The following is a 115,343-nucleotide window of genomic DNA, read 5'->3' as shown; positions in this document are numbered from 1 at the left end:
TTGTTTGGGTAGTGGCGGCATCACATGGCAGGTCGTTTCCTCCGCCGAGTACGGTTACGCTTACGGTAACTCGTTGTGCGGCTTTACAGCCTGTTGCGGTAGACGCTTCTACTGCATAGGTCGTGCTTGCCTGCAGCGGTCCTGTATTGAATACTGCGCCTGTTGCCACGGAATCACCTGCAGCATTATACCACTTATAGTTAATATTTGTCCCGGTGGCACTGGCTGTAAATTGTGCGGACTGACCACGGGATATGGATGTGCCCATCGGGAACACCGTCAGACCGGTTGGAGCTGCATTGACAGTCACTGGCACCCTGGTCCTGGTGACACTCTTACAACCATTATTGTCTGATTCCACATAGAATGCGGTATCAGCGGTCAGTACATTTGTAGTGTAAGCAGGTGTGGAGGCTAGTAAGGTTCCACCTGTCGGGGCACTATACCACGCGAAGTTGACGCCAGCGGGAGCTGTAGCCAGCAGCGTTACCGTTTCGCCAGCGCATATGCTCTTGCCTACAGCGGTTGGTACAGCCGGGCTTCCTCCTACCTGTACTGATACTGGTACTCTAACCGGGGATGCGCAACCAAAGCGGCTGGCCTCTGCGTAGTAAGTCAGGGAGCTGGTGAGTACCGGCGTTACGAATGTAGTACCTGTACCTACCGGAGTTCCTCCCACAGCATCTATATACCAGTTCACTACTGCTCCATCAGACACTGTAGCTGTCAGCGTTGCTGCTGTGCCACTACATGTATTTACAATAGGAGCAGTCACTACTGGTCTTGGCGTTACCACCGCTGCAAAGTATACTTTGAGGTTGGTCACTAATGTCACCAGACCATTAATACTTACCAGCACTCCATTAAATTCTTTTGTTGCCGGTAATGTGATACGGAATTTATTGCCGGTGTTGAGCAGGGTGAGGCGTACCAGTGGAGATAGGATTCCGCCACCTGCTACATTTATTGCGTCGCCGTTGGCAGTTGTGCCATTATACGTTTCTACCCTTATTCCACCCAGCAATTGTACATCTGCCAGCTGTCCAGGTATTTCCAGATCAAGTGTAATACTATCGCCGACCGGATATGTATGATCGAATTTCAGCAACTGACCCACATATCCTGCGGCACCAACTACGGCGCTAATAGTAGATGCAGAGTTAGCATTTGCATCAATTGCGAATGCAGGATCGTTTACACCACACAGCACGCAAATTCCGGTGATAATTGGACTTTGCTGTTGGGTGGCAAAGCTACAAGGCGTCGGATCTGACGGCATATTAATATCTACCCGTACCGCCACCCTGGTAGGAGTTGTACAGTTGGTAGACGGATCTTTCGCTTCTACATAATAGATCTTGGACGCAGTCAGTGGAGGCGTTGTAAATGAAGTTTTTGCATGTGCCACCTCATTACCACCTACCGGCGCATCAAACCAATTGTATTCATATGCCGTATTAGGGTTGTTGACGGTGAAGGTAGCAGCAGCACCGCTATTAATTGTTTGTACTGTCGGCGTTACCGTTGGTATTGGTAATCCGACAAATACATTTACAGCTTTCCTCGCGGCGCTTGCACAGCCAGCACCACTTACCGCCTCTACATAGTATATAGCGTTAGATATTACGTTGTTAATAGTATAATTTGCGCCTGTAGCGATCGCTGTACCACCAGTTGGCTGGGTATACCAGCGGAAGCTGGTGCCTGGCCCTGTAGCCTTGAGGGTAGCGGATCCACCCTGGCAAACATATATATTCTCTTTTTCCACTGTTGGTTTTCCAGCGAATGCCTGTGCGTAGTAAATTTTCAGTGCAGTCAGGGCGCTTACCAGTCCATTTAACCGCACGGTTACTCTATCGAAGTTATTACCCGGTGCGAAGATCAGTATAGCATCTGTATTACCATTGAGCAAACTTAAATGGATCAACGGTGAATTGAGGGCTACCATATCATTGTTAGCTGTTCCTCCATTCGCAGAAGAAACTTGTATTGACGTCAGCAGGCCAAGATCCAGCAAAGATGTTGGGAAGCCGAGCCCGATACGCACGCTATCACCCTGTTTCCCTCGGGTTGGGAAGATCAACGTCTGTTCAATGTAAGAACCTACCCCTAGTACGGTATGCATTACGGACGCTGTTTTGGTGCTGTTATCTACGGCGGAGTCTTGTTTTTCTACATAACATCCTACACAGATACCACCGCTGTTGCTTTGTTGACTTGTTGCGCCACCGCAGTCAATATCTCCCGGCTGTAGTGGTCCGCCACCACCATTCAGGGTAACTGGTACTGGTGTACGTAAGCTTTTGCAACCTGCACCGGCAGTTGGATCTGTTGCTTCTACATAATAGGTAATATTAGCAGATACAGCAGGAATAGTGAATTGTGGTCCGACAAACACCGCTGTACCACCCACTGGTTGTGTATACCAGTCATAGCGATATGTTGGGTTGGGGTTCAACACGTTAAAGGTTGGAGTTTGTCCGGCAGTCACAGTAGCAGAAGGCGGATTTACGTTTACACTTGGTAATCCGACTGTTACTGTAACGGGTTTCCGGGTATCGCTGGCACAACCGGTAGCAGATACTGCTTCTACATAATAGGTAATATTAGCCGTGATGGCTGGTGTAATGAAGTTCGCGCCGGTAAATAAGGGAGTTCCACCGGTCATGGTGGTATACCAACGATAGGTTTGACCAACAGGTCCGGTAGCAGACAATGTAGCAGTCTGACCACTACATACGCGTACATCGGTTGCTGTTACCTGCGGTTCCGGTACAAGTATTTTTGCATAATACACATTTAAGGCACTCAATAATGCAGCTACACCAGCATTGAATCTTACTTCGATCCTGTCGAAGTCTTTTGTTGCTTTGAAGGTGACTGCATTCTGTTGTACTCCCATCAATAATTTAATAGTGAGCAGATCGGAGGTAACGGTGAAGAGATCATTATTAGGAGTAGCACCATTATAGGTACTTATCTGAATACCGCTCAGTACACCCAGGTCTAATAATCCAGTAGCGGATCCTAAACCAATACGAACGCTATCGCCTGCTTTACCACCTTTTCCGGCATCAAACACAAGGGTCTGACGGACATAGCCGCCCAGCAAACCTAATACCGTATGGAGTGTAGAACCTGTTTCCAATTTATCATCTGTTGCCAGCGATGCATTTTCTACATAACAACCCACGCAAAGGCCCTGTGCACCATTACCTGCATCCGGGGAGGTAGTCGGGCTATTACAAGTAAGCGAGTTACCTCCATTTACAGGGGTTACGATGACTTGTACAGCGGTACGCTGGAAGCTTGTTAAACCATCTGTGGGCGAGATGCCTTCTGCGTAATACGTCTTATTTGCATATAGTGGGGGTGTCGTAAAGGTAGCTCCGGTGGCTATCGGTGCTCCGCCAGTAGGAGTTTCATACCAATTGAAAACAATATCTGCGATATTAGCAATAGAAGCGGTAAACGTAGCTGTTTGTCCGGCTGTTATATTAGCCGGGTTAGGAGTTACTGTTACTGGCTTCATAGCTACTGCCTCAAATATATCGAGGGACCCGGATACGCCTACCAGGGAGTTGAGATCCACTTGTACGGCATCGAAGGCCTTGGTAGCAGGGATGCTAACACGGAATTTCTTAATGGTATCTCCACCCAGTAGCTGCAGGCTCAGCAGGCTAGGATTAATGGTAATCGCGTCATTATTGCTTGTACCATTGTTGAAGGTCGTAACCTGAATACTATTCAGTAATGACAGTGAAGCTAAAGGATCTGTTTTGGTGCCGAGTATCAGCACAATGCTGTCGCCAGGCTGATAAGTGCCGGGGAATCTTATATTCTGTCCTACAGAGCCCGCCACAGAAAGTCCGGTTATTAGTCTGGACGCCGTGGTAGTATCCTGGTCAACGGCGAGAGGTGCATTGTTTACAGTGCACAGGGCACAAGCTATTCCTCCGGTAGATGTATTTTGTTCTATACCGAAACTCCAGATAGGCCCATTTCCACCAACTACCCGCACTGGCACGGCAGTACGGGCCAGGCTTACTATACCGGTGGGATCAACTGCTTCAACATAATAGGTGGTATTCCTACTCAATGGAGGTGTGGTAAACGGCGCTCCTGCTCCTGGTAATGGCACCCCACCAGTAGGCGTAGTATACCACCTGAATGTGAATGTCGGGGTAGCCGGGTTATTCAATCTTATTGACGGTGTCAATGCTACCGGGGTACGATAAGGTGTTGTAGCAGGAGAGGGTGTTACTGTAATTGGGATGGTCGCTGCCGCTTCGTACAACTTTACATTACCCGCTGCTGATATTAAGCCAGACAGGTCGACTCTTACTGCATCAAAAATTGCATTAACAGGGAAACTTACCCTGAATTTCTGGTTTCCTCCTACACCGATACCCAGCAGTTGTAATTTGATCACTGCGGCATTTAGTGTCACAAGGTCATTATTGGATACGGCAGCCCCTTGTGTTGCATTATAATAAGTCTGTGCCTGTATCTTAGGCAGGATCACACCGCTCAGGTTTGCTGACGGTGCTTCCATGAGTAATACTACACTATCTCCCGGTTGATAAACACCCGGGAATTTTATGAGTTGTCCAACCGATCCTGCAATTCCAAGTGGTACAGAGAAAGTGGATGCTGTTGTGGTGTCACCATCTGAAGCATTCAGCGGGTCCAATACGGCGCATCCGATACAGGCTACTCCACCTGTAATTGGGCTTTCCTGATCTTGTCCAAAACTCCAGATAATGCCAGGTCCGGCACCAACTTTAACTGTAACAGGCGTACGGACATAGCTATTTAAGCCAGTAACCGGAGACACTGCTTCGGCATAATAAATCGTATTTCTGATAAGAGCAGGAGTGGTAAAGATATTGCCGGTAAATAATGGCGTACCACCTGTCGGAGAAGTATACCAATTAAATGATGGGTTTGATACGCGGGCGTCAATAGAGGCAGTAAGTGCCGCTGTCTGTCCGGCTGTAATAAGTGGGTTGTCCGGTGCTATTTTAACAGGGATGAAGGCAGTAGCCTCATATATTCTTAATGAACCTAAACCTGTTACCAGTGCTTCCAGGTCTATCTGTACGGCGTTAAAGTCTCTGGTTACGGGTAGGATCGCACGGAATTTAGGTGTAGTTCCCAGTCCAAGTCCTAATACTTGTAATTTTACTACTGTGTTATTCAGGTAGACAGCGTCTCCATTATCTGCCGAGCCATTAAAGGTTCTGACTTTAATACCACCTAACAGTTGAGCGCTCAGTGCCTGGTCGGGGATCTCCAGATCCAGTGCGATATAGTCACCTGCTTTATAATCTCCGGCGAATTGAAGTTTTTGTCCGACGCCGGCAGCTACCCCAACAGGCAATACCAGCCGGGAAGCCGTGGTAGTATCCTCATCTGCTGCCAGGTCGGGATTGTCGACGTAACACAATGCGCAGGCAACGCCGTTGGTTATCGGACTTTGCTGTGTATCTGCAAAACTCCAGATCGGGCCATTACCTCCCCGGACCTTTACGGATATACCGGTACGTACATAACTTATCAATCCATCAACGGGAGAGATTGCTTCTACATAATATGTTTTACTACGATTCAGGACTGGGGTTGTGAAGTTTGTTCCGCTAAAGACAGGAGTTCCTCCGGAAGCTGTTGTATACCAACGGAAGGTTGCTCCGGGTATACGTCCGATCGCGGCAGACAAACTAGTTGTGTTACCAACCGGGATAGTAGGACTAGGAGGCGTTATGGCTACTGGAATAAAGGCAGTGGCTTCATAGATACGTAATGCGCCAAATTCGGCGAATAATGCCTGGAGGTCTACCTGTACGGCATCAAAGTCTTTTGTTACCGGTACGATCACCCGGAATTTGGGGGTGCTGCCCAATCCGAGACCCAGTACCTGCAATCTTATGAGGGAGTTATCCAATTGAATGGCATCGTTATTATCAATACCTCCATTCAGGGTATGGATCTTTATAGCGGAGAGTAATTGTTTGGTGTAAACTTTATCCGGAATTTCCAGATCTAATGCGATGCTTTCACCCGCCTTATACTGTCCGGGGAATTTGAGTATTTGTCCGGCGGAGGCGCCTACTGCCAAGGGTACGACGATCCTGGAAGCAGTGGTTGTATCGCCATCTACTGCGTTTTGGGGTTGATCTACAAAGCAGCCCACGCAGCCCAGACCGCCGGTAACAAATTGCTGATCATTTCCATGGCTCCATAATGGGCCTGCACCCCCCTGTACTTTTACGGTAACGGGCGTCCTCACATAGCTCTTCAATCCTGCAGCAGCTACTGCTTCTACATAATATGTTGTGTTGGCTGTCAATGCAGGGGTATTAAATGCACCCGTTCCCGTAAATACAGGCGTACCGCCTGTCGGGGAAGTGTACCAACTAAAGGAGGGGCTGGCTACCCGGGCATCGATCGCCGGTGTCAGTGTCGCAGGTTGACCACTTGTTACCAGGGGAGACGCAGGAGTTACGGTAACGGGGATAAATGCGGATGCTTCATAGATACGCAATGCCCCCAAGCCACTCACCAATGCTTCCAGGTCTACCTGTACGGCGTTAAAATCTTTGGTGGCAGGAATGATCACCCTTACTTTAGGTGTTGTTCCGAGACCGATACCGAGTACCTGTAGCTTAATAAGTGAGCTGTTTAGGGTGACAACATCTGCATTATCCGTTGTTCCGTTAAAGGTTCTTACTTTTATTGATGACAACAACTGAGCGTTGATGATCTGATCAGGTACTTCCAGGTCGATAGCAATATTATCTCCTGCTTTATAGTCTCCGGCAAATTGAAGCCTTTGACCTAATGAGGCTGCAATACCTACGGGGAGTACTAATCTTGAAGCAGTGGTTGTATCACCATCTACTGCGAAGTCTGGGTTATCTATATAACAAAGAGCGCAGGCGATACCGCCTGTCAGCGGACTTTCCTGCGTATCTGCGAAGCTCCAGAGCGGACCGTTCCCGCCACGTACTTTAACCGTTATCGGCGTACGTACATAACTGATCAAACCATCCGTAGGAGAGGTGGCTTCTACGTAATAAGTAATACTTCTGCTCAACGGAGGTGTTGTAAAATTATCTCCAGTAAATACCACCGCACCACCGCTTGGAGATGTATACCAACGGAAAGTACTACCAGGCATACGGCTGATAACAGCGGACAAATTAACTGTTCCACCTACCTGTGCAGTTGGGGTTGCGGGTGTAATAGTAGCCGGTACAAATGCGGTGGCTTCATAAATCCGAAGTGCACCAAACTCGGCAAATAGAGCTGCTAGGTCTACCTGTACGGCATCGAAATCTTTTGTTATGGGAACGATCACCCTAAATTTAGGCGTGCTTCCCAAGCCTAGTCCAAGTACCTGTAATCTTATCAGGGCATTATCTAATTGAATGACATCATTATTATCTACTCCACCATTCAGTGTATGAATCTTTACTGCAGACAACAGTTGTTTGGTATATATTTTATCTGGAATTTCCAGATCGAGTGCGATGCTTTCGCCCGCTTTATATTTACCCGGGAATTTCAGTATCTGTCCGGCAGAGGCACCTACGGCCAATGGTACGACTATTCTGGAAGCGGTCGTTGTATCTCCATCTGCGGCTTTTTCTGGTTGGTCAACAAAGCAACCAACGCAGCCCAATCCACCCGTTTTAAATTCCTGGTCGTTCGCATAACTCCAGAGAGCACCAGCGCCGCCTTGTACTTTGACAGTAACGGGAGTACGCACGTAACTTTTCCGTCCATCTGCTCCTACTGCTTCGACATAATAAGTAGTATTCGTATTCAGTGCTGGGGTTGTAAATGCTCCGTTACCGGTAAAAACTGGGGTACCGCCAGTTGGTGTTGTATACCAGTTATAGGTGGGAGAGGATACACGCGCATCGATAGCAGGGGTGAGTATCGCTGATTGGCCACTTGTTATAGCTGGTGCGGCAGGTGTTACTGATACCGGGATGAATGCGGTTGCTTCATAGATACGGAGAGAACCCAAACCACTGATAAGCGCCTGTAAATCTACCTGTACGGCATTAAAGTCTTTGGTTACGGGTATCACTACCCGGAATTTCGGCGTATTACCTATACCTAATCCTAATAGTTGTACTTTAAGCAATGATGTATTCAGTGTAACAATATCCGCGTTGTCTACATTTCCGTTGAAGGTTCTGACTTTTAAGCCGGAGAGTAGTTGGGCGTTTAATATCTGGCCAGGTAATTCGAGGTCCAGTGCGATATTGTCACCCGCTTTATAATCCCCTGCAAATTTCAGTCTTTGTCCTAGTGAGGTAGCGATTCCTATTGGTAGTATTAATCTTGAAGAAGTTGTCGTGTCACCATCAACGGCCCATTCAGGATTTTCCACACTGCATAATGCGCAGGCGATACCTCCGGTGATAGGACTTTCCTCGGTATCGGCGAAGCTCCACAATGGTCCTTGACCACCTCTAACACCTACGGTCACTGCTGTTCTCACATAGCTATTTAATCCATCTACGGTTGAAGTAGCTTCTACATAATAGGTGGTCTGTCTTTGTAGTGGGGGTGTAATAAAGTTAGTACCTGTGAATACAGGGGTTCCTCCAGCTGGCGAATTATACCAGCGAAATGAGGCGCCAGGTATACGACTAATGGCTGCGTTGAGATTAGCGGTTCCTCCTACTTGTACGGTTGGAGTAAGCGGGGTGATCGCTACAGGTACAAATGCTGTCGCTTCATAGATACGGAGTGCACCAAATTCGGCGAACAGGGCGGCCAGATCTATCTGTACGGCATCAAAGTCTTTTGTGGCAGGGAAGATAACACGGAATTTTGGTGTGCTACCAAGTCCCAGGCCAAGTACTTGTAGTCTTATCAGTGCATTATCGAGGGTAATGGCGTCATTATTATCGATACCGGCATTGAGGGTATGTACTTTTACGGCAGACAACAGTTGTTTAGTATATATTTTATCCGGTATTTCCAAGTCGATGGCGATGTATTCACCTGCCTGATATTGTCCAGGGAACTTGAGTATTTGTCCGGCGGAGGCGCCTACTGCCAGTGGTACGACGATCTTGGAGGCGGTGGTGGTATCTCCATCGACGGCATTTTGCGGATGGTCGATGAAGCAGGCTACGCAACCGAGGCCACCGGTAATAAATTGCTGGTTATTGGCATAGCTCCAGAGTGGGCCAGCTGCTCTGTTGCCGGCAGGCTGTTTCAGTGGGCTATATGGGTGCCATTTCCTATAATTATCCAGATAGGCATACAGGGAGTTGTATGCAGTTTTGGCTGCAGGTTCGGTTAGACTTAACCTGTGAGCATTCACTCCGTTGGTTGGCAAACCAATTAGCCAAATACAGGAAATAACAGCGAAGGTAAAAGCCTGGAGTAAGCCTTTAGGAGTAACTTTTGAATGCATAGCAATTAATTGGTTTGGATAATAAACCGTTGTGGTTCTTCATTGGTAAACCTGGTATTGTGCTTTACATCTAAAGTGTGGACAGCAGGCTATGCGGGAGGGTAAAGAAATGATACTATAGAGACCCGGGGCACAGAAAAGCAGGGATATGTGTGTTTTTATAGTAAAATTTCTTCCATGTGTTAATGAATTGTTAGCAAAATTATTGGTACGAAAGTAGCATCAATGGTGATGCATCGGAAGTCTCTTTTTATTCATTCATTCTTAGCGAGCTATTCTTTATTCTTTTAAGTACTATCTGTTCATTTTGTTCATTTTTACACTTAAAGGTCTTTTTACGCAGTTTTTACCGTGGATTTATACGTTTTTTTTCCGGAGTTCCTTCTTTCCTCCTTCCTTATATAGCAAAAAAATCTTTTATTTATACTCATATATATAAAATAAACTCTTTAAAATATTGTTTATTAGCAACAAACCATTTGTTATAATTTATATATAATATAGTCCATCATACATAAAAGGCATTTACTATCTTCCAGATGACCAAAAATCTAAGAGTGGAGCAATTACGTAACTAATCGAGTACCTGAATCCATTATTAATTTACTTATTAGGCCCCCTGGATTATGATAGATCTATCCTATGACTTTATCATAACGTTGCAAAAAGAAGTCTTACGGAGATTTGGTGTGGATGTGATGCTCCCGGGAGACTGTAAACGTCTTTCGGAATCTATTTCTGCTACAACAACCAAGTTGGTAAGCGAAACGACACTCAAACGAGTGTTCGGGTTTGCTGTTGCCCAACATAGTTTTTCACGTTATACCCTCAACACGTTATCCCAGTATTGTAATTTTAAAGACTGGGAGGATTTTCAGCATCATTATTATCAGGAATTAAACGGCGTTCCGGAGAAGACCCGTAGTGAGTGGTCTGATCTGAAGACCAAGGCAGATGCGGTATCCCATTATACCATGTTGACTTTGAAAAACAGGTCCGGTATTTCTTTTGGCCAGACTGTGCCACGTCAATTCTGTATTTCCCATATCGAACGTTTCCTGGAAAGTGACTATGCCGCTACTGCGTTGGTGGCGCCTTCAGGCTGGGGTAAATCTGTTACCCTGGTGCACCTGGCGGAGCATTTCTGGTTTGGAAAAGATGCGATCCATAAGCAGGACATTTGCTGGTTTATTCATGCTCACGCAGCGGGTAGTCTTCTCTTAAAGGGTTTTTCGCTGGCGACTTGGTTGGATAATCAGCTTAACCTGGGCAATGGTGAGAATTTACGGGAATATTTTGCCAAACACCTGGACAAAAAGTCTGGCCGGCTTATCCTGATAATAGATGGCTTTGATGAAATTGCGGTGGCAGGAGAGAAGTTACGTTTGCTGTATACCAAACTGGAAGATTTCGTTTATTCCAATGACCTGTTCCCCTGGATCAAAGTGATCCTTTCGATCCGGAGCAGCACCTGGTCGGATATATTCCAGCATTCTTTGCAGTACCCTGCATTCCGGCGGTATTGGTACCTGGGTCCGGATATGGATGAGGAAACCAATATTAATATCCCGCTTCTTTCAGAGGCAGAGGTCAAGTCCATCCTGTACAATCATCAATTTGATCCGGCTACCGTACGCTCCTTTAGTGAAGGGTTCCTTCAGAAGTTACGGTATCCTTATTATCTGCAGTTATTCTGTCAGTTGAATACAGGCCCTGGGCAATCCTCCGTCAACGAGCATCTCAGCTTATTTGAAATAGTATCCAAGTTCATACAGAACCGGGTATTCAGCAGTCAGAGTAACACCTTTAAGATCAAGATCATAGAGCAGCTCCTGCAATTATTAGACCTGGGACGCAGTGGTCAATACACTGATAAAAACCTGTTACTTAACCAGAACCCGGATCTTTTCCCTGCATATAAGGAGCTACTGGCTGATAATATATTAGTAGAGGAGAATCTTAGCCAGGAGATCATGTTCAATGTAAAAGTGCGGTTTGCCCATAACTTTTTATTGGAGTATTTCACGGCGATGCATTATATACAGGAAAGTGGGCAAGAGATATCGGCGGAGGTATTGCAAAGGGTATTACAGCATCTGCCTCAGTCCACTTTCCGGGTAAGTGTGTTCAAATGGCTGCTCAGATATGCTATTACTCACGCGCAGATGCCCAGCATTCATAAGATGTTCTATCTGCCATTATCAAATATGGAGAAGTCCTCTTTACTGGAATATCTTGTATTGCATTACCAACATGAAGGCAATAAACAGGTGGAACTCAAGTCCATCTTCCCCAGTGGATTCTTCAAAAAATTACCGCTTAACCTGTTTATCAGTGATGAGTTTGTACATTACGGCAAGCGGAAAATTTTAGGTGCTTTGTTAGGTTTGGCTGAAATGCCGGAAGACCGATTGAAGATCAGAAGCCTGCTGTTCATTATGTCATTAATGCAGCTGGATGCTGAGCAAGCCGAGATAGAGCTGAATAATATCCGTAAAATATACGCACCCGACGACCTGGCGGACGAGGTTTGGGTCACTCCTTATGAAGTGTATCTGTTTATTTACGAATATCTTAAGTTTGGTATCGTAAACGAGGAGGTCAAAGCGAAGATTTACAATTATATGTATTTCTGGGATGGATCGGGACAGCAGAAGTTGTCCGTAGCCCAGGAAATTGTATATCGGTCTATCGGTATTGTGTTCATGCTACTGGAAGATTATAGTCATTTGTTGAATTTTACGCAACGCATGTTTGAAAATTATCCATCGTTGCCTTATAAGAAAACGGATTCTTTCCGCATGATGTTACTGATATGGCAGGCATCTGCTCATGTAGGCATGGGTAATACACAGGTCGCCGAACGGATCATCCGACACGCAGACCAGGTATTGAAACGGTACGCAGTGGACTTTTTCAACGGCCGCCACCTGGAGACTTTACAGAAGATCATCCATGCTCACATATATTACACAGAAAAAGAATACAACAAAGCAGTCCGGATTGCTGAATACGCTATGGAGACTGCCCAAAAACAAGATTATAAGTTACTGGCACTCATGAACTTCAGTCTGCTCCACCGTATTTACACCCAGTTACGGATGGACAAACAGCAAGATTCTGCTTTGCAACAAATCGACCTGATCCGGAAAAGTACCTCGTTTAAACAGGTAAGCAAGCTGTTGGGCGCAGTACAGAACTTCTGATAAAGACGCTTCTTTTCATGGGGTTGTCATCCTTTTATGGAGACAGCCCCTTTTTTATTTTCAAGGGTATCGGTGGGGTTTTCTTGCAACAAATTGCTTGTTATTCTGGCATAATTTTGTGTTATTGCATAGCGTAATGGCCATTGATGAAAGTAAATACACCACCTTCCAGCGCTCCCTGTTCCATCTGTTGAGTCTTCTCACAGTGCTGCCATTAGCGCCCTTTATTAACCGGTATATCCCTACGATTATCGTTGCCGGCTGGCACCTGGATCTTTTTGTATCCGTCATTACCGCTTTTCTGTTTACGCGTTTATTACTATGGTTTTTCCGCCCACTGATCGTCCCTACCTTCGTGATACTTTGCTGTATATTGGCTTTCAACAACCTGACGAATAATTACTCCTTTACCAATGTGTTAAATGATTATAAGGGTATGGTTCAGGGTAACTGGGGAGCAAAAGAGAGTAAACAACTGGACATCCTTAGCTTTTACCCCCGGAGGGTAGAGACTTACCGTGACAAGACGGTACGGGGCATAAGAGAAAAAGTGGATTATAAAGACTCCCTGGTGCGTAATTTCTCCGTCCGCCATTCTACGGCAGAATTCGATGAGTATTTTCCCAAGTATGGTAAAATAGTACGATTCCTTTCCCTATTCCAGTTCATTAACCGGAATTTCAAATATGTTAATGACTCCAGGCGGGATGAATATTTTGCTACTCCCCGGGAAACTATCCTTAATGGCCTGGGGGGGGATTGTGATGACCATTCTATTCTGATGGCTTCGTGTCTGCAGTCCATAGGTGCCCGTTGCCGTATTGTTTTGATCAAGGGACATGCCTATCCCGAACTTTATTGTGGTAGCAAGGAGGATTTTGAGATTATGAAACAGGCTATCATCACTCTTTTTCCACATCCTCCTGTCAAAGAGATCTACTACCACGAGATGAAAGGAGAGTATTGGATCAACCTGGACTATACTGCCAGAAGACCTGGCGGACCTTATATGAACGATAAGGTGTATGCTTTGATAGAGCTATAATTTACTTTGGAATTTGAGTATTTGAGGCAGACCTTTGCTCCTTGGCTTTAAAATTGAAACAATCTGAAACAGGCATCTGAAGCGTATGAGCAATTTTAACTTCCTCCGTAAGCATCATGGATTCTTTCGATTCAAGAAGGATTTCGAGCAGTACAGCCTGAAAAAGGTTAAAAGTTATGAGCTGATCATTCATTGGTTGCATAGTAAACTAAACCGCAACCAATTTCTCATCTTATCCGGTATGCTGGTAGGATGTGCTGCCGGACTGGCAGGCGTTGTCCTGAAGATGCTGGTGCACTATATCCATTATATCATCACACACAAGGTGCATTTCAGCACGCAGATCGTTTTTTATGTTGTCTTTCCATTTTTAGGCATCCTGCTTACTACGCTTGTTGTCATTTGGTTTTTCAAAGGGCAGTCCAGGAAAGGCATTCCTGCCATCTTGTATGAAATAGCCCAGAATTCCAGCCTGATCCCGGCGGTTAAGATGTATTCACAGATCGTTCAAAGTGCGATTACAGTAGGACTTGGAGGCTCCGCCGGGCTGGAAAGCCCTATTGCTGTAACAGGTGCAGCAATTGGCTCTAATTATGCCCGTACTTACCATTTAGGGTATAAGGAACGTACGCTGTTACTTGCTGCAGGTGCTACTGCCGGTATTGCCGCTGCTTTTAATGCTCCTATCGCCGGGATGATGTTCGCATTCGAAATCTTACTTACCGGTGTGGTTTTCTCAGACTTTATCCCGCTCATCCTGGCAGCGGTGTGTGGTAGTTTGCTGTCGAAGATCATCTTACAGGAAGATGTGTTATTCCATTTTGAGTCACGTCAACCTTTCAATTACAGGAATATACCTTTTTACATACTACTAGGATTATTAAGTGGCTTCTATGCCCGTTACTTCGTGGTTATCTCGCAATGGGTGGAGCACCGGTTTGCCAAACTTCAGCGTTCCAAGTTACAAAAGGCCATTCTTGGCGGCCTGCTGGTATCCCTGTTATGTGTGTTATTACCTCCTTTATTCGGGGAAGGATACGCAAGCATTAAATCGCTGGCTACCGGCGATACAGAATGGATCATACAAAATAGTTTCTTCCGTTACTTACCTGCGAAGAGCTGGCTGATCCTGGCGTTTACCGGCTGTGTTTGTTTGCTTAAAGTTTTCGCTACTTCTATTACCATTCATGCTGGCGGCAACGGCGGTAATTTTGCGCCATCGCTTTTTGCCGGTGGCTTCCTTGGTTATTTCTTTGCTATGTTGTGTACCCAATTGGGTATTACGGATGTGCCGGTCACCAATCTGGTGATCGTGGGTATGGCGGGGGTGATGAGTGGTGTGCTTTATGCACCGTTGACAGCCACGTTCCTGATAGCAGAATCCAGCTCGGGCTATGATCTGTTTATTCCATTGATGATCGTCTCGACCACCTCCTTCCTGATGGCAAAGTGGTTTTCACCTATCTCTCCGGAGTTCAAACAGCTGGCGGATGCTGGTAAGATCTTCACAAAGGCCCATGATAAAAACCTCCTTACAAGGCTGCAACTGGAGGATCTTATTGAAAAGGATATACAGCAAATTGATCTGTATGCCACTTTACGGGAGCTGATAGAGTTGATCAAACAGGGCAAACGTAATATGATCGCTGTGGTCAACGAACAGCTACTGCTGGAGGGTATTATTACACTGGAGGATATACGGCCCATCATGTTCAACCAGGAACATTATGATACGCTGACGGTCAAGGATCTGATGAAGGCGCCTCCGGCGATCATACATGCCGGGGATAATGTAGCAGACGTCATTGCACGCTTCGATGAAACGCAGGTATGGACGCTTCCTGTGGTGCAAGACAACAAACTCGTCGGGTTCCTTTCTAAATCCAGGATATTAAATAAATACCGGCTTTTATTGCAGGAGTACTCTGAGAATGACTAGTGATTTAATCAGTAAGGCCGGTATCCGGCAAATGGATGATGAACCGGGCGCCTTCCCCGGGTATGCCGGTTGCGCTGATCTTTCCACCATGATTTTCGATTATTTTCTGACAGATAGAGAGTCCCAGGCCAGTACCCGGGTATTCGGTTTTGCCATGTAGGCGTTGGAATACCTGGAAGATGCGGTGACTATGTATATTCTCGAATCCAATCCCGTTGTCGGCGACTGTGATCTCATACCAGGTATGTTTCACATCCAACAATAGCGCTACTACTTCCTGATAATTCAGTATTCTGCAGCTGACCTCAATACGCGGTGGCCTTTCTTTATCACGGAATTTGACAGCATTGCCGAGCAGGTTTGTGAACAGCTGCTGGAATTGCACATGGTATCCTTTTATTTCCGGTAATGGATGTATGATGATTTCTGCGTTATTTTCCCGGATAGTTTCTTCCATATCGGCCAGTACCCCCTGTAATACCTCATCCAGTTTAACGCTGGTGGTATCTGGTTTTCTGCTGGAGATACGGGACAAGGTAAGCAGGTCATTTATCAGCTGTTGCATATGCTGCGACGCCTTCATCATCCGGTCGATATATTGTTTGCCATCGTTACCAAGCTGTTCGCGATAGCGATTATTGAGTAGATCTCCGAATGTCAGTATTTTACGTAAGGGTTCCTGCAGATCATGGGAGGCTACATACGCGAACTCTTCCAGTTCCTTATTGGAACGTCGCAGATCCTGGATATATCTTTTCCGATCCTGTTCAAGCTGCCACACAGTACTGATATCTCTCAATACGCCGATAAAGCGGTCCTGCTTACGTTCGTGATCATAAACGTACTTCCCTTTGGCATGTATCTTTTTGCGTTTGCCCGCCTGGTCGAGCAGATCATACTCCATTTCAAATGGCTCTTTCTGACTCACGGCCTTATAGAGCGCAGCATTTACCCAGTCAGCATCTTCCTCAGACACATGGCTCATATAAAGGCTGAAGTCGGGTTCCCGGGGAAGACTAGTCCTCTCATATCCGAGTAGTTTATAGATCCCATCGGACCATTGTACATTATTATCTTCGGGCCACCATGTCCAGCTTCCGAATTGCAACAGGTCTTCTATTTCGCAGACCAGTTCCTGTGTGGTCCTGAGCAGTTCTCCTTTTTCCATTTGCCCGGTAACATCCTGAATGATCCATACCAGGTGCAAGGCGGTATCGGGGCTTCCGGTAATAAATACCGTGATATGACCCAGACGGGAGCTGCCATTTTCTGCTTTCAGTTGCCGGATCGCATTGATACAGGATTGTTCCTGCCGTTTGAGCAGTTCCAGAGAGGGAAGTAACAGCTTCCAGTCTTCCGGTGAGAATATATCTGCAATACTACTTTCTGTCTGTTGCAAGGTATATCCCAGCAATCCTGTCGCCCGTTCGTTGGCAGAAACGATACGATAGCCATCCATCGCTGTGATATATACTGAAGCCGGGAAATGATCTATCAGCTGTTGCCACAAAGGAGTATCATGCTGTAAGGTATCAAAATATAACGCTAGTGGCGGATAGGCTGACATATAACACCCAATTTAATGACCCGGGTTCCTTGCAAGGTAGCAAGGAAAAAGGTTTTATTATTCATAAATTGCAGGCTGCATGGCAAACATACTTATATTATTTGCGCATCCTGCCTTGGAGAAATCCAGAGTACAAATACAATTACTGCAGACTGCAAAACATATACCAGGAGTGACAGTGCAGGATCTGTATGAGGCTTATCCCGATTTTAACGTAGATGTAAAACGTGAGCAGGCCTTATTGCTCCGGCATGATATCATCTTATTCCAGCACCCTCTTTATTGGTATAGCGCTCCTGCACTGATGAAACAATGGCAGGACCTCGTCCTGGAGCATGGTTGGGCTTACGGACATACCGGTCGTTCGCTGGTCGGTAAGTCTATGAGTAATGTACTCAGTACCGGAGGCGCTACGGACACTTATCAACCAGGTGCGAAACATGGCCACCCTTTGGAATCCTTCCTACTGCCCTATGTACAAACGGCAGCGCTTTGTAATATGCATTATCTGCCTCCTTATGTGGTGCAAGGCACCCACCGGATGGATGTGGCAGACATACGGACGCAGGCCGGTGCATACCGGCAGTGGCTGGAGCAGTTACGCGACGCTCCTTTAACCCAATAAAAATTACAGCATGGACCAGCATTCGTTTTTCTTTACTGCAATGATATACCTGACGGCAGCAATTGTTTTTGTGCCGTTGGCAAAAAAACTGGGATTAGGTTCTGTATTGGGCTATTTGCTGGCAGGGGTAATCATCGGTCCTGGTATTATGGGATTTATTGGTGCAGAGGGGCAAGACATTATGCACTTTGCCGAATTTGGTGTGGTGATGATGTTGTTCCTTATCGGGATTGAGCTGGAACCGGATCTGCTCTGGAAGCTAAGGGCTCCCATACTGGGGCTGGGAGGGCTGCAGGTGATACTTACCACTGTAATAGCAGGTGGGCTCGCCCTTTTAAGCGGACTTTCGTTCAATGCATCGCTGGCATTGGGCATGATCCTCTCGCTTTCTTCTACGGCTATTGTATTACAAAGTATGAAAGAGAAGGGGCTATTGGGTACTGCTGCAGGGCAAAGTGCCTTTTCTGTATTACTATTCCAGGATATTGCGGTGATCCCGATGCTCGCCATCTTCCCTTTGCTGGCGCCTACAGCGCCCGCCACAGCAGATCATGGCAATACTTTACAGGCACACCTTCCCGCATGGGCGCAGACGTTGGTGGTACTTGGCGCTGTGATTACGATCATTATAGCAGGACGATTCCTTATCCGGCCACTAATGCGTGTAATAGCACGTACCCGCGTAAGAGAACTGTTTACTGCCAGTGCTTTGCTGATCGTCGTGTCAATATCTGTCTTAATGACACTCGTAGGGTTAAGTCCCGCATTGGGCGCTTTCCTCGGCGGGGTAGTGTTGGCTAATAGTGAATACAGACATGAGCTGGAGAGCGATATAGAACCTTTTAAAGGATTATTGCTGGGTTTATTTTTCATGGCAGTAGGCGCCTCAATAGATTTTCAGTTATTATTGACACAGCCCTGGCTGATATTGGGTATTGTTGCCAGCGTAATAGTGCTAAAGGCGCTGGTATTGCTTTGTCTGGGTAAAATCTTCCGGCTGAGCACCGATCAGAATTTACTTTTCGGATTTGCCCTTGCTCAGATCGGCGAGTTCGCATTCGTATTATTATCATTTACACTACAAGCGCAAATCTTTCCCAAGGAGACTACCAGTATCTTAACGGCGGTGGTAGCGATCAGTATGGCACTTACACCGTTGATCATGCTGGCTTATGAGAAGCTGGTACAACCGCGCTTTACGAGATCGGAGGAGAATGACCGGGAGGCCGATGAGATCCAGGAAAAAAATCCCGTTATTATCGCCGGCTTCGGGCGTTTTGGTAATATTACTGGCCGTTTCTTACGTGCCAATGGTGTAAAGGCGACTATTCTTGATCTGGATTCTGACCGCGTAGATGCGCTACATAATCTCGGCATCAAAGTATATTATGGAGATGCTTCCAGGTATGACCTGCTGGCAGCGGCGGGAGCTGCTGATGCGAAGGTGATCATCATCGCGATGGATACGGTGGAACAGACGCTGGATGTCGTCAGGATGGTCCGGAAATATTTTCCTAACCTGCAAATGCTGGTAAAAGCAGAACATATCCCCGATACTTTTGACCTGATGGAGTTGGGGGTAATACATATTTACCGGGAAACGGTAGACACCTCTCTCCGGATGGGAGTTGACGCTTTACGTATGTTAGGTTTCCGCGCCTATCAGGCTCAACGGGCAGCCGGCACTTTCCTGAAACAGGACGAAAAAGCATTGAAAGGACTATCCGCCATCCGTGACGATAAAAAGCTTTACATCAATACAGTAAAAGAGAGGATCGAAGAGTTGGAAAAGCTGATGGCCACTGACCAGGTAAAAAGATGGGAATCTGTATCCCCCGGATGGGATGAAAAGAGCCTTATTGCAGAGGCGGAAGAGGAACAGCCAGCTAAAGAGTAAATTACTGCTGTCCGGAAATAAGGTGATCTTCTATCAGGCGGGCTACTTCCTCAAGCAATCCGACGTCCAGCTTCACCTCGTGGGCCCCTTTGTCTACTATGGCACGCAAGCTGCTGTCTTCATCGTGTTCAAAAGTTACTTCATGCTCTGCAATAGTAACCTTATACACTTGTTTATAGCCTTGTCCTTGTGGATGTACTTCCAGTATATGCGGCTGACCTTTGTATTGAAATTTAAGATTGAAATTATCCAAAGCTGACAAGCATTTATTGCCCGGTAAATGTAAACAAATTCAGCACATTATACATTCTCTTCCCTTTCTTTTGGTACATACCTACGCATGCGCACCCGCTCGTCTCTTGACATCCGGTGGATGAATTCCAGCGAGAAGTACGCCGCTGCGCTAATAATAAAAATATACCCGGCAAAACCCAGCGTATGAAATACCTTAAACCACATCCAATCATTTGTTATAGCATACTGTGCTAATATTACCAGAATGGCGCCGATAGCAACAGCAGCGAGCGCTATTTTTCTCATGGGGGGTTGTTTTTTATAGTCGAGAATAGAAATCATTTTAGCCCTGTTCACTGTAATCAGATTTTACAAACGGGATGCCATTGCCATTCCCTAAGAGGAAGGCACGCAGATAGCGGGTGGTCTGTAGATTAATTTCTACAAGCGTGGTCTGTAAAACGATCCAGGCTGTCCGATGTCGCCACACCCTAACGGGCTGAACCGTCGTAGAAATGCTACCAGCTGATAGCCGGTCGAATGGTACATGACTTGATATAAATGTTATGGAATAAAACGATCGGACCTATATGAAAACAACGAATCTATTGTCCGGTGCACTACAGACCTACAAGTTACAGGATGACGGCACTTACCCTAATAGTATATTACCGGTGGTCTTATATAAAGGCGCCCTGCAGGCAGATAAAGCTACGGCGTCAGTTATAGAGCAGCTTTTCCGTAACAATGGCTGGGGTGGAGACTGGCGTAATGGTATTTATGATTTCCATCATTATCACAGCACCTCGCATGAGGTACTGGGTATATATGGGGGTATGGCCCAGGTGCAACTGGGTGGCCCTAAGGGCATCTTACTGGAGCTTAGCAGGGGAGATGTACTGGTAATACCTGCAGGTGTGGCGCATTGCAACCTGGGTAGCAGTCATGATTTCCATTGCGTAGGGGCTTACCCTCCGGGACAGGAGCAATATGATATTCTGAGGGGTAGGACCGTAGAGCGTCCGGCAGCAGACGAGCGGATTAGTGCCCTTCCACTGCCGGATACGGACCCCGTTCATGGTGGCGACGGGCCGTTGCTATCGCTTTGGCAATTATAGCTGCAATCTTATCTTCAGTTTGTTTAGTCCTTTTACAACCCACATCAGCAGTATGGCATATGCTGCGCACCAGATGATGCCCGGAAGGCCGTAGCGGAACATTTCGGGCGGAAAGCTGATATGCAGAATATGCCAAAGGTTATACAGTATCCCTGGCAGAATGTAAATGAGTAAGGGATTAGCAGCGGCAGGACGCAGGAAGCTGGTCCAACTGCTCTGCTTTTGCAGGTCTATCAGCCAGTAGAGGAACGCGAACAGCAGGCTGCATATGCCGGCACTGTAAAAACACCAGGTAGGGGTAGCCCAAATCTTGGAGATGGTATAATACGGCCGTAATACATAGCCCGCGATGAATAATACCGCAGTGAAAACGAATGCCTGTGTAAAACGTTGTTGCGACGTACGCGCTTTCTGCTGATCAAAGAAAATAAGCGATAATACCATTCCGCTCAGTACAATGGAAGTATGGGCAGCATGCCCTTTCAGCATCTCAGTCCATCCCAGGCCCGCAGCATCAGCACCCGGCCAGCTGCCAATTATATAGATACCCGTACAGATCACTATCGATAAAAACAATCCCCAGATACGCCCTCTCCATAACTGATACAACAAGCTACTCGCCAAATAGGCCCACCCTATCAATCCGAGAATACCCCACCAATGCGGCTGCATATATGCTGTACCCGACTCTCCGGCACGGTAAATAGCCGCCAGCGATACCAATCCGATCACGCCGGCGGCTTTGCAGATGTAGGTAAAGATCTTATTCTTAAATGTATAGACATTCCATACCAATATTGCTGATACATAAAACAAGAACGCCCAAAGCGATATAGACATACCCATAGCAGCCTCATTATATCCTCCTTCCGTATTGACCATAAAGACACCGAGCACCAGCAAACCTATCGTTCTCCATATAATATGTATCTGCAATTGCCAGACGTTATCCCCTTTGGCTATACGATTGTTAATCGCAAAAGGGATGGACATACCTACAATAAACAGGAAAGAAGGGAACACGACATCCACAAAGGTCATAGCATCCGCATCTGCCGGCATATGTTTCATCCAAGGAGGGATCCCACCGACGCCGGCCACTTCATTTACAAATATCATTACCAATATGGTGATACCACGTAAGGCATCGATAGATAATATCCGCTGCGTATTTAGTTGGTTGATCATGGTATAAAGACACTAAATTTCGAAAAAGATACTCAGCGCGCAATAATTATTCAAGAAAAAAAGGGGCACTGATAAATCCAGCTGGTATTGTCCCTTTATTTTTTTAGCTTATAACAATAGTAAAATGCCCATCTGAGGCCTGTAACTAATAAAATAGCATAGATATCAAGAATAAATGAGTATTTTTTATGCCATTAATTAGTCATCCTGTACAGTGCTGATCCCTGATCCAGAAATAACGAACCTACAGCAGCTGCTGGAAAAGTGGAATATGTTCCTTTCCGGGAGCCAGGAGGCATTTGCTGAAATCCATCAGTATATGTACGGTTCGCTGTATCAATATGCGTTACGCATGCTCCAGGAGCCGGCACTGGCTGAGGATGCGGTGCAAGAGTTATTCATTCGTCTCTGGCTGAAACGCCAACGTATCCGGCCCATACAAAATGTAAAGGCTTACCTGCTGCGGGCACTTCGTAACCAGGTATTAAACCAGTTAAGACAGTTAAAAAGCAACTGGCTGCAGGTACAGTTTAACCGGACACCCGATATCGTCTTTTCACAGGAAGATATATTGGTAGAGCAGGAGACCGACCAGGCCATGCGTCAAAAGATACAACTGGCACTCAACCAGTTACCCCAGCGCCAGCGGGAGATTATCTATCTGCGGTATTTCGAAGACCTCTCTTATGAGCAGATCGCTCAGATCATGCACCTGAACTATCAAAGTGCACTCAACCTGGTGCAGCGAGCCATTACTTCCCTGCGAAAGATGGGATTATCCTCCTTTTTTGGCTTCCTCGTCATTTAATTTCAATTTTTTTTGCCTGGCTGAGTATATTTTTTCAGACTACGTGTCTTAGAGAAAAAGCAGCATTATGGACGAACAGCCATCCGATAACTGGCCATTCCGATTTAATAAACCTGCCGCTCCTGATCCGGAGCAGGTAAGGCATAGCTGGCAGGCTATCTATTATGGTATTGCGGACCGTACTGTTCATCGCAGGCGGAAACGCCTGATGGCGATGACCGTCTACAGTGTCATCCTGCTATTATTGGGATATGGCATCTGGACCTGGCAGTTTGCCTGGCAGGAGCGTCGTACTAATTATGGTAATATAGAAAGGGTGACCTTACCGGATGGTTCTGTCGTAGTATTGAGCGCTCACTCCTCCCTACGCTATCCGCCACGGTGGAATAGCAGCAGCCGGGAAGTATGGTTGAGCGGAGAGGCTTATTTTGAAGTCACCCATACCAAGTCCGACAGCCGGTTTATCGTTCACTCCAACGATCTGCGGATAGAAGTGTTAGGTACGAAGTTCAATGTGAATAACCGCACAGAAAAAGCATCCATCGCCCTGAATGAAGGTAAGGTACAGTTAAGTTCCAAAGAGTTGCTCAGCCTGCATAAGCAACCGATCGTGATGGCTCCCGGCGATGTGGTAGAGATCAAAGGCCGCGATTATAGTATCAAACACCAGCAACACGTAGAGCGGTTCAGCAACTGGACCAATCACTCTTTCCACTTCAATGGTACTTCTATGGCGGAAGTAGCCGTTTTCATCCAACGCTATTATGGTATGGAAATGCAATTTGCCGACCCTTCCCTGCAACAACTATCATTAAGTGGAGACCTGAAGATCAGGGATATCAACCAATTCCTGCAAACGATGGAAGTAGCCTTACATATCAAGACAGAAGTAAAGGATCAGGTGATCTTTGTGTATAAGCAGTAGACGGACAGGACATCAATCAAACACACTTGTAGTATTTCGCGGACAACCAAAATCGTTACCACATGCGTACACGTTACATATTTTACGACACTTAATTATATGCTATACCTGTAGCTGAAATACAGCGACCCATGGTACTGATGGTGCGCCATGGAAGTTCCATTTTATCACCAATAAAAAAATGATCGCTTATGAAAAAAAGAAAGAAAGGTATGCCAACGACCTTTTTTCCTTTCACAGCGTGCCTGATGGCTGGTTTTGTCTTACCAGCAACTGCCGTTCCCTCCAATGCATCTTCCCAACCGACCGGGACTGAAAAACATTGGCCGGTAGGCAATCAGCGCCAAACAGTAGCAGATATTCTCGCCACTGCCCGCAAGGTATTTAAAGTAGACTTTGTGTATAAAGCAGGTATCCTCCCTGATGCTGCCGTACAGTTTGAGATCTCCAGGTATAAAAAACTCGAACCTTTACTGGACGACCTGTTAAAGCCCTTTTCCCTGGACTATCGTAAAGTATATGATAACACCTATGCGATCGTCGAAGGTGCCAAATATGGCCCGAAAACACCCTCCCAGCAGGTGACGGAAGGAGGAGAACCCCTCTCGCTCAATACCGTCAATTCTGCTACGGCCACTACTCAGGTGTCAGATACACTCCGCAAACGTGCTATCACAGGTAAAGTATTGGATGAAAAGGATGGACAACCCGTTATCGGCGCTACCGTATTGGTAAAGAATACCCGCAACGGCGCTAAAACAGATGCGCAGGGGCAGTATCATATCGATGTGAACAGCAATGATGCCGTACTGGTATTTTCTGCCATCGGTTTCACCAGCCAGGAGATAGTCGTAAAGGACCAACGTAATATCAATATACAGCTGGCTGTCAGCAATGAAGCCTTAAGCGAAGTAGTGGTAGTAGGTTATGGGACCCGTCGTCGTAAAGACCTGACCAGCTCTATCAGCTCTGTCACCTCCAAAGAGATATCCGCCACTCCAGTAGCGGATGCAGGGCAGGCATTACAGGGTCGCGTTTCCGGTGTAACAATCGTACAAAATTCCGGCGTGCCGGGTGGCGGCGGTGGTACCCAGATACGTATACGTGGTATCTCATCACTCACCAGTACTAATAATCCGCTGATCGTACTCGACGGATTTCCGTTGCCCGATCAGGATGCAGATAATATCCTGAACAGCTTCTCTCCGAATGATATCGCCTCTATCGACGTACTGAAAGATGCCGCCGCCTCTGCGATCTATGGTACCCGTGGTTCTAACGGTGTCATCATGATCACTACCAAGAGAGGAAAAGCAGGCCGTGCAAATATCAACGTAGATGTATACCGCGGTATACAGGAAGCCTGGCGTTTGCCTAAAATGCTGAATGCCAAAGACTATGCTGTTATCAACACAGAGGCCCGTAAAGCCAGCGGATTAGACCCTATCCCTAAACTGGTAGATCCCAATGCGATCGAACAAAAGTATGGTCAGGGTACGAACTGGATGAAAGAGATCTTCCGGCAGGCGCCTATGCAAAGCGTGAACCTGAGCGTTACCGGCGGCAGTGAAAAAGCCCAATATGCTTTATCCGGGGGATACTTCAAACAGAATGGTATCATCCGCAACAGCGACTTCGAACGTTTCAACCTCCGTTTTAACGGCGACCTGCAAGCCAGCAAACGCCTCAAAGTAGGCAACAGCCTCAGCATGAGCCGCACCGTAGAACATGGTATCGAATCTACCGATCCTTTCAACAGTACCATCCTGCTGGCCCTGACAGCACCTCCTACCGTACGTCCTAAAAATCCTGATGGCTCCTATGCCGGCGGCCTCAGCGAAGATGGCTTCGGAGAACCAGATGCTGTGTATAATCTTGAGGTACCTCAGCGTGCTTATACCCGCTACCGCATCACCGGTAACGTGTTTGCAGAATACCTCATTACCGATCACCTGAAGTTTAAAGCCAATGTAGGCGCCGACCTGCTGCATGCCGCCCGCAAAGACTTCTACCCGGCGACGCCAGCTACCGGTGGTGCTCCCATTACCATCACCCGGCTGAATGAAGCCAGCAATCTCGACCCTAGTTGGTTGAGTGAGCTAACCCTGGATTACAACCGCACTTTCGGTCAGCATCGCGTAGGCGTACTCCTCGGCTATACCGCCCAGGACAACCAATTCAGCTCACTGAATGCCTCCCGTAATGGTTATGGCAGAATAGATATGCCAGTACTGGATAATGGCGCCGTTACCTTAAAAGATCTCTCCCAGATCGACAACTTCAGCAGCTTTGGCCGCAACCGCCTTATCTCTTATATCGGTCGTGTGAACTACGATTTTAAAGACAGATACCTATTCTCCGCCAGCTTAAGACGGGATGGCTCTTCCAATTTCGCCGCTAATCACCGCTTTACCAATATGCCCTCCTTCTCCGCCGCATGGAGGGTTACACAGGAATCTTTCATGAAACAACAGCGCCTGTTTGACGACCTCAAACTACGCGTGAGCTATGGTTTCAATGGCAACCAGAACATCCCCACCTTTACTTATCTAACCAAGATCAATACAGGCTTGCAGTACGTATTCGGCAACAGCAGCGGCAGCGGTGGCGCTACCGGTGGCGCAGCCCCTACTACCTACGCCAATCCATTGGTAAAGTGGGAAATGAACGAACAACTGAATATCGGTGTAGACCTCTCTATACTGGATGGCCGTATATCCGGTTCCGTGGACTGGTATGTACGTAAATCCAAAGACCTGTTATTGCTGGTATCTCCTGCCGGCGTATCCGGTTATATCGATCCTACAGCCACCAATACCGGTCTGATGCAGAACAAAGGGGTGGATGTTGCCTTGAACACCGTTAACGTTGATGGTAAGGACTTCAAATGGTCTTCCCAGATCGTGGTAGCTGCCTATCGTAACAAAGTGACCTCGCTGGGTAAAAGCTCTCCCATCAACCAGGAATTCCAGCGTATCACAGGTGGGGCCAAACGTATCTCTGCCGGCATGCCTGCCTTCTACTTCTATGGTTTTAAAACAGATGGTATCTTCCAGACCTGGGATGAAGTGAATAAACATGCTGTACAGGTACCTGGTACAGATCCTACTACCAGCACCGCACCCGGCGATATCCGTTTTGTAGATATCAATGGCGATGGTGTCATCAACGATGAAGACCGTACCAACCTGGGTAATCAGTATCCTACCTTCACCTACGGCTTTACCAACAACTTCTCCTTTAAAGGTTTTGATCTCAGCATCTTCCTGCAGGGGTCACAGGGTAATAAAGTACTCAACTTCACCCGCTGGTATACCGAGGGTGGTGTAAGCAATGGTAACTACAGTCAGAAAGTGCTGGAGCGCTGGACAGGGCCTGGTACCAGCAATAGCATGCCCCGTATGATACAAAACGATCCTAACCAGAATCAGCGTGTATCCGACCGCTTTGTAGAAAATGGCTCTTATCTGCGTATCAAAAACGTACGGTTGTCCTATCGGCTGCCACAACGCTGGACCTCCTATGCACATTTGCAAAAAATACAACTGTACACCAGCGTACAGAATCTGGCCACCTTTACCAAATACAGTGGTATCGACCCCGAGGTGGGCGATGGTGTAGACTATGGTTATTATCCGCAGGCTCGCACCTTCCAGTTTGGTATTAATGTCGATTTCTGATCCTACTGACCGTAGATACTTAAAAAAATTAGCTATGCAGCTTATCCAATACAAAAAATATATCGGCGCGGCCCTGCTCTGTCTGTGGCTGAGCAGCTGCTCCAAGGATTTTCTGAACGTGCAGCCTAACAACTTCATTCCGGAAGAAAGATTTTATAAGACCGACGAAGATGCCATCCAGGCGGTAACCGCCGCCTATCAGCCCTTACAGGTCATCTATAACGGCGCAGCCTGGCACCTGGGCGATATTATGAGTGATGATACCGACCTCGGTGGTGGTGGTGGCGGAGACGGCCTGGAGACGGCCGAATTGGACAACTTCAGCGTTACGCCTTTCAACCCGGTGGTAAGCCTCATGTGGAAGCAGTGTTATATCGGCATCTTCCGCGCTAACCTGGTCATCAATAAGATCCCGACTATCACCACGATCTCTGAGCCCATCCGCAAGCGGACAGTAGGAGAGGCCTATTTCCTGCGTGCCTACTATTACTACCAGCTGGTACGCCTGTTCGGCAAAGTACCGCTGATCACTACCGTACTTACCGACGCCGAATCCCGCCAGGTAGAGCGTGCAGAGATCAATCAGATATATGACCTGATCAAACAGGACCTGGCCAAAGCAGCCAACGACCTTCCCAACAACTACGGTGGAGACGACCTGGGTCGTGCTACCTGGGGCGCCGCCAAAGGCGTACTGGCCAGCGTATACCTGACCCTGAAAGATAAACCTAATGCCGCCACCACCGCCCGCCAGGTTATCGATGCTGGTATCTATCACCTCAATGATAACTACGGATGGAACTTCGACCTCCTACATGAGAACAGCGACGAATCCCTGTTCGAAGTACAATACCGTAATGGTGGCGAACAATGGAGCGACAACGGCCCCGGCCAGAAAATGAACTGTTTCTTCGCCCCCCGCGATCAGAACGTTGTACAGTCAGAAGGATATGGCTGGAACATCCCGACAGAAGACCTGGTAAGCAAATTTGAAAGGGATGGCAGCGGTAATATCAAAGATAAAAGGAGACCTGCCAGCATGTGGATGCCGGGTGATAAATTCGGCAACTATACACAGCCGGACAACCTCGTAGGTAGCCCCCGTGGATATAACATCCGCAAATACTTCGTACCGGCATCCAACACCTCCGGCGACGGTGGCGGATGGAGCTGCGCATTGAATGTACCGGTAATGCGGTACAGCGAAGTATTGCTGATCTACGCAGAGGCCGCCGGCCCTGGCGCTGGTAAGCCATATGTAGATGAGGTAAGGGCCCGGGCAGGATTAGACCCGCTGCCGGCCGGCCTCAGCGATGCTGCCTACCTCGAAAAAATATACCTGGAACGCCGCGTGGAATTTGCTTTTGAGATGCATCGCTGGTATGATCTGTTGAGACATCCTGATCCCAACTACTTCATTAATGTGATGAAAGCCTCCGGCAAAACCAACATTACTGCCAAACATCGGTTTATGCCTATACCGCAAGGAGAAAGGGATGTAAACTCCCGACTCACCCAGAACGATGGGTATTAAAAGCAGCCATTTAACACGTCGTGAACTAGAAAAGAAGCCCGGTGATCCGCATCACCGGGCTTTCCCTTTTTATCGTACAGCTGTGCTTTATCAACCGTTGTCAGCAAAACCGGGATATAAGGTCATCCCCCCGTCTACGAACAAGGTAGTGCCGGTTACATAGTCACTGTCATCGCTGGCCAGCCACACTGCCGCTTTCGCTACATCACTTACATCGCCGACCCTCCCGTAAGGGATCAGCTCAAGCAGCTTCGCCTCGTCTTCCGGCGTATCCCAGGCATCCGCATTGATACGCGTCTTGATAGCGCCGGGAGCAATACCATTTACCCGTATACGATGAGGCGCCAGCTCCTGGGCAATAGACTGCATCAGCAGTTTCACCCCTCCCTTACTGGCAGCGTAGTTAACATGCCCTGCCCAGGGTATCACCTCATGCACACTGCTCATACAAATGATCTTGCCCGCAGCTATCGACCGCTCCTTTATAACCCCTCTCCGGATGAACTCCCGCGCGGCCTCCCGGCAACAGAGAAACTGACCCGTGAGGTTTACCGCGATCACCCGGTCCCATTGCTCCAGCGTCATCTCTATAAAAGGCGCATCCTGTTGTATCCCAGCATTGCTGACCAGTATGTCAAAGGTGCCAAATTGGGCAATTATATCCGCAAAGAACTTCTTCACGTCCTCTTCCTTACTGACATCACATTGGTAAAGTATCCCCTCTCCACCGGCAATGCGTATACGTCCCAGTACAGCATCCGCACCGGCATAACTTTTATCGCTGTTATAGTTGATTACAACGGTAGCTCCTGCCAGCGCCAGCTTTTCGGCTACGCTAGCTCCTATACCGGCACTACTGCCAGTGACGATAGCTACCTGTCCATGTAGTGGTTTATCCATGTTGCCAGGTTTGATTATCGCGATATGGTCACAAAAAGCATACCCTCATCTACCACAATCGGGTAATTTTGTCATATTACAGGCTTTACCTACTTTCAATGTTATAACTCATATCCATTATGCAAAAGAAGATCGCTCATATACTGGAAGGAAAGGAGAAACATATTACGGAAACGGATATCGTATTGCAGCCACTGCCGCATAAGGACTTCAGGTTCGCTAATCCGTTCATCGTACTGCATCATATGAAACCGCAATATATCGCGCCGGGAGAGCAGGAGATGCGTCTGCACCCGCATCCCCATCGCGGGTTTGCGCCTGTTACCTTTATGTTGCAGGGAGAGGGTTACCATAAGGATAATGCAGGACATGATATGGTCGTTAAAGCCGGTGATGTACAGTGGATGTTTGCCGGCAGGGGTATCCTACATAGCGAAGGGCCTACGCCGGAGATGCTGAAAAAAGGTGGACATTACGAGCTGATACAGCTCTGGATCAATGCCCCCAAAGCAAACAAAGCAGATGCGCCTCATTACCAACACGTTACCAATGCACAACAACCGGCTGTGCTGTCAGCCCAAGGCGTTGACCTTCGACTGGCCTCCGGCCAGTTCGACGGACAACAGGGGCCTATCCATACTTATACACCCATCGTCAGCCTCTGTGGCACCCTAACTGCCGGAAGCACCATCCAACTGCCAGCAAAAGCCGGCTGGTGGACACTCCTGTATGTAGCACATGGGCAGGTGACCGTCCAAAATGACACACCGGTCGGAGCGTACCACCTGGTGATATTTGACAAGGAAGGCACCGATATTACTGTCACTGCTACCGCAGATGCCCAGCTGCTTTTCCTGTCGGGCGAGCCGATAGAGGAGCCCCTGGCAGTAAAAGATAATTTCGTGATGAACACACCGGAAGAGATCGAACAAGCGATCAGCGATGCAAAGACCGGTCAGTTCGGTACACTAGCCTACTAATACACCACAAGACCGTGCCGCCTGCCAGTGGCACGGCCACTTCCCCCCAAATCGCTACTGCGCAAATAGGGTAGGGAATACCCCCTTATCTTGCATACAGGTACGCATAGCGGGATCGTCAAAGGCCAAGCACCTGCTCCCATATTTGCTCATTGACCCATACGCCGGCAGCCTCGCTCTCTTGCCGAGTACGCAACGTCCGCTCCCCGGGATAAGAGACCTGCTCTCCGGCTCCCCCAGCGCTATGACGGGTATAATCGAGTATAGCGTCGATCAGCGCCTCGTGCATGTCCTCCCGGTGAATAGCAATAAAACATTGGGATACACCGTATTCCCGGCCATCATTGGTGATATCCCGCGTAGAACGGCCACCGCCTAATGCAGTCAGCAATATGTCTAACAGCAACGCCAGCCCCGATCCCTTCCAGTAACCTATCGGCAAGGCCCGCTTGGTCTGCCGGATCACGGCAGGATCAGCAGTCAGCTGCCCCTGCTCATCATAGCCTCCCGGAAAGGGCAATTGCTCACCACGCAATTCATATTCCTGCATCTTGCCAAAGGAATATTGCGACATAGCCATATCCAGCACCACATGCCCTTCCTGGCGGGGTACCGCAATAACCAGTGGATTGTTGCCCAATACAGGAGTACTGCCACCCCAGGCGGGCATACCGGCGATCGCATTGGTGAAACAGATACCGACACAGCCGGCATCAGCAGCCTGCCAGCCATAAGTACCACCACGCATCCAGTGGTTGTTGTTACGGATGGTCACACAGCCAATACCCTGGGTCTTAGCCAATGCCACCGCATGTTCCATACAAAGGGAGGCATTGTACATTCCGGGTCCCTGGCGACCATCCCACAGCGCAAAACCACCTTGCTGTGTTACCACTTCCGGACTGGCTGCCAGGTCTACAAATCCGTCACGCACCAGCTGTACAAATACCGGAAAACGGTTCAACCCATGAGAGTGTACCCCATCCCGGCTGTTGGCAGCAAATATACCAGCACAGCGGTCCGCTTTCTCTGTCGTAAAAGACAGCTCAAGTAATACACGCCTGAATTCGTTCTTTAATGTGTCAAATGGAATCCGCATCCGCTAACGATTTAATAATCAAAAATAAGGACCTGCTTTCGTATCTTTATGGCCAGGAAACAGTGTTACACACAAACTGTACCCGATTACCGGTACCGTCCCCATTGGAAAGCCCTCCCTATACAATCACGTATCACTTAGCTACCCCAAAAGGGTACTGGTGTGATCAACTGAAGATGGCCAACAATCACGTCGCACTGTCCATACCTTAAAACAGAAAACCCGTATTATCCTACATCGCATTTAAATTGCTGCACACCATGAATACCCGTCAGGAAATATCCACACTCGGTAAGGTCGTAGCCGGACTGCTCCTCATCGCCGCCTCCGTAGGCGCCCTGATGATACTCATCGGCTTCTGGCCCGATCGCATGCCACAGCCTGGTGAAAAGATCACCCGCTATCACTTCGAGTGGTTCAACGTCACCCTGATAGATACAACAGCGGCTAACAACGATACAGCGGCTGCCGGCTCACACCCCCCTACCGCCACAGCACCGCAAGTCAGCTTCATTGCCGATAGTACAAAAGCCTCCGACAGCACCGGCGCCGACAGTGCGTCACATGCCGCTGTCATATCCCCTGCACCTGCCCGCCACCCCGCCGCCCGCACCATGCACCTCAATACCATCCTGCTGGTACTGGTAGCCGCGACCGGATTCCTGGGCAGCATGGTACATATCGCCTCTTCCTTTACAAACTATATCGGCGCAAATGAATTCAAACGTAGCTGGATGTTGTGGTACTTTGTGAAACCCTTCACCGGCGCTGCCGTAGCAGTCATCTTCTATTTTGTATTCCGCGCCGGATTCCTCAACGTTGGCGATAACGGCGGTAGCATCAACCTCTATGGCATTATCGCACTGTCTGCCCTCTCCGGCCTCTTTACCGACAAAGCGACCCTTAAACTCGAAGAGATCTTCACCGTTATCTTCAAACCCAAAGACGATCGCCCCGATAAGCTGACAGAAGACTTTACCATCACCGAAGTAACGCCGCCCGTATTACAACAACAGGGCGAAAACATCGTTACTATCAAAGGCCGCTCCCTCGACAAAAAAAGGATCACCATCAAAATGGCAGATGACATCATCCCCGATCCTTCTTCTGGAGAAACCACCATCACTTTCTCCTACGAGATACCGCCTGCCAAAAAATCCATGAAAATCTGCAAACTCAGCGTGGCCGACGAACTGGGCAACGAACTGTTCTCCAACGACTTTATCGTCAAAGATGCAGGACAACCGGTGAACGAACCCGCATCCGCCGGCTAATAACCCACATACGCTCCCCTGCAATTCACAACGGCTGCAGGGGAGTTCCTCCGCTCCCTGCTCCGCTCATCCCGACCTGCTTTGACGCTTGCCGCATTCCTGCTATTTTTAACGGCATGTATTGTCGCCCATCACGCACACGTCGCTTATGCAACCTGCTATTACCAGCACTCGCATCGCTGTTTTCCCTGAACGCATATACGCAGTCTCCGGCCTCACAAAGCCCTGACCCGTCTACACCCTTGCTATATACCTGCCAGCGTACCAATGCACCACTCACCATCGATGGTAAAGGAGAAGAAACCGCTTGGCGACAAGCAGCATGGACCCTCGACTTCCAGGATATCGAAAGCAGTAAAAAACCCTTCCCCAATCTGCGTACCCGCGTAAAAATGCTCTGGGATGATCAATATCTCTACCTACTGGCAGATATAGAAGAACCGCACATATGGGCAAGACTGCAACAACATGATACCATCATCTATCATGATAACGATTTCGAAGTATTCATCGATCCCGATGGCGACACCCATCAATACTATGAACTGGAGATTAATGCCTATAATACCGTCATGGACCTGTTTATGCCCCGACCTTACCGCAATGGCGGCAATGCACTGTTGAACTGGGACGCAAAAGGGGTACGCACGGCAGTACATATAAACGGTACAATAAACAACCCTTCCGATATCGATAAGGGCTGGAGTGTGGAGATCGCTATCCCATTCCATACGCTGGGTTTTTACAACCAGTCTCCGGCTCCGCGCGATGGACAACTCTGGCGGATCAACTTCTCCCGCGTACAATGGGATACCGATATCCGCAACGGACAATATATAAAACGCCAGCAGGCAGAACACAACTGGGTGTGGTCCCCGCAAGGTATCATTGATATGCATGCACCTGAAAAATGGGGCTATCTCCATTTTTCACGTACACCGGCTGGTACCACTGCGCCCGTATTTCGTCTTCCGGAAGAAGCATTGATCAGCAAATACCTGTGGCAAGTGTATTACGGACAACAGACTTATCGTCGCAAACAACATCGATTTGCGACACAACTGTCTGCCCTGAATATACCTGCGACGATTACCGACAATGGCAAAACCTATCAACTGACGCTGGAAGCCATCAAAGATCAATACACCGCCACCCTGCAGGGTGGTAATATGCGTGACAAGATCAGCATCAATCAGGAAGGAAAAATATCACCTATAAAATAGCAGTTATGAACAAGCGCAACTTTCTCAAATCGCTGGGACTCGGCAGCCTGGCCCTGATACAACCTAAACTGCCTGTAGCAGCAGCTGCATCTTTAGCAGCACCCGCCCCTAAAGGCCGCCATCGTGTGTGGATCAACCCCTCACACCAGGATACCGAAGCCCAATTACAGGAACGTTATGCCGCCTACAAACGGGCAGGTATCAACGTGATCTATTTTGAGGAAGACAGCGAAAAACACTTCCGCGCCGCCAAAGCTAACGGCATACAAGCACATCGCTGGATGTGGACCATGAACCGCGGAGAGAAAGACCTGCTGGCCGCTCATCCCGAATGGTATGCACAAAACCGTAAAGGCGCTTCCTGCGCCAACCATCCCCCCTATGTAGACTACTATCGCTGGCTATGTCCCAGCAAACCCGAAGTAACCAACTACCTCCGGGATAAAGTAAAACAGATCGTATCCAAAGATTATGTCGATGGCATCCACCTCGATTATGTACGCTACTGCGATGTGATCCTCCCCGTCAATCTCTGGAGCAAATATGGCATCGACCAATCCAGAGAACTGCCCGAATACGACTTCTGTTACTGCGATACCTGCCGCCAAGCCTATAAGGCAGAACATAATATAGATCCCCTGGAAATGGAACATCCGGATCAAAGCCCTTCCTGGCGCAAGTTCCGTTACGACCGCATTACCAAGGTGGTGACCGCCCTGGCACAAGAAGCCAAACAACATAAAAAACCAATCACCGCAGCCGTATTTCCTACTCCCGAGATTGCAAAACGTATTGTAAGACAAGACTGGACCAACTGGCCCCTGGATGCCGTATGCCCCATGATCTATCATGGCTTCTATCGCGAACAGGTCAGCTGGATCGGCGACGCCGTGGCAGAAGGCGTGAAAACACTCAACGGCCGCTTCCCCTTGTATGCCGGACTGTTCCTGCCCGATTTCCAGGGAAAAAATGAAGATATCCGCCAGGGAGTACAGCTGGCACTGAAAAACGGCGCCGCCGGCGTCTCAATCTTCGGCGATCTCACCCCGGAAGTCTTACAGATTTTACAAACTACTGTCTGACAATAAAATACAACAACGGAAAATCCCCTATTTTTATAGGGATCATTCTTATTCGTTCATCATTACCTAAAAACATGTCTGGTATGAAGAATCTATTTGTTGCACTGTTAGGGACTGTCGCATTATATAGCTGTGCTGGCAACCCCGAAGGTAAGAAAGCCGAAACCAAAGACGCTGTGGCTACTACAGCCCCCACCACCGGCACCGAATTGAAAGTGGATACTACCGCCTCCAAAGTTGCCTGGCTGGGCAAAAAAGTAACCGGCAGCCACCACGGCGAGATCAGAATATCCGATGGCAGCCTCTTCATCCAGGATGGCAAACTGACCGGGGGCAAATTCACGATCGATATCAACTCCCTGAAGAATAGCGATATCACCGATGCGGAATACAAAACCAAATTGGAAACGCACCTGAAAAGCCCCGACTTCTTCGATGCCGCCGCACATCCACAGGCTACCTTCGAAATCACTGGCGTGAAAGACCTGGGTAACAACAAAGCCAATATCACCGGCAATCTTACCCTCAGAGGTGTTAGCAAAAACATCTCCTTTGATGCAGATATACTGGAAAATACCGGCTCCACACTCAAAGCCAAAGCCGATTTTAATATCAACCGGCATGACTGGGGTATCACCTATCCCGGTATGAAAGACGATGCCATCAGCAATGAGATCAACCTCAAAGTCGACCTCGTCGCTAAATCTTAATAAGACGACTGATAACATTCCAGGTCCGCATGAAGTATCATTTCATGCGGACCTGTTCTTTTTACCTCACGACTGCAGTCACATCGCTCCCACACCAACGCAGTTTTTACAAATTTTCTACCGCTCATTTCCTACCAAACTCCCTACCATAAACCATTTCAACATTGCGTATCTCCCACACTAACGCACTCACATAAACGTGTTATCGCTTGCATCTCTACTGGTACTGTAGTATATTGGGAATAGCAGAACATAAGAAGATCCTGATATACACGTAATGAACATAGCCCGGAACAGTGGCAGCACACCCTCCTGCAACCGCCGGAAGAACCCTGAATCTTATTTCATACCCAATCAGTTAAATTGATAAAACCTCAACACATGACAACCAAAACTACGTTCAAAAGGATAGCATTGCAGCTGCTATCCGCCTCCACTTGTTTGTTTCTCTGTTGCTGGCTAATGACCAAACCAGCATTGGCAGGTCCTCCCGCCAAGAAGGCTAAGGCAGCGAAAGCAGCCGTCGCAGATCCAAACAACCCCATCGCCGACATCCTCACCGCCGCCGAGTGGGATGTCATTTTTCCACATCGCTTTAATCCGGATGATCGTACCGGGGCAGGGACCCTGCCCACCACACCGGCTAAAGACTTTTATTCTTATGCCAACTTCGTAGAGGCTTGCAGAAGAATGGCCCAAATCAAACTGGTACTGGAACGCCGCTGTGGTACCGACTATTACCGCATTACCCGTACCGACAAAGCCACCGGCGTAACCACCGTCATGCGTACTGACCCTTCCTTCAACGATCCTACCTGGGCTAACCTCGCGATCGTAAAGGAAACATTGGACTACGCCACCTTCGCCAACGAAGGAGACATCAATACCCGCAAACGCGAGCTGATGGCATTCCTCGCCAACATCTCCCAGGAAACCACCGGTGGATGGCCTACCGCACCGGGTGGCCAGTTCGCCTGGGGCCTTTACTTCCGCGAAGAACAAGGATATGAAGGCACCACTAATATCGGCTACCGCGTAGACCACGCCATCTATCCCCCCGCTCCGGGCAAGTCCTATCACGGACGCGGTCCCATCCAGTTGAGCTATAACTACAACTACGGACAAGCCAGCGAATTCCTGTTCGGCGACAAAAACATACTGCTGGCCACTCCCGAAAAAGTAATACAGGATGGCGTGATCGCCTTCGAAACAGGTATCTGGTTCTGGATGACCCCTCAATATCCTAAACCTTCCTGCCACGATGTAATGATCCCTGGTAAATGGACACCCACACCAGCAGAAGCAGCAGGTGGTATCAAAGCAGGATTCGGTACAACCGTTAACATCATCAACGGTGGCGTAGAATGCGGCGGCGCTACGGAAAACAATAAAGTGCTGAGCCGTATCGCTCACTTCCAGCGCTATACCGGTATCAAACAGGTAAGCATGGAACTCAATGGTGGCAACAACACCGCCAACCTGGGCTGCGCCAACATGAAACGTTTCGCAATGGACCCTGCCGAATGTTCCCGCATCACCGCACTCACCTTCACCAAACCAACCAGCTACACCATCGCCACCACTTCCTTGTCGCCCATCGCTATCGAGGTAAGTAAAAACGATCCTTCCAATGAAGTAACCCAGATCGTGATCAATATCAACGGTCAGCGCTTCACAGGCACCACCGCACAGTGGACACCACCGGCTTATGGCAAATTCAAAGCCTATGCTGCCGGTGCCCGCGCTGGTAAGGATTCTGTAACCACTACCGTAGATCTCGTTATCTGGAATGACGTATCCTTCGAAGGTTGTACCAACCTCCCCGCATGGCAGGCAAAAGATTATACCACTGTTGGCAATATCGTATTGTACAACGGTAGCATCTACCGCAATAAATGGTGGGCAGGTGCAGCAGCATTACCCAGCGCAGCCGACCCTTGGGAATTACTGGGCGCTTGCAGCGGCGGCACCGGCAACCAATTACCGGTAGTGAATATCACCGCTCCCGCTAACAATGCCAGCTACAACGCACCGGCTAATATTACCATCAGCGCCAACGCCACCGACGCAGACGGACGCATCGCCAAAGTGGAATTCTTCAACGGCGCTACCAAATTAGGCGAAACCACCACCGCTCCTTACAACTTCACCTGGAGCAGTGTAGCCGCCGGCAACTACACCATCACCGCCAAAGCTACCGACGACAAAGGGGGTAGCCGCACCTCCGCAGCTGTAACCGTTGCCGTAAATGGCACCAACCCTGGCGGCGGCTGTGGCAGCATCGCCGTATGGGATGCCACCAAAGCATACACCGGCGGTCAACAAGCCGTATACAGCGGCAAGATCTACAAAGCCAAATGGTGGACACAGGGCGATCGTCCTGACCAGAACACCGGCTCCGGCAAAGCCTGGGAATATGTAGGCGATTGCGGCGCCGCCGCCCGCAGCTTCAACGAACCTACTCATATCGGCGACGATAACAACCAAACCATCAACGTATATCCCAACCCCGCCACCGGCTCCTCCATACAGGTAACCGTAGATGGTACACCTGGCGAACAACTGCAGATATCCTTACTGAATATCAAAACCGGTCAGCCTATCCTCCGCCAGGTACAAACCCTCGGCGTAAAAGGACAGGCCATCCAGCTCAATATCAGCCAGGTACCCGCAGGCACCTGGATACTTAACATACAACATGGCCAAAGCAAAAAAATAAGCACCGCCAAGATCGTAAGGGTACAATAACCCCCTTTTCGCTCACCTTCTTATCAAGGGCCGCCCCCCGATCTCACCGTCCGGGAAGCGGCCCTTCCTATAACATTCCTGTATCATTCCTATAGCATTCGTATAGTCATTGCATAAGCTAAGCCTATCCAAACTTATACAATGAGTATACAACAGGTATACCCCCAATATACCATGCCTATACCTTGACTATACATTGCTTATACAACGCTTATACAATGCTTATAGAACGCTTATACATCCTATAAGCAATAAGTACATAACTTTCTAATTGTCAGTATATTATGACTTTACTAAATCAGTAAAAAAAGCCCCTCTCTAACCGTATTAATGACAACCCCAAAAAGGGAAGCCCCTCTGAGAAATATCCAGAGAGGCCTTTCCTCAAGCATAGCTGTACCGGCATCATCGCCCGTACCCGTATATCGTCAAATAATAATCATTGCTTCCATATCTTAAACACCTTCGATCCCTTACCGTCAAACACTTTAATGAAATGCAAACCAGTATCCGGCCCCTCCAGCGAAAGCCGTCCACCGCTCACCAGTATCGTCTTCAGCAAACGCATATCCGGACTGAATATCTGCCTCGTCATAGTCTCCTTGCCCGCCGTCACTCCATACAGCGATAACAGTCCGTTTGTCAGATTGGGATATAACTGCATATCGCCGGCCGTCCCTCCTTCCAATGTAAATAAATGAACTTTTTCATTGCAGTGGGGTTTAAATAGTAACAAAACAGAATGCTCAGTTAGTCAGAGAATAAGGGCTTTTCCTATTTAGCTCAATACAGATATTGCTATACTAAAAATTACACCTTTCCAGGTAGCAGCAGCATCCTACAATCATGTGATTTGAATGCTGAATGATAGCATGTACAAGATGGCATATTCATTGATCAGTACTAAAGAAACAGCTATATGAACAGATGGACAATGCCGCTGATCTGCTCCTTTCTGGCAGCGCTTAATGCCTGTCAGCCGAAAGGAGATCACAACGCCGGAAATAGCGACAGCACACATATTACAACACCGGCAAAAGATACTGCCGCTACCACGGAAGTCGCCCACGCAGCAAGCCGGGAGATCACTGTTGGTAAACATTCCGTAGGTATCGCCTTCCAGTCAAAAGAAGACAATGGACAATCACTCCCCGAAACCCAGTTGACCGTGAAGGTCAACGGACAAGAGATCCTGCATAAAAAATACACCGCCATGTTCAGCTTCCTGGATAAAAACAGTTTCCAGCAAACAAATCCCATTCCTAAAGATGCAGACATCGTGCTGGCATGCGGAGGCGAGTTCGCCGAAACAGGCAGCTTCCTGTATATCAAACAGGAAAAAAATGGCTGCTCCATTTACGAACTGCTGACCGGGCAATCCGATAACAGCAAGAACACACCTACCTTGCTCAAAACAGTGAAATAACCTTCCACTTACATGTAATCCTCCAGATACATGATCACGAATACCTTCTTTCCGCTAGCACGGGGAGAAGGTTTTTTTGTGTACATTTAAATACCACCATTTCCATTCATCAACTTGCATAACCAACGTTTCACATCCCAACAGATCACTACCGCCATCTTTGCCGCCATCGTCAGCTTCGCGGCATATACTTCCATATTCGCCTATCGTAAAGCGTTTAACGTAGCACACTTCTCCGGGTATACCCTATGGGGCATGGACTTTAAAATTGCCCTCGTGATCACCCAGGTCATAGGCTATATGGCCAGCAAGTTTTACGGCATCCGTTTTATTTCAGAGATGAAAAGGATAGGACGGGGGAGGCTCATCCTATCGCTGGTAGGTATCGCCTGGCTATCATGGCTGTTATTTGCACTGATACCGCCACCATATAATTGCTGGTGCCTGCTGCTGAACGGCTTTCCGTTGGGGATGATATGGGGTATCGTATTCTCCTACATAGAAGGAAGAAGAACCACGGATATGATCAGTGCCGCCCTGGCCGTCAGCTTTATATTCGCCTCCGGCCTGGCTAAATCTGCCGCGCAATGGGTCATGAGTGCCTGGCAGGTATCTGAATACTGGATGCCCTTCACCGTAGGCGCACTGTTCCTGTTACCCCTCCTGTTATTTACCTACCTGCTGGAACGCCTGCCTCCTCCCGATGAAGAAGACAAACGCCAACGGGTAGACCGGCAGCCCATGCCACCAGCCGACCGGAAAGCTTTAGTACGTCGCTTCCTGCCAGGCATCGTCGCCCTTGTCATCATATATATCCTCGTTACCATACTCCGCGAAGTAAGAGACAGCTTTATGGCAGATATGTGGCGGGAATCCGGCGCCGCTTTCGTACCTGGTACCTTCGCCCGCACAGAAACAACCATCAGCCTCATCATCCTGGTACTCATCGCCGCCATGGTATGGCTACAACACAACTTCAAGGCATTCCTACTCGCACAGGGTATCATGCTGGCCGGCTTTATCATCGCACTGACCATTACCCTCCTGCACCAACAGCAACTGGTATCCATGTACTCCTGGATGATGCTGGCCGGATTAGGCCTGTATATGGTATACATCCCGTTCAACAGTATCCTGTTCGATCGTTTCATCGCCTCCTTCCGCATCGCTGGCAACGTTGGCTTTCTCATCTACATAGCCGATGCCTTCGGATACCTGGGCAGCGTAGCCGTATTACTGATGAAGACCTGGCAGTTCATCCGGGACGGATGGTTGCCCTTCTTCATGCAGCTGGTAATCCTTACCAGTATCACCGGTATTGCCGGGACCTTACTCTCCATCACCTACTTCACGCGCAAATACCGGCAGTAAAAACCATAGCTTTACATTTTATTGACTGACCCACCCACCGTACATGCGTCACACCTGGTACTTATTTTCATTATGCCTCTTGCTTACCGCCTGCCGCTCTCAAGAGCCCAGGCAGATCACCAAAGGTTTTTACTATTGGAAACAACGCTATACGGCCGATAGCACAGAGCAACATACCTTATCCGCCCTGCACGTACAACGATTGTACCTGCGGGCATTCGATGTGCGCATGGACCCCGCCACCCAACAACCGGTACCAGTAGCGCCCGTCGATATCCGCAGCAAAATCCCCGACTCCACCAGGATTGTACCAGTGGTATTCCTGATGAATGACATCTGGCGCAATACCGACAGCATAGCGGTAACACAACTGGCCCACCGGGTCAGCCAGTTGCTGCTGGACCGCTATAGCAGCATCCCCGCCCACCATATCCCCGAAATACAGATCGACTGCGACTGGACCCGCCAGCAGAAAGAAATCTATTTCGCTTTCCTGCGCGCATTCCGGCAGACCAATGCCTGCCAGGGCCGCCAACTCTCCGCCACCATCCGCATGCACCAGGTCAAATACCTCAGCGCCAATGGCATCCCTCCGGTCGACAAAGGACTCCTCATGTGCTACAACATGGGCGACCTCCGCAAATGGGGCGACCACAACTCCATCCTTAATATGAAAGAACTGAAGGCCTACATCGCCCCCGATCATATACAGGAATATCCATTACCTTTGGACCTGGCTTTGCCATTGTTCGAGTGGAGTGTATTGTTCAGCAAATTCGCCTACACCGGTATCTTACGTAGCATGGGGGACAAGGAACTAGCAGACAGCAAACTGTTCACACCAACCGGCGCCTATACATTTACCTGCCGGAAGGATACTATACTTAACGGCTATCCGCTACGCGAAGGAGATGTGATCCGCCGTGAGACCACCGGCCCCGCTTTGCTGAAACAAGCCGCTCAGCTCATCGCCCGCCAGCGTCAGCAATACGAGCCCACCATCATTTTTTATCACCTGGATTCTCTGACTTTAAGTAAATACACTATTGATGAACTGGAAGACATCTATCATCTTTTCCGTTAGTTTCCTGGCGGCCTTCTTCGGAGAGGTGATCTACACCTTCTCCTGCTCCGACTCCGGCGATCCTTACGATTATTATGTATCATTCATGAACCCCAACCTGGCAGAAGATAAAGGATACACTCCCTTTTATTATACCGCCCTGTCACAGTACTACCTGGATGACAACGATGAAACCTCCGCCAACGTCAACGAATGGCAGCAGATTTTTAAAACAGCGACACCAAAAGATATACAGGAATTCGTATACACTTACAGCCGTCCGCAGATGACGGCCATCTATAATCATATCGAAAAAGGCGATGCCTTGCAGGTACCGGATAGCGTAACCCGCAATACCGTCACCAAGGCACTGATCAGTAATAAAGACCGGGAGACACTGGGGTACCTGATGTACGCCAAACAATGCGAACCACATGCTTTGGCAGAAGATGCCTGGACAGCGCGTAAACCTAATATCGCACAGATGACACGCCTGCAACGCAATGGCCTGCAACTGTTCAATGTGTGCAAAGATCCGCAGGTCAAAGAACGTTTCGCCTATCAGGCCATCCGCATGGCCCATTTCAGCAACGACTATCCACGGACCATCCACCTGTACGACTCCCTGCTTGCCGGCAGCACCACTACCGGCTATATCCATTATAAATCACTGGCACTGAAAGCAGGCGCATTATATCGCACCGGCCGCAAGACGGAAAGTGCTTATTACTTCTCTCAGGTATTCCAGGCCGTACCCGCGCTGCGGCAGATGGCATTCCTCAACGCAGGCTGGACAGCGGCACCCATCACCGCTGTACTAAGGCGCTGTCGCAATAACAGCGAAAAAGCCACCGTCGCCGGCATGTATGCCTTCCGCCATGCAGATGCCTACCCAGACGGGCTGCGCCAGGTATATACCTTCGATCCGCAATCACCCATGCTCGATGTATTGCTGCTCCGCGAGATCAACAAAATAGAGGATGGCTACCTGGATCGCAATATTAACCAGGACCTCGTACGTCCCACCACCAATTATAACTGGTACTACGACCGCCCGCAAAAGAATGATTGGGTCAAACAGATACAACAGGTTACCGACAGTATAGGCAACATAGGAAAGGTACAGGATGCGGCATTGTGGAAGATCTCCTCCGCCTATATTTCCTATATGCTCAAAGACTACACCGGCGCCCGCAAACGCCTGGATGCCCTCAAACCCGCTACGTTGAAAGCGAACTACCGGGATCAATGGGAGATCGTTCGCCTGCTGGTCGCCGTCAATCAACAGCAAAACATCACGCCGGCATTCGAAGCCGAGTTACTGCAATCCTTTAAATGGCTGGACAGCAAAATACAACGGGACGACAAAGGCAAACCCGCCCGTGCCCCCTACTACTACGAAGGCGCCGACCCTGCCGGTTTCTACTTCAATCGTGTCTATCGCAACCTGCTGGATTTCATCGTCGCCAACCGCTATGCACAACTGGACGACATTCCCCATAAAGCGTTGGTACTTGCCCGTAAAGACGATATCTCCGGCGAGTACACGAGCGTAACCACCGGCAATGCCAAAGAGTTCATCCGGGAAAAGATGCAGCCCGCCGAACTGATCGCCTTGTATGAATTGAAACAATCTAAAAAACAATCTGCCCTGGAAAAATACCTGTTCAGCTATTTCCCCATGGATAATGCCGACCTCAGCGCCGCCATCGGCACCAGCTTCATACGCGTGCACGACTTCGTACATGCGCAGGAGTGGTTGAAGAAAGCACCAGATCAGGCACAACAGTCCGCCTATCACTTGTTCGATCCTTTATACCAGGACTTCGGCAGCGATCTGGATAGCAGCGGCCCCGTGATCACCCAGCAGGCTTTCGTTAACGAAATGCGCTCTCTGGAAAAAACTTTCGCTACCGGCAAAGCCACCGCCCAACAGTATCAAAAGTATGCCAACGGCCTCTTCAGCATCTCCTACTATGGTCCCAACTGGCACTTTGTAACAGGCTATCGCAGCAGCACCCGGTGGTACAGTCCCGAAAAGGATTCCGTACCTACCGAAAAAGAATACTACGGCGTATACCGCGCTGAAGAATACTACAAAAAAGCCGCCGATGCCACTACCGATAAAGAGCTCAAAGCAGCATGCCTGTTCCTCGCCGCCCGCTGTGCACAGAAACACATTCCCGTTGAACCCGATTCAGAAGACCCGGCTTATGTAAGCAAACTGAAAAAGAACATACACTTCCCGGCATTGTACCAATACAGCCAGACTAAATTCTTCCAGGCCCGGGTCGAAGAATGCTCCTATCTCCAGGACTATGTCCGGGTCAATAAGGTCACTACCAAATAACAGATTCCTTAAATATTTTTGCGCTAAGGACCGGCTCAGCCCGGTCCTTTTTAAAAAAACATACCCGATCGGGTATGAAAATCTATTTTCGTCCCAATATATACCCGATCAGGTACGCATTGTTTCCTATTACCATAAAAATTAGCTTCAATAAAAATGGGCGTTTTCGAACTATTAAAAAGTCAAGCTAACGGACAGTTTTATTTCCGCTTGAAAGCGAATAATGGAGAAACCATACTTAGAAGCGAAATGTATGTTACTAAAACAGCGGCTTTAAGTGGCTTACAGTCTGTTAAGAATAATTCTCAGCGTAGCGATAGCTATGAATCAATCACTACAAAAGATGGTAGGTACTACTTTATTGATAGTAGCTTCCTAAATAAGGAAGACAAGGAGAGATATAAAAAAATCATTCAGGAACGATCTAAACGATTAGAACCCTAGAAACCTAACACAGAGAAAGATCATTACTCCATCCTCTAACGGTATCATTATACCTTGGACGGAAAGAAAAGAAAATTTAAAAAATTTACAATGCATTCATTATAAACCACTTACAATTTTCGCGACCTGCTGCCATTTCAAAAATTTTTCCGCTTCGCGTAAATGGAATTTCCGATCCGATTAAACCCGCGCGCGTATCTGTGATACTTTTGTTGAGTTATCTGACAATCAGGAAATATTCAAATCTATCACTATATGGTTCGTAAGGCGTTACTGTTCTCGGCACTATTCCTCACTATGTTTTTGCAGACATTTGCACATGCTTTTTGGATGGAAACCAGCCCTGCCGGTAAAAAGGGAAAAGCACAGGAAGTACGTATCTATTTCGGGGAATACGCCGACAAGGACATTACGCCAGTGGCAGATTGGTTTTCTGACACCCGCGATTACACCCTCACCCTCATCACTCCCGACAAAAAAGAGATCAAACTCACCTCTACTGCTGCCAAAGATCACTTCAAGGCCAGCTTCACCCCCGACCAGGAAGGTGTGTACACGGTAGTACTGCAACACACCGTAAAAGACCTGTACAATGGCAAACGCCTGGATTATCATTCCAGTGCTGTTGTAAAGATCGGGGCTGCCAACACCGGCGACCGCCCGGAACACAACACGAACGCTGTCAGCATCTATACTGCTGCAAAAGATACTTACAAAGCCAATACAGCGGTTTCTCTGCAAACATTCTTCGACAAGCTGCCAGCTGGCCAGAAAGAGGTAGAAGTGGTAGCGCCTAATGGCTGGGGTAAAAAACTGTACACGGACAGCACCGGTATGGCCAGTTTCACACCGATATGGCCTGGCCGCTATATGGTAGAAGTAACCAGTACGGAGAAAAAATCCGGCGACCACAATGGGAAACCTTATGATGCTAATTGGCGTTGTGCTACTTACTGTATCGAAGTAATCAAATAATCATGCAAAAGAACGTTCGAAATACATCCTCACCAGCTGCCAAGCCTGCTAAAAAAGGGAAATCCCGTTTCCGCAAGGTCAATGATTTCCTGCACCTGTGGCTGGGCCTGATCTCCGGTATCATCGTGTTCATCGTGAGCGTTACCGGCTGTATCTATGCCTTCGAAAGAGAGATCCGTAACTACACACAACCCTACCAGTTCGTAGAAGCGAAACAAGCGCCCTACCTGCCACCTTCCCAGCTGAAAGTGATCGCAGCAAAAGCCGCTTTCGGCAGCAATGCCCCGGATTCTATGACCAGCAAAATATCCGGTGTAAGCTATGGCGCTCCAGGTACTGCCGCTATCGCCGCATATACCGACAAGAAAAATGGCTACACCATGGTATACATGAACCCTTACGATGGGAAAGTGTTACACCAGAAGATATTAAAGGATGACTTCTTCCGTTTCATCCTGGAAGGCCACTTCAACCTGTGGCTGCCCCGCGAGATCGGTCAGCCTATCGTAGCCTCTGCAGTACTGATATTCGTGTTCCTGCTGATCTCCGGCCTGATCATGTGGTGGCCCAAGAAATGGACCAAAGCAGCCCGCGATCAAAGCTTCAAGGTAAAATGGAAAGCCAGCTTCAAACGGGTGAATTACGACCTGCATAACGTGTTGGGGTTCTATGTGATGACCATCGCACTGGTATTAGGTCTGACAGGATTGGTATGGGGCTTTAAATGGTTCTCCAAATCCTACTATTGGACACTGACCGGTGGCAAGACCATGCCGGCAGGTAAAGGCGCGAGACCCAGCTCCGATACCTTGCAATATACCGCGGCTCTTAGTCACATACCGGAAGATGTAGTGTTCCAAAACGCACTGAAAGAGTACAAAGGCATCACCGGCACCATACAGGTACAGTTTGCCGTTAAAAAGGACGACGCTATCTCCCTGACCTACAATCCGGACCAGGGCACCTATAATAAACGAGAATTCCGTTACTTCGATCAGTATACACTAAAGGAAATACCTGGTAAGAACTTGTATTCTACCAAGTACAATAAGGCTTCTATTGGTGAAAAGATCTATCGTTCTAACTACGACATCCACGTCGGCGCTATTGCCGGCCTGCCTGGTAAGATACTCGCATTCTTCGCCAGCCTTATCTGCGCCAGCTTACCGGTAACCGGTTTCTACGTATGGTGGGGTAAAAAGAAAAAGCAGAAGAAACCAGCACTCCAAAAACCAGTACCTGCCAAAACCACTATTATTACCAGGGGTGAGCAAGTGGTACCAGCTTAATCATTTTCATTTAAATAAAAAGAACAGCGGCTGCCTCCACAGTCGCTGTTCTTTTTTTATGGTGATATAGAGATAGCGGTCGCCCACTACAACCGGGGGTCTACCGCTTCACTCTCCAGGGCCAGCACGCCGAATGCACAGCCATGTACGCGGCTCAACGGCTCCTTTTCGACAAACCGGTGCAACCCTTCCAGCCCTAGCAGGAACTCCCGCAACGCCATGGAGCGTTTGGTAGATAGCCCCCTTGCCTTTAAGCGGGTCAGGTGCTCTGGCATCGTATAGTCCGGGCCATAAATGATCCGTAGATATTCTTTTCCCCTGACCTTGATAGCCGGTTGCTCAATGCTATTGCCGTTATAGGCAACGAAGTCATATGGTTTCACCACCATCCCTTCGCCACCATTGGCCGTCAGCGCTACCCACCAGTCTGTTACTTCCTCCAGGCTCTGCGGATCATCCAGGTAAGCGATACGATAGCTGGTAGGCTGCAGTATACCGCTGTCTGCCGCACAGATATCGGCGATACGGTCCATATGCCATTCGTGCGGCTTGTCGCTCCATACCTTGCCTTCCGTGGCCATGATATGAAAAGGAGCCAGCTTGTAGTCCTCCAGGCTGTTCACCGGCCAGATATATTGCTGGTAAGCAGTGATGTATTGATGGGTATGCTCCAGTCGCTGCGCATACCGTTCCAGCAAAGGCGCCGCATCCGGATGCATGGCCTCCTGCAGGGCAGCTACCGCCGCGGTAAGGCTATGTCTGGCGGCAGCGCCTACGGGGCCATACTGTTGCTCCAGCAGGGTCTGTGCCTTGGCATTCCACGGCATCAGCTCCGCATCGAAGCATACCCATTCGGTACGGAACTCCTCGTAAAAACCAGCGGTTTCCAGGGCGGCACTCAGGCGTTGTAAAAAAGCCTGCTCCGTTTCCTTATCGTTAAAATACGCCCTGCCGGTGCGCGTATATACCGTACCGATACCTTCCCCTTCAATACCGAAGGTATCTTTGATCACTTGTTCATGCTTCCCTACTATCACGATAGTCCTGGAACCCATGTGTTTCTCTTCGCACACCACCTTTCTCACCCCGACGCCGGTAAAGTATTTAAACGCTTCCAGCGGATGTTCCAGGTAGTCGTCCAGTTTACTGGTTTCACAAGGGCTCATAGTAGGAGGGAGGTAGATCAGCCATTTGGGATTCACTGCAAAACGGCTCATCGCCTCCAGCGCGGTAACCGCCTGCTCTGCCCTTACCGTGATACGCTGACCATAGCGGGTCTCTATGAATTGTTTTCCGCTTACGTTGGCAATATCCAGCAGGTCGTCATGCGCCTGTTGCAGTGATAATGCCGGACCGGCAGGTACATGTAAAGGTCTGACAGGCTCACAGTGTACTTCCTTCGCAGGTACATCTACCAGCTCACTTTCCGGGTATCGTAAGGCCGTCAGTTTACCACCGAATACGCAGCCGGTATCTATGTCGATCGTACGGTTCAGCCATTGTGCTGTAGGTACCGGTGTGTGCCCGTATACCACCTTGGCGGCGCCTTTATATTCAGCAGCCCAGTTGTAACGTACCGGCAACCCGAATTCGTCGATCTCACCCGTAGTCTCTCCATACAGGCAGAATTCACGTACAGCGCCGGAGCCTCTTCCCTGCATAGCTTCCTTTAGTCCGGCGTGAGCCACTACCAGCCTGCCATGATCGAACACATAGTGACTGATCAATCCATCCAGGAAGGCCTGTACGTCTTCACGGAAAGCAGGCGTCTCACCAGACAGCTGCGCGATGGATTGCTCCAGCCCATGTCTTACCTGCACCTGCCGCCCCTGCAGCCATTTCAGCAACTTCACATCGTGGTTACCTGGTACGCAATAGGCCAGGCCCGCTTTTACCTGTGTCATCACTAGGCATAATACCGCCGGCGTAGCAGGTCCTCTGTCTACCAGGTCGCCCAGAAACACCAGCTTACGTCCTTCCGGATGCCGCCAGTAACCTTCCTGCTCCTGGTATCCTAGTTTAGCAATCAACAGCACCAGTTCGTCATAACAACCGTGTATATCCCCGATGATATCAAATGGCCCCGTTTCTGCCTTCTTATCATTATGCAGTGGCTGTCGTTCGATACCTGTAATACCAGCTACCTCTTCTACCGTCCGTAATTCATAGATCTGCCGGAATCCTTCTAGCTTCAACCGCCGCAGACTACGTTTGAGCGCCACCACCTGGTGTGCGATCGCATGCCGCCCCAGGTTACGGTCCGTACGTTGCTCTCCACGCTGCACGCATAATTTCTCCGACATATTGATCACGATCGCCACCGGCAATACATGGTGCTCCCTCGCCAGCTTCACCCATTCCTTACGATCCTCTTCCCGTACGTTAGTCGCATCGATCACCGTTAGCAAGCCATTCTTCAACCGCTTGGCCACAATAAACCGCGCCAGTTCAAACGCATCAGCAGATGCGGCCAGGCTATTCTCGTCATCACTTACCATCCCCCTGCATGTATCAGAAGATACGATCTCCGTAGACTTAAAATGCGTACGGGCAAAGGTGGACTTACCAGAACCGGAAGCTCCTATCAGCAATACCAGTGATAGATCCGGCACTTTTATCTTCGTTATCTGCTCTTCATTTCTGCGCATAAAAGCTCTCTCTTATTTGTATCAGTATGCGTTCTGCCATATTCCTGTCCGGCACATCAGGCAAGTCCGACTTAGCATACAATTGTTCTATTCTGTCTATTTTCTTATCCGCCATATCCAGCAGCTCTTCATATTCAAACTTACCGTTACGGATATTAAGCAGGAAATCGCGGTCATCACGATACACCCTTACCTCTTTGTACAATGCGATCTCAGAAGCCATATGCAACAAACGGAAGGTGTGCATCATATTTTTGGTATCATACTGTTTACCCAGCGCCACTGTATGGGTATACCTGGCTTCATTCCGTTTTTCCACCCACTCCCAGTATTCCAGGTACTCACGGCAGTAAACAGAATAACCGTCTTTGTTGAAGTTCATCACGGCCAAAGCCTCTATATCTTTGGGCACACTGCTCACCCGTACATCATTGGCTTCCACACCTGATATGATACCAGCCAGTGTGTCGCCTTCCGGCAGCTGTCGCTGATGATAAAGCAGGTAAGCATCCCTGAAATGCGACAGCTGTGTCAGCCCACATTCTTCCTGCCGGAATCCGTGATGACGTAACCAGTCCGCAACCGGTACGGTACCATTGCCCGCAACTACATAACAGAAGTCCAGCACCGTCTTCCGTTCCTTCTCCATTGGGCGGCTGATCTTTTTATTCAACCCTGTCGCCTTCTTGATCTGCGAACGTGCATACCCGGCAAATGTCTGCATACAGAGTTTGGACAGGAATGCCTCCGGTTTGATCAGCGACAACAGCGGATGACGATACAATATCGTATTACCGGTGCTTCCCAGCAGCTCCAGTATATTGGGATTATTTTCACAGAGCAGACCTATGAAGCGGCCTACCTCATAATACACTTCATCATTCGTGATATTCGATACCTGCGGGGTATAGGTAAGGCCATATAGCTCCTGACGGGGTAATATAAATACTCCTTTCAGATCTGTATCAGAGCTGGGTAACTGCAGGTTGTAAGCCCGGCTGCCACTGAGACACTTTAGTAGCAATTGTTCCGGATGTACGGACAATGTTTCGAATGTCATGATGGTATATATTTCCTAAATAGCTCATCCAGTTCGGCAGTATCATGCGTTACAGGTGCCAGTGCCTGTCCTTTCTCTTTACAGTAAACCAGGTTATCCGACAACCAGCCTTGCAAGAACGGCAGGGGAGTGGTGACCGCCTTTTCATCAGCAGCTTGTTTCTTTTGCAACAATACTTCGATCTCCTGTTGCCATACCGGGTCAGCGATCAGCGTTCTAAGCTGTTCGAACTGCATGGGCGGCAACCGCTGCTTATCGGTGATCCACCTCGCAGCCAGCAGCGGACGTAAGGCATAAAAGTATTTCTTCAGTCGCACCTGCACCCCTTGCAGATCGTTGGTAAACGTATTATCTGCCATAGACAGGTAATGATGCAAGCCCGCCCTTAATGAAAAATAAGCAGGCATCAACGTCTGTATATCGGCCGTAAAACCTGCCTGTTGCTGATATACGATCGGTGATTGCAGCCACTCGTATAAGGGTGCATTGGACTTCAGGAACAGCTGTAGCGCCTTGCGCAGGTCCCATCCGCTGATATCCAGCACCTCATTGACAGGCAGTTCTATTACGTCCCTGCGTTCCCGTATGCTGAGATAGGCATCACTGCGCTGGGCATAAATGAAGCGTACATCGTAGTCACTGTCTGGCGAGGCAAAACCCCAGGCACGACTACCGGATTCGCAAGCATACAGTATCGTTACGTTGTGTTCCTGCTCTATCCCTTTAAGCTGTTGCAGTATGATGTCTTTCATGTTATGCATTTTTAAATACCGCCATCTGGCTGATAGCCCCCACCAGCGGGTCTTCTTCGCCTAGTGGAAAATAAGTGACGTTGTAGCCGTATGTTGCTGTCAGCCGGTCTCCCCAATTGCGGAATTCCTGCCGGGTCCATTCAAAACGGTGATCACTGTGACGCATAGCGCCTGCCTGCATCTTTTCAAACTTCACGTTATATTCTGCATTAGGAGTGGTTACCACGATCACACCCGGTCGCGCATGCCCGAATATGGTACGCTCCAATGCTGACAGCCGGGGTACATCCAGGTGCTCGATCACCTCCACCAATGCAGCGGCGTCATATCCTTTCAGCCGATCGTCCTTATAGGTCAGTGAGCCGTGTATCAACTGTATACGTTCCCGCTGTCTTTCAGGCATACGGTCCAGCTTGAGCTTGTCCTGCGCGATCGACAGTACATAATAGCTGACATCCATCCCCAGTATACGGGTGAACTGCCTTTCTTCCAGCAACAGCTTTAGCAACTTTCCTTCTCCACATCCAAGATCGGCGATACTACCGGCACCGGTATCCAATAATACCTGCTTTACCGTCAACAGCCTTTGATCGTGCACCCTCACCTTCTCTGCCGCTACCGCAGGCGGTATGGCGTCTGCTTCCTCCGTCGATTCAACCTGTGCAGTCGCTTCGTCGGGGTTATCTTCCTCTTTCAGCAGGCTCTCCAACGCCTGATTAGCCAGGCTACGCTGATATTTCAGATAACGCACGATGATCATCTCCCGGGCAGGATGCTGTTCCAGCCAACCCTGTCCTTTCTCCAATAGCTTCTCCATTTCGTGTTTACCAACCCAATAGTGCTTCTCATTATCGCAAACTGGGATCAGGATATACAGATGGGATAGCAATGCCTGCAGGGTAACAGTATGCCGCAGGTGAAGGTCAAAGTAACGGCTATCGCCCCACTCCGGATGCTGCTCGTCGATCAAATGACGCGTACAGCTGACTTCGTATCCTAATGGTTCGAATAATCCTTTGAGTACCGCTTCGCCGCCTCTTACAGGCAACGCAGGTATCTTCACCTCAAAAGGCATAGCGACGTTCACCAGCGCTGGCTTGTCCTTACAACGGCCATTAAGTGCCGAAGAGTACACCTTAGCGATTGCGCCACTCAGTAACGAGCTAGCAGCATAAGGGCGATCATTTACGTACTGATCCAACGTAAATTCATTACCCCGCTCATTACCGTTGCCTCTCACCAGCGCAACGGGATCTATGTCCAACAGCAAGGCAGCGGTGCATCGTTCATCACTGACCGTTGTATAAAAAATATGTGCGACGCCACCCGTCACCTCTGCCTGTTGTACCTTGGCAGGGTGCTTATGCAAAAGATAACTGAGATCTGAAGCGGGGTAGTGGGTCGTAGAAATAGTTAATAACATGACTACATGTATAAATAATAAAGGTGCTACAGCCTTTTATCTGACAATAAGCTGCAAAAGTAATTCAACTCCTCTAATGAGTGCTTTTACAATTGATGAAGACGGTCAAATAAAGGACAATCCTGATTCATAGCTTATCAATACACACTATGTCGCGGCATCCCCTGTTTTTTTCATAAGCAATAAAATTAGCGCTTTTATCCAATTTCAACATATGTGTTATTCGGATCGAATTGCACCGTGGGACAGCAACAATTGACATTTGGTACACACAATTTAGTCCTAACTATGGTAAACTGCACAACGAGCTATTCAAATAACGCCTGCCGTCCCAGTGACTGGCAGCAGTATCCTGGGGGTGGTCTCTAGTCTTTACAGGCTTTTGGCGATCTCTGCGCAATAAGGCGCGTATAATGCCTGCTGCGTAGCTGAGTAGGTGATCATCAGTGTCTGTAATACAGGTGTATTCCCGGTACCCATGTAGTCGATCGTTTTAATCACGGTTTTACGATATACCACATTTCCCGCTTTATCCGTTCCGGAAATAATAAAAGCATCTTTTTTAAAGACCTTGTAAGCCAGCTTCAGATCGCTGGTAGCCAGTTTAAATGTTTGTTTCAGGGGATCTCCTTCGGTTACTGCCAATGAACCGAAAGTACGGATCTCGGCTTTCCCATCTTTAGCCATGATCACCTTGCCATCTCCATTTGCAGCCTCTTCCTCTTGGATGAAGCCAGCCGGGTAGGATATGCAAAAGGAAAACCGCTCATTACAATATTGCGACGCCTCCTGCGCGCGGGCAGCAAAAAAACTCCCAGCTACAAAGAGTGACATGAGTATATATTTCATGATGCTTATTAATTATGATTATTGGAGAGCTCTCGCAGCACTTCGCTCAATCGCTGGGTGACAGACCCGGGAGTACCATTGCCAACTGGTACGCCATCTATCTGCAGGATCGGCAATATATTTTTGGTAGTACTGGTGATAAAAGCCTCTTTCGCCTGCTTCACATCTTCCAGTGTAAATGTTGTCGCTTTGATATTGAAACCCTGTCCATCCAGTTGTAACAGCTGTTTACGGATCACGCCTGCCAGGACGTTTTCTGCCGGGGTCCATATTTCCCCAGCAGCAGTAACGATGTAAAAGTTAGCCCGCGGACATTCGGTGACGATACCCTGCTGATGATACAATACATCCTGCGCCTGGCTTTTCGCTACCAGCGGTTGCAGCCATATGGCCATTAGGTAATCGATCGTTTTGACAGTGGGTAGTTGGCGCTGATGCGCATGGGTAATGATAGCAATGCCCTGGGAGAGGGGAGGGATAGATAAGGGCTGCTGTGTGATGATCAGGTTAGGTGTAGCTGGTGTATATGCATCCGGAGCATATCCACCAGTCAGCGTAAGCCGGATACCGGCATCGGACAGATGATTCCGCTCCGTCATTTCGCTGATCACAGCCTTCAGTTCTTGCCTGCTGAACGCCACTGGTAAGTGCATGATAGAAGCGGAGTGAAAGAAACGATCCAGGTGATCATCGAAGAATAGTGCTTTGCCGTCGGTCATCTTCAGGAAATCAAAGATGCCATATCCCCGCTGTATCGACAGGTCGCTGATATATAAAGAGGCCTGGTCCTGCAACACCCATTCTCCATTGATCCAGGTATAATTTGCATTCATTATTTCGTACGGTTATAGTTTTTCAATACCGGTAATACTTTATCCAGCGGCATAGCCTCTATCTTATGTCCATCCCTGCCGGTCATGGTTTGTGCCGCAAAAAGGGAATTGATCACAGCTTCCTCGGTGGCTTCAATTACCGCCATAAAGATAGGTGACATTGCGTCATTATTGACAAGGGTAACGGTCTGCAAGGCGGTATTGGCCATGTGTGGTATACGTACTTCTTTGGCCGTAGAAAAAGCAATAACATATTCGCCACTACCATTAGAGGCGATGCCGCCGGTCTTGGCCAAACCAAGAAAGGCTCTTTTAGCCAGGCGTTGCAGGTTACGCGCATCGAGTGGAGCATCGGTGGCAACAACTACCATACAGGAACCATCTACATTGTTCAGCAGCTTGTCGCTAAAATCGAACTTTCCCAATGCTTTACCTACAGGGGCGCCTGCGATCTCCAGCACACCACCGAAATTCGTCTGTACCAATACACCTACCGTATATCCCCCCATACTTTTAGGCAGTTTGCGGGAGGCCGTACCGATGCCCCCTTTAAAACCAAAGCAAATAGTACCGGTACCGGCACCGACATTCCCCTCCGCCACTCTTCCGGTATCTGCGCGACTGATAGCAGCCAGTACATCCGTTTCCTGTACATGCTGCGCGCGGATATCGTTGAGATAACCGTCATTGGTTTCACCGGCAACTGCATTCACCGACCATACGTTGTCATTGCCTGACTGCTGCAACGTGTATTTGATCACGGCGTTAACCGCCGTAGCTACATTCAAAGTATTGGTCAAGGTGACAGGCGTTTCGATATTACCTAACTCCTGTACCTGGGTGATCCCTGCCAGTTTACCGAAGCCATTGCCGACGTAGATGGCTGCAGGTACTTTATCCTGGAAGATATTGCCTTCATGTGGCAGTACAGCCGTTACGCCGGTCCTTACCCGTCCACCTTTGATCAAGGTCGTATGTCCTACTTTCACTCCTTTTACGTCGGTAATGGCATTATTGTAGCCAGGTTTCATCACTCCGATCTCTATACCATAATCACGGGCTCTTTTTTGGGCCATACCGATATTGCCGATCAAGATACCGCACAAGAGAGGAAGTAAAAGTCGCATAGGGGACACTGTTTATGTGTGTAATAAATGTATGAAAAAAGAAGAGTAGTGTTTGATAGGTCCATTTATTTGATCTGGTATACTTCTTTGGATTTCCGGAAAGCCGATAAGCTACTATTACGGTGCTTTTTGAAGAATTTATTCAGATGACTTTCATCTGCAAAGCCAAATTCGGCTGCAATCTCGTTGATACGCCGATCGCTGAACTTCAGCCGGTGCTCTATTAATCGCAGTTTGTAGTTAGCGATATAATGCTGGATGGTCTCTCCACATTGGCTTTTAAAATAACTGCCCAGGTAGGTTTCTGATATCTTAAATGCTTCCCCGATAGCAGCTGCTTTCAACCTTTCCGGATAGTAGATATTCGCCTGTATATAGTCGATGATATCCAACACCCGTTTGTCAGTATTCCCCTTAATGCTAGCCGGCTTTATCAGTGCAATGTTCCTGGCGGCAATCACGATCAGGGAGTTGATCAGGTGTGTGGTGAGGTCTTCATTGTATAATCCTGGCTGATGAATACCTTGTAATAACAGGTCTACTATTGACCTAGCCACCGGCCAGTCGCGTTCATTTTTCATGATACAGCCGGACAGGTGCGATGCGTAATACAGCAGACATTCGATATGATCGATACTTTTCCAGCGGTATTCTTTAATGTAAGCACTATTGAAGCGAACGAGCAGGAATTCTGTGGGGGTCGTTATCTCAAAATTGTGATAATCGTTTGGCGTAAGCAGCATTAGGTTGCCTCCCCAATAATCCACTCTGTTACCATTCATGCTGAGCTTCCCGGTACCGGAGATGACATAGACCATCTGGAAAAAACCGAACTGCTGGTCCGTAAGTGGGCACTCATCTACCTTTTTGTAGATAACCTCCGCGGGCCGGTGTATATTCTCCTTCAACATATTGTAAGCGTACCTTTTTATCATAGAAAAGTACTGATTTTTCGACAAATACCAGTCTAATTTTGTCACTCAGTATCAATTTTAGACATGAAAACGACAACCTCCACTTACAAGAACACCCTGGCACTAGCCGCTGTATGCCTGTCATCGCTAATGTTCGGGCTGGAAATTTCCAGCGTGCCGGTCATATTGCCAACATTGGAAAAAGTACTGCATAGCGACCTGAAGGATATGCAATGGATCATGAATGCCTATACCATTGCCTGTACGACGGTACTGATGGCAGCAGGCACCTTAGCCGATCGTTATGGCCGTAAAAGGATCTTTCTTATTACACTTAGTTTATTTGGATTGACTTCGCTGATATGTGGCATTGCACAAAGCACTTCTGTGCTGATCATCAGCCGTTTTCTGCAAGGTATGAGTGGTGGTGCCATGCTGATCTGCCAAGTTGCCATTTTATCTCACCAGTTCCGGGATGGGAAGGAGCGTAGCAAGGCTTTTTCCATGTGGGGAGTGATATTCGGCATCGGGTTGGGATTTGGTCCTATCATCGGTGGGATGATTGTGGCTGTATCGAGCTGGCATTGGGTATTCCTGGCGCATGCGCCGCTCTCTATCGTGACGCTGGTGCTGGCGATCACCGGGGTGACTGAATCCAGCGATCCTGATGCGAAACGATTGGATATAGGAGGGATCATTACACTCACAATAGCGATATTGGGATTGACCTACTACATCACACAAGGTCCTGAGTTGGGCTTTGGAAGCCCGGTAGCCCTCAGTATCATCGCCATTGCGACCTTGTCGTTCCTGACCTTCCTTTATGTAGAGCATAAGATCGCGCATCCGATGTTTGACTTCTCGGTGTTCCGTATCCGTAATTTTTCGGGCGCTATCATCGGGTCTATTGGTATGAACTTCAGTTTCTGGCCATTCATGATCTACCTGCCTATTTATTTCCAGCGGGCATTGGGATATGATATTGTGACGGCGGGCACTTCATTGTTGGCTTATACATTACCCACACTGGTCTTTCCGCCGTTGGCAGAGCGACTGTCGGTCCGGTATCATCCACGCTTCGTCATCCCTGCCGGATTGTTTCTTATAGGGCTTGGTTTTATACTGATGCGCTTTGGTAGTAGCGTACCTGCTGCGAGCTGGCTAACGATGTTGCCCGGGTCGCTGATCGCGGGTATCGGATTAGGGTTTACCAATACACCGGTGACTAATACGACGACTGCGGCGGTACCTAGTTCGAGGGCAGGCATGGCATCGGGGATAGATATGAGTGCCCGTTTGATCACGCTGGCGATCAACATCGCATTAATGGGTTTTCTGCTGGTATTGGGGATTCATTCACACTTGCAACGTGCTTTTGCCGGCTCCATCGACAGCGGGCAGTTGCGCGTGCTGGCGGAAAGGGCTGCGGCTGGTAATGCCGCCACACTGGCCCAGGAGATACCTGCATTAGCCCGGCTGGACCCTACAGGTTCCAGCCTGCATGATGCACTGGTACATGGCTTTGGGGTACTGATGCTGTTTGGCGGTATCGGGGTGTGGATATTGGCAATAGCGAGCTTTGTGATCTTTGGAAAGGGAGAAGGGCAAGCATTACCTGCGACGGGCGATGCTGTTATCAGGATGCATTGACGGTAATAAGGATCAGAAAATAGGCGGTTCATCAATGATGAGCCGCCTATTTTCTTTTATGAGCGTTGTGTGACTATGAATTTACTTTTCCCATCACGTACATCTGATCCATGGTAGGCGTAGGGCTACCACCTGCGTTTTCCAGCGTAATGGCGAATGCTTGCGCTTTCTCTGTTGTCTTAAGCTGGCATATGTCTTCACAGTTATCCAGCATGCCGGCATCTACCGGTTTACCATCTACCAATGCCCATAGCTGGTATTGTTTGCCTTCCGGTGCTTTGGGCAGGCTATTAGCGAAAAGGTATACTTCTTTGGTCTGCGTGTTCCAGTAAATAGTAGCGAGGTCGTTTTCGCGGCCTGCAATACCCGGCATCATTACTTTCAACATACCAGGGTCGGAGATGGTCCGGATGTGCTGGTACATATTTTGTACCTGTTGCTGATGCGCTTTGTTATCAGCCATCAGGAGATGCTGACCATTTAGTAAAACCGTATAGCTGTCGTTGACCTTCTTATATTGTACGTATAGCAGGACGTTGGTAGCGATGCTGATGACGAGGAGGGCTACCGCTGCGGCAGCCATGACCCGGTAGGCGCTCAGTTTTTTAACAGGAGTACCTACGGGAGTGATTCCAACTTTTTGTTCTTTGGTTTGTTGAAAGACAAGCGGTTTAAATTCATTTTGCAGTGAGGCCAGCAGATTTTTTTTCAGATCAAAGGTAATGGGTATAGCGTTCTGCCTGGCATTAGCTTCCAGTGCTCTCTCACACGATTCAATAGCGGCCTGTATCTCAGGGTACTGCAATCTCAGCTTTTCGAGCTCTGCAGTTTCCTGTTGATCGGCTACGCCCATGACATAGCTCTCGATAGTGCCACTCATTATGTATTCTTGTATATCCACTTATAAATTAATCATTTGCCTAAGTTGGACTAATGCAGCTCTAAGCCTTGTCTTTACTGTTCCCAGGGGGATGCTGAGCATTTTAGATATCTCGTCCTGGGTGTAACCCTGAAAATAAGATAACTCTACTAAAATTTTGTGTTCTTCTTTTAAACTCTGCACAATTTTCCTCAGGCTGGTATCTCCAATGTTGTTCGGTGTGGTGTCTGCCAGTAGTAAGAAGTCGTCTGTTAGTTCATTATTTCTTTTGCTATTTCTCCATTCTTTGCTACGTATGGCATCGATAGCTGTACTACGGGCAATACTATGCATCCAGGTAAAGAGTCTACCTTTATGCGTGTCATAATTGTCGATCAATCGCCATATTTTCACAAAAACCTCCTGTACTACGTCACCTGCCATAGTGTGATCAGGTATGATATTCACGACGATACCATACAATGCAGATGAGTAATTGTCATAGAGATAGCTGAACGCTGATTGTTGGCGCTGTTTTAACGATTCAACTAGTTCCTGCTCACTATTATATGTGGGTGGGATGCTCAAAAGTAGATCAGTAATCAAATTGTGTCTTTATGTACGTAATATCCCCATCCTTTAGATTGGTCCCCCATTATTAATTTTATAACAGGGGACCACCTTTCCAGCACATTAAGCGAGCCGGGCTATACGGTACATGGATCTAACTATTCGTTTACCCACAGTGTCCATTTGCTATCAAATTTGTACCATTTGCCATCGGCTCCTTCCCATTTCCACTCAGGCACTTCTGACCACTCTTTACCATCCGCACTCCACACGAGTTTTTTGTCGTGGATCTTCAGCCATTTGCCGTCTTTATCAGCCCAAGCACCATCGGGTACGGCAGCCCATTTTTTACCATCTTCACTCCACCATACTTTAGCTTGTTTGTCCAGCTTGTACCAAAGGGTTTTGCCCTCTTTAGCGCCTGCCCAGGTACCGGTTTTGGATTTAGCCCAGTCAGCCATGGTACTTACGTACGTGGAGCCTGTAGTGATGTTAGTAGGTGTTGCAGCGTTTACAGTCATATTCGCCACGAGTAACATGATGGTTCCGGCTGCGATGAGTCCTGTTGATCTTGACATAATTCTTAGTTTAGTTTTTTTGATTGTATTCGGATACGGTTACGATTTAATGAAAGGCTTTACGATAGCCAGCACCTGATCGGCGGTGAGGGGTTCATCGAAGCTTTCGCTGGCAGCATTAGCGCTGACGAAACCGGCGATATTTACGCCAGCCTGTGTCGTTACTTCCTCGCCATTATAGCTGGCTTGTACCGCGGCGCCGATACCACCTGTATCATTACCTGTGATCCAGGGTTTGAGATTGGCGCCTCTGGCTTTACGCATCTGGCGGATATGCGAAGCATGACGGGCTTCTACGGAATGTATCTGCAGTGCAGCAGTCAGTACGTCGTTGTTACTGATCAGCTCACCAGCCCGGCCTTTGTAGGCTCTGACACCGGTATCCTCGAAGGTCTGTGCTACTGCCAGGAAGGTATCGTAGTTGGTGAATACGTTGCCGAATGCACCACCTGCGGTAAAGTCGAAGGTTGGTTTATTCACTGCTACTGCATTCAATGACATGAGCGCTTTCTTCAGGAATTCCACGTGCGCTTTCTCATGATCGCGGATAGTATTGATAGCTCCTACTGCTGGCGTGCCAGCAGGTACTAAGTTGGGGGCAGCAGCGCCATTAGTATAAAATTCTGCTTCGAGATATTCGAGTGTAAGTGCGTAGTTAAGCACACCGGCGATACCGGTAGAGGTTTGTCCATATGCTTTCTTGAACATGCCGCCCAGTGCAAACGGGACTGCCGCCAATGCGATCTTTCCACTCATGCGCATGAATTCTTTCATAGCGCTGCGGCGGCCATCGAGTCGCTCGTATACTTCAGGATCTACTTTTTCTATTTCTGTAAGGATATTATTGATGTTCATGATTCAATTTTTTTTTGGGTAAGCATTATTGATCAGATCAGGATGTAGGCAGGTTACCACCCCATAGTTGAGACTTGAGGAAACCTTTGGCGGTGTCTAGTACTTTGCTTGGCTCGTAAGCCAGGTCAAGGCCATTAGCATCTATCACCGTATTGTCAGCAAAGGTGCCGTTGGATATAAGGTCTCTGATCAATGCAGCATGGCGGGCTTCTACGGATACGATCTTACCGGCGAGCAGCAGGTAATTGGCATCTACCAGCAGCTTACCGGCACCGTTGTAGGCGGATACGCCAAGATCTTCGAATGCTTTGGCGGTAGCCAGTACGCTATCTCTTTTGCTAAAGTCGATGGCGGCAAAGTTCACTTCCAGTTTTTGGATGGCTTTGGCACCCAGGGCAGTTTTGAAGAATTCGCGGTGTGCTACTTCATGGTCGCGAATGTCTGTAAGCAGGGATATCTCTGCGGCGGTGGCACCACTGTAAGGAGTGAGGGCGACCTGTGTATAGAAGGCTGCTTCCAGTTGTTCAAGAGCGTAGGCGTAGTTTAAGATACCGATATCACCGGTGCCGAGGTCGATGCTACCGGGAGGTTGCATGTTACCATTATCCTTATCCTTTTTACAGGCGGCAATGACGGCAGTGGCTGTTACACCGAGACCGATGCCTGCGAGGAACTTTCTTCTATGCATCAGGTTAGCCCTGGTATCTTGCTCCGGAGCGGCATCCTGTAAGTGAAATGCTTGTTTTGCCATAATAATAGGTTTGAATGTTGGATAATAATGCCATTGGGTAGCCTAACTTACGGATCGGGAAGTTCAAGGCAGCCCATTTAGCTACGGAATGTTTTTCCGGAAAGTTTGGGGGATTAAAAATTTATTTTGAGCGTAAAAAAAGGGAGAAGGTAAACCAGAAAGGACTGCATGCGGATGCAGTCCTTCTTTTGGGGCTAAAGCTTCTGGCTACTATGGCCTAGAAGAGAATACCGGCTAGTATTGCTCCCAATGTGGTACCGAGGCCCGGAACGAGTGAATTCAGAAGTCCGATAACTACTGGTAACATAACTAATAAATTTAGTGTGAAAGCCTACTCTCTTTACTGGTTTTCGGCGATTCCCAGGGTTAAAAATTATGGTACTATTAAGTTAATACGGATTGGTGGAAAATGGATTATTCATTTCATTCATTGTCGGATGTAAAGCATGACCTCGCTAAGAATGTAGTTCATTTTGTCTTTTTATTTAAATTCACATTTTACAATTGCCTATATGCAAGACTATTCGGACCTTGACCTTTGGGGATTGATCAGACAGGGGGACACTGCTGCTTTTGGGGTACTTTATGAGCGAAAATGGGAGACGCTTTATCACACGGTTTACTGGCGTGTACTTAGCCAGGAAGATACACAGGACATTCTTCATGACATTTTTTGCCGATTTTGGGAAAAACGGCAACAGATCAACATTACAGATACTGTAGACGGTTATTTCCGGACCGCTGCGAGATTCAGTGTACTAAACCACTTACGTGCCAAGGGATTACGGGAGCGCCATATGCAGCTATCTTCGTTGACGACACAAGAGCAGAGCGACAGCACTACGGCGCTGACGCATGCACAAGAATTAAAGCGTTTGTACGAGGAGCAGGTTAACCTACTGCCGGAGAAGATGAAAGTTATATACCTTTTGAGCCGGGAAGAGCATCAGACGATAGAAGCAATAGCGAAACGGCTGTCTATTTCGCCTCAAACGGTTAAAAACCAGGTTAGCAGCGCCCTTAAAAAGATCCGCGCCGGGCTGGCCGGATATGAGTTTTTTGTTCTTTTAACCGGGGATATAAAGCTACTGCAAGTTTTTTTTGAAATGTTCTAGTACCTGGCATCATTTCAAGTGTCTTTTTTATATCCAGATATTGCACGTCAGTTTTTAAGCATTAATCAGGCTATCTATGCACAAGCCAGATGAAGAAACGCTATCCGCATTATTGGCCAAATATCAGGAGCAGCGGTGCACACCCGCAGAAATTGAGATATTACATAAGTGGTACGAAGGATTTACGGCATTTGATATGCTGACTTTTACTTCAGACGAGGAAAAGGCCGACATCAAAGCGCTGTTACGGGAACGTATTGCCGCCAGTACTGGTATGAGGATACCTGTGTCGCCCACTAACAGACGATATGGGCTAATGTCCAGGCCCATTATTAGATGGATGACCGCGGCATCGCTATTGTTTATGCTAACGCTGACCTGGTATTTTTTGTCCAGGGAGCGGAATCAGCTTATATACGTAGACGTGCCCAAAGGAGGCCAGCAGTTGCTGGTGAAATTGCCGGACCAGTCGCAGATATGGCTTAGTCCGGGCAGCACCGTACGTTATGCTTCTTCTTTTGGTACAGATAACCGTACGATTTCGCTTGAGGGAATGGCTTTTTTCGACGTGGTAGCCGATGCGTCATCACCTTTTATCATCAATACGCCGGCAGATATCCAAGTCAGAGTGCTGGGAACTGCCTTCAGTGTACAGGCTTATGATGCTATGCCTACCGTAGCAATAACGGTAATCAATGGCAAGGTAAAGGTCAGTAGCGGCCAGGCAGATACTTCCTTACTGGGCGCCGGACAGCAATTGGCATACCACAAAAAAAAACGGTCATTATATTGTAACCGATGCAGATACAGCGGCCATAAAAAAGCAGGTAATTGGGGAATTCCCGCTTAATGATGCAACGATAGATGAAGTAGCTCTTATGCTTAATAATATTTACAATGTGGAGGTGACTTATGATAAAGCCGCCCTGCAATATTGTAGATTCAGTCTGCTTTTTTCAACAAAACTAAGCCTATCGCAAACATTAGATATGCTAAATGCGATCAGTGATCTCACTTATAAGATCAGTGACAATAAAGTAATTATTATCGGAGCACATTGTTAGACATTAATTTTTAATTATCCGGCGCGTGTCCCTTCAGGGTCCGAAGGGGTATGCTTTGCCCGGCAGACCTATGACTACTATAAATTTTATATGCATGAACGTGAAACGTGTCAAAGGGATCACCTATGCAGCACTGTTATTAATCTTGTGTATTACATGTAGGCAGAGTTATGCGCAGCTGGCACCAAAATCTATCGACATTGAATTTACAGATGAACCATTGAAAGATGCGTTAGATAAACTACGAAACGCCAGTAGCATCCCTTTGAACTATGAAAGTAGTCGCTTAAAGCAATATAGTGTAAAGGCAAAAAAGTTCAAGGCCGCGACACTATCTATTATATTAGAACATCTTTTATCCGGTACAGATCTGGTGTATGAGTTGCGTAATGAGATGTTATTAATACGCCGGAAAAGTATGCCCTTAGGTAGCAGACGCAGTATCAGCGGCCGTATAACAGACAACAGTTCGGGAGAACAACTGATAGGTGTCACAATAGCGGTACCGTTCATGCAGGAAGGAACTGTTACCAATAATTACGGCCATTTTAGCATTGCGCTGCCTGCCGATTCGCAGCTACTCAGGTTTTCCTACCTGGGATTTGAGACAATAGATACGCTGGTCGACATACGAAATATCAGCCAGCTTAACATCAGGATGCGGCAAGAACCTGCGCAATCGCTGAATACAGTGACTATTATATCGGATCAAGCAGTTCCATTGCAACAGACTTCCCAGATGAGCAAGGTAAGTGTACCGGTGATACAAATGCAGTCGATGCCACGATTCTTCGGAGAGACCGACCTGATGAAAACATTGCAGATGTTGCCAGGTGTGCAGCAGGGAAGTGAAGCTACCAGTGCGCTGCTGGTAAGAGGTGGATCTCCTGATCAGAATCTTGTATTGCTTGACGAGGCTCCCTTGTATAATCCTTCCCATCTGATGGGGATTTTCTCTGCCTTCAATACCTACGCCATCAAACATGTAGAGCTGTATAAAGGAGCATTTCCTGCGCGCTTCGGAGGCAGGTTATCTTCAGTAGTAGATATCTCTATGAAGGATGGTAATATGCACCGGTTGCAAGGCAACGTTATGGTAGGATTGTTGGCGTCGCAATTAACCCTAGAAGGTCCATTAATAAAAGATAAAACCTCTTTTATATTATCTGGCAGAAGGACTTATCATGATCTGTATGTCGGCCCAATAATAAAAAGTGACAGCCCGGTTGAACAATTTGCGCTATACTTTTATGACCTCAATGCAAAAGTGCATCATAAATTTTCAGATAAAGATCATGTTTATCTAAGTGCTTATGCAGGCAGAGATCGTTTTAAAATAAAAACAAATTACAGTACAAACCAAACGAATAGCGAAAGGTCCATAATAGACAACAGACTGCAGTGGCAGCATCTTAGTACGACCTTACGCTGGAATCATACATTCTCAAATAAACTATTTATGAACACCACTGCTTTGTTCTCAAAGTATGGTTTTAACACTTCTATCAAATCGGCACTAACTACAAATCTTGTAAAAAACATTTATGACTGGAGCGTAGTATCTGGCATCACAGATTTTACCGGTAAAATAGACCTCGATTATCGACCTGTGCCGGTACATAGTTTAAGAATGGGTGCTTCTTATACTAACCATGCCTTCGAACCCGGCAGTAGCAGTATGCGGCAGTCCATTGACCAAGAAGTACTCGCTAATGAGCGATTTAATGCCAAGGTAAACGCTACTGAGCTGGACATCTATGCCGAAGATGACTGGCAGCTGTCTGATAAGTTAAAGGTCAACATTGGTCTTCATGCCAGTTCATTTGCGGTAGAAGGCAAATTGTATACCTCCCTGCAGCCTCGTCTTAGTGCCCGCTATCTGGTGCGTAGAGATTGGGCTATCAAGGCGTCTTATGCCCGGATGACACAATATCTTCATTTATTAGCTAGTAATTCAATCTCTCTACCTACTGATTTATGGGTACCGGCGACTAAAAGTATATCCCCCCAGCAGTCCGATCAGTTTGCATTGGGACTTGCCCGTAGTATATGGCAGGACAAGGCAGAATTTTCCTTAGAGGGCTACTATAAGAAAATGAAGAATGTTATCGAATACCGGGAAGGTATCAGTTATGTACTGAATGGACAGAACAGTGACTGGCAGAGTAAAGTGACGGCAGGTAATGGCACTACATATGGTATGGAGATGTTATTGCAAAAGAAAGCCGGCCGGTTATCGGGGTGGTTAGGATATACGCTGGCCTGGAGTAATAGGCAGCTACCGGATGTAAACAGCGGACGAAGCTTTCCTTTTAAATATGACCGCCGGCATACCGTAAATGTAGTCTCTATATATAAGCTAACACCTGGCATTGAACTTTCAGGAGCTTTTATCTTTCAAAGTGCCTCTCCCTTTACTATTACAACTACCCAATATGAAGATGCTTCCCTCAATGAAGAGCTAAATTTTGTGACGGGGCGTAATAATGTAAGGCTTAACGCGATTCATCGCTTAGATGTCGGTATCAATTTTATTAAAGAGCGACGTAATGGTAAGGTACGAACCTGGAACGTAAGTGTTTACAACATTTACAACCGAAAAAATCTTTTTCATTTCGTAGTAGATAGCTATTCCGATAACACCGTAAACCTGAAGGGTACCAGCTTAATGCCTATTCTTCCAAGTATATCATACAGTTTAAAGTTCTAGTTATGAAGATTTTATTATTATTAATAACAACATTGTCTTTGATAACACTGACTTCCTGTGAAAAAAAAATTGTATTAAATATACCGGATTCAAATCCGCGCTTGGTGTTAAATGCCTTAATGACAGAAGATAGCCTTATAAAGGTGCGAGTCAGTTTTTCCGGACGTCCGGCAAAAGATGGCCGTTTTGCAGAACCCGGCCAGGCAAGGGTTGTACTTTATGAAAATAACAGTAGCAAAGGCGAGCTAGTTAAGACGACCATAAAAGGGTACACATATTATGTGAGTCAGCAAATTGCCAAGGCAGGAAATAAATACCGTATTACCGTGGAGGTACCTGGATATAAAATGGCTGAAGGGGAAGATATTATACCATACAAATCTGCGGCGCAGGTTTCTCAAATGCAGGCTTTCACTGCTGTAGCTGCGAATGGAGCGAAACTATTAAAACTAACTTTCAGAATAGATAATAAGAGTCTACATGATACCCGCTATCAATTCCGACTGTTTGGCCTAAAATATAATACGGTACGGCAACCAGACGGTAGCATAGTACGCCAAACAGTGAGAAAGGAAATATTTTTTTCGGAAGACGCTGGACAACCCATCCTTTATATGGATAATTCGATAAGTGATTTTGTCAGTGACAGGCTTATAAAACCGGAAGAGGCGGCTACGTATACGTTCAGTTCCGAAGATGATCTCGCAATAAAGACTGATACGCTCTTACTTGAAGTCTCTCCGCTTACCGAAAGTTGTTTCAAGTATTTGTATACTGCTATTTTCAATGCTGGTTCGATTGATGGTTTTTTTACCGAGCCAGCACCGATCTATACGAATATAAGTAATGGGTTAGGCATAGTGGGTGGTATGTCTACGCAAATTTTTTCCCTCAAAAAATGATTTTTCCTTAATCGCAAAGCAAAGGGAGGGGCTTTCCAGCCCCTCCATATCCTTACTTCTTCTCTGTTCTGTACTTCCTGCAGTATTCCCATAGCCCGGTACATACTTCGTCAAACACGTTGATGACCGTTTCTTTTTCTGCATTGCGGAGGGCAGGCAATAGTCTTTTTCTGACATTGCCGGCGTTCTTGTCGATGGCTTTCATCTTGCGGTAGAAGGTGGGGATGCTCGATTCACATTCTTCGCATACCCTATCCCTGAAGGTAATTGGGACATCGAATAAGCGGGCATAGAGATCCTGCAGGAGTTTAATGTAAGGCGACTGGGGTACGTTCTGTTTTTTAATGAGGCGAAAAAATTAGCGATTGTAATTTTTGATTTATCAATTGAGCAGAACTGCCCTGAAACAATTAACCGGGAGTAGCGTTGCCCACGCAGCTACCGAGTGATCGCTCTTTACGAGTACTTTGCTTACGAGCATGAAATTCTCCGCGCGCAATTCGGCAGATATGAGCAAGGTAAAGACCTACGCTTCAGCAGTCTGGTGAAGGTAGTAGCTGCTTTTGGTATGACGCTGGAAGAATTTTTCAGTGAAGGATTTTAATGCCTAAAGCCCACTTTCCGGGATCAGTAAGGCCTTATCGTTCTTATTTTGTTATTCCTTCGAGCACTTTCTTCCCGTATTCGTTGTCAGGATTAAGTGTTATCGATTTTTGATATGCCTTTATGGCTCCTGCTTTGTCACCCATTTTTAGCAGTACCTCTCCATAACTATCATATACATTCCAGCTGTCAGGGAATAACACTGTATTCAACCTGAAGATCGCTTCCGCTTCCTTATCTTTTCCTTTGCTCATCAGGCGATAAGCCCAGTCATTCAATGCGTTTTCATCCGGCTGGAAGGTCGGGTCCGCTTTCTTGCGGGTATTCAGCAGGGTAATGGCCTTTTCATAGCCTTGTTTCTCTATGTTGGTACGCAGGAAGGTCACAGGGTCTGCCGCAGCGATGCCGGGTACATAGCAGTCCGCTATTTCCTCAATAAAATCTTCGGGGGTACCACCCCCCAGGTTGGTGAGCACAATCACTGCCAGTTCATCTTCCGGGTATACCAGGAATGCTGCCCGGCCGCCGCCTGACATGCCTATTGCTTTATGCTTAGTCCGGTTCTTTACAATTCCCCAGCCCAGTGCCCAAGGGCCCGGCTTACCGTTGTTGTACCGGCCTACGGTCCACATTGTATCCAGCGTGGCTTTGTTTTTAAATAGCTTGCCCTGCATCAGTGCAATGGTCCATTTGGCAATATCTTCTGCAGTACTGTTCATCCCTGACCCGGCTCGTGAAAAAGGAGGAAATTCGGCGTAATTAGCGGCCATTTTTTCCCTATCCAGTTTTTTTCCATCCTGGTACTGCACATAGCGGTAAGTAGGTGCAAAATGAGGCACTACATCACGGGAATCGCCATAACCAGTGTTCGGCATTCCTACGCGATCCCATTGGCGATCTTTGTAGAACTGTGTGAAAGGCTGGCCACTCAGCTTATCGATTATCTTGGCCAGTAGGACATAGTTAGTCTGGTTATATAAGGTCTGCGTACCGGTGGGAAAATCCATCGGCAAGGTTTGCAATTTAGTCCATACATCCTCTTCGGTCGCATTACCCAGGCCGTTAGTAGGCAGGAACTGCCTCAGCACGTCGGGCAGCCCGGATACATGGGTAAGGAGCTGACGGATGGTGATCGTTTGCCAGTTGGCAGGCAGGCTGTCGATATACCTGGATACCGGCGCCGACAGGTCGATCTTCCCTTCTTCTACCAGCTGCATGATCGCTACGCCAGTAAATGGCTTTGTACAGGAGTTGATGGCGAAAATGGTGCTGCTATTGACGGGTATGTTATCAGACAGGTTGGCGATACCGTAAGCGTTGCTGGCAACGATCTTACCATGATGTACCACCGCTATTTGCAGTCCCGGGATACGTCTTTCTTTCATTTCCCGGCCGATAATCTGATCTACCTGTTTTTGCTGGGCAAAAAGAGACATACTCGTTAACGTTAGTAGCAGTAGTAAACATCTTGTCCTGAAAATCATATCATTCATTTTAGTTGGCCGTGTCAAGATAGGCGTTTTCTTTGTTGCAAATGATACTTTAGTTTATCGAGCTTGTGATTAATTACCGTTATCCTATCAAGAGTACCTTATATTTGACTTACCCAGGAAAAAGTCAACCAGATGAGCACACTTTCAAATTATGGCCATAACGATACTGCCGGCTGTTATGCTAACGTAAATGGCATACGTATTTATTATGAATCGTATGGTGAAGGCGAACCCTTGCTGCTGATGCATGGTGCATTGCAATCCTTGTCAGCCTTATCGCCTCAGATAGCGGAACTTTCAAATTACTACCGGGTAATAGCTGTTGACACCAGGGGGCATGGCCGATCCAGCGCAGATGGTACCCGACTGAGCTACCGGCTGTATGCCCGTGATATGTCTGCCCTCATCCGTCACTTAGCATTGGATAGCGTGTATATATTGGGCTGGAGTGACGGGGCCATTACAGGGCTGATATTAGCTATGGAGTATTCTTCGCTGGTAAAGAAGCTGGCTGTCATGGCGGCGAATCTTTTTCCGGGCGATACTGCTATCGAGGCGTGGAGTACGGAATTCGTACGGAAGCGATTGGCTCAACTGCGCAGCAAGGCCGATAAAAGCACCCGTGATGAGTTTGCCATCCGGGTGAATGAGTGTATGCTGCGAGAGCCTGATATTGCGCCTGCCGAGTTGCAAGCTGTTAGCTGTCCGACCTTGGTGATGGCAGGCGGGGAGGACGTGATCAAACCTGCTCACACCGAATTGATCGCTCGTCATATACCGGGTGCGCAGCTGATGATCTTCCCGGGTATTTCCCATATGGCGCCGGTGGAGATACCAGCGCAGTTCAACCAAACGGTACTGTCATTCCTGCAATCGAGATAGTATATTTGTTTTACTCAATACCTTTTTACATGTTTAAGCCCATTATTACGGCTATTATCAGCTTATGCACGCTTTTTGTTTCCTCCGCTGCTGCACAATCTTATTTGTTCCAGGATATCGATGTTACCGGGTATGCCGGTGGAAAATTTGAGTTGGAATGTATGGTGAATATCCAAGGCAATGATAAAGCCTCGGGTAGCCTATTGGTAGCTGTTGCCACCGATGGGACCAAACAGCTAAAGAATTACGTGGGTAAGGCAGATGAAGATTTTCCTAAAAATCAGTGGGTGAAACTGACATTGAGCGGTAAGATAGATAAAGCTGCGAAAAAGTTGCTTATAGGCGCGCTCTATGATGGCAAGGGCAAATTCTTCTATGACGACTTTACACTGCTGATCGACAATCAACCTGTTGCCATCAGCAATGGTAACTTCGAAGAAAGCACCCTTAATGGCTGGCGATTTACCAATCCGGCGAAAAATGAGATCAATGGTATATCCAACAGCATTGCCCACAGCGGACAACGCGCGTTGTATGCAGATAGGTCTGCGGTCGTTAAAAGTGCATATGGAGAAAATGAGGCCATAGGCAAATATGCGGATGTAAATGGTATTAAGATCTATTATGAAATCTATGGCAAGGGAGCGCCGCTATTATTACTACATGGCGGCGGGCAATCCATTGGCGCCTTTATAAAACAACTGCCTGCTTTGACTGAGCACTTCCAGGTGATAGCAGTCGATACCCGTGGGCATGGAAAATCTACCGTGGATTCTACCCGTCTCACATATGATCTTTTTGCGGAAGATATGTCGGCCCTGATCCGTCAACTAAAACTAGGCAAGATACATGTAGTCGGTTGGAGCGATGGAGCTAACACCGGGCTGATACTGGCTATCAAACATCCTGAACAGGTAAAGAAATTAGCGGCGATGGCGGGTGTTCTATTCAACGATAGCACCGTTGTATCCAATGAGATCAACCATATGCTGCGTACGCAGATCGCTGCTTTAGAGCGTGAACCATCTAAAACTGCGAGGGACAGTCTCTCACTTCGGCATTTCTATTTGCTGAGAGATGAGCCACATGTAGATCCAGCAGCGTTAAAAGGCATAAAATGTCCGGTGTTAGTCATGGCAGGAGAGAAAGACATCATCAAACAGACGCATACAGAACTGATCGCCCGTAACATTGCGCATTCCCAATTGTACATCTTTAAGGGCGCTACACATTATGCCCCGCATGAGGTACCGGAGGAGTTTAATAAGGTGGTGATAAAGTTTCTACAGGAAAAATAATACTTCGGAGAATAAGCGGGGATTTGATATCCCCGCTTATTTTATACTAATGCTCTGCTACGACAATTCTCGCGCCTTTCCAAATATTGTTATACCTGGCAATACCAAACACAGATGCTCTTGAGATTGTGAACTTAAGCGGCCCATATCCCAATGTTGGCGTTCCGGTAAAGCTCCAGGAGGCTTTAATACCTACTGACCAGTCAAATACCTTAGACAATGATTCTACGTTATATCCAACCTGCTCATCACGATCCTGTACGATACTGATCGCTGTTCTGCCAAAGTCAGCCCATACCTTGTAAGCGTAATTTACGGTTCGTTCTCCTTTAGGTTTTAAGCCTGGTACAGATGGAAGTAATTCATGAATTTTCTTGATCCCTTTCTGTATGGTGGCATTGCGGTCGAATGTAAATCCATATCCTAACAGATCGACCTCAACATAGTCTTTGGTGATCTTCGGCAGATCAACGGGATTAAAGAACTGGGCGGTTATAGGTGGGGGAGGAGCACTTGGTAGTGAACCAATGTAATATTCCAGCGCATCCCATCCCATTCTCAACTCCTGTGCTTCTGTGCCGGACCAGCCAATCCAGTTTTTCTTCTGCATCTTTACAGAGAGGCCAACCGCAGAATATACTCCCCACGAAGCATTATAAAAGTTGACTCTCACACGTCTTTTAGACTCGAAGTTATCCGTATAGATCTCTTCACGACCACGTATTGATTCAAAAAGTTTGCCCAGCCAGGTTTTGCCACCAAATCTAACAGTAGGCAGATTATCATATATCCAGGCATCCGCATCCGGACGATACTGCCAGGTGGGCGTATATGTCACTGCATAGTTATCGATCTGCAATACATCTTCCAGGTCGCTGGTAGCAGCTTCATAAGTATCAATCAGTTTTACACCCGGCTGGATATCGTATATGTTATCCCCGATATTATTACGATAGAATACATCGCCTACCAATACGAGATCATCGGGCAGGGGTTTCGCATCCAATACTTCAATGAATTCAGGATATGCCTGCTCTTCGATCATGAAAGTACCGTAAGGGGTAACTTTATAGATAGTGTTTTCTACCTGTACTTCCATCTTTTCATTTAATACTGCAGCAAAATTAGGATCGGGCACTAAGTCATCGATCGTTGTCTCTACCGGTACGTCCGAACTACCATCTAATTTGGCTAATGGCGCTATGCTATAGCCAGCAATACGGGCTTCCAGCAGAGCGGTAAAACTATGCGGGTGGCTACCCTTCATCTGGCGCCCATTCTGCTGCACAGATAATTGTTCCCCTTTTTTCAAGGCGGCTGCAATAGAGACAAATCCAGGTGCTGCCATTCGCTGTTGGACCAGGCCGGTAGGGTCTTCAGGTTTGGTGACGGTGAGCTCACTCATTAGACTCTTAAATGCATTGCCGGATTGGAATTTCAGGCGCCCATCGGTCAGTTCGACCTCTTTTTTTGTTGGCGCAGGCACATCTGCCGCTACGTGGTCTTTTTTACACCCTGTCCAAAGGAAGGTTACAGGGATTAGCAATAGGGAGTAGTAGTATAGTCTCCCTGAAATAGACTTTTGCATAACTCGATGATGGTTGATGGGTTTTAAATGACACAAACCTATCTGTTATGCTACACGGGATATAGGAAAAATCAGACTTTGTTACAAATGATTATCAATGTCTTACATCTTATAGACCTGACCGTCATACATTTCTCCTGTTAATTCGTGATAAGATCGCAGCTCAGGATCTGTCTCTAACAACTCGATCAGTTTTAATGATTGCTCTAATTGACCATCCATGATGGTAGGTGTCGTACCTGCGAACGCCTTAAAGTCGCGTATAAAGTGCATCTGGTCGTAGTACCCGCATTCATAGGCGATAGCTGCCCACGTCTGTCCCGTCTGCTGCTCGACCATCGCATGTGCTTTCGAAAATCGTAGCAGCCGCGCAAATAACTTAGGTGTTAAACCAAGCCGTTCATAACATTTACGTTCAAATTGTTTATTACTCAGACAGGCGTCGGTCGCTACCTGACTCACAGATAATAAGCCCTTATTAGCCACCCAACGACTGATTGCCTGGTCAAAGGGTAGTATTTTCTTATCTGCCTGCGCGATACGTTTCAGGAAAAATTGCTCAATGACCTGCTTCATCTGCGCAGGGGAAGTAGCGGCCTGCAATTCCCGTTGTACTTGCCAGATACCTCTTCCTAAGACATGACCGGCATCCAAATCCTGGTTAATTATCTCGTGCACCGGGATACCCGTCAGCCGATGAAATGCACCCGGGTGAAAACAGACTATCGCCATGACACAGACCCTATCATAATAGACCATATTACGACCCATCTGAGGGCCAACCACCGAACAGGCCGGCAGCGTTACGACCTGCCCACTACCTTCTTTTAATATTTTTAGCGGCGAACCATTCAGCATAAAGTTTACACGTATCTGCGATGACCATGGGAAAGAATAGGTAGCAGCGATACCCGATTGTTCAAAATCAATATACATAACACCTGAATGGCTTATGAAGTGTGACAAAACCGGATTGACAGCAAAGTTGACTAAGCGCATAGGACTAGATTTGGGTAAAAAGGGGAAGAGGTGCGGCTTATGAAGATACAATATTCTTATCTTTTTTTATCTTGCTATTGTGTACTGAAAATAAGCAGCTATGAAAAGACCACAGCATCCTGTCGTATATTTTGAAATACCCGTAACAAATATGGAAAGAGCAGTACAGTTCTATACCGCTGTGTTTGAATTTACTTTTGAAAGAACATATATCGACAATAATGAAATGGCGCTATTCCCGCTCAATGATACTCATCCCGGCATTACCGGCGGGCTGGCCAAAGGAGAGATCTATCAACCTACGCATAACGGTACACTTATCTACTTTCATTCTGACAATATCAGCCAAACATTAGAGCGGGCAGTGACAGCGGGAGGGAAGGTGTTATACCCGAAGACGTCCAACGGAGATCTGGGATATGTCGCAGAATTCGAAGATAGCGAAGGGAACAGGATTGCCTTGCATGAGGAGGTGTGTTAATGAAACCTATTATAAGACTCCTCATTCGCATGCGCTTACCAATCTTTGTGCTAGTCTTTGTCCTAATGCAACTAGCAATATCGTATTTGATAATTGCTTTTTATGTGCACGTTATAGGAGATACCAATCAGTTAGTCCAATACAGACGACCTTTCAGCTGGGAAAGAGCCTTCTATGTGTGCCTTGTATTTCCGATTGTGGAAACCCTCTTCTTCCAAGTTTTCCTAATTAAACTCTTTAGATACATCATTAAAAATGTAGGCTGTAGTATTGCATTATCAGATATGTGGATATCGAATAATGTCTTTTGTAGACCAATCTATATTACCCTTCATTAGAAAACCCATGGCAGCTACGTATTTTTCCAAAAGCCTATTCGTTTTTTCATCAAATCGATAAATCTGTTCTGATATCTTTATAAAGTTCTCCACAGACTGGTCATGTATAGCAACTGCTTCATAAATAGCGCTTTCAATCGACAAATCCCGTTCTCTTACAAGTATTGTTACAAGATTGAATTCAGCGCCCAAATGCGAATGCGCCATCTCCTTACCTAAAGAGAACAAATCATTGGCAAAACAAATTGTATTCCGGCATATTTGAGTGATCCTCTGCACTTTTTCATCGCTAAAGACCTCATCTGACAATGGGATATTTGCGGTAATATCTAAGCTATCCGTCGCCAAATAAGCAGCTCCCAGGTATTGCCTGAGTTCATAATATTCATCTAAATGCAGCTTCTTACAAGGTACGTTGCCAACGTTCAGAAGACATTAGAGTAATCCTCATCCAGAAGTCATGAAACGCGCGGTATACCGGCTCATCGTAAAGGCACTTACCTGTTTCAAGTATTTCGATAAACTTATCTGTAAAAGCGGATAAAGCCATTTCATCCGCAATATCAAATCTCTCATCCAGGTTATCGTCTACTATAAAATAATAGTGTATTAAGATCACACCAGGCACATAAAATTACTTCTTTTCCTAACGGATAGCTCCTTACAATCATTGACGCGAAACGTTGAGACCTGTAAAAATCCAATCCTTCATCATTTACAAGACCGAATCTGCGTAGGAACATGTCTGTCTGCTGTTCTATTTTCTTTTCGACTTCGGCAGATTCAACTGTCTCGAAAGGGCAACAGCTAACCTAGGCGTTCTCACGGAATATGATAAACACTGCCTATGAGTGCCACAAGGCGAGAAAGCAAAAACATCGGTTTCAATATCTTTTTGGCTCTTGCAGCGGTATTTGTTGCGTAGGGCAGGCAAAAGAAAGCGCCGGATTGTCCAAAGGCAGCCTTACCAAAAATGGATGAATCGAACCGTTCAGTAAATTGTTCAAGACAGAAACTAATCTCTCGCCGTTGGAGTTCCGGCAGTCGCTCAATTGACTTCCTTTTGGGCTACAACAATCCGACATTCGGCTAAATCTGTTTTATGAAAATGGCACAACTTCGCATCAACAAAAAATAATTTACAATGAAAGTAATCAGGATACACGAATTTGGCGGGGCAGAAGTTTTAAAATTGGAAGAAATTGAACGCCCCGTTCCCGCAGCGGATGAAGTATTGATTAAAGTATATGCAAGCGGTATCAACCCGGTGGACTGGGTAGTGCGCAACGGACATTATGCCACGCCGATATCAGGACTGCCGGCGATATTAGGCTGGGAAGTTGCAGGCACGGTAGAGGAAACAGGCAGCCATGTAACCCAATTCAAAAAAGGCAATGCGGTGTACGGACACGCCAACTATCCGGGTGGTGGCTGCTATGCAGAGTTTGTTGCGGTAAAAACGGCACAGCTTGGCTTTAAACCTAAGAACATTTCTTTTAATGAAGCGGGCGGCATGGCTCTGGCAGGGCTTACGGCATGGAGCGGTATTTTTCATTACGGCAAATTGCAGGCAGGGCAGCGCATTCTTATCAACAATGCTTCCGGCGGTGTGGGCAGTCTGGCATTACAGTTTGCGAAAGCCAAAGGCGCTTACGTCATCGGGACTTCCTCTTCCGGCAATCACGATTTTTTAAAACAACTTGGTGCGGATGAAGTAATTGATTACAGGACGCAAAAGTTTGAAGAATTGCTGCAGGATATCGATGTAGTATTTGACGCTTCGCCTGTGCGCGGCAATGACGAAGCCCGCCTCAATTCGGTAAAAATATTGAAGCAGGGAGGCATACTTGTAAGCGCCAATCCCGACTTTCCTTACAGCGATGCCGTTCAGAAAGCATTGGATGCAAAAGGTATCACAGCCGCGCTGGTGCAGGAAAGGGAATTTGACTGGTTAAATGATATTTCAGCATTGATTGAAGCAGGTAAGGTCAGGGTGTTCATCAGTAAAACATATCCTTTGGAACAGGCTGCCGAAGCGCAACGGGAAAGTGAAGCCGGGCATGTGCGCGGCAAGCTGGTACTGGAAGTAAGAAAAGAAAAATAGTTAAATTGCAATATGGCAAATACAACACCTATACGGATAAAAACCATCAGCGAATTTCATCAATTAAGGGATTTGCCAAAACCTGAACATCCGCTTATCAGCGTGATTGATTATGCCGACATACAACGTCCTGCACACATTGATGAAGTGAGCTGGATTTGTGATTTCTTCCAGATTGCTGTAAAGCGGGGTATTACAGGTAAATTGAAATACGGACAGCAGGAATATGATTTTGACGAAGGTGTTATGCTCTTTATCGCACCCGGTCAGGTTTTCAGCATACAAACCGATAACCATTCAACGCCAAAAAAACGTTCGGGGTGGATGCTGCAAATTCACCCCGATTTCTTCTGGAATACACCACTTGCAAAAACAATTAAGCAATACGATTTTTTCAATTATTCTGTAAACGAAGCACTGTTCTTATCGGAAAAAGAAGAAAAGACGCTTGACGGCATTATAGAAAATATCCGGCAGGAGTATCACGCAAACATTGACAAATTCAGCAAGCAGATTATTGTTTCGCATATTGAGGCTTTGCTCAATTATTCCGAACGGTTTTATGATCGGCAATTCATCACGAGAGAAAAAGTAAACCATCAGATTTTGGAGCATTTGGAAAAATTGCTTGCCGATTATTTTAACAGCGAAGAATTAATTTCAAAAGGCTTACCGACAGTTCAGTATGTCGCCGACAACTTAAACGTTTCGCCAAAATATCTGAGCGGTTTGCTCAAAACGTTGACAGGGCAAAGTACACAACAGCACATCCACGACAGGCTGATTGATAAAGCAAAAGAACAATTATCTACAACAAACCTCTCGGTAAGTGAAATCGCTTACGGATTGGGCTTTGAGCATTTGCAATCTTTCAGCAAATTGTTTAAGACAAAAACAAATGTCTCCCCTTTGGAATTTAGACAATCTTTTAATTAGAGAAGCAGGAAGAAAAGATAAATAAGGTTAGCTTTTTAAATAAGGAGCGGAATAATGCCAAATATTACGATTGGGCATTTTTATATGTTCGGAATCTAAAGATTTTAAATACCTTATGGAAAAATTATACAAAGAAACCTTATCCAGGCTACAAACGGCAATCAGTGTGGGCACTCTTCCCTTCAACTCTCCCGTTTCAAATCCCAATTATTCGGGTTATTTCTAACTTTGTTCCGAAAGTTTTAGGCGTTTTGCTTATTACTAATCTTTTTTATTTAAAATCAAATTTTGGGGCGACAATTACTACATTAATATTAAACTTTCTTTTTGCTAAAAGAAAAAGCCTGACAAAAAATTGTCAGGCTTCTCTCTCTTCGCTCCCCCTGCTGGACTTGAACCAGCGACCCTCTGATTAACAGTCAGATGCTCTAACCAACTGAGCTAAGGAGGAATGTCCCGTTTGAATTGGGATTGCAAAAATAGGAAAAAATTCATTTTTGCAAAATCTATTACCACTTTTTTTCAAAAATTCTTCGCTATTGTTTCGCTACCGCCGGCTGACCTGGATGTATAAATACCAGCAAACGCTGTTGCAGTGCGGAGTTCCGCGTAGCGTGGTTTACGAACGGACCGTCCAGTTTGCTGATATAAAAGTGGGCAAATACCCGGGCTATTTCGAAGCGGTAGCCACTTTTCTGTAGTTCACCGAGTGTTTCGGGGGTGGTATAGAGCAGTACTGGTGCTCCGGCGGCCACTTGTTGACGCAGACCGGCGCTATCGGCGCGGATTACGGGTGCGTTGAGGTAGTATTCGAGGGAGTAGGAGTTGGCTTTGTAGAGGGTGACGGGTATACCGCGCCAGTAGAGGTTGGCGTGATTGGCGGCGGTGCTGCCGCTCTGGTAGCGCATCATATCCGGGTACATGACCAGGTTGAGGAACAGGCCGAGTATAAGGCTGGCGATACAGGTACGCAGGAAGGCGGGCGACCATGGGTCGGTAGCGCGGCGGGGGAGGAGGAAGAACAGGCTGGCGGCAGCCACGACGGTCACTACGGCGAAGTAGTTGAATATCGGCCGGTATAATACCGATAAACCGATGATCGCCACCCCGATGACACCACAGATCACATGCTGGGTGATCCGGTAAAATTTCAGCCCTTTAGGGCGTTGTAAAGAAAGTATATAGTTCGCCGTTAGGATGGCGAAAAAGGGAAATATGATATTGAGGTAATGAGGCAGCTGGAATCGTGATAGTGAAAACAGGAGGAACGTCACTAGTGAACCGGTGATGCAATAAAACTCCACTGCCTGTTTACGCTTGCGGAAGAAGGTGATAACAGCGGCATACAGCAGGATGGACCAGGGCAGGAACGCCCACAGTACGGTATGGAAGAAGAACGACGGATCGCCGGCGCCCTTTACCGGACCGGTATTCATAAAGCGGCCGAACTGGCTATCCCAAAAGAAAAAACGCAGACCGGACACACCGGTTTTGCCGTACACTACTTTCTCCGGATGCAGGTCGAACTGCTGGTATACGGCGTATAGCTCTGGCAGGATGAAGATGCCGGTGAGCAGGATAGCTATCAGCCAGCGCAACTGTAGCAGTTGCTTCCACTGCCCGGTAAAGACTAGCTGACCGGCTACTGCTGCCCCGATGGGGATGACCGCAAAAGGCCCTTTGGTCATCACGGCACAGGCGGTGAACAAGCTACCGATCACCACATGTATGTTGAGCCGCTCGCTCCGGTAGAAGTGGTAGACAGCGGCGATGATCAATCCTGTCAGGTAGGGCTCTGCCCGCACGTCGTTATTGGAGATGACGATATGTTCGGCGGTGAGCAGGATGGCGGTCGCCCAGAGGCCCACGCGTTCATTATACAGGCGGCGTCCCAGCAGGTAGGTATACCAGGCGCCCATCATCAGGAACAGGATGGCGGGCAACTTATACGCCGCCGTCGTAAAACCAAATAGCTTAAAACTGAGCGCGGCCATCCAGAAAGGGAAGTGCGGCTTATCCAGCCAGTCGCCACCGTCGGCGAAGAGGTTCCAGTAGTCGTTGTGCTGCACCATATGTTTGGCAATGCTGGCATACAATGCACCGTCAGGCTCCAGGATAGTAATATTCAATCCAGAGAAGTTCATAAAGATCAACAGCCCGATAATCAGCATGCTGACCTGCTTTTCCTGCTGCGCAGGAGTAGTAGGCAATGAGTGTGACATCCGAAAAAATTAGAAAGATGCGACCTGACCTCAGTGGAGGGGCCGTTCAATTAACGTAAACTTAATGCAGTACAGCGGCTTACCACCCTAGCCAGCTGCTTTTCTCCTGTCCTATATAAACGCCGTCTTCCCGTAACTCTACGGGGTAAGTCTTCAGATAGTAACCTTCGCCACTGGTGTTATACCCGTTCCTGAGGGCGAAACGGTACCGGTGCAGCGGACACACAACATTTCCGGTATCATCAATATAACCGTCCGCCATGATACCACTGGCGTGCGGACATTTATAGGCAAAAGCGTACAATTTTCCCTCGTAGCGCGTACAGCAGATCTTCTTACCATTCAATTCCCGTACGGTAATTTCATTTTCTGCAATGATCATGTCTGCATCCGATGCAGCTACCCGGTGCCAGTTGTACTCCTTTGCCATAATTGTCAGTCTTAATATGTGCTAATAAAAATACTCCGTCTTGTAAGGGTAACGCTCACGGTATAACGCCGACACCCTGCTGAGGATCGTATTACGCAGCTCTTCTATGTTCTTACGCTCCAGCGCGGAGATGAACACACAGTTGCCGTGCGTACGGGTTTCCCAGTTCTCTTTCAGCTGCTTGAGGATATCCTCCTTCACATCTGCCGGCAGCCACTCATCGAAGGTATTGGCCTCGTACAGGTCCATCTTGTTAAAGATCATGATCGTAGGCTTGTCCAGCGCTTTCAGCTCCTGGAGGGTACGGTTCACCACTTCTACCTGATCTTCATACTGCGGATGGGAAATGTCCACCACGTGCAGCAGGATATCGCTCTCGCGCACCTCGTCCAGCGTGGACTTAAAGCTCTCCACCAGGTGGTGCGGCAGCTTGCGGATGAACCCGACCGTGTCGCTGAGCAGGAAAGGCGTCTGCTCGAACACCACCTTGCGGGTGGTCGTGTCCAGGGTCGCAAACAGCTTGTTCTCAGCAAACACTTCGCTCTTACTGAGCAGGTTCATAATAGTGCTCTTACCCACGTTGGTATATCCTACCAGCGCTACGCGGATGTATTCTCCACGGTCCTTACGCTGGGTGAGGGATTGCTTGTCTATCTCGGCCAGGCGCTTGCGCAACAGGGAGATCTTGTCCTTGATGATACGACGGTCCGTCTCGATCTCCGTTTCACCGGGCCCACGACTACCGATACCACCTCCCTGGCGCTCCAGGTGACTCCACATCCCCTTCAGCCGGGGCAGGATGTACTGGTACTGTGCCAGCTCCACCTGCACCTTAGCCTGCGCCGTACGGGCCCTGCGGGCAAATATGTCCAGGATAAGGTCACTACGGTCAATAACCTTTACATTGAGGACCTTCTCTATATTGGCAATCTGTGAACCGGTGAGTTCATCGTCAAATATCACCAGTGTCACCTCTTTTCCCGTGATATAACTTTTGATCTCTTCGAGTTTACCTTTTCCGACAAAGGTGGCACGGTCAGGGTGCGCCAGCTTCTGTGTAAAACGTTTCAGGGTAGTAGCCCCGGCCGTCTCAGCCAGGAAGACCAGTTCGTCCAGGTACTCCTGTACCTGCCGCTCCGTCTGATCTTTATGTATCAACCCCACTATTACGGCTTTCTCTTCCGTTTGTACTACTTGCTTCTTTTCAATCAATGCTTATATGAATTTGTGTAAAATTACAAATTTGTTAGCGGACAATCCACGTGCCATACCTTACCGGTCATATATAGCCCTGGCCGTCTCTGGTCGTTTTTCCCTACATTTAGCCTTTTAAATCACATTTCAACCATGTTTAAACCACTTTTACTGACTGGATTACTCATATCGACTATGGCTACGGCACAGGAAAAAATGACGCCGGAAATGCTCTGGCAACTGGCCCGGGTGAATGGTGAGGCGATCTCGAAAGACGGCAAATCGGTGATATATGGCGTATCCCGCTACAACATCGCAGAAAATAAAAGCGAAAAGAACCTCTATACCATCCCCCTCACAGGCGGCCCCGCTAAGCAACTCACCAGCAGCCCCGGCGGCGAAGGGAGTGTAAACACCTCCCTGGGTGAAAAAATCGGCTACTCCCTCAAAGGACAGTGGTGGGAAATGAACACCGATGGCAGCAATCCCATTCAAAAGACCAATGTAGAAGGTGGCCTGGACAATATCATCCTATCCCCCGATGGCAAACATATCCTCTTCTCCCGCGAAGTGAAGATCAATAAGGTCAGCGGCGAAGACTTCTACCCCGACCTCCCGAAATCCAACGTACAGATATACGATAACCTGAACTACCGCCACTGGGATACCTGGGAAGATGGTAAATTCCAACACGTATTTTATGCGACCTACGAAGATGGTAAGGTAGGAACGCCTGTCGACATCATGGCGGGCGAACCCCACGACTGCCCGCAAATGCCCTTCGGCGGCGCAGAAGATTTCGCCTGGAGCCCCGATGGCAAAAGCATCGTATACGTATGCAAAAAGAAATTCGGTAAGGAATATGCCGTGAGCACCAACACCGACATCTACGAATATGACCTGGCGGCCAAAACCACCCGCAACCTCAGCGAAGATCGCAAAGGTTACGACATCGCCCCGGCTTTCAGCCCCAATGGTCAGTACCTGGCCTGGCTGAGCATGGAGCACGATGGCTTCGAAGCCGACAAGAACGACGTAATCCTGCTGGATCGCAAAAGCGGTAAGCACATCAACCTCACCGCCGGATGGGATGGCACCGTAGCCTCTATCCGCTGGAGCCTGGATGGCAAAAAGATCTTCTTCCTCGCCGTGATCAAAGGCACCGAACAGCTGCATGAGATCAACCTGCAGAAAGAACCGCTGACCACTACTGCCAAACACCTCCGCCAGATCACCAACGGTGACTTCGACATCAATGGCATCGTAGGCCAGTCCGGCAATACCATCGTGGTAAGCCGCGCCGACATGAACCATGCCGCCGAACTGTTCACCGCCGATATTAAAACCGGTGAACTGAAACCACTCACTGCCGAAAACAAAGGTGCCTACGACAAGTTAGGCATGTCCAAGATCGAAAAACGCTGGATCAAGACCACCGACGGCAAAGACATGCTGACCTGGGTCATCTTCCCACCAGACTTCGATCCTAACAAAAAATATCCCACCCTGCTGTATTGCCAGGGTGGCCCGCAGAGCCCCGTATCACAGTTCTATTCCTATCGCTGGAACTTCCAGCTGATGGCCGCCCAGGGCTATATCGTAGTAGCACCTAACCGCCGCGGTATGCCGGGCCATGGCGTAGAATGGAATGCCTCCATCAGTAAAGACTGGGGCGGTCAGCCCATCCGCGACTACCTGAGCGCGATCGACGCCGTCAGCCAGGAGCCTTACGTAGACAAAGCCCGCCTGGGTGCCGTAGGCGCCAGCTATGGCGGCTACTCCGTATACATGCTGGCCGGTGTACACAACAACCGCTTTAAGTCATTCATCGCACATGATGGCCTCTTCGACCTGAAAAGCTGGTACGGCACCACCGAAGAACTGTGGTTCGCCAACTGGGACATCGGCGCCTACTGGGACCCCGCTAACGCTAAAACCTACCGGGAATTTAACCCCAGCGAACTGGCCAACAAATGGAACACACCCATCCTCATCGTACAGGGCGGCACCGACTACCGCGTAGCGATAGAACAGGGCCTCCAGGCATTCCAGCTGGCACAGCTGAAAGGTATCAAAAGCAAACTGCTGTACTTCCCCGAAGAGAACCACTGGGTGCTCAAAGCACAAAATGCCATCGTATGGCAACGGGAGTTCTTCAAATGGCTGAAAGAAACACTCTAAAATATACCGACAGGGCCAGTACCGCCTCCCGCGGTACTGGCCCTTTTCTTTTTGACGAATCACCACGTTACCACCCACTAACCTCATCACCAATGACATCACTTACGCTCGACATCCAGAACGGTATCGCTACCATCACGCTCAACAGACCAGAAGTATACAACGCCTTCAACGATCCGCTGAGCTACGAACTGCAGGATGCCCTCAAACAGGTAAAAAAAGATAATAACGTCCGCGCCGTCGTGCTCACAGGCGCCGGCAAAGCCTTCTCCAGCGGACAAGACCTCAAAGCCTCCCAAGAGGCAGGCAAACGCAGCTTCCTCGAATCCCTGCAAAAACGATACAATCCCATCATACGCGCCATCCGCGACCTGCCTAAACCGGTGATCTGCAAGCTCAATGGCGTCGCCGCCGGCGCAGGCTGCTCCCTGGCCCTAGCCTGCGATATCATCATCGCCAGCGAACAGGCCTCCATGATCGAGATCTTCGTCAACATCGCTCTGGTACTCGACTCCGGCTCCTCCTACTTCCTGCCCCGCACCGTAGGCTACCACCGCGCGTTCGAACTGGCCACCAAAGCCACCAAACTAAGCGCTGCCGAAGCCCTGCAGCTGGGACTGGTCAACAAGGTAGTACCGGCCGAAGAACTGGATACCGCCGTTGCCAACGAAGCAGCCTACTACGCCGCCGCTCCCACCAAAGCCATCGCCCTCATGAAAAAAATGCTGACCAAAGGTATGAGCGAACAGCTGGATGCCGTATTGGACTACGAAGCCCAATGCCAGGAAATAGCGGGCAACACCGCCGACCACCCGGAGGGTGTAAAAGCTTTTATCGAAAAGCGGAAACCCAACTTCCAGGGTCATTAACCTCCCCGGCAAGATAAGTTCCCTCCGCCTCTCGTATAGCATTCCTATAGCTCTCCTATAGCATTCGTATAACCATTGTATAAGCAAAGCATATACAAGCTTATACAACGGATATAGAATGGGTATACATCGCTTATACAACGATTATACAATGGGTATAGAACGCTTATACAAGCAGGCTATAACAACCTGCTGATCAATCCGTTATAAGAAATAGTGAAAATAGTATGCCCTCCGGGGACTAGGAACACCCAATATCTGGGAAAACAACGCTGATAAAGTCATAAAACAAAGCCGGCCGGAAAGAGATCCTTTCCGGCCGGCTTATATATAATAGTAATTTATCCTTGGGACTTTAGAGACCGCTGATCGCGATACCGATAGAGTAGGGGCGGATATCGTATGTACCTTCGTCCTTAAACAGCGGGTTGAAGTTGTAGGTACCAAACAGGGCGAAGTTACCATAACCTACACGGGCAGTAGCCGCAAATCTCCAGGTATTGAAGAAACGTTTGTTCTGCTCTTTTACGATATTTTTCTCACCACCCAGGGTAGATTTCCATTTGGTATGCGCATTCAGCAGGTTACCCACCTTCGCACCGATAGCAGCTTTAAAACCTTTGTTGGCATTGTCAGGTACGCTACGGAAACGGAACTCTATCGGCAGCTCCAGGTAAGTGGTCGCTACCTTATACTTGCGGGGAGAACCATCCTTGATGAACTGAGGACGGCTGGTAGTACCATCAGACATGTTCAGGCGGTGGTCCTGCAAGAATACACCACTGGTACTGATACCAAGACCAGCAGCCAGGCTGAAATGAGATTGTTTGATCGGGAAGTCATACATCAAAGCAATGTTGAAACCACGGTTAAATCCAGTCTTCACACTATCCGGTTTCCCAGCCCATGCATCGTAAGAGAAAGATACGATCAGGAAATCCCGGGAATGGGTAGCCCTACCCACGGCTTTATTCATGGCCGAACCGCCATCTTGTGAAAATGCGCTAAATGTTGCGGCCAGCAGACCAAGGGTAATAAGTAATTTTTTCATATATAAATTAAATGACTTTGAATAATGTTAGGCAAAAATAATGGAATAGCTGAAAAACAAGCGCTTAAAATATTTACAGCCTCGTCTTGGGCCTCTCCGTGCCGAAGCCACATTATCGAGCAGCACTGTCCGATACATATAACGCACTTACCATCGTTTACCCCCATTTATCTCTTATCCATATACGAATAGCTGCCCGTCACACTTTATCAGCTCCCTTCCGCGAGGCCGGTATATAAAGGTATTTTTCAGCCGATCCATACATCGACTGCAAAAAATAGTGACAGCTCATTATCAATCACTTATACGAATACTCGCCGCCCACCCAGCCAGCATAACAGGACCGCTCCCCGCTTACCACTGCAGTATTTAGGGGTGTGAGCAGAAAATAGCGTCTATAATTATATGCTGGTTGATAGTATAAGGTCCCTCAATTACGGACACTAGTAGGCAGACAAAGTATTATCCGATAAATGCTAACATAACCCGCAGGCTCAGCACTATATTCGAATGAAAACCCGGAATATAACAGCGATGGTATACCCTATTGCGGCCAAGCTGTTCTATGCCCGCCGACCCTGCACCCCGGAATTGATCAATAGCTTAGGAAGCGTAAGTCCACATTCATGCGCCAATTGAAAAAGCCCATATTAATATTCATGTGCATTGGCCTCGTCGGCCTGGCATGTTTTATATATTTTGTAATACGCACCCACCAGCAAGCCACCGATGCCGGCAAATGGGTCCGTCATACACACCAGGTCATCGATAATATCCACCTGGCTACCCTGGCCATCGCAGAAAACGAATCTACCGTCAGCCAATACCTGGCCAGCGGTCCGGGCACCACTGCCAGCAGCATCGCCTGCAGTTATCCCGCCGATGTAGCCAAAGCCGTCAGCAAACTCATACAGCTCACCAGCGACAATCCCCGCCAGCAGGCACTAATCCGCCAATTCTCCCACGCCGTCCGTCAGCAAGTGGCCACCAATTGCCTCCGCGCTAAAGCGATCACCATCCCGCCAGCCCTGCACCAGCAAGACCTTCGTTATATCGATACTATCCGCCAGACGGCCCATGCCATGCTGCAGGAAGAAAGCCAGCTGCTGGCCACCAGAACCCGCGACAGCTCCATTGCCGCCCTCCGATCCCTCATCATATCGCTGCTGGGCGGCGCTTTCAGCACCTGCTTTTTCCTCGCCGGCGCCTATCGCATCAACCGGCACATGCACGAAAAAGAAAAGGCAGAAAAGAACATGCGCGAAAACGAAGCCCGCTACCGCCAGCTCATTGAAGATACCAACGCTGTACTATATACTACCAACAGAGGTGGCTACTTTACCTACGTCAGCAAACAGGTAGGCCTCCTCACCGGATACCCCGAAGGTGCCCTGGTAGGCGCCCATTACTCCATCCTCCTCGGAGAAGAGACCCACCAGCAACTCCGGGAGTTCTATGAAACCCACCTGGGCAACAATGGCCCTATCCCTACCCGGGAATTCGAGATCATCACCCGCAGCGGCGACCGTAAATGGGTAGAACAGGAAGTAGTCGTACTACGCAAAGATGGCCTCGTCAAAGGCTACCAATGCATGGTCAAAGACATCACCGAACGCAAAAAAATGAGCGCCGAACTGGAGAACACCCGCCTGCGCCTCCAGGCCATCATGGACTACAGCCCCTCCCTCATCTGGGTCAAAGACCTCCTGGGCCGCTACCTCCTGGTGAACCGGCAGGTAGAAGAAGTATTCAACCTGCCCGCCGATTACATCACCGGGCAAACAGATCAGCAACTTCAACTTCCACATATCACCCCCGCCTGCGCAGCAGAAGATGCCGCCGTACTCAGCACCGGCGCCATCCGGTCCGGCGTCATGACCGTACCCGGCCGTGATCAGCAAGACCACTACTACCACATCACCCGCTTCCCTCTCCGCGATGAACAACAACAGCTGTTCGGCCTCTGCGCCATCGGCATCGACATCACCGACCGGGCCCGCAAAGAAATGGAACTGATTCAGGCCCGCAAAGACGCAGAAAATGCCAAAAAGATACAGGAGATGTTCCTGGCCAATATGAGCCACGAGATCAGAACCCCCATGAACGGTATCCTCGGCATGACCAACCTGCTACTCACCACCCCGCTGCCCCCACAGCAACAAGAGTTCATCGAAGCCATCAGCACCTCGGCCAACAGCTTGCTGGTCATCATCAACGAAATACTCGACCTGTCCTGCATACGCTCCGGCAAACTGAAACTGGAAAACAGTGACTTCGACCTCATGACCTTGCTGGAAGTACTACTATACCCCCTGCGGCACAAAGCCGTACAGAAAGGCCTGTTCTTCCAGGTAGCCGTAGAAAGCGACGTACCCACCCTGCTGGTAGGCGACCATGTACGCCTGGGACAAATACTGGTCAACCTCGTCGGCAACGCCATCAAATTCACCCATCAGGGTGGCATACACGTAATTGTATCCCTGCTCACAACAGCAGAAGAAACCGTAAGACTGCAATTTGAAATAAAAGATACCGGTATCGGCATCCCGGAAGAGCATCATAACATGATATTCGACAGCTTCTCCCAGTCCAACCTGGAGAATACCCGTCAATATGATGGAGCGGGCCTGGGGCTAGCCATCAGCAAAGAACTGGTCACCCTGCAACAGGGCTCTATCAGGGTCATTAGCGCCGCAGGCGAAGGGGCTACATTTGTAGTGGAACTACCGTATTTACGGAGTTCAGTATCCCGGCAGGAAAAGCAGACTGCATCACCTAGCGCCACCGCACAAAGACACATACTCAAAGGAAAAACTATACTCCTTGTAGAAGATAACAAAATCAACCAGCAAGTTGCTTTCCATACCCTGCTACGAGCCGGCGCCCAGGTAGACATCGTTCCCAATGGCGCGGCTGCTATATCATTTATTCTCAAACGACATTACGACTGTGTAATTATGGACCTACAAATGCCCGAAATGGATGGCTATCAGGCAGTCACCATCCTACGCAAACAAGCAATCAACATCCCCGTTATCGCGATGACCGCTGCTGCAACTACCCGTGAAAAGATCAAATGCCTCGCCGCCGGCATGAACGACTACATCTCCAAACCTTTTGTTCCGGAAGACCTGTATCACAAGATCCTCGACTGCACCGGCAGCAGCTCCTTTATCCACCACATACCCCATACCAGGAATACCAATACCTGCTACGACCCCGTAGACTTTGAACACATCTACAAAGTAGTAGAAAACGATATCCCTTATGTACTGGAAATATTGGAAGAATTTAATGAACAGCTGCCCGAAACCATCGCAGCACTGGAAGAAGGTGCCATACAGCAAGACTGGGACAGCATATACCACCTGACACATCGCATGAAATCAAGTATGGCAGTCGTACGTATACCTCCTGCCTTACCACTCATAGACTCCATCGAAATGGACACCTCCGCCAGGCAACGCCTCGACACCGCAGCTACCCGCGTATTCGAACTGATACAAACCCTCAAAGATGCCGCCCTGCTCATCAGCATGGAAATAGATAAAATACAGGCCGCCATCCAATCCGAGGAAACTACCATCGATCAGGCTACCGGCAACCGGAAGTAGAAGAGACTACCTTTCCCCTCTTCACTCTCCACACCAATAGTGCCGCCCTGCGCCTCTATAAACTCACGCGAAATAGCCAGGCCTAATCCGCTGCCTGCCTTGTGCTGCGTACCCGGCACCTGGTAAAACCGCTGAAAGATCTTATCCTTGAAAGCAGCTGGGATACCCTTGCCCTCATCCTTCACACTAAAAGTCAACGTCTGCGGATCATGCTGCGACACATCCAGCACAATAGCTGCATGTGCAGCAGAATAACGGATAGCATTCGTCAACAGGTTGATCAGCACCCAGGCCGTCTTCTCCACATCCGCCTGTATCTTAGGCAGCTGCTCCGGCACCTGCGTCACAATGTTGATATCCCGCTGTGCCGCCTGCTTCTGTACCGTCTCCAGCGCATAATGCACAATGCTGCCAGGCAACACCGGCTGCGGCTGCAACTGTATATTGCCACTCTCCACCTGCGACAGGTTAAGCAACTCACTGACGATCTTGATCATACGCAGATTGTCCTGCTTAAGACTCTCCACCAGCTCATGCTGCTCGCCAGACAACTGACCGATACGCTCATCCTCCAGCAACTTCAGACTGAAATCCGAAGAAGCCAGCGGTGTCTTCAACTCATGAGAGATCGTAGCAATAAAATGAGTCTTGGCCAGGTCCTGCTCCTTAAAAGTGGTGATGTTCTTCAATATGATCACATACCCGATATTCCCCTGCTCATGCTGTATATTGACCATCTCTTTCGTGAAGAAACATTCCTTACCGTCCACCACGATCTTCAGCGGATTATTATCCTGCCGGTTCACCAGGTAGTTAAGCAGGTCATTCTGCTTAGCCACTTTGGATGCCGGGAAACCAACCAGGTCCTTCTCCGGCATATTGAGCAGCTGCAAGGCAGGCTGGTTGGCAAACAGGATCGTGTCTTTATTGTCCAGCCCTATCGTCGCATCACGCAGGCTGCTGATCACCGCCTCCGCACGCTTCTTCTCAAACATGATACGTGCCAGGTTGCTGTGTTCATATTCATCCAGCTGCTGCGCCATCGTATTAAATGCCTGCGCCAGCTCGCCAAATTCATCGGCCGACTTGAAGTAGAGCCGCTGTGTATACTTACGCTCCGCAATACCCTTGATACCTTCTGTCAGCTCCCGGATAGGGTTGGCAATATAACCGGGGAAGTTGAATACGAACGTAAAACCCAGCAGAAAACAGACACCGCTGATAATAGCGATCCACAATAGCGCCTTATCTGCCGAACGTTTTACCGTTTCATTCTTGCCGACAATAGCCTGCATGTTGAGGTCCATGATGACGTAGATACTTTGCCGCAGGATAGCAGGAGAGTAAGTACTGTCCTGCAACAGGCGCTGATAGGCAACTCGCACTTTACCGGTAGCCTGGGACTCGCCCAGCTCCGTTACATTCTCTTCCTGTTTTTGCAGGTTCTTGCCGATCGCCTGTAAGGCCTCCTGCCGCGATACTGGCAGCTGATCCAATGCAGCCAGCATATTCTTGGAGTACTCCAGCGATTCATAATTATCTTCCAGGATGATCCTGGCCTCGCGGTTCAGCTTGTTGAGATAATAATATCCCAGTATGCTCACCAACAGCAACATGGCGAACAAGAACAGCACGCCCATCGTAATTTTCGTCTTCAGCCTGAATGTGCTCATGATAATATGATCAGGTCTATATCTTTAGAGGATAAGGTTTTTAATAACTGATTGAAGAGGTTCGTCCGCAAGATAATACGGAACAAGCTGATATGCGGCTTACCGATACATACAGTCGTCACCTCTTTTTCGATCGCTGCGTCGATAATAGCCTGCGATACGTTGGGATCGTGTATCTGCAATACTTCGGCTCCCAGTTCGGTAGCGAGCTTGAGGTTGTTGATCAGGTGCCGCTGTGCCGCCAGGTTGATCTTCTCCACACTCTCCCGGGGAGTCTGTACATACAGCACATACCAGTCGGCATGATAATAGGAGGCCAACCTTGCCGTCTTACGGATCACCTTACGCGCCACCTCATCATTGGTAGAGATACAGGCCAGGAAACTCTCATGCCGCATCTGCTGGCTCCGGGGCACCTCTATCTCTACCTTACGCTCTACCTGCGTAGCCACCTCCTTCAACGCCAGCTCCCGCAGCTGTAATATCTTCTCCGCCTGGAAGAAGTTCTTCATGGCGGTTTCTACTTTTGACTTGTCGTATATCTTCCCTTCCTTCAGGCGCGTGATCAGCTCGTCCGCCGTCAGGTCTATATTCACCACCTCATCGGCCATCTGCAATACGCTATCGGGCACACGCTCTTTCACTTCAATGCCGGTAATAGCTTTTACCTCCACGTTGATGCTCTCAATATGCTGGATATTGACCGCAGATATCACGTTGATACCCGCATTGAGAATGTCGATCACATCCTGCCAGCGCTTTTCATTTTTGGAACCGGGGATATTCGTATGAGCCAGTTCATCCACTACTACCCATTCTGGATTGAGCAGCAGTACGGTGGTGAGATCCATCTCTTCCAGTAGTTTGCCTTTGTAAAACACCTGCTTGCGGGGAATGGCAGGCAGGCCGTCTACCAGCGCCTGTGTCTCCGCCCGGTTATGCGTTTCCACATACCCGATCTGAATGTTAATACCGTTGCGCAGCATACTATGCGCTTCCTGGAGCATACGATAGGTCTTACCCACACCGGCGCTCATCCCGATGTAGATCTTGAACTTGCCCCTGCCGGCCTTGCTGGCCAGATGCAGGTATCGCTGTACGGATTGTTCTTTGTCTGTCATACGTTTAAAACAGCTACTACTGGTATGGATGACGCAAGTCCCGCTGCCCATACCTGCTGCCCGTAGGCAGTAGGATATCACAGCGGAACTTGTATGACGTTGATGGTATATTACGTTGCTTTATCAGAAGGATACAGCCAGCGCAGCGGTAATATTAGCATTACCATTCCTCAGTTCTTTCCCTTTGGTAAAGATGGCGTCTTTGCTGTCATACAGCTTTCCTTCTATGCGGAATACCACATTGGATACCGGTGCGATATCGAGGTTCAGCGAATACCCGGTAGTCTGAAAACCGTTATTCGTTTTGGTGGCGATAACCGCACCATTCCTGTCGTTATAATGTTCTACCCTGCCGGCCAGCGCTACCTTATCGGTAAAAACATACCTCGCGATGATGATAGGACTGTACCACTGGTAGAAATCATTGCTGCCCTTTGCCTTTTGCTCCAGGCCATAGTCAATACCTGCGATGAGGCTGAACTTGTCCGTAATATTGAATGTACCATAAAGGTCGTTAAAATAACGCATCTGCCTTACGCTATCGGGTTTATCATTGCCGATAAAGGTGCTCCAGTTGAGCGACACTTTAGCCGATGGTTTGAACACGATCTGCGTACCGAAGGCAGGCGTCTGGTTGCCATCGACCCGCTTCACCCGCTGCCATCCGTTGAGGTACATAGCTGCAAATGTCCACTTGTCATTCGGCGTCCAGGTGATCTTGGCGCCGGTTTCGAAGTAAGGCGTGTTGTCGGCCATGATACTGCGGGTCAGCGTATAACAGTCTTTCCCGATAGCACTTTCAAAGCCGATATGCGATGGCATAATACCAGCATCTATCCATAGCTGCCTGCCGATACGGATACCGACATTCGCATCATATATATGACGGAACAGCTCCGACTCTGCCGCCATGTTGTACTGGGCATAAGTACCGCCCATGATACCTATATTAGCCCTTACACGATCCGATGTATAATTAGCTCTCAATAATGCCAGGTTAATGTTTAACTCGTTATGCCGGTTATGATTGTAAATAAATGCCTCCTTTACATGATTTTCAGGCTGGTTGAAGTCGTAGCTGTAATAAGCTTCTACATATCCTGTAACACTCAGCTTAGGCTGTGGCTTTTCTGTTTGTTCTGTCTGTCCTTGTGCAAAGGCATGGAAGGTACATAAGGTAGCTCCTACCAATAATATCTTTTTCATTAGTTCGTAAAAGGTTGTATCGTGGGTAAACTTGATAATGTACGTGGAGGGTTCCATCGTCCAACGATGCAGGTGCAGTACTTACATGGCTAGCTGTAAAGTACTGCCTCACTGCATCATGGAGGATATGGAAGCCATTGCCGGCGTTGTTCGGCTTTTGATAGGATCTTCACAGGGTATGGCTATTACTGCTTAAGGTCGTCGAGTGCGATATTCAGTTTCAGCACATTAACGGTAGATGGACCTGCAATCCCCAACAACGGTGATTGCGTATTTTGATCTACCAGTGCGCGTACTTTCTCTGGTGCGATGCCTCTGGCTTTCGCTACGCGGGCTACCTGTACATAGGCGCCGGCAGGAGAGAGGTGAGGGTCCAAGCCACTGCCCGATGCAGTGACCAGCTCCGCAGGAATGTCGGCTTTCTGCACACTGGGATTGTGTGCCAGGAATGTATCGATCCTTGCCTGCACTGTTTTCAGGTAATCCGGGTTGGATGGACCTTTGTTAGAACCGGCAGAGCCGGCAGCGTTGTACCCTGCTGCAGAAGGACGCGACCAGAAGTATTTGTCTTCCGTAAAGTTCTGCCCAATATTTTCGTAGCCTACCACTTTACCATTGTGCATCACCTTCACACCATCCCCTTTACCGGGTGCCAGTTTGGCGACACCGGCAATAATGAGGGGATAGATACCTGCCAGCAGGACCAAGAGCAAGGCAGTCAGTTTTATGGAGGGCAAAAGATATTTTTTCATTGTAATGACTGATTAATATTTAGAAAAACAGGCTGATGACCAGGTCGATCGCTTTAATACCAATAAAGGGAACGATGATACCACCTATACCGTAGATGAGGAGGTTGCGACGCAACAGCGCACTGGCGCCTATCGGCTTATAAGCCACCCCTCTCAATGCCAGTGGTATCAATAAGGGGATAATAACCGCGTTAAAGATCACCGCACTGAGTATCGCCGATTCAGGACTGTGCAGCTTCATGATATTGATAGCCTGTAAGGCTGGAATAGAGGCGATGAACAGTGCCGGTACGATCGCAAAATATTTAGCCACGTCGTTGGCGATAGAGAAGGTGGTAAGCGTACCTCTTGTCATCAGCAGCTGTTTACCGATCTCTACGATCTCAATCAGTTTGGTAGGATCGTTGTCGAGGTCTACCATGTTGCCGGCTTCTTTGGCAGCCTGTGTACCACTGTTCATAGCGACACCTACATCGGCTTGCGCCAGTGCCGGTGCGTCGTTGGTACCATCGCCCATCATAGCTACCAGGCGACCTTCTGTCTGCTCCTTACGGATGTAGGCCATTTTATCTTCGGGTTTCGCTTCGGCAATGAAGTCGTCTACACCAGCCTTGGTAGCGATATATTTAGCGGTAAGTGGGTTGTCGCCCGTTACCATCACGGTCTTTACTCCCATCTTACGCAGGCGTTCGAAACGCTCCTGTATACCGGGTTTGATAATATCCTGCAATTCGATCACGCCGTGTACTTTACCATTTACAGCTACTACCAGCGGGGTACCCCCGTCATTGGAAATATGCTCCACCTGGGCCAGCGTCTCCTGCGGGAAACTGTTACCGGCTTTCTCTGCCAGGCGACGGATCGCATCGTAGGCGCCTTTACGTATCTGTGTGCCGTCGACCAGGTCGATACCGCTACTGCGTGTTTCAGCCGTGAACTTCACCAGGCTGGAGCCTTGCGTATTCAGACCACTTACAATATCACGGCCTGCCAGCTCTACGATGGATTTACCTTCCGGCGTCTCGTCAGACAAAGAACTGATGGCGCAAAGGCGGATAAACTCTTCTTTGCTGATACCGTTGGTAGCGTAGAAATTAGTCGCCTTACGGTTACCGATAGTAATAGTACCGGTCTTGTCGAGCAACAGCACATCCACGTCACCGGCAGTCTCTACCGCCTTACCAGACTTGGTGATCACATTAGCCCGTAGCGCACGGTCCATACCGGCAATACCGATAGCAGACAACAGCCCGCCGATTGTAGTAGGTATCAAACAGACAAACAATGAGATGAAAGCTGCGATGGTTATCGGGGTCTGTGCATAGTCTGCAAAAGGTTTAAGCGTCACGCACACGATGATGAACACCAGCGTGAAGCTCGCCAGCAGGATCGTCAATGCGATCTCGTTAGGCGTTTTCTGACGGCTGGCGCCTTCTACCAGCGCGATCATCTTGTCGAGGAATGATTCGCCGGGTTCTGTGCTCACCCGTACTTTGATATGGTCGGATAATACTTTGGTACCACCTACTACGCTAGACTTGTCGCCGCCTGCTTCACGGATCACAGGCGCACTTTCACCGGTGATCGCAGATTCGTCTATACTGGCCAGCCCTTCTACGATCTCGCCATCTGCAGGGATGATATCGCCGGCGTCGCATACGAAGATGTCGCCTTTACGCAGCTGCGAAGAAGACACCACTTTGATCTCGTTGGCAAACACCTCGCCGATCAGTTCGATCTTTTTGGCGGGTGTCTCTTCTCTCGTCTTACGCAAGCTCTCCGCTTGCGCTTTACCCCTCGCTTCGGCGATAGCCTCTGCGAAGTTGGCAAACAGCAGGGTGAGCAGCAGCACGATAAATACCGCTGCATTGTATGCCAGGCTACCCTGGGCCGTATTACCGGTGATCATCGTATGCAGGGTCACGATCAGCATAACAATCGTGCCCAGCTCTACGGTAAACATCACCGGATTTTTGATCATTAACCGGGGATTCAGCTTCACGAAAGATTGCTGTAAGCTCTCCATCACCAGTTCCCTCGGAAAAAGTTTATTATCTCTCTGTTTCATTGTCGTAGTCAGTTAATCATTAATACAGGGAAAAATATTCGGCTACCGGTCCCAGTACCAGTGCAGGGAAGAAGGCCAGTGCGGCGATGATCACGATCACCGCCATGGTCATCAGACCGAAGGTGGCCGTATCTGTTTTCAGCGTACCGGCGCTTTCCGGAACGTATTTCTTTTGCGCCAGCAGACCCGCAATAGCGACCGGGCCTATAATAGGCAGGAAGCGGCTGATTATCAGCACAAAGCCTGTAGTCACGTTCCAGAAGATGTTGTTATCTCCCAACCCTTCAAAACCGGAACCGTTGTTGGCAGCAGAAGAAGTATACTCATAGAGCATTTCAGAAAACCCGTGATAGCCGGGGTTATTGAGCCAGGCACTGGGTTTCACCGCCCAGTCCAGGTCAGGATGGTGTGCCAGTACAAAAGAAGACAATGCTGTCCCTACCAGTATCAGGAAGGGGTGAAGCAGGGCGATTATCGCTGCAATCTTTACCTCCCGCGCTTCGACCTTATGTCCCATGAATTCCGGTGTACGGCCCACCATCAGCCCGGATATGAATACCGCAATGATGATAAAAATGTAATAGTTCAATATCCCTACCCCACAACCACCGTAGAAACAGTTGACCATCATACCCAGCAGCTGCATCATACCGGAGAGCGGCATGGTGCTATCGTGCATAGCGTTGATAGATCCGGTAGAGATGATAGTAGTAACAGTGCTCCAGTAAGCGGAAGCGGCAGGGCCAAAGCGGACCTCCTTACCTTCCATCGCTCCCGTAGGCTGTAGGACACCCATCTTGGCGATGGCCGGATTACCATTTATCTCGCTGGTAATAGTAGGTATGAGCAATAGCAACATACCGATGGTCATGACACCGAAGATGACGTAGGCAAATTTCCTCCGTTGTATAAAGAAGCCGAGGGCGAATACCATTGCGATAGGTATCACTACTTGCGCAACCATTTCGGTGATATTGGTAATATAGTTAGGGTTCTCCAGCGGGTGGGTGGAGTTAGCTCCAAACCATCCGCCACCATTCGTACCCAGGTGTTTGATGGCGATCATACCGGCAGCAGGACCGCGTGATACATTCACCGTGTCGCCCTGTACAGATACATAAGTGTCTTTGCCCGCATAGCTGGCAGGCGTACCATTAAAAGCAAGTATGATAGCGATCACCACACAAAAGGGCAACAGCAGGCGGGTATTGGTCTTTACGAAGATATCCCAGAAGTTACCCAGCTTGGTCGTCGTCTTTTCCTTCAGCGCTTTGAAGAGTACGATCAGCGCAGCAATACCGGTGGCTGCACTCACGAACTGTAGGAACGTGATCACAAATAGCTGTGTGAGGTAGGTAAGGCCCGTCTCACCGGAATAGTGCTGCAGGTTACAGTTCACCAGGAAGCTGATAGCCGTGTTAAAGGCCAGATCGGGCGACTGTGCCGGGTTACCGTCAGGATTAAGACCCAGCTTATCCTGGAAAAGAAGCATGAAGAACGCATATACGAACCATACCAGGTTGATAGTCAGCAATGCTTTGAGATGTTGCTTCCAGTTCATCTCTTCGTGCGGATTGATACCGCTGAGTTTATAAAACAGGCGCTCTAGCGGCGCCATGAAGTCCGACCAAGTTTTCTCCCCTTTGAATACTTTAGCAATGTATCTTCCCAAAGGCCAGGCCAGGAGCAGTGTTAGTCCATAGGTCAATATTACGCCTGTAATTTCTGTGTTCATTTCCCAAAAAGCATTTAAGCAATGTGAATCAAGTATAGGCAACGCGGCCTGTTAAAATTTTTCCGGTTTCAGTAATACATACACCATGTATATAAAAACCAATATTGCCAGGATGAATAAGGCTGTCATATCCGTGTATTTATATTTTTTCGAAATAGTCTACTGATCCGAAAAACAGGGCGAAGCATACAAGCCCGGCCAGCACCAAAAGAAATGTGAGCATAACGATATAAGTTTTATAGGTAAAAGGTTAAATAGTAGCTGCCTGTAACTGACGTATACGAATATGATGGAGTGATTGCGGCAGTAATTCCTTTACCGGTCTGTTGTGCTGTATAGTATCCAGCAATGGGGACAGCCCGTAGATGTACACACTTTCAATAGCGTTCTTTACAGCATTGCTACCGTTATGGTACAGTACGGCTGCAATCGTAAAACACTTTTTCGCTTCAGGTAGTTCACCGTGCCGGATCAAATTGCCGGTATAATCGGCAAAAGCATGCATCACTTTACACACCGCACCATTTTTATAGAGCTGGTTAAGAGCGATAGCCATACCAGGGATCTGCAGTGCGAGCATCATGGAGATTTTCGAGTCAGGTAACATGATCTTGATGTTATTTGCCCTTCTATAAGCGATTGGAATGCCAGACAACCCATATCACTGACAAACAGCAACACATGTAACTAATTATCAGCCACTTATAATAAACACCCCGCATCGGCACAGCCAGTAACCACACCTGGCACCATGCAAAATCTGAAGGGTATTGCAGAAAATGGAAAGGGTAGAGGCCTAAAAGGCAAAGGCCCCGCAAAGGGGCCTCTGGATCGTGGGTACGTACCGCAAGCAAGCAGCGGCACGAATCAAATAGGGGTTACAAATAGGGGCATAGGTTCAAACTAACTGTTTAATAAAGGTAGTTAGCGACTACGCACTCTATTTGTGTAATAAAGTAAGATGGAAAACTAGGGGAAAACGTACTTATATCGTCTGCAAAAATGCATACAGCAGACTGATTATGCCGAATAAGCACAGTGCTCCTAACGCGATCAGTATACTCCGGATCTTATGCTCTTTGGCCACCCCATAAGTATTTGTGATAGCAGGTTGCAACAGCAACACCACCAACACAATCTTCATGATGAGATGGAATGACGTGAGCGGCAGGAAAGTCCGCCAGAAGCCAAAGTCAGCACCGAGTACACTGCTGTTAAAAAGGGAACTGAGGTTCCAGATCGAATATACCAGGAAAAATACCAGTTCCGCGATAGCCAACATCCAACCCAGACGTTGGCGTTGCAGCACCAGGTAATAGGTAACCGGCATATATATCAGGGAAAGAAAAGTAAGGATGTTGAACAGGTAAAATGAGGAAGCCAGCCCCGAAGTACCAACCCAGAATATGATTTGTGAAACCGAACCGTACAGTGAAATAGCATAATATACACCTAGTATGATATATAAAGTGGTCAACCAGCTACCGGCAGCAGGAGTAGCATGGAGCGTAGTAGCCGCGGGCGCCTGTCCGGCCAATGGCATATTCAGCTCCACCCGTGCCTGTTGTTCTTCTTCCGGACTGATACGCCGCTCCGCCAGTATAGTACGGGCAGCCTGTACCGCATCCGCCGGGTAACGCCGGGCATCCAACACGATCTTCAATAACACTACATTGGAATAGTCCTTATAGACATCATACTGTTGGTCCATGACAACGATCTTTTGGAGTATATAATGCTAAATTACCTGCCTTAGCTGAACAGGTACAGTACATCTTCTTTGGTCAGTTTCTTCACAAAACCAGTATCGTCTGCAATGATATCTTTTACCAGCGACTTCTTACGCTCCTGCAACTGCAATATCTTCTCTTCTACCGTATCCTTACAGATCATACGGTAAGCGAAGATATTTTTCGTTTGCCCGATACGGTGCGTACGGTCGATCGCCTGCTGCTCCACAGCGGGGTTCCACCAGGGATCTACAATGTACACATAGTCGGCAGCAGTGAGGTTAAGACCCACACCACCCGCCTTCAGAGAGATGAGAAACACCCGGCACTCGTCATTATTCTGGAAGTTCTGGATCGCCCTTTCACGTTCCATCGTAGACGTGCTACCGTCAAAATATTCAAATGGTATCTTCAGGTGTTGCAAACGCTCTTTGATCAATCCCAGCATACCCAGGAACTGGGAGAACACCAGTGTCTTGTGATTGCTGATATTTTCAGATATCTCACGGGTCAGCTCATGCAGCTTTACCGAGTGATTTGGATATTTCTCCGTCTCATTGAGGATAGCCGGGGAATCACATATCTGCCGCAACTTCATCAGACCTTGCAAAATAGTCAGCTGTGAACGCTCCATACCCTGATCTTCTATCACACCCAGTATCTTGGACCGGTAAGAGTTACGGTATGCATCGTAAATATGACGCTGCTCCGCATCCATCTCACAGAAGATCACCGTTTCGATCTTCTCCGGCAGCTCTTTGGCTACCTGCTCTTTAGTACGACGCAGGATGAAAGGATAGATCAGCTTACGCAGATGCTCTTTCCGCTCCTCATCCTGGAATTTATCTATGGGCGTGGCAAATTCATTACGGAAGAAATCCACACTACCCAACATACCCGGGTTCAGGAAGTTCATCTGCGCGTAGATGTCGAACGTATTGTTCTGCATCGGCGTACCACTCAGCGCAATCCTGTTTTTGGTGTGCAACAGCTGTGCCGCTTTTGTCACCTTACTCTGCGGATTCTTGATCGCCTGCGATTCATCCAGTACCACATAGTCGAACTCTATCTTCATCAACATCTGGATATCACTGCGCAAAGTACCGTAGGTGGTGATCATCACGTCGAACTGCTGCAACTCCTCCACATTTTTGGTACGTGCAGGACCGTGATGAATATGATGTCTTATAGTGGGGGTGAACTTGCGGATCTCATTCTCCCAGTTGTAGATCAGGGTAGTCGGACATACCACCAGCGTCATACATTTACCACCATTCTTGTTCTTGTAGTGCTGAATGAAAGTAAGGGCCTGTATCGTCTTACCAAGACCCATGTCGTCAGCCAGGATACCTCCCCATTTCACTTCATCAAGATAGTTCAGCCACTGGTAACCGCTCTCCTGGTAAGGACGCAGCTGCGCATTGACATGCTCCGGTAAGGAGATATTCCGTATCTCGTCAAACTGCAACAGCTTCTTACGCTTCTGCTCCAGCTCTATCACGATCGCTTCATCGTCGATGAACTCAAATAGCTCATCGATCACGCTGAAGTTATACTTACTGAGTTTAAGCCCTTTGTCTTTTTCCTCACCGATCTTGAACAGCAGGGAGTACTTCTTCAGCCACTCTTCCGGCAGCAAACCAAGGGAACCATCTGCCAGTTGCACATAGTTCTGCTTATTGGCCAACGCATGTTTGATCTCTTTGATGCTCACCCGCTGATCGCCATACAACACCTCTACCTGGGCATCGAACCAGTCGATACCGGAGCTGATCTGCAGGTTGGTCACCGGCTTATGAGAGCTGAACTTGAAGTTGCGCAGACCGTCGAAACCGAACACCCGCACATTCATCTCTTTCAACGCATCAAAGAAGAGGAAAAACCAGTTGTTCTTCAACGCTTCCTTGGAACGCAGATAGAAGTAGTTGTTCGTATTGCCGGGCAGAGAGAAATTGGTATGCAGGGAACGGATCTTCTCTACAAACTCTTCTTCCGCGGCTTTATTACGTTGGATAACCAGCACCTTATTCCCTTCCTGCACCGTGATCTTACCGTCGTCATTCCACTCCACTTCCTGCCCGTAATAAGCAAAACCTGGCTGAACGATGAAAGTCTCACCCATCTCTTTAAGATAGACCCGGCACTCCGGTTTTATATTGACTACTTCCGCCTGTAAGGCGCGGTCGAATTGAATATCGTAGTTCTTGCCCAGCGGCAGCAGATAGTCCTTCAGGTAAGTACCCCATTCGGACTGCGGGATGCGCACTTTGCCATTGGCGCGGAACAACTCCACATGCAATGCATCCTGTGGGTTCTCAAAAAGATGCAACATACCATTGTGCAGGAACAGCAACGAGCTGTCCCATTCGTTGGCAGACACGCTGATCTCTTCCCCTTCTACGGCAACAAAACAACTGATCTCCACGTGCTGCCCTTCGGCATGCGTTTTAAAGATCAGTTTCAGCCGATCGGCCGCCAGTTGTACCGGCAAGATATTTTTAGACTTGAACGGTTGCCGGTTAGGCAGCAGGAACAACAACCCGTGAGCCGCGATCATCTGGAACAACTTTACCAACTTAGGATGCAGGTATTCCAGCATCAGCTCTTTGGTCTCAGTAGGCAGCTCCTCCGCATTTTCATGCGTGATGTTTTCCCAAATACCGGCAAAAGGAGAGTTCTTACTCAGGAACTTGCTCACCTCCGCGGATTGTAGTTTCCGGATTGGAGAGATCAGTTCCCGGTCAGACTCCCGGTATTGATAGAAATCGACGTACTTAGAGAGATCCAGTTTGCTGACCAGCGACACAAAGTTGTCCTGCTCGTCGTTGGCTTCTCCGCTGACCAGCTCGATCTTGAAGTAAGGAAATAACGGCTCGTTGGCGTTGAATACCACTCCCAGGCGCTGGGTGACCGTAACAGTCTCGACCGGGGGTGGGGGCGCCGGCGTACGGCCATTGTTAGTAGGGTCTACCCGCTTGATAGTAGGGTCCAATACCCGCAGATAGGGCTTACCCTCCATATAGGAAAAGGCAAACTTACCATCCAGGTCGTCGCTCAGGGAATAACCATAAGACGACAATAGTTTATTTTTTTCTTTGTCCCAGTTGCGCAGTGAATCAAAATAGAACGGCCCATGTTTCTCCAGCAGTTGCAGGAACAGGGCTGTCTTGTGTTTACATAAGGCATGATCCTTCTCATCACAGATACAGTGCGTGTCAAAATTACGCTCTTCGTTCCGCTGGATGATAAGGGGATAGGTTTCGCCATCTACCTTCATTTCGGCCTCTACCTTCTCATCCTTGGCATATTTGATCTCCGCCGGATGACGTTTGGCAATCACCTCCGCCGCGGCAAAGATCGCCGGAGACGCCAGCAGCTTCAGGCTTTTTATATCAATAGACTTCATCTTGATCAGCGTGTGCTGCTGATCATAATTGGTTTCGAAACTCTCAAAATGATTTTTATCCAACATCTCCTGTAGCTGGAACAACGCCGCCGCCTCATGACGGCAGATATCGCCCAGGTTATACGGGCACTGGCACCGTATAGACATGTTGGGAGTGTCGTGGTATTTGCTGATGGAAACCCGGTAGTAGTTGGCATGGGTATCACTTTTCACCCGGAAGGTAGCCGACTTCAGTACCGGATCAGCCTCCAGTAATTCCGCGCCGCCAGTAGAATAGATACGCTTCCCCCGGCGGATCACCTCATCGGTACCGTTATTATAAACATATTTGAGCAACTGGGGCAGCGACATATCCGGTTCGTTGCCTACTTTTCTTTACCAGCCAAGGGTTACGGAAACTAAAATATTTAGCAGCTGGTAAAAAGGCAATCCACAAAAGTAAGCAGAAATTCCTAAATAGACGCACGTGCTGCGGCCATTAAATCGGAAGCTACTGGTCTTCAATTCGATAGGATTTCTATTCGTATATTTTCAGATAACGCTGTACCGAATAGGCCATCGCCTGTTTAGCATTATGGACAATATATTTTCCAAAAGCACCATACATCGCATCATACGCAAAGGGTTGTACCGCCGCCTCGATCTGTAAAATGTCCAGCTTACGCAAGGGGATGTTGTTAGGGTAACTGTACATAAAAGAAACCGTTTTCCGGTCGGTGGATACCTGTATCACATCACCTACCAGCAGTGCTCCCTGACCCGCCGATGCCGCCGGCCAGTGCAATACATTGGCCCCCTCAAAATGGCCGCCACACCATACCAGCTGCATACCGTCCCACAAAGGCTGCGAGGCCCCTTCCCAAAGCCGGATCACTGTGTTGTCCCGGCGTCCCAGCCATTGCGCATCCGCGGCGTGTACATACACCGGCGCCCCGAATGTTTTACCCCACTCCACAATCGTAGAGAAATAATGCGGGTGAGAGATCGCCATCGCTTTAATACCTCCCAGCTGACGGATAATGCTAATAGTAGACGCATCCAGGTTGGCCACACAATCCCATAACACATTGCCGCCGGGCGATATCACCAGATGGGCCCGCTGACCGATCGCGAAGTCCGGCGTACTGTAGATCGCATAGAGGTCCGGTGCTACCAGCTCAATGATGTTCCGGTGCCGCTGACGCACCTGCTCCAGTGTAGTCCAGGTCTGACCACCGGGTGGCACATACTGCCGCTCGTCCTCACAGATAGGACACCGGGCCGGTACAGTATCGGTAGCGGCATATTGTACGCCGCAGGCATTGCAGATAAAATGGGTCATATCAGGTGTTTTTCAGGAAAGCCATCCTATAGCTCTCCTGTATCATTCGTATAACATTCGTATAACTGTTGTATAAGGTAAGCATATCCCAGGTTATACAATGACTATAGGATCACTATAGCCTGACTATAGCTGGCTTATACAATGCTTATACAACGCTTATAGGATGCTTATACAACGCTTATACAAGGTAGTTGCAACCGACTGATAAACAGTCGATTGCAACAAATAAAGTGTCTAATAAGATGATTGTCAATTATTTATTAACGATGGGCAACCAGTTCGCCTTTGTGGAAGATCGGCAGTATGTTGGCGGTATCGGAAGTAAGGCAATAACGGATATCCTTCTCCAGGCCGTACCGGGAGAGGCGTTGGAAGTGAGAGGCCTGCTGCATAAACCCGAAAAGGTCGGCTTTGGCAGCATGATATAATGTTTCGGCAGCCATAGCAGAATCACAGCTCACGGAAAAGTGCTCCCGGATACGGTTGACTACTGCCCCGGCGAAAAGCGTGTCCTCCATATTCACCCGGTCTTTCCAGCCCGCACAACCCAGGATCACGTTTTGCTGCCGCTGCACCAGGTACTCGCAGACAGCGGATATATTGGGAAAGGAACCGGTGATGATATCAACGGCATCCTTGGCCATATGTAATAGCTTAGTACCGTTGGTGGTGGTCAGTACCAGCGTTTTGTCTTCCACAAATTCGCGGGGATACTCATAGGGAGAGTTGCCATGTTCCAGGCCCGGTGCGATCTGCCCGTCCCGCTCACCAGCGGTGATACCTCCCAGGTCTGCCCCTATACGGATACAATCCTCTACACCGGACACCGGTATCACACGGGCAGCCCCGTTATACAACGCCGTACAAATGGTGGAAGTCGCTCTTAATACGTCAATGATCACCACTACGCTGTTCTTTACATCATACAGATGCAATAAGGCTGGGGATAAGCATACTTCCAGTGATGGCTTTTTGTTTACTGTCATACCACACAATTATTGATAAAAATAGCACCGGCAATGGTGACTTAGTCTAATATTACTCTCCATTTTTCGCTTTCCGCGAATTCTTTGATCACCAGGTTACGCTCCTGCAATAACCGGGTCATATAAGTCGTCAGGTAAAACTTTTCAAGCAGGCGTCCCAGTAGGCCATAAGGGGAGCTGAACTCCATGATATCGATGGCAATAGTACCATTCTCTATCTCTTTAAAGTAATGCTCATGTTTGATATGTCTGAAGTCTCCATCCACCATCTCGTCGCAAAAATAACCCGGACGCAACATGCCGGAGATCTTCATGGTGAGTTCTCTCATTTTCCCCAGGTGACGTGCTCTCCAGGTAACCGTCTCCCCATTTTCGATCAGGCCGTTCGTACGGCCCTTGATAGCATCCTCCTGCCGGTGTTCCATGCTTCGCTTATGCAGGGTAATACTCCTGCTCAGATCAAACACCCTGTCCAGCGGCGCATAGATAACGGTCGTTAAATGAATAGTAGGCATAGCAGATATGGTTAAAAATACGAAGGGCTATAAAATTATAATACCCTTCCCAAAAAGAGAAATCATATTATAACCTATAGCCCCTGCCTGGCTGTATTAGCTCAGAAATGGCACTTTCACCACTTTGGCTTTCAGCTGTTTATCTCTTACGGCAATATAGATCTCTGTATCCAGCGCGGCAAAAGGCGTCTGTACATAACCCAACCCTATCGCTTTTTGTAAAGAAGGAGATTGTGTACCAGACGTTACCCGGCCAATTACATTGCCTTGTGCATCCTTGATCTCGTAGTCATGACGGGGAATACCTTTATCCACCATTTCAAAACCTACCAGTTTCTGTTTTACACCATCCGCTTTCTGCGCTTCGAAGATCGATTTGGAAGTGAAGTCCTTGCTGAATTTGGTGATCCAACCCAGGCCGGCTTCCAGCGGAGAGGTACGGTCGTCGATATCGTTACCATAAAGACAGAAGCCCATCTCCAGGCGCAGGGTATCGCGGGCGCCGAGGCCGATCGGCTTCAGACCTTTAGGCGTACCTGCTTCGAAAATAGCATCCCATATTTTTTCGGCAGCGCCGTCTTTTTCTTCAAAATAGATCTCGATACCACCAGCACCAGTATAGCCGGTAGCGCTGATGACCACATTGTCTACACCTGCAAAAGTACCTTTCACGAAAGTATAGTATTTCAGGTTCACCAGGTCTACCTCCGTCAGCGGCTGCAGAATGCTGGTAGCATTAGGGCCCTGGATAGCCAGCAGACAGGTCTTGTCGGAAATATCATGCATTTCCACCCCTTTGGTATTATGACGGCTGATCCACTCCCAGTCTTTCTCAATATTGCTCGCATTTACGACCAGCATATACACCTTGTTCTCTTCCAGGCAATATACCAGCAGGTCATCCACAATACCGCCCTGCTCGTTGGGCAGACAGCTGTATTGCGCCTTGCCGGCAGTCAGTTTGGAAGCATCATTGCTGGTCACGCGCTGGATCAGGTCCAAGGCATGTTCTCCTTTCAGGATGAACTCACCCATGTGACTTACATCAAATACACCTGCATTGGTACGTACGGAGAAATGCTCGTCGTTGATACCTGTATAGGAGATCGGCATGTTGTATCCTGCAAAGGCGGCCATCTTAGCGCCCAGTGCGATGTGCTTGTTCGTAAATGGTGTATTTTTCATACGTAAGTTTGACTTTGTTGTAAGACTTTATTTGGCCCTTCCGTTTCAGGCCCGGCAAAAATAGTACTTAAATGATTCCCCCTGTTAATTATACGCTGCATTTTCTACAATCCGCATACACAGGCCAACAAAGCCCCTGTAAGTAATTACTGCAGCTGTCATAACAATCTCACAATTAGTTCTTTTGGTCATCCCCCGCCGACTACCTAATTTTGCCCGGGTGAACCATTCCCCACTCTTACCTAAATAAGATGACCGTGATGAAAAAGAGCACCTGGCTGTTACCACTGCTATTGGCAACCGTTACTGTACAAGCCCAGAAAAAAGCAGACCGTAAAGCGCTGAATAACCTGCAATCCCATATTAACTATCTCGCTGCCGATAACCTGGAAGGCCGCCGTACAGGCACCGCCGGCGAGCAACTCGCTGCCGCCTACATCGCCGCACAGATGAAACAGGCCGGCCTTCAACCCAAAGGCGACGATGGCTACCTGCAAACATTCCTGGTAAGAGAGGGGAAAGACATCGATGCCGCTACCACACTCGACATCAATCACAAACAATACACACCGGGTACACATTTTATACCGCTGCCCTTCAGCGCCGCCAAACGCGTAAAAGGCGAAATCATCCCCAACGTAAATGAACCGGAGAACATCTGGCTCATCGACGTAGCAGATTTCATCGGCAGCAACCCACACGCCAAACCCCTCGAACGCTACCAGCAACAAGTAAAAGAAGCGGTCAAAGACCAGGCGACCGGCGTCATATTCTTCAATGGCAAGGAAACCCCTTCCGAAGTACGGCAATGGCTGAATGAAAATACCACCCCGCTGAGTATACCGGCCATATGGACCAACGATGAACTGGGCAAACTGCTCGGAGCAGAAGATGCCAACAGCTTCGTCGTGAACATGGAAGTGGCCCTCAAACCCACCAAACGCACCGGCACCAACGTAATCGGATACATCGACAATGGCGCTGACAAAACCATCATCATCGGCGCTCACTACGACCACCTGGGCTATGGAGAAGATCATAACTCCCTCGCACCAAACGACAAGGCCATCCACAACGGCGCCGACGACAACGCCAGCGGTACCGCCGCCCTGCTGGAACTGGCTCGTATGATCAAAGGATCTAAACTGCGCAATAACAACTACCTGTTCACCGCCTTCTCCGGCGAAGAACTGGGACTCTTCGGCTCCAAGTTCCTGACAGAACATAGCCCCATCGATCTCAAACAGGCCAACTTCATGATCAACATGGACATGGTAGGCCGCCTCGATGCTACCAAAGGATTACAGATAGGAGGCATCGGCACTTCCCCCACCTGGAGTACACTACTACAGGTAGCCCCCAAAAACCTGAAAATAACTTACGACTCCTCCGGCACCGGCCCCTCCGACCATACTTCCTTTTATCGTAAAGAAGTACCAGTACTGTTCTTCTTCACCGGCAGCCATGCAGACTATCACAAACCAACGGACGATGCAGACAAGATCAACTACGAAGGCGAACTGTCCATCATCCGCTTTATATACGACCTGATCGCTCAAGCTAATGACCAGCCAAAACTGGCCTTTACCAAAACCCGGGAAGTACAACAGGCTACCGCCGGCGCCCGCTTCAGCGTAACACTGGGCATCATGCCCGACTACACCTATACCAAAGGCGGTATCAGGGTAGATGGCGTATCCGAAGGTAAAGCCGCCCAGAAAGCAGGCCTCGCTACCGGCGATATCATCCTACAACTCGGTACCCTGAACATTTCCGATATGGAATCCTACATGAAAGCCCTCGCTAGCTTCAAAAAAGGAGACAAAACAACCGTTAAGATCAAACGGGGAAATATAGAAAAGACGCTGCCCGTACAGTTTTAATAGCAAAAGGCTTGGTGATGTACGACTAAAATTTATACCTTGCAGGTTATGCGCATTGTCACCATCATTGCTGCCGCGATCATATTGTTCGCGTGTAATCAAAGCCGTAGTAAGGGACCGGACACGTCTGCATACGACGTAGTCGCGGAGAAAAGTTATGTGATCCGGAACATCAAACCCGTTGCTGGTGATAGTCTGGTAGACGCCATCCGTGCAAAACAGCAACAGCTGATCGCCTTCCTGGAAAAGCATCAGTTCGTACGCCATGTGGCAGCTAAAGACAGCCTGGTATTCCGCCGCAGCAACGGCCAGGAAGTACTGATAGAGCTGCCTGTACCCGAGGATGCCTGGAGCGCAAATACCATCATTGCGTTCGACCCGGCCAAAAATCCGCTCTTTATCAACCTGCATAAAGACTCGACACAGATCGAGCATTATTTAAAACAAGCAGACAAGCGCTAATCAGCCTTGAGTATAGAACAAGAAATAAAACTTAGTGTGGACGCCGTGGTGTTTGGTTACACCGCCCGCGAACATATATCCGTACTCCTCATCAAACGGACCATACCGCCATTCCAGCACAGCTGGGCCTTACCCGGTGGATTCGTCAAAGACAACGAATCCCTGGAAGAAGCCGTCACCCGCAAGCTGCTGAACGAAGCCAGCGTAAACATCAACTACCTCGAACAACTCTATACCTTCGGGCTGCCACAACGCGACCCCAGAGGCAGGGTAGTATCCGTCGCCTATTTCGGACTGGTCAATCCTACCAACTTCAAACTGTCCGTCAGCACAGAAGTAGAAGATGTGCAGTGGTTCAACATCAAAGAACTACCCGACCTTGGCTTCGACCATGCCGACATCATCGACCTGGCCGTACGCCGCCTGCGCACCAAGATCCGTTATGAACCGATCGGCTTCGAACTGCTGGACAAGAAATTCCCGATAGTAGACCTGGAAAAACTCTATGAAACCCTGCTCGACAGAGCCATAGACCGCCGCAACTTCCGCAAGAAAATAGCCCACCTGGGCATCCTGATAGACCTGGAAGAGAAACAGAAGCAGCCATCACAAGGGCGACCGGCTGCCTTATTCAGCTTCAACGAAAAAGAATATTTCCGCCTCAAACAAGAAGGCATCTCATTCGAGATATAAGTGCACAAAACGGCATACCCTGCCCGCCTGCCACCTGCATGTCCACGACTTAGCCGCAGGACTGGCAGCATCTTTGCACCGGCATTGGCCGCCGGCGTCAGCCCATCGCAGTATACCCGCAAAATTGCCGGCCAATGCCAGCAACAACCGGGATCGCCTCCCGGCGCTAGAGAGTAAGATACCCCCGTATCTATGGCTACCACTTAAGCAGGAATATAGCTTGATCAATAGGGGAGAATCGGTTCACGAATAGTTAAAATACTGATAAACAATATATTAAACACAGTGCAGGTGTATTTTGTGTATTTTATACAAAAAATATTTGGACCACACAGAAAGCTAATCTATATTTGTGTCATAAATACACAAAACGGTTGAAACGATGACTACACTTAAGCCAACCGGCGTTATTATTGCCCGTTTTCAAACTCCTTCTTTACATGAAGGACACCTGGAACTGATCCGCCAGGTAAAACAACAACACAACCGCACGATCATTGTGCTGGGGGTGAGCCCGGTGAAGGGCAGCCGTAAAAACCCGCTCGACTATTACACCCGCGAGCGGATGATCAAACAGTTATTCCCCGACATCATTGTGCTGCCACTAAGCGATCAGCGTAGCGACAAAGCCTGGTCGCACCGGCTGGACGAGCTGTTGCTCAACAGTTTTCCGCAGGAAAGTTTCGTATTGTATGGTAGCCGGGACAGCTTCATTCCTTATTACAGCGGGCGTTTCAGTACGGCAGCGTTGCCGCCGGTGCAAGACTATAACGCCACCGAAATGCGGGAAGCGATCGCCGACAAGGTATTCGATACCGAGGAGTTCCGTGCCGGTATCATCTACAACACTTACAACCAATATCCTAAGGTATACCCTACGGTAGATATCGCGGTATTCCGGCATAACAAACAGGAGCTGCTGCTGGGTCGTAAACCCAACGAAGACACCTGGAGGCTGCCCGGCGGCTTTGCCGACCCGACAGACACCAGTTTCGACAGCGCTGCCCGCCGTGAACTACAGGAAGAATGCGGCCCGCTGGAAATAAGTGCCATGCAATACGAACTATCTACCCTGGTAGACGACTGGCGCTATCGCTCAGAAGTCGATAAGATCATCACCACCTTGTTCAGCACCGACCTGCTGTTTGGCACGCCCACACCGGCGGATGACCTGGAAGTACTACGCTGGGTCGCTATCACAGACATAACTGCTATGATCGAACAAGGCCAGATCGTCAGCACACACATCCCGATGCTGCAACACCTGGCCGACAAATACTAATACTGTCACAACGTCTAAATCCACGAATCATGACCAAAGAGAACCTCATTCTGCTAGCCGATGCCTACAAATATTCCCATGCTAAATTATACACACCTGGTACTGAATACATCTATTCCTACATGGAGAGCAGGGGAGGGAAGTTTCCGGAAACCGTCTTCTATGGCTTACAGTATTTCCTGAAAGAATACCTGGAAGGGGCGGTGATCACCAAAGAGAAGATAGACGAAGCCGAAGCCATGCTCGTACAGGTATTCGGACGTACCGATGTATTCGACCGTACTAAATTCGACTATATCATAGAAAAACATGGCGGCCGGTTGCCGGTACGTATCAAAGCGGTGCCAGAGGGTACTACGGTAGGTGTACGCAATGTGCTGATGACGATCGAGAATACCGATCCTGCCTGCTACTGGCTGACCAACTTCCTGGAGACCCTGCTGATGCAGGTATGGTATCCTTGTACGGTGGCGACCGTGTCCAGGGAGATCAAAAAGGTGGTACAGCAATACTACGAAGCTACTGCCAGCGCTGCCGCCTTTGCCGGGATCGACTTCGTACTGAACGACTTCGGCTTCCGGGGCGCCAGCTCCGTAGAGAGTGCCGGCCTCGGTGGTAGTGCACACCTGGTGAACTTCTCCGGTAGCGATACGCTGGCCGCCTCCGTATTTGCCCGTCGTTACTATGATGCGCCTGTTGCCCCGGGCTTATCCATCCCCGCTACAGAACACAGCATCTGCACCTTGCTGGGAGAAGAAGGCGAACTGGAAGTATTCCGGCATGTACTCAATACCTTTCCTACCGGCACGATCGCCTGTGTCTCTGACTCTTACAACATATTCAGGGCTTGCAGCGAATACTGGGGTACGGAGCTGAAAGAACAGATCCTACAGCGCGATGGTACGCTGGTGATACGCCCCGATAGCGGCGATGCCGTAAAGACCCTCCTGAAGGTATTTGAAATACTGATGGACAAATTCGGCTACACCGTAAATGAAAAAGGATACAAGGTATTACCACCGCAGGTACGCGTAATACAAGGTGATGGCATCAGCTACTCTTCTATACCGGGTATCTATGCTGCCCTGCAACAGGCAGGTATCAGCGCTGAAAACCTGGTGCTGGGTATGGGCGGCGCCCTCCTCCAGCGGGTAAACCGGGATACGCAGGAATTTGCTCTCAAATGCGCGCATGCAGTGGTGAATGGTAAGGATATAGATGTACAGAAGATGCCAGTGGAGCTGGATGCCAATGGCCAGCTGCGTACCTCCTTCAAACAATCCAAAGCAGGACGCCAGCAGCTGATCGCAACTGCCGACGGTTATAAGACCATCCGGGCCGGAGCGATCGCCGACGCCCATGATGCACTGGAGACCGTGTTTGAGAACGGCGCCCTTGTAAAGACTTATACTTTCGATGATATCCGCAGCAGGGCTGCTCTAAAATAGTTGTTTTAGTATCACCATCTGTTTGTACACTGGGGGGCAATGTTTCAGGACATTGCCCTTTTGTTTTTACACCTTAACTTCACCCTATGTATTTACTCATACCAGGCCGTCATCATTTACTGACCGATTTTCAGTTCAAATACCTGAACCGTCTTATTCAGCGCAAATTAGCAGGAGAGGTACCCGTACAGGGAGCGCCTTTGCCTGCACAGGATATTACCGCTATTATCTTCGCGGTGACCTCTGCCAATCACCTGGGTACCAAACGTAACCCGGTGCCCTTTTACCTGCGTAGCATGATCATACAGGAGTTCTCCAAATACCTGGAAGTGCCGGTGTATGTATATGGGGTAGATGATGTAGGCGTGATCGGCGACTTTGCAGAATATACGATCAAGACGATACGGCATGCCAGCGAGGGCTTGCATCCCCTGACACCGGATAATACCGTGGTGATCTGCTCCACTCCCGTAAAGGATATGTACCTGCAACGGCAGTATACGGTGTTGCCCGCCGAATGGGATGTACATACGCAGACTTACAACCAGCCGATGCCCTGGGATGTGGTCAAACTGATCGCCAATACTACAGAGTGGCGACAGGACCCGCAGATACTGGAGCTGATGCATCCGGCATCGTTCAAGATATGGAGCTTGTATATGCTGGGGGAAAAGGTAAAACATATCCTGACAGACCCTATCATTGGTGCAGATGGTGACCTGACAGCCACGCGCGACTACAGCGTGTATGTAAGACAGATGGATGAGATCGCGGCGATGAAGTACCGGG

89 protein-coding genes and 1 tRNA gene (2 of these 90 only partly in view) are annotated in these 115,343 nt (G+C 48.3%); 44 read left to right on the top strand and 46 right to left on the bottom strand.

Annotated elements, in window-relative coordinates; all coding sequences use genetic code 11:
• Positions 1-9,442, bottom strand: the 5' portion of a protein-coding gene (locus tag KTO58_RS25015; RefSeq protein WP_095836787.1) for an Ig-like domain-containing protein. It extends 5,315 nt beyond the left edge of the window; only the first 9,442 of its 14,757 coding nucleotides appear in the window; the start codon lies at positions 9,440-9,442; its stop codon lies off the left edge, out of view.
• 626 nt (positions 9,443-10,068) lie between these two features.
• Here KTO58_RS25015 and KTO58_RS25010 point away from each other — a divergent pair.
• The 3 genes from KTO58_RS25010 (at position 10,069) to KTO58_RS25000 (ending at position 15,632) form a co-directional block, all read left to right on the top strand.
• A complete protein-coding gene (locus KTO58_RS25010; protein ID WP_095836788.1) occupies positions 10,069-12,648 on the top strand; it encodes an NACHT domain-containing protein in 2,580 nt (859 codons plus the stop codon).
• A gap of 136 nt (positions 12,649-12,784) precedes the next feature.
• A complete protein-coding gene (locus KTO58_RS25005; protein ID WP_225859909.1) occupies positions 12,785-13,693 on the top strand; it encodes a transglutaminase domain-containing protein in 909 nt (302 codons plus the stop codon).
• Positions 13,694-13,778: 85 nt separating this feature from the next.
• Positions 13,779-15,632: a chloride channel protein gene (locus KTO58_RS25000; RefSeq protein ID WP_095836789.1), complete on the top strand. Its 1,854-nt coding sequence runs from the start codon at positions 13,779-13,781 to the stop codon at positions 15,630-15,632.
• Positions 15,633-15,636: 4 nt separating this feature from the next.
• Here the strand turns inward: KTO58_RS25000 and KTO58_RS24995 are convergent, their stop codons facing one another.
• Positions 15,637-17,199, bottom strand: coding sequence for a PAS domain-containing sensor histidine kinase (locus tag KTO58_RS24995; protein ID WP_095836790.1), 1,563 nt, complete (start codon positions 17,197-17,199; stop codon positions 15,637-15,639).
• A gap of 79 nt (positions 17,200-17,278) precedes the next feature.
• On the opposite strand from KTO58_RS24995, the gene kefF reads away from it, so the two are divergent.
• Positions 17,279-17,824: a glutathione-regulated potassium-efflux system oxidoreductase KefF gene (kefF, locus tag KTO58_RS24990; RefSeq protein WP_095836791.1), complete on the top strand. Its 546-nt coding sequence runs from the start codon at positions 17,279-17,281 to the stop codon at positions 17,822-17,824.
• A gap of 10 nt (positions 17,825-17,834) precedes the next feature.
• Positions 17,835-19,721, top strand: coding sequence for a monovalent cation:proton antiporter-2 (CPA2) family protein (locus tag KTO58_RS24985; RefSeq protein ID WP_095836792.1), 1,887 nt, complete (start codon positions 17,835-17,837; stop codon positions 19,719-19,721).
• 1 nt (position 19,722) lies between these two features.
• Here KTO58_RS24985 and KTO58_RS24980 read toward each other — a convergent pair whose 3' ends face one another.
• Entirely contained in the window at positions 19,723-19,974 is a 252-nt protein-coding gene (locus KTO58_RS24980; RefSeq protein ID WP_095836793.1) for a hypothetical protein, read from the bottom strand.
• A gap of 47 nt (positions 19,975-20,021) precedes the next feature.
• On the bottom strand, positions 20,022-20,261 hold the full coding sequence (locus tag KTO58_RS24975; RefSeq protein ID WP_157752749.1) for a hypothetical protein: 240 nt from the start codon (positions 20,259-20,261) through the stop codon (positions 20,022-20,024).
• A 284-nt stretch (positions 20,262-20,545) separates the two neighbouring features.
• Here KTO58_RS24975 and KTO58_RS24970 point away from each other — a divergent pair, with 284 nt between their 5' ends.
• Positions 20,546-21,073 (top strand): cupin domain-containing protein, encoded by a 528-nt coding sequence (locus KTO58_RS24970; protein ID WP_095836795.1) that lies wholly within the window; start codon positions 20,546-20,548, stop codon positions 21,071-21,073.
• On the opposite strand, the gene KTO58_RS24965 is transcribed toward KTO58_RS24970, so the two are convergent.
• Positions 21,068-22,261, bottom strand: coding sequence for a DUF5009 domain-containing protein (locus KTO58_RS24965; RefSeq protein WP_095836796.1), 1,194 nt, complete (start codon positions 22,259-22,261; stop codon positions 21,068-21,070). The genes KTO58_RS24970 and KTO58_RS24965 overlap by 6 nt on opposite strands.
• A gap of 271 nt (positions 22,262-22,532) precedes the next feature.
• Here KTO58_RS24965 and KTO58_RS24960 point away from each other — a divergent pair, with 271 nt between their 5' ends.
• The 4 genes from KTO58_RS24960 to KTO58_RS24945 all read left to right on the top strand — a co-directional run bounded on the left by KTO58_RS24960 (position 22,533) and on the right by KTO58_RS24945 (position 29,208).
• Entirely contained in the window at positions 22,533-23,069 is a 537-nt protein-coding gene (locus tag KTO58_RS24960; RefSeq protein WP_225860275.1) for an RNA polymerase sigma factor, read from the top strand.
• 67 nt (positions 23,070-23,136) lie between these two features.
• Positions 23,137-23,994 carry a FecR family protein gene (locus KTO58_RS24955; RefSeq protein ID WP_095836798.1) on the top strand — a complete coding sequence of 286 codons (858 nt, stop codon included), beginning with the start codon at positions 23,137-23,139 and terminating at the stop codon, positions 23,992-23,994.
• A gap of 191 nt (positions 23,995-24,185) precedes the next feature.
• On the top strand, positions 24,186-27,674 hold the full coding sequence (locus KTO58_RS24950; RefSeq protein ID WP_095836799.1) for a SusC/RagA family TonB-linked outer membrane protein: 3,489 nt from the start codon (positions 24,186-24,188) through the stop codon (positions 27,672-27,674).
• Between the two features lie 34 nt (positions 27,675-27,708).
• Positions 27,709-29,208, top strand: a complete 1,500-nt coding sequence (locus KTO58_RS24945; protein WP_198315120.1) for a RagB/SusD family nutrient uptake outer membrane protein — start codon at positions 27,709-27,711, stop codon at positions 29,206-29,208.
• A 90-nt stretch (positions 29,209-29,298) separates the two neighbouring features.
• Here KTO58_RS24945 and KTO58_RS24940 read toward each other — a convergent pair whose 3' ends face one another.
• Positions 29,299-30,108, bottom strand: coding sequence for an SDR family oxidoreductase (locus tag KTO58_RS24940; protein ID WP_095836801.1), 810 nt, complete (start codon positions 30,106-30,108; stop codon positions 29,299-29,301).
• 119 nt (positions 30,109-30,227) lie between these two features.
• On the opposite strand from KTO58_RS24940, the gene KTO58_RS24935 reads away from it, so the two are divergent.
• Positions 30,228-31,088, top strand: coding sequence for a pirin family protein (locus KTO58_RS24935; RefSeq protein WP_095836802.1), 861 nt, complete (start codon positions 30,228-30,230; stop codon positions 31,086-31,088).
• 118 nt (positions 31,089-31,206) lie between these two features.
• Here KTO58_RS24935 and yiaK read toward each other — a convergent pair whose 3' ends face one another.
• Complete coding sequence (gene yiaK, locus KTO58_RS24930) at positions 31,207-32,187, bottom strand: 3-dehydro-L-gulonate 2-dehydrogenase (RefSeq protein WP_095836803.1); 981 nt, start codon at positions 32,185-32,187, stop codon at positions 31,207-31,209.
• A gap of 260 nt (positions 32,188-32,447) precedes the next feature.
• On the opposite strand from yiaK, the gene KTO58_RS24925 reads away from it, so the two are divergent.
• The 5 genes from KTO58_RS24925 to KTO58_RS24905 all read left to right on the top strand — a co-directional run bounded on the left by KTO58_RS24925 (position 32,448) and on the right by KTO58_RS24905 (position 39,224).
• Entirely contained in the window at positions 32,448-33,461 is a 1,014-nt protein-coding gene (locus KTO58_RS24925) for a hypothetical protein (RefSeq protein WP_095836804.1), read from the top strand.
• Between the two features lie 116 nt (positions 33,462-33,577).
• On the top strand, positions 33,578-34,684 hold the full coding sequence (locus tag KTO58_RS24920) for a carbohydrate-binding family 9-like protein (protein ID WP_095836805.1): 1,107 nt from the start codon (positions 33,578-33,580) through the stop codon (positions 34,682-34,684).
• Between the two features lie 5 nt (positions 34,685-34,689).
• Positions 34,690-35,766: a family 10 glycosylhydrolase gene (locus tag KTO58_RS24915; RefSeq protein ID WP_095836806.1), complete on the top strand. Its 1,077-nt coding sequence runs from the start codon at positions 34,690-34,692 to the stop codon at positions 35,764-35,766.
• A gap of 83 nt (positions 35,767-35,849) precedes the next feature.
• Positions 35,850-36,476, top strand: a complete 627-nt coding sequence (locus KTO58_RS24910; protein ID WP_157752751.1) for a YceI family protein — start codon at positions 35,850-35,852, stop codon at positions 36,474-36,476.
• Positions 36,477-36,857: 381 nt separating this feature from the next.
• Entirely contained in the window at positions 36,858-39,224 is a 2,367-nt protein-coding gene (locus KTO58_RS24905) for a glycoside hydrolase family 19 protein (RefSeq protein ID WP_157752752.1), read from the top strand.
• A gap of 439 nt (positions 39,225-39,663) precedes the next feature.
• On the opposite strand, the gene KTO58_RS24900 is transcribed toward KTO58_RS24905, so the two are convergent.
• Positions 39,664-39,912, bottom strand: coding sequence for a T9SS type A sorting domain-containing protein (locus KTO58_RS24900; protein ID WP_095836809.1), 249 nt, complete (start codon positions 39,910-39,912; stop codon positions 39,664-39,666).
• A 231-nt stretch (positions 39,913-40,143) separates the two neighbouring features.
• On the opposite strand from KTO58_RS24900, the gene KTO58_RS24895 reads away from it, so the two are divergent.
• From KTO58_RS24895 to KTO58_RS24865, 7 genes are all read left to right on the top strand, one after another.
• On the top strand, positions 40,144-40,650 hold the full coding sequence (locus KTO58_RS24895; protein ID WP_095836810.1) for a hypothetical protein: 507 nt from the start codon (positions 40,144-40,146) through the stop codon (positions 40,648-40,650).
• Positions 40,651-40,764: 114 nt separating this feature from the next.
• Entirely contained in the window at positions 40,765-42,021 is a 1,257-nt protein-coding gene (locus KTO58_RS24890; protein ID WP_225859908.1) for a DUF5690 family protein, read from the top strand.
• Positions 42,022-42,064: 43 nt separating this feature from the next.
• Complete coding sequence (locus tag KTO58_RS24885; RefSeq protein WP_095836811.1) at positions 42,065-43,105, top strand: hypothetical protein; 1,041 nt, start codon at positions 42,065-42,067, stop codon at positions 43,103-43,105.
• A complete protein-coding gene (locus KTO58_RS24880; protein WP_095836812.1) occupies positions 43,071-45,434 on the top strand; it encodes a hypothetical protein in 2,364 nt (787 codons plus the stop codon). Before KTO58_RS24885 ends, KTO58_RS24880 begins: the two co-directional genes overlap by 35 nt.
• 156 nt (positions 45,435-45,590) lie before the next feature.
• Positions 45,591-45,878 (top strand): YegP family protein, encoded by a 288-nt coding sequence (locus tag KTO58_RS24875; RefSeq protein ID WP_095836813.1) that lies wholly within the window; start codon positions 45,591-45,593, stop codon positions 45,876-45,878.
• Positions 45,879-46,133: 255 nt separating this feature from the next.
• Complete coding sequence (locus KTO58_RS24870; RefSeq protein WP_095836814.1) at positions 46,134-46,853, top strand: DUF4198 domain-containing protein; 720 nt, start codon at positions 46,134-46,136, stop codon at positions 46,851-46,853.
• A gap of 2 nt (positions 46,854-46,855) precedes the next feature.
• Complete coding sequence (locus KTO58_RS24865) at positions 46,856-48,142, top strand: PepSY-associated TM helix domain-containing protein (protein WP_095836815.1); 1,287 nt, start codon at positions 46,856-46,858, stop codon at positions 48,140-48,142.
• A gap of 86 nt (positions 48,143-48,228) precedes the next feature.
• Here the strand turns inward: KTO58_RS24865 and KTO58_RS24860 are convergent, their stop codons facing one another.
• The 8 genes from KTO58_RS24860 to KTO58_RS24825 form a co-directional block, all read right to left on the bottom strand.
• Positions 48,229-50,790 (bottom strand): polynucleotide kinase-phosphatase, encoded by a 2,562-nt coding sequence (locus KTO58_RS24860; protein WP_095836816.1) that lies wholly within the window; start codon positions 50,788-50,790, stop codon positions 48,229-48,231.
• Positions 50,777-51,850 carry a DNA polymerase beta superfamily protein gene (locus KTO58_RS24855; RefSeq protein WP_095836817.1) on the bottom strand — a complete coding sequence of 358 codons (1,074 nt, stop codon included), beginning with the start codon at positions 51,848-51,850 and terminating at the stop codon, positions 50,777-50,779. The genes KTO58_RS24860 and KTO58_RS24855 overlap by 14 nt, the downstream gene beginning before the upstream one ends.
• On the bottom strand, positions 51,847-52,602 hold the full coding sequence (locus KTO58_RS24850; protein ID WP_095841402.1) for a nucleotidyltransferase domain-containing protein: 756 nt from the start codon (positions 52,600-52,602) through the stop codon (positions 51,847-51,849). The genes KTO58_RS24855 and KTO58_RS24850 overlap by 4 nt, the downstream gene beginning before the upstream one ends.
• Position 52,603: 1 nt before the next feature.
• Positions 52,604-54,025, bottom strand: a complete 1,422-nt coding sequence (locus KTO58_RS24845; protein WP_095836818.1) for a 3' terminal RNA ribose 2'-O-methyltransferase Hen1 — start codon at positions 54,023-54,025, stop codon at positions 52,604-52,606.
• Positions 54,026-54,397: 372 nt separating this feature from the next.
• Positions 54,398-54,874, bottom strand: a complete 477-nt coding sequence (locus KTO58_RS24840) for a hypothetical protein (protein WP_095836819.1) — start codon at positions 54,872-54,874, stop codon at positions 54,398-54,400.
• A gap of 8 nt (positions 54,875-54,882) precedes the next feature.
• Positions 54,883-55,707, bottom strand: a complete 825-nt coding sequence (locus KTO58_RS24835; RefSeq protein WP_095836820.1) for an aminotransferase class IV — start codon at positions 55,705-55,707, stop codon at positions 54,883-54,885.
• Entirely contained in the window at positions 55,707-56,834 is a 1,128-nt protein-coding gene (locus KTO58_RS24830; protein WP_095836821.1) for a DmpA family aminopeptidase, read from the bottom strand. The genes KTO58_RS24835 and KTO58_RS24830 overlap by 1 nt, the downstream gene beginning before the upstream one ends.
• Before the next feature lie 65 nt (positions 56,835-56,899).
• Entirely contained in the window at positions 56,900-57,769 is an 870-nt protein-coding gene (locus KTO58_RS24825; RefSeq protein WP_198315121.1) for an AraC family transcriptional regulator, read from the bottom strand.
• A 63-nt stretch (positions 57,770-57,832) separates the two neighbouring features.
• Here KTO58_RS24825 and KTO58_RS24820 point away from each other — a divergent pair, with 63 nt between their 5' ends.
• Positions 57,833-59,398, top strand: a complete 1,566-nt coding sequence (locus KTO58_RS24820; protein WP_095836822.1) for an MFS transporter — start codon at positions 57,833-57,835, stop codon at positions 59,396-59,398.
• 73 nt (positions 59,399-59,471) lie between these two features.
• Here KTO58_RS24820 and KTO58_RS24815 read toward each other — a convergent pair whose 3' ends face one another.
• From KTO58_RS24815 to KTO58_RS24795, 5 genes are all read right to left on the bottom strand, one after another.
• Positions 59,472-60,278: an anti-sigma factor gene (locus KTO58_RS24815; RefSeq protein ID WP_095836823.1), complete on the bottom strand. Its 807-nt coding sequence runs from the start codon at positions 60,276-60,278 to the stop codon at positions 59,472-59,474.
• Between the two features lie 21 nt (positions 60,279-60,299).
• The gene (locus tag KTO58_RS24810; RefSeq protein ID WP_225859907.1) at positions 60,300-60,863 is read right to left on the bottom strand and encodes an RNA polymerase sigma factor; all 564 of its coding nucleotides are present in this window, start codon (positions 60,861-60,863) and stop codon (positions 60,300-60,302) included.
• A 122-nt stretch (positions 60,864-60,985) separates the two neighbouring features.
• On the bottom strand, positions 60,986-61,405 hold the full coding sequence (locus KTO58_RS24805) for a hypothetical protein (RefSeq protein ID WP_225859906.1): 420 nt from the start codon (positions 61,403-61,405) through the stop codon (positions 60,986-60,988).
• Between the two features lie 39 nt (positions 61,406-61,444).
• Positions 61,445-62,260 carry a ferritin-like domain-containing protein gene (locus tag KTO58_RS24800; RefSeq protein ID WP_095836825.1) on the bottom strand — a complete coding sequence of 272 codons (816 nt, stop codon included), beginning with the start codon at positions 62,258-62,260 and terminating at the stop codon, positions 61,445-61,447.
• Between the two features lie 37 nt (positions 62,261-62,297).
• Positions 62,298-63,011, bottom strand: coding sequence for a ferritin-like domain-containing protein (locus KTO58_RS24795; protein WP_095836826.1), 714 nt, complete (start codon positions 63,009-63,011; stop codon positions 62,298-62,300).
• Positions 63,012-63,523: 512 nt separating this feature from the next.
• On the opposite strand from KTO58_RS24795, the gene KTO58_RS24790 reads away from it, so the two are divergent.
• From KTO58_RS24790 to KTO58_RS24770, 5 genes are all read left to right on the top strand, one after another.
• Positions 63,524-64,126, top strand: a complete 603-nt coding sequence (locus tag KTO58_RS24790) for an RNA polymerase sigma factor (protein WP_095836827.1) — start codon at positions 63,524-63,526, stop codon at positions 64,124-64,126.
• A gap of 76 nt (positions 64,127-64,202) precedes the next feature.
• Complete coding sequence (locus KTO58_RS24785) at positions 64,203-64,976, top strand: FecR family protein (RefSeq protein ID WP_225859905.1); 774 nt, start codon at positions 64,203-64,205, stop codon at positions 64,974-64,976.
• A gap of 28 nt (positions 64,977-65,004) precedes the next feature.
• Complete coding sequence (locus tag KTO58_RS28980; protein WP_371878179.1) at positions 65,005-65,190, top strand: DUF4974 domain-containing protein; 186 nt, start codon at positions 65,005-65,007, stop codon at positions 65,188-65,190.
• Between the two features lie 94 nt (positions 65,191-65,284).
• Entirely contained in the window at positions 65,285-67,900 is a 2,616-nt protein-coding gene (locus KTO58_RS24775; RefSeq protein ID WP_198315122.1) for a TonB-dependent receptor, read from the top strand.
• A gap of 2 nt (positions 67,901-67,902) precedes the next feature.
• The gene (locus KTO58_RS24770; protein ID WP_225859904.1) at positions 67,903-68,802 is read left to right on the top strand and encodes a DUF4249 domain-containing protein; all 900 of its coding nucleotides are present in this window, start codon (positions 67,903-67,905) and stop codon (positions 68,800-68,802) included.
• A gap of 52 nt (positions 68,803-68,854) precedes the next feature.
• On the opposite strand, the gene KTO58_RS24765 is transcribed toward KTO58_RS24770, so the two are convergent.
• Positions 68,855-69,007: a hypothetical protein gene (locus KTO58_RS24765; protein WP_157752753.1), complete on the bottom strand. Its 153-nt coding sequence runs from the start codon at positions 69,005-69,007 to the stop codon at positions 68,855-68,857.
• 240 nt (positions 69,008-69,247) lie between these two features.
• Between KTO58_RS24765 and KTO58_RS24760 the strand changes: the two genes are divergently transcribed.
• Positions 69,248-69,406, top strand: coding sequence for a hypothetical protein (locus KTO58_RS24760; protein ID WP_198315123.1), 159 nt, complete (start codon positions 69,248-69,250; stop codon positions 69,404-69,406).
• A gap of 43 nt (positions 69,407-69,449) precedes the next feature.
• On the opposite strand, the gene KTO58_RS24755 is transcribed toward KTO58_RS24760, so the two are convergent.
• The gene (locus KTO58_RS24755) at positions 69,450-70,841 is read right to left on the bottom strand and encodes a serine hydrolase (RefSeq protein WP_198315124.1); all 1,392 of its coding nucleotides are present in this window, start codon (positions 70,839-70,841) and stop codon (positions 69,450-69,452) included.
• Between the two features lie 189 nt (positions 70,842-71,030).
• Here KTO58_RS24755 and KTO58_RS24750 point away from each other — a divergent pair, with 189 nt between their 5' ends.
• On the top strand, positions 71,031-71,780 hold the full coding sequence (locus tag KTO58_RS24750; RefSeq protein ID WP_095836832.1) for an alpha/beta fold hydrolase: 750 nt from the start codon (positions 71,031-71,033) through the stop codon (positions 71,778-71,780).
• A gap of 29 nt (positions 71,781-71,809) precedes the next feature.
• Positions 71,810-73,078 carry an alpha/beta fold hydrolase gene (locus KTO58_RS24745; protein WP_095836833.1) on the top strand — a complete coding sequence of 423 codons (1,269 nt, stop codon included), beginning with the start codon at positions 71,810-71,812 and terminating at the stop codon, positions 73,076-73,078.
• A gap of 46 nt (positions 73,079-73,124) precedes the next feature.
• Here the strand turns inward: KTO58_RS24745 and KTO58_RS24740 are convergent, their stop codons facing one another.
• Together KTO58_RS24740 and KTO58_RS24735 are read right to left on the bottom strand one after the other, a co-directional pair.
• Positions 73,125-74,666 carry a hypothetical protein gene (locus KTO58_RS24740; protein WP_157752754.1) on the bottom strand — a complete coding sequence of 514 codons (1,542 nt, stop codon included), beginning with the start codon at positions 74,664-74,666 and terminating at the stop codon, positions 73,125-73,127.
• Between the two features lie 102 nt (positions 74,667-74,768).
• Positions 74,769-75,602 (bottom strand): helix-turn-helix domain-containing protein, encoded by an 834-nt coding sequence (locus KTO58_RS24735; protein WP_157752755.1) that lies wholly within the window; start codon positions 75,600-75,602, stop codon positions 74,769-74,771.
• Positions 75,603-75,765: 163 nt separating this feature from the next.
• Between KTO58_RS24735 and KTO58_RS24730 the strand changes: the two genes are divergently transcribed.
• Positions 75,766-76,146: a VOC family protein gene (locus KTO58_RS24730; protein ID WP_095836836.1), complete on the top strand. Its 381-nt coding sequence runs from the start codon at positions 75,766-75,768 to the stop codon at positions 76,144-76,146.
• 278 nt (positions 76,147-76,424) lie between these two features.
• Here KTO58_RS24730 and KTO58_RS24725 read toward each other — a convergent pair whose 3' ends face one another.
• Positions 76,425-76,883 carry a terpene synthase family protein gene (locus tag KTO58_RS24725; protein ID WP_225860272.1) on the bottom strand — a complete coding sequence of 153 codons (459 nt, stop codon included), beginning with the start codon at positions 76,881-76,883 and terminating at the stop codon, positions 76,425-76,427.
• Positions 76,884-76,887: 4 nt separating this feature from the next.
• Positions 76,888-77,103, bottom strand: coding sequence for a terpene synthase family protein (locus KTO58_RS28975; protein ID WP_095836838.1), 216 nt, complete (start codon positions 77,101-77,103; stop codon positions 76,888-76,890).
• 525 nt (positions 77,104-77,628) lie between these two features.
• Between KTO58_RS28975 and KTO58_RS24720 the strand changes: the two genes are divergently transcribed.
• Positions 77,629-78,588 (top strand): NADP-dependent oxidoreductase, encoded by a 960-nt coding sequence (locus KTO58_RS24720; protein WP_095836839.1) that lies wholly within the window; start codon positions 77,629-77,631, stop codon positions 78,586-78,588.
• Between the two features lie 12 nt (positions 78,589-78,600).
• Complete coding sequence (locus KTO58_RS24715; protein WP_095836840.1) at positions 78,601-79,524, top strand: helix-turn-helix domain-containing protein; 924 nt, start codon at positions 78,601-78,603, stop codon at positions 79,522-79,524.
• 377 nt (positions 79,525-79,901) lie between these two features.
• On the opposite strand, the gene KTO58_RS24710 is transcribed toward KTO58_RS24715, so the two are convergent.
• From KTO58_RS24710 to hflX, 4 genes are all read right to left on the bottom strand, one after another.
• Positions 79,902-79,975 (bottom strand) — tRNA-Asn (locus tag KTO58_RS24710).
• 85 nt (positions 79,976-80,060) lie between these two features.
• Entirely contained in the window at positions 80,061-81,746 is a 1,686-nt protein-coding gene (locus tag KTO58_RS24705; protein WP_225859903.1) for an ArnT family glycosyltransferase, read from the bottom strand.
• A 79-nt stretch (positions 81,747-81,825) separates the two neighbouring features.
• Positions 81,826-82,176 carry a Rieske (2Fe-2S) protein gene (locus tag KTO58_RS24700; RefSeq protein ID WP_095836841.1) on the bottom strand — a complete coding sequence of 117 codons (351 nt, stop codon included), beginning with the start codon at positions 82,174-82,176 and terminating at the stop codon, positions 81,826-81,828.
• Positions 82,177-82,197: 21 nt separating this feature from the next.
• Positions 82,198-83,388, bottom strand: a complete 1,191-nt coding sequence (gene hflX, locus KTO58_RS24695; RefSeq protein ID WP_095836842.1) for a GTPase HflX — start codon at positions 83,386-83,388, stop codon at positions 82,198-82,200.
• A gap of 135 nt (positions 83,389-83,523) precedes the next feature.
• On the opposite strand from hflX, the gene KTO58_RS24690 reads away from it, so the two are divergent.
• Both KTO58_RS24690 and KTO58_RS24685 read left to right on the top strand, forming a co-directional pair.
• Positions 83,524-85,551 carry a S9 family peptidase gene (locus KTO58_RS24690; protein ID WP_095836843.1) on the top strand — a complete coding sequence of 676 codons (2,028 nt, stop codon included), beginning with the start codon at positions 83,524-83,526 and terminating at the stop codon, positions 85,549-85,551.
• Between the two features lie 92 nt (positions 85,552-85,643).
• On the top strand, positions 85,644-86,420 hold the full coding sequence (locus tag KTO58_RS24685; protein WP_095836844.1) for an enoyl-CoA hydratase/isomerase family protein: 777 nt from the start codon (positions 85,644-85,646) through the stop codon (positions 86,418-86,420).
• Between the two features lie 355 nt (positions 86,421-86,775).
• On the opposite strand, the gene KTO58_RS24680 is transcribed toward KTO58_RS24685, so the two are convergent.
• Positions 86,776-87,471, bottom strand: a complete 696-nt coding sequence (locus tag KTO58_RS24680; RefSeq protein ID WP_095836845.1) for an outer membrane beta-barrel protein — start codon at positions 87,469-87,471, stop codon at positions 86,776-86,778.
• A 626-nt stretch (positions 87,472-88,097) separates the two neighbouring features.
• Between KTO58_RS24680 and KTO58_RS24675 the strand changes: the two genes are divergently transcribed.
• Positions 88,098-91,085 carry a PAS domain S-box protein gene (locus tag KTO58_RS24675; RefSeq protein WP_095836846.1) on the top strand — a complete coding sequence of 996 codons (2,988 nt, stop codon included), beginning with the start codon at positions 88,098-88,100 and terminating at the stop codon, positions 91,083-91,085.
• Here KTO58_RS24675 and KTO58_RS24670 read toward each other — a convergent pair.
• From KTO58_RS24670 to gcvT, 14 genes are all read right to left on the bottom strand, one after another.
• Positions 91,061-92,758 carry a sensor histidine kinase gene (locus tag KTO58_RS24670; protein ID WP_095836847.1) on the bottom strand — a complete coding sequence of 566 codons (1,698 nt, stop codon included), beginning with the start codon at positions 92,756-92,758 and terminating at the stop codon, positions 91,061-91,063. The two genes, KTO58_RS24675 and KTO58_RS24670, sit on opposite strands and share 25 nt — an antisense overlap.
• On the bottom strand, positions 92,755-93,879 hold the full coding sequence (locus KTO58_RS24665; RefSeq protein ID WP_095836848.1) for a histidine kinase: 1,125 nt from the start codon (positions 93,877-93,879) through the stop codon (positions 92,755-92,757). The genes KTO58_RS24670 and KTO58_RS24665 overlap by 4 nt, the downstream gene beginning before the upstream one ends.
• 123 nt (positions 93,880-94,002) lie before the next feature.
• Positions 94,003-95,085, bottom strand: coding sequence for a porin (locus KTO58_RS24660; RefSeq protein WP_095836849.1), 1,083 nt, complete (start codon positions 95,083-95,085; stop codon positions 94,003-94,005).
• Positions 95,086-95,270: 185 nt separating this feature from the next.
• Positions 95,271-95,837: a K(+)-transporting ATPase subunit C gene (locus KTO58_RS24655; RefSeq protein ID WP_095836850.1), complete on the bottom strand. Its 567-nt coding sequence runs from the start codon at positions 95,835-95,837 to the stop codon at positions 95,271-95,273.
• A gap of 19 nt (positions 95,838-95,856) precedes the next feature.
• Complete coding sequence (gene kdpB / locus KTO58_RS24650) at positions 95,857-97,905, bottom strand: potassium-transporting ATPase subunit KdpB (RefSeq protein WP_095836851.1); 2,049 nt, start codon at positions 97,903-97,905, stop codon at positions 95,857-95,859.
• 19 nt (positions 97,906-97,924) lie between these two features.
• A complete protein-coding gene (gene kdpA, locus KTO58_RS24645) occupies positions 97,925-99,640 on the bottom strand; it encodes a potassium-transporting ATPase subunit KdpA (protein WP_095836852.1) in 1,716 nt (571 codons plus the stop codon).
• Positions 99,641-99,691: 51 nt separating this feature from the next.
• Positions 99,692-99,769, bottom strand: a complete 78-nt coding sequence (locus tag KTO58_RS28970; protein WP_095841406.1) for a potassium-transporting ATPase subunit F — start codon at positions 99,767-99,769, stop codon at positions 99,692-99,694.
• Between the two features lie 121 nt (positions 99,770-99,890).
• Positions 99,891-100,247 (bottom strand): DUF7674 family protein, encoded by a 357-nt coding sequence (locus KTO58_RS24635; protein WP_157752756.1) that lies wholly within the window; start codon positions 100,245-100,247, stop codon positions 99,891-99,893.
• 378 nt (positions 100,248-100,625) lie between these two features.
• Positions 100,626-101,351 (bottom strand): hypothetical protein, encoded by a 726-nt coding sequence (locus KTO58_RS24630; protein ID WP_095836854.1) that lies wholly within the window; start codon positions 101,349-101,351, stop codon positions 100,626-100,628.
• A gap of 41 nt (positions 101,352-101,392) precedes the next feature.
• Positions 101,393-105,127: a DEAD/DEAH box helicase gene (locus tag KTO58_RS24625; RefSeq protein ID WP_095836855.1), complete on the bottom strand. Its 3,735-nt coding sequence runs from the start codon at positions 105,125-105,127 to the stop codon at positions 101,393-101,395.
• A 166-nt stretch (positions 105,128-105,293) separates the two neighbouring features.
• Entirely contained in the window at positions 105,294-106,097 is an 804-nt protein-coding gene (locus KTO58_RS24620; protein WP_095836856.1) for an MBL fold metallo-hydrolase, read from the bottom strand.
• Between the two features lie 263 nt (positions 106,098-106,360).
• Positions 106,361-107,086, bottom strand: coding sequence for a 2-phosphosulfolactate phosphatase (locus KTO58_RS24615; protein WP_095836857.1), 726 nt, complete (start codon positions 107,084-107,086; stop codon positions 106,361-106,363).
• A gap of 41 nt (positions 107,087-107,127) precedes the next feature.
• A complete protein-coding gene (locus tag KTO58_RS24610; protein ID WP_095836858.1) occupies positions 107,128-107,601 on the bottom strand; it encodes an SRPBCC family protein in 474 nt (157 codons plus the stop codon).
• 96 nt (positions 107,602-107,697) lie between these two features.
• Positions 107,698-108,786 carry a glycine cleavage system aminomethyltransferase GcvT gene (gene gcvT / locus KTO58_RS24605; RefSeq protein WP_095836859.1) on the bottom strand — a complete coding sequence of 363 codons (1,089 nt, stop codon included), beginning with the start codon at positions 108,784-108,786 and terminating at the stop codon, positions 107,698-107,700.
• Positions 108,787-109,046: 260 nt separating this feature from the next.
• Between gcvT and KTO58_RS24600 the strand changes: the two genes are divergently transcribed.
• The 6 genes from KTO58_RS24600 to KTO58_RS24575 form a co-directional block, all read left to right on the top strand.
• Positions 109,047-110,669, top strand: coding sequence for a M28 family peptidase (locus KTO58_RS24600; RefSeq protein WP_198315125.1), 1,623 nt, complete (start codon positions 109,047-109,049; stop codon positions 110,667-110,669).
• A gap of 48 nt (positions 110,670-110,717) precedes the next feature.
• Positions 110,718-111,131 carry a hypothetical protein gene (locus tag KTO58_RS24595; protein ID WP_095836861.1) on the top strand — a complete coding sequence of 138 codons (414 nt, stop codon included), beginning with the start codon at positions 110,718-110,720 and terminating at the stop codon, positions 111,129-111,131.
• A 6-nt stretch (positions 111,132-111,137) separates the two neighbouring features.
• Positions 111,138-111,824, top strand: coding sequence for an NUDIX hydrolase (locus KTO58_RS24590; protein ID WP_095836862.1), 687 nt, complete (start codon positions 111,138-111,140; stop codon positions 111,822-111,824).
• A gap of 382 nt (positions 111,825-112,206) precedes the next feature.
• A complete protein-coding gene (locus KTO58_RS24585) occupies positions 112,207-113,106 on the top strand; it encodes a pantoate--beta-alanine ligase (protein WP_095836863.1) in 900 nt (299 codons plus the stop codon).
• A 29-nt stretch (positions 113,107-113,135) separates the two neighbouring features.
• Positions 113,136-114,554: a nicotinate phosphoribosyltransferase gene (locus KTO58_RS24580; protein WP_095836864.1), complete on the top strand. Its 1,419-nt coding sequence runs from the start codon at positions 113,136-113,138 to the stop codon at positions 114,552-114,554.
• Between the two features lie 86 nt (positions 114,555-114,640).
• Positions 114,641-115,343, top strand: partial view of a class I SAM-dependent methyltransferase gene (locus KTO58_RS24575; RefSeq protein WP_095836865.1) — the start only. The gene runs 884 nt beyond the window's last position; the window shows 703 of its 1,587 coding nt (coding positions 1-703); its start codon is at positions 114,641-114,643; the stop codon falls past the right edge of the window.

The sequence above is a fragment of the Chitinophaga pendula genome, from assembly GCF_020386615.1.
Lineage (GTDB): Bacteria > Bacteroidota > Bacteroidia > Chitinophagales > Chitinophagaceae > Chitinophaga > Chitinophaga pendula.
The sequence above is the reverse complement of the archived record's forward strand: the minus strand, read 5'-3'. Positions and strand labels throughout refer to the sequence as shown.

Coding starts and splice junctions, on each gene's coding strand:
- KTO58_RS25010 (WP_095836788.1), top strand. CDS start 10,069: ATGATAGATCTATCCTATGACTTTATCATAACGTTGCAAAAAGAAGTC.
- KTO58_RS25005 (WP_225859909.1), top strand. CDS start 12,785: ATGGCCATTGATGAAAGTAAATACACCACCTTCCAGCGCTCCCTGTTC.
- KTO58_RS25000 (WP_095836789.1), top strand. CDS start 13,779: ATGAGCAATTTTAACTTCCTCCGTAAGCATCATGGATTCTTTCGATTC.
- KTO58_RS24995 (WP_095836790.1), bottom strand. CDS start 17,199: ATGTCAGCCTATCCGCCACTAGCGTTATATTTTGATACCTTACAGCAT.
- kefF (WP_095836791.1), top strand. CDS start 17,279: ATGGCAAACATACTTATATTATTTGCGCATCCTGCCTTGGAGAAATCC.
- KTO58_RS24985 (WP_095836792.1), top strand. CDS start 17,835: ATGGACCAGCATTCGTTTTTCTTTACTGCAATGATATACCTGACGGCA.
- KTO58_RS24975 (WP_157752749.1), bottom strand. CDS start 20,261: ATGAGAAAAATAGCGCTCGCTGCTGTTGCTATCGGCGCCATTCTGGTA.
- KTO58_RS24970 (WP_095836795.1), top strand. CDS start 20,546: ATGAAAACAACGAATCTATTGTCCGGTGCACTACAGACCTACAAGTTA.
- KTO58_RS24965 (WP_095836796.1), bottom strand. CDS start 22,261: ATGATCAACCAACTAAATACGCAGCGGATATTATCTATCGATGCCTTA.
- KTO58_RS24960 (WP_225860275.1), top strand. CDS start 22,533: ATGTTCCTTTCCGGGAGCCAGGAGGCATTTGCTGAAATCCATCAGTAT.
- KTO58_RS24955 (WP_095836798.1), top strand. CDS start 23,137: ATGGACGAACAGCCATCCGATAACTGGCCATTCCGATTTAATAAACCT.
- KTO58_RS24950 (WP_095836799.1), top strand. CDS start 24,186: ATGAAAAAAAGAAAGAAAGGTATGCCAACGACCTTTTTTCCTTTCACA.
- KTO58_RS24945 (WP_198315120.1), top strand. CDS start 27,709: ATGCAGCTTATCCAATACAAAAAATATATCGGCGCGGCCCTGCTCTGT.
- KTO58_RS24940 (WP_095836801.1), bottom strand. CDS start 30,108: ATGGATAAACCACTACATGGACAGGTAGCTATCGTCACTGGCAGTAGT.
- KTO58_RS24935 (WP_095836802.1), top strand. CDS start 30,228: ATGCAAAAGAAGATCGCTCATATACTGGAAGGAAAGGAGAAACATATT.
- yiaK (WP_095836803.1), bottom strand. CDS start 32,187: ATGCGGATTCCATTTGACACATTAAAGAACGAATTCAGGCGTGTATTA.
- KTO58_RS24925 (WP_095836804.1), top strand. CDS start 32,448: ATGAATACCCGTCAGGAAATATCCACACTCGGTAAGGTCGTAGCCGGA.
- KTO58_RS24920 (WP_095836805.1), top strand. CDS start 33,578: ATGTATTGTCGCCCATCACGCACACGTCGCTTATGCAACCTGCTATTA.
- KTO58_RS24915 (WP_095836806.1), top strand. CDS start 34,690: ATGAACAAGCGCAACTTTCTCAAATCGCTGGGACTCGGCAGCCTGGCC.
- KTO58_RS24910 (WP_157752751.1), top strand. CDS start 35,850: ATGAAGAATCTATTTGTTGCACTGTTAGGGACTGTCGCATTATATAGC.
- KTO58_RS24905 (WP_157752752.1), top strand. CDS start 36,858: ATGACAACCAAAACTACGTTCAAAAGGATAGCATTGCAGCTGCTATCC.
- KTO58_RS24895 (WP_095836810.1), top strand. CDS start 40,144: ATGAACAGATGGACAATGCCGCTGATCTGCTCCTTTCTGGCAGCGCTT.
- KTO58_RS24885 (WP_095836811.1), top strand. CDS start 42,065: ATGCGTCACACCTGGTACTTATTTTCATTATGCCTCTTGCTTACCGCC.
- KTO58_RS24880 (WP_095836812.1), top strand. CDS start 43,071: ATGAACTGGAAGACATCTATCATCTTTTCCGTTAGTTTCCTGGCGGCC.
- KTO58_RS24875 (WP_095836813.1), top strand. CDS start 45,591: ATGGGCGTTTTCGAACTATTAAAAAGTCAAGCTAACGGACAGTTTTAT.
- KTO58_RS24870 (WP_095836814.1), top strand. CDS start 46,134: ATGGTTCGTAAGGCGTTACTGTTCTCGGCACTATTCCTCACTATGTTT.
- KTO58_RS24865 (WP_095836815.1), top strand. CDS start 46,856: ATGCAAAAGAACGTTCGAAATACATCCTCACCAGCTGCCAAGCCTGCT.
- KTO58_RS24860 (WP_095836816.1), bottom strand. CDS start 50,790: ATGCGCAGAAATGAAGAGCAGATAACGAAGATAAAAGTGCCGGATCTA.
- KTO58_RS24855 (WP_095836817.1), bottom strand. CDS start 51,850: ATGACATTCGAAACATTGTCCGTACATCCGGAACAATTGCTACTAAAG.
- KTO58_RS24850 (WP_095841402.1), bottom strand. CDS start 52,602: ATGAAAGACATCATACTGCAACAGCTTAAAGGGATAGAGCAGGAACAC.
- KTO58_RS24845 (WP_095836818.1), bottom strand. CDS start 54,025: ATGTTATTAACTATTTCTACGACCCACTACCCCGCTTCAGATCTCAGT.
- KTO58_RS24840 (WP_095836819.1), bottom strand. CDS start 54,874: ATGAAATATATACTCATGTCACTCTTTGTAGCTGGGAGTTTTTTTGCT.
- KTO58_RS24835 (WP_095836820.1), bottom strand. CDS start 55,707: ATGAATGCAAATTATACCTGGATCAATGGAGAATGGGTGTTGCAGGAC.
- KTO58_RS24830 (WP_095836821.1), bottom strand. CDS start 56,834: ATGCGACTTTTACTTCCTCTCTTGTGCGGTATCTTGATCGGCAATATC.
- KTO58_RS24825 (WP_198315121.1), bottom strand. CDS start 57,769: ATGATAAAAAGGTACGCTTACAATATGTTGAAGGAGAATATACACCGG.
- KTO58_RS24820 (WP_095836822.1), top strand. CDS start 57,833: ATGAAAACGACAACCTCCACTTACAAGAACACCCTGGCACTAGCCGCT.
- KTO58_RS24815 (WP_095836823.1), bottom strand. CDS start 60,278: ATGAGTGGCACTATCGAGAGCTATGTCATGGGCGTAGCCGATCAACAG.
- KTO58_RS24805 (WP_225859906.1), bottom strand. CDS start 61,405: ATGTCAAGATCAACAGGACTCATCGCAGCCGGAACCATCATGTTACTC.
- KTO58_RS24800 (WP_095836825.1), bottom strand. CDS start 62,260: ATGAACATCAATAATATCCTTACAGAAATAGAAAAAGTAGATCCTGAA.
- KTO58_RS24795 (WP_095836826.1), bottom strand. CDS start 63,011: ATGGCAAAACAAGCATTTCACTTACAGGATGCCGCTCCGGAGCAAGAT.
- KTO58_RS24790 (WP_095836827.1), top strand. CDS start 63,524: ATGCAAGACTATTCGGACCTTGACCTTTGGGGATTGATCAGACAGGGG.
- KTO58_RS24785 (WP_225859905.1), top strand. CDS start 64,203: ATGCACAAGCCAGATGAAGAAACGCTATCCGCATTATTGGCCAAATAT.
- KTO58_RS28980 (WP_371878179.1), top strand. CDS start 65,005: ATGCTTAATAATATTTACAATGTGGAGGTGACTTATGATAAAGCCGCC.
- KTO58_RS24775 (WP_198315122.1), top strand. CDS start 65,285: ATGAACGTGAAACGTGTCAAAGGGATCACCTATGCAGCACTGTTATTA.
- KTO58_RS24770 (WP_225859904.1), top strand. CDS start 67,903: ATGAAGATTTTATTATTATTAATAACAACATTGTCTTTGATAACACTG.
- KTO58_RS24765 (WP_157752753.1), bottom strand. CDS start 69,007: ATGAAAGCCATCGACAAGAACGCCGGCAATGTCAGAAAAAGACTATTG.
- KTO58_RS24755 (WP_198315124.1), bottom strand. CDS start 70,841: ATGTCTCTTTTTGCCCAGCAAAAACAGGTAGATCAGATTATCGGCCGG.
- KTO58_RS24750 (WP_095836832.1), top strand. CDS start 71,031: ATGAGCACACTTTCAAATTATGGCCATAACGATACTGCCGGCTGTTAT.
- KTO58_RS24745 (WP_095836833.1), top strand. CDS start 71,810: ATGTTTAAGCCCATTATTACGGCTATTATCAGCTTATGCACGCTTTTT.
- KTO58_RS24740 (WP_157752754.1), bottom strand. CDS start 74,666: ATGCAAAAGTCTATTTCAGGGAGACTATACTACTACTCCCTATTGCTA.
- KTO58_RS24735 (WP_157752755.1), bottom strand. CDS start 75,602: ATGTATATTGATTTTGAACAATCGGGTATCGCTGCTACCTATTCTTTC.
- KTO58_RS24730 (WP_095836836.1), top strand. CDS start 75,766: ATGAAAAGACCACAGCATCCTGTCGTATATTTTGAAATACCCGTAACA.
- KTO58_RS24720 (WP_095836839.1), top strand. CDS start 77,629: ATGAAAGTAATCAGGATACACGAATTTGGCGGGGCAGAAGTTTTAAAA.
- KTO58_RS24715 (WP_095836840.1), top strand. CDS start 78,601: ATGGCAAATACAACACCTATACGGATAAAAACCATCAGCGAATTTCAT.
- KTO58_RS24705 (WP_225859903.1), bottom strand. CDS start 81,746: ATGTCACACTCATTGCCTACTACTCCTGCGCAGCAGGAAAAGCAGGTC.
- KTO58_RS24700 (WP_095836841.1), bottom strand. CDS start 82,176: ATGGCAAAGGAGTACAACTGGCACCGGGTAGCTGCATCGGATGCAGAC.
- KTO58_RS24690 (WP_095836843.1), top strand. CDS start 83,524: ATGTTTAAACCACTTTTACTGACTGGATTACTCATATCGACTATGGCT.
- KTO58_RS24685 (WP_095836844.1), top strand. CDS start 85,644: ATGACATCACTTACGCTCGACATCCAGAACGGTATCGCTACCATCACG.
- KTO58_RS24680 (WP_095836845.1), bottom strand. CDS start 87,471: ATGAAAAAATTACTTATTACCCTTGGTCTGCTGGCCGCAACATTTAGC.
- KTO58_RS24675 (WP_095836846.1), top strand. CDS start 88,098: ATGCGCCAATTGAAAAAGCCCATATTAATATTCATGTGCATTGGCCTC.
- KTO58_RS24670 (WP_095836847.1), bottom strand. CDS start 92,758: ATGAGCACATTCAGGCTGAAGACGAAAATTACGATGGGCGTGCTGTTC.
- KTO58_RS24665 (WP_095836848.1), bottom strand. CDS start 93,879: ATGACAGACAAAGAACAATCCGTACAGCGATACCTGCATCTGGCCAGC.
- KTO58_RS24660 (WP_095836849.1), bottom strand. CDS start 95,085: ATGAAAAAGATATTATTGGTAGGAGCTACCTTATGTACCTTCCATGCC.
- KTO58_RS24655 (WP_095836850.1), bottom strand. CDS start 95,837: ATGAAAAAATATCTTTTGCCCTCCATAAAACTGACTGCCTTGCTCTTG.
- kdpB (WP_095836851.1), bottom strand. CDS start 97,905: ATGAAACAGAGAGATAATAAACTTTTTCCGAGGGAACTGGTGATGGAG.
- kdpA (WP_095836852.1), bottom strand. CDS start 99,640: ATGAACACAGAAATTACAGGCGTAATATTGACCTATGGACTAACACTG.
- KTO58_RS28970 (WP_095841406.1), bottom strand. CDS start 99,769: ATGACAGCCTTATTCATCCTGGCAATATTGGTTTTTATATACATGGTG.
- KTO58_RS24635 (WP_157752756.1), bottom strand. CDS start 100,247: ATGTTACCTGACTCGAAAATCTCCATGATGCTCGCACTGCAGATCCCT.
- KTO58_RS24630 (WP_095836854.1), bottom strand. CDS start 101,351: ATGGACCAACAGTATGATGTCTATAAGGACTATTCCAATGTAGTGTTA.
- KTO58_RS24625 (WP_095836855.1), bottom strand. CDS start 105,127: ATGTCGCTGCCCCAGTTGCTCAAATATGTTTATAATAACGGTACCGAT.
- KTO58_RS24620 (WP_095836856.1), bottom strand. CDS start 106,097: ATGACCCATTTTATCTGCAATGCCTGCGGCGTACAATATGCCGCTACC.
- KTO58_RS24615 (WP_095836857.1), bottom strand. CDS start 107,086: ATGACAGTAAACAAAAAGCCATCACTGGAAGTATGCTTATCCCCAGCC.
- KTO58_RS24610 (WP_095836858.1), bottom strand. CDS start 107,601: ATGCCTACTATTCATTTAACGACCGTTATCTATGCGCCGCTGGACAGG.
- gcvT (WP_095836859.1), bottom strand. CDS start 108,786: ATGAAAAATACACCATTTACGAACAAGCACATCGCACTGGGCGCTAAG.
- KTO58_RS24600 (WP_198315125.1), top strand. CDS start 109,047: ATGAAAAAGAGCACCTGGCTGTTACCACTGCTATTGGCAACCGTTACT.
- KTO58_RS24595 (WP_095836861.1), top strand. CDS start 110,718: ATGCGCATTGTCACCATCATTGCTGCCGCGATCATATTGTTCGCGTGT.
- KTO58_RS24585 (WP_095836863.1), top strand. CDS start 112,207: ATGACTACACTTAAGCCAACCGGCGTTATTATTGCCCGTTTTCAAACT.
- KTO58_RS24580 (WP_095836864.1), top strand. CDS start 113,136: ATGACCAAAGAGAACCTCATTCTGCTAGCCGATGCCTACAAATATTCC.